The organism is Polynucleobacter sp. P1-05-14, assembly GCF_018881675.1.
Lineage (GTDB): Bacteria > Pseudomonadota > Gammaproteobacteria > Burkholderiales > Burkholderiaceae > Polynucleobacter.
Genome location: NZ_JACVPV010000005.1, coordinates 55,840 through 167,743, shown reverse-complemented (window position 1 = coordinate 167,743; position 111,904 = coordinate 55,840). Strand labels below are relative to the sequence as shown.

The following is a 111,904-nucleotide window of genomic DNA, read 5'->3' as shown; positions in this document are numbered from 1 at the left end:
ACCGATAAGGAGCTTAGAATGATCCAAGACCGTTTAAACAACCGACCTAGAAAACGATTAGGGTTTAAAACCCCCAATGAAGTATTTATGCAGTCCTTAAACCGTGTTGCACTTCGTGTTTGAATCTACGCAAGATATTACGGTAAGTTCCAAAGAAAAAACCACTCGAAGTGGTTTTCTTGATGCTTGGCGGCGGGTGTAGTCAGCGCCCACATTGTCTTTGTATAACGCCCTGCTAACAGGGAAATTAACAGGGTATTTCGGTAAAAATGGGCCTGATTTTTCCCAAAACAGACGGCCAACCCCCTAAATATATAGCCATCCGACCAAAGCCACGATTTGGGAACAGGGAATAACAGGGAATGATCATTTTTCACCAGATTATTCTAAAATTTAAAAAACTAAGGGTTCTATGGTTCTAGAAGAAGGCTATCTTTCCGGGGCAATAAACGGGTTTCACAATACCAGCACTGTTTTTAAATTTAATGGTGGTGGCACATGGATTCAAGCCGAATATAACTACCTCTATCAATACCTGTACGCCCCATATGCAAAAGTAATTGAGAAAAATGGAATGGCATTTATTGAAATTGAAGGAATAGATGCATCGGCTCCAGTTAGGAAGGCCTAAATAACCCAAGAACAAGGCGCTCAATAGGCAAGCCATGAATCCTTATTGGGGTCACTGTGAGTGAGGCTTTATCCAAAATTAACCATCCAATATGCCCGTTGTCATTCCACCAGCTGTCGCCACAAAACTTGCCGACATTGAGACGCTGCTCAAGCCCTTCGATACATTCGAGCTTTTTGGTGAACTTAACCAACTAATAAATAAAACGGAACTTACCGATGATGAGCGCCTAGGCTACCAGGCAGAGGTTCTTGGATTTCAATTCACACCGATGCGCGGTAAAGACCGCAGCCCATGGGGTGGTTATTTTGGCCCATTTTCTCCTTCGGAACAGCAACTGGCGAAATGGTAAATAGTCCGGATGCCAAAAGTATTTCGCTAGAGGTAATTGAGTACTGGAAGGCTCGCTCAAAGCAAACACCTTACCCCGTTCTTCAAGCTCGATATGCTGATTTAGCCCTAGATATTGGTTGCATTTGGAATCATGAGCACCCTGACAAGGCGAAAATTACGCTACCACGTGAACTTTCTCAGTGCGCTATTGATGGTTACATATGCACGGTGGAGGGCTGTCTATCAACGGAAAATTACCAAACCTGGACATTTCTTAATAGAGCAATTGATCTTGCGCTACTTGTTAAAGATACACAGAGAGTTGAGAAGATAAAACATATTGCGCTTGCCTATACCCGCAATCAACCAAAATCGTGGTGGGAATTAAATAGCCTTGTTTGGGAGAAAAAAAGGTTTAACTTTAAGCGGGCCAGAGCGTGATGAACTGATTGGATGGCTCGAGGATGCGTTAATAACCTCCTGCAACATTAATGATCCCACTCACTTTAATCCACATGAGGCACTTAATGCGGCCGATCTTCTCCAATGTTGGTATAAAAAATTAAAACAGACCGACCTTGGTGTGACTGCCCTCAAAAAAGCAGGGGCTGCATTCGAGGGGCTAGCAGTCAAAAACGAATGCACTTACTGCGATTGCATGGCTAGAAGACTGAAGCTTTAGATAAACATTGCCCAGCTTCAAATAATCGTTCTTGATACTGCGCTGTTGATACCACGTTGTTGATACTAATACAAAAAGCCCATTTCCAGCATGATGCGCGCCTGATTCGTGGCATTCCCCGCAGCTCCAAATGCTTGACCTGCGCTTGTTTTAACAGCTTGAACATAGGAAAGTTCACCACGAATAAAAGTACGCTGATACTGATAGGTCGGCGTAATTGTCGCCGACCAAGCGGCGCTCCCAGGTCCATACAAGAGATTGGGGGTATTGACTTGGGTTTTATTGCCCGAGCCGATGTACTCTAGCCTCAAGGGGAGCGTAAAGCCGCCGGTTGCGGAACGCGTGACCTGATAGCTAGTCAACACAGCCGCTCCCATGGTCTGCGCGCTGCTCAAAATACCAATCGAGGGATTGGCCGGGACATACGTATATTGCAAATAGGGCGTCACACTCCAATGATCAGCGCGATAACTATAAATAGCGTTGAAGATCTGAGAATTATTTTGTAAGAGTGGCGTGATAAAAGTATTAGTAGAGTTCGCTTTAATTGCGCCAGTCCACACCACACTAGCATCGCTGCGGGCATTGAGTTGATAGCCGAGTGAAGCCCCCATCCAACTGAGTTGATTGGAATAGAAACCATCATTTAACGTGATCGCACTCGAGAGTGCACCCTCCCGATAGGAAACTTCAAATCCTTTGCTGACATTGCTCGTTTGATTCCAAAGCAGCCCGCGGTCAATATTGCTATTTTGATAGGTGAAGGTATTTTCATAACCGCCAAAGGAATTGATTTTGCCGGCACTCAAGCGCCAGTGCGTATCCGGCACTACGGAGACCGAAGCTAAAGGCAATACACCAAAACTTTCTTTGGTTTGCAGGCTGGCGCGCTGATAAGTCGTACCTAAGGAAGGAGTTGAATAGTAACCCCCTTGCAGATAAAACTGTATTAGGCCAGTCTCTTTTTGTAGTACGAGCTGCGCATTAGCGAGATCAGCATAAGCATGATAGTCGTTCGGTGCAGCGTTGGTTTGCGCCATACCGATGCCACTCACAACGGCAGAGATATTGACTGATCCAAGGGGAGCAAACTCGAGCTGGAAAGGCTGCGTAATTAGTAGCTGCGTACTCAGTGGCTGCGCGCTAGATAAGGGCTGATCTTCCGGGGCATTTTGCCCAAATACACTGAAGGAGTAAATCCATCCAGAGAGCGTAGCCCAGATAATGTAAGACGAAATCCTCATATGGTGTGGCTAATTAATCTAACTGCGAACGCGTTTCAGATAGACGCTCCAGAAAGTCCAGATAATCTGATTCGCATCCTGAGGGTACTCGATACTGCGCCTCTGCCTTTCGTATCTCACCTAATCTCTTGGTGATGGCCAATCGGCGTTCTGCAGTAAGAGGAGCTTGGGCTATATCACGCTCGTATTGCAATACCTCGCGCAAGATTTTTTCGATTCGAATCCGGAACCGAATTGCTCTTAAATTGATATTGAGCTGAGAGAGCGGAATAATGATCGCCAGCACCGAGAGAATGTATACCCAAATTCGGTCAATAAATGCCGCTAACCAAAAGGGTAAATAGCGCATGGTTTGGGGAACGCCATAATCGTAGTAACTCGATGCAGTAGCGCTAATCGGAATGGTTAAATCGAGATAGGCAGGAAATTTTTCTTCGCTGCTTAAAAATAAACTTCTCGAGCTGCGTTGTGCCTCTTTGGCGGCCATCAGCAACACCATTTGTAAGCCAGGATGAAGATCCTTACTGACGGCCAGGTTAGTTGTTGTGGCAAGCAGTGAAATATCCTTAGGAGGAATCTGCCTGGCTATATCAATGGCGGCAGCAGGTAAAGTAACTACCTTTACAAATGGCAGTTGAATGTCATAAGCCGCGGCATGCGTTAGCTCAAATAACTCAATCTCAGGCTCATGCAATAAACGCATCACAATGGGATCGATTGCGGGATTCACATTGATTACCACATCAAGTTCACCCGCTAACAGATCCGCTAAATTACTTTCATAACTGCCAACCTTAAAATTTTGGGCGGACTCTATATCAATCCCATTGAGTAAGAATATTTTTTTAGCGATCGTCCAGGTACCACTTTGGCTAGGGCCTACGCCCACTCTGAGGCGCGCCAAATCTTTTAGTCTGTCGGTTCGGTTGGCCAAACCCTTGCGTTGAAAAATCCACACTGGCTCAAAATCGACGCTACCGAGTGATTGGAGCTTGTCAGCTAGCTCTGAACTCAGTACACCCCCCTGAATCAATGCCGCATTCACACCGTCTGTCCCACTTGCCAGCATCTGGGCACTTTGCATCGAGCTTGGGGAATTTTGAGTGCTCAGCGAAATGCCTTTATCTTTTAAGAACTGTGCTTGTTTTTGCGCGATCAAGGAGTAGCCCGATTCTTCTCCCGAAATCGCCATGCGAATCTGACTTCCCGCAATTGGGTCAATCAGATAGAGGCCCGCTAAAAATCCCAACAATAGAAAAGTAAATATCAGTTTATTTTCTAATAGGAGTTCTTTAAATGCTGCCAGCTCGTCGCGAGCCGCTAATAAAAAATAGTTTTCTTTTAACACCTAGAGGCCCCGTAATAAAGCTACATAATGATATTCGTCTTGATCATTGAACATTGAACATTGAACATTGATTAAGCATGATTGCTTTTGCAAACTAAATGCTTAAGCTTCACTCCATACTCAATGGTACTAGCAAGGGACGGAGTAATCGGCGGATGCAGTGCTCAATAAAATAGATCGCCTTGATTTAACTGATCTTGATTCAATAATCTGCCCCACCCTACCTCGACAGCTCAAAATCACCAACATTCGGCAGGCCTGAAAGAATCCCCTAATCTGACTTAGCCCCAAAATGAAGCACCACAACAGAATGCAAGCCTGCCAATAAGCCAAGCCATATTCATTTGGACGTAATTAATGGTTTTATTTGCCCTCAATCCCATTTTTCATGGGTTTATACCAAGTGATGCCGCTATCTTGGCTTCCCAAGACCTCAATTTGATACTATCAAAAGTGATCCATTAACTGCATTTGCTTTTCTAAGCCCCCTTTTTTCAATGAAATCATTCCGTTTATATTGCCATCTTTTACTGGTCTTGTTAGGCTTAATTGGCCTATCAACAAACGTTCAAGCCCAAGAAAAAATATCCGACCCGATTCGGGTTCAGCTTGCCTGGTATCACCAAGCGCAATTTGCGGGATTTTATATTGCCGAAATTCGCAAACATTTTAAAAATGAAGGGCTCAATGTCACCTTGGTGGAAGGGGGCTCGAACATCAATCCCATTACCGAAATCCAGGAAGGTCGCGCGGATGTCGCGGTGTCTTGGCTGAGCAACGCCTATAACCTGTCTAATGACCAGAAATCAGTCAGTAACGTAGCGCAAATTTTTTCCGGTTCTTCCTTGGCGGTTGCGTGTCGCATTAGCGCGGGTGTTTTTACCCCGCAAGATATGGTTGGGAAAAAAGTGGGTGTTTGGGAAGTCGGTGATGAAGCCTTGGTGAAAAAAATGATCCAGCTGCTCTCCATTCCACCAGAATCGGTAGAGCTGGTAAAACAAGCCCCCAATGGCCAAGATCTGGTAGATGGAAAAGTAGCTTGTGCCACCGTCATGACTTATAACGAGTATTGGCAGATTCTGGCTGCTGGCGTACCTGCAAGCGATTTGATCGTGATTAGTCCTGATTTATTTCAGATTGCGCATATTGAAGATGGTTTATACGTGTCTACAGAGCGTTTAAAGTCCCCTATTTTCCGTGAACAGCTGGTGCGTTTAGTCAAAGCCTTACGCCAGGGCTGGGCTGAGGCTCGTATTGCCCCCACGCTAGCCGTTGAAACTATTGAGCGGATGGCACCGAAATTGAATAAAGAACATCAGCATCACATGCTTGAATCGATTTTGGGAACGATTCCAAGTAGCCCCGATCAATTTGGCTTGCTGGATTTGAGTAAATACTATTCAGAGGTAAACCTCTTACTGGCCAAAGTTGATGACAAAAAAGCACCAGGTCATTTGTGGACTTATGAGATTTGGAATGAACTCAAGAAGGCAGATGGCAAATCTACTCCATTAACACAAGCAACAAAATTTTATGCAACTAGTATCACGGGCATGCTCGCTTTTAAAGTCTTGGTGTACTTAGGGGTGTTTACCTTTGCGCTCTCTGGAGTACTAGAAGCGATCAATCGTCATTATGACTTATGGGGACGTCTCATCCTGGCATTTTTATCTGGCGTAGGCGGTGGCACCCTTAGAGACCTGATTATTGGCGGTGATCGCCTGCCCTTTTATTACGTAAAAGATATTACCTATCCCTTGGGCATTTTGATTGTGGTGCTCATTACAACGGTCATTGTGCTGATGTATGAGGATGCTCCGCAAAGTAAAACCTTTAAAACTATTAAAAAATATGCTGATATTTTAGGGTTCTCCATGCTCGCCATTACGGGTGCAGTGATTTCGATTTCTGCTGGACTACCCTGGTTTTGGGCTCCCATTTGTGCGGCCCTCACTTGTGCCGGCGGTGGTATGTTGCGCGATATCGTGATTAATCAAGAGCCCAGTACCTTTAAGGGCGTGATCTATGAAGAGGCTGCCATCGTAGGTGCCTTATTCTTGGTAGGCGGTCTGATGATCTCCAATCATTTTGAATATACCGCTGTGCCTGTCTATATCAGCTTGATATTAAGTGTGATCCTCATCGCCTGCTTGAGAATATTGATCTATAAATACCATTGGCACTATCCCAAAAGCCTGGGCGGTAATATGACCCCCGATCAGCACTAAATTTTAATGATCATAAAATCTACTCCCTTCTCTTTAGCGCTCTGGGTGCTTTATTCAAGTTGTAGCTTGGCTCAGGCAGAACCTCAGTCCCAAGAAATGATCAACGATACGACTCCTCCCGGCACAGTTGTTAAGGCAAGCGAGGCCTTGCTACTGCATCAAACCCATCCCTCTGGCAATGACATCGTTATCATGAAAACCATCAGACCCAGCGGCACGAGAACCCCGATTCATCAGCATCCCTCTAGCGGTAGCACCTGTGTGATCTCAGGCGAAATGACCCTCTACTTAGAGGGTGCGGCGCCGCAGCGTGCTCCTGCAGGAGCTTGTTATGCCATGCCTGCGGGTAAAAAAATGGCGGGCGTCAATTCTGGTCAGCAAGAGGCAGTCATGATCGATATTTTCATTACTCCCAAGGGCGGAGAGTTATGGACGGTAGTGGAGTCACAACACCAGAAACTGCAAAATCAACTAACCCCACCCATGCTACCCATGCTACCCATGCTACCCATAGCACCTGTACCACCTAGTCATCAATAGTCAATAGCCAATATTGCAGACTTGATCATTAAACAGTAAGGCCTGGGGTTTTTAAAATAAGTTCTTTGATCGCACGGTAATATTGAACATATCCTGTGCAGCGGCAGATATGGCCATTGAGGCTTTCCATAACCGTTTTTTCAACATGCGATTTTGGGATGGGGTGTTTTTGTAATGACTCGATTAAGACCGTAGCCGCATTAACAAAACCGGGCGTGCAATAGCCACATTGGAAACTATAATTTTCCAAAAATGCTTGCTGGACAGGTGAGATCGCCGTTAACTGGCCCTTTGCATCTCTCTTGCCATGACCTTCGATAGTGCGAATACTCTTGCCGTTAAAAGCAATGGCAGGCACTAAACAAGTGATGGATTCAGTACTGCTACCATCAGGATTATCAACAATGACAGTACAAGCCTGACATAGTCCCTGCCCACATCCCAGACGAGAGCCCGTTAAGTTTAAATACTCATGCAAAAACTCAATCATATTGAGCGAAGCCGGCACTAAAGCTGTCTCAATCGCCTTACCATTGACATTGAGATTGAATGGCATCAGTTCTTCACTCATAACGGGGCCCCTATCATTTTTTCTGCTGTGATGGGGAGGTCATAAAAACGTTTTCCCGTAGCAAATGCCACTGCATTGGCTATGGCAGGGACAATTGGAATGATAGCCACCTCAGCCATGCCTTTCGGCGGATCAGTATCACTTAAGGGCGGAAGCATTTCATGGCTTTGTGACCATACTGCAACATCAGATGCGCGCGGGATGGAGTAGCGGTCTAAATTCCAATTTCCCTTGCCTGGTCCATCTTCATATAGCGGTAGATATTCCATTAAGGCATGCCCAATCCCCATAGCCATCGCTCCAGACATTTGACCGCTTACCAGCTGAGGAATCATGACATTTCCGCACTCCACAATGGAGTGGTGGTTGAGAACCTCGACAGCGCCACTTTTCTTATCTACCGATAGCTCTACCAAACTGCCGATCACACAGAACAAAGTCATTGCGCCCCGCACTCTGTCTACCGCTGGATACTGCACCCGATTTCTCTTAATGAAGTGATAAGCGTGTGGATTTTTGGCGTTCCCATAGCGCAGGGATAGCCCATCAATGGGTCGCCAAAATGTATTCCCGGCCACCTTGAACTCGGCCTCGGCCCATTGCCAGCGGTTAAAGGTATGAACAACTGAACCGGTGACCAGCCCTAATTCATGGGCTTTGTGAGCGAGTCTGTTGAGAGATAAAGGCTCTAAACCAGTCGCTGTTAAACAGCCGCTCACCCACCTTGCTTGCTCAAGCTTAGGTTGTGTAGTGCTCAGCTGACCCCCATTAATCCCTTGACCCCAAATCGCTAAAGCTGCTGGCCATAAACCAAAACGGAAAATCATATACCCCGCTTCTTTGGTAGCGTGGGTTAAGTAATACGCTGTGTTAGTAGCGCCAGAAGACGACACATAGTTTGGCGTCCAGCGAGGATTAGTACGAGACCAATCATCTTCTTGGGATTGCTGATTGGTGTTTGCATTTCCCATGCTCTCCATGGGAAGATCTGCCCAATCGGTAATGCCTAGCTTTACCTCATGCGCCGCTTGGCCGAGCCATTGCTCACAAATGACAGCTTGGGTAGTTGCCAGACCTGTACCCATTTCGATGCCCGGATGAAAAACGCAGATGCGCCCATCTGGACTGATTTCAATTTTGGCAAATGCCGCTTCCCGCCCAGTCCCAAAACTTTTTTGTGCACAGCCAAACCCTACTCCATAGGATTTTCCAGGGTTGGCTTTCTCAAAACTTGCTTTCCGAGCATACCGCTCCTGCCAAATCACCTGTTTTTTTGCCTGCTGTAATACCTCGATCGCCCGATTCTGCCCCGATGGGATCGCACCTTGCGATGTTTTCATGCCCGTCAGCATGACATTGTTTAGACGAAAATCTATGGGATCCTGACCAAGAATGGTGGCAATCTCATCAACCATCATTTCCATTGAGCCAACCGTTTGCAAGGAGCCAAATCCCCGAATCGCACTGGCATCCATTGCGCGTGAAGATTTCACCGTACCGCACAAATCACTTTTTGGATAATAATAAATACCGCCTGCTTGGATCGTAGATTGTGGCAAGACGTAAGGTGAAAAGCTTGGTCTGCCCCCGCCATTTGACTCAATCTGCGCCTGCAGAGAGGCAAACTTTCCAGTATTTCGATTGACGGCAAGCTTATAACGTATATCGTAAGGATGGCGTTTGAGTGCAGCTTGAAAATTCTCATAACGGTCGAGCGCAATACGCACCGGTAAACCTTGAGCGTACAGCGAGGCCAGCAACACATAAAAAGTATGATTTGAAGAGTCTTTTGAACCGTAGCCTACCGTATAGCTTGGATAAATATACAAATCTTTCAGCGCAAAAGCAGATCCCTTCAACATCTCCACAGCACTGGTCATTGTTTCGTTGGGATTTTGGACTGAGACTACCATGTGCAAAGATTTTGATGAGGAGTCATACCAGCAATTGGCGTTCTCTGTTTCCATCGTAAACGCGTCGGTCGATTGCGTTTTAAATTCTCTTTCTATGACCAAGTATTCACTTGAGGGATTGGCGAGCTCATCCTGGATCTGCTGGGCATAGTACATCCCCTGCTCACTTGCATCACCTTGAATATTCCCCTTTGGCCAAAGTGGCTCCTGATTTGAATAGCCTTTATTTTGAATGCGATTATTTTTGAGACTTGAAAAAATATCATTCGCCTCAGGAGTTGCTCCAGCAATCCGCACCGAACGAAATGATGCCCATGGATCTTTTTTCAAAGGACCCACCACTGGACCATATTTAAAAATAGTCTCATTAAACTGCAATAATTTTTTACACTGTCTAAATTTTTCATATTGATCAAAAATCAATATAGCAACTGGCTGACCTAAGAGTGGAGCGACTTTGCCCTCAGGTAACAGCATGTCTTTTCCATAAAAGGCTGGGAAATCAATCTTATCTTTTGCTAAATCCCGAGCAGTAATGATTCGAATCGGTTTCATGTCATCACTTACTGTGCTCAGATCCATGCCTAGGTATGCTCTATCAGCCTGATTAATCCTTAATATGAATCCATAGGCTTGCTGAGAGGGCCATCCTTCCAAATCTTTTGCCCTGACATCACGCGCGAATACTTTAGCACCCATCACCTTAGCTATGCCATCAATCCGATATTGATCAGCATTAGGTGTCTTGCCATATTCAGCAACAGCCGAAAAATGATTCTCACTTAGAGTGCTAGAGAATACTTTTGAGCTCAGGGTAGAAAAATAGATATTCACCCCAGCAATGGTGGCTAGCTTTAAAAATTCTCGCCTTGAAGTAGAGGTCATTTAAAAAATATACTCCGTTCAATATGAAGAATGTACCTAGACAACTACCTTTTGTGGATTGATATTGACCAGCTCCCAATAAAATGGGGGCATGGCCTTAATCAAAGCACGTAAATCTTCAATCGTTCCCAATTCTGGCTCGAGAAAATATTGAAAATGACTAGGTTGTTTGACTGGGATGACACCCTCCATCGTTGATCCATAAGCGCCTAGGTCTTTTAATGTCGTCGTGTCATCAGCGCTCGGGGCGTATAGAAACACAAAAGTACCATATCGAGGGGAGGTCAGCGACTTTTGTGCATTCAAGGAATGCTGTGGATCGTTGATGAATTGAAATCTCAGTTGAGAGTACTGTTGTACTGTCAACATGAAAGCAGTAGAAATGGGGCTGATGTCAAACCTGTCGGCTGAAGCCATTAATAAATTGCCGTAATAGTCAATGAAGGCAACGGCATTTCTGGCATTGGGTGTACTATTTTTAAGTCGAATTAAAAAATTTTTTAGCGCTTGATCGGGTCGTCTATAGTTTTTCAATCGGATGCTAAAGGCATCGGCAAATGATGAGGCGTAAGCCTCCTTCATCGGTGAAAGAGCGGGGTCCACCATTTGATCAGCAAGATTGCTAGGATTTAATCCAGAGCCTGAGCTTGATTGACGCACTTGACTAGCGCTATCTTCGAACACTGTAAGACACCCGCTCGCTGTACTGGGACTCACTAAAGTATCTTGATAAAGCGTATGTTGCGCTCCGAGGTATTGCCTTCCACCAGCAACGCCATAAAATCCAAAGGTATCTAATAGCTTTTGGCGAATGCCTGAGGGCAATCCGGGGTAATTAGCTTTTTCGTTATAGTTGATACCAGCGTAAGCATCATAGGCCACCACAGCAGCATTAAAACCAGCGGTAGTAATCGAACCAGCGCACATAGCGCATGGATCTAAGGATGTGACAATGGTTAATTGCTCCGGTGGAGGGAGTTTTAGCGCAGCGACATGTTGATAGTACCAACTGATCAACTGACGCTCACCATGCGCTGTAGGATCTTGAGTGTATGGCGTGTTTGACAATGGGCCAAGATTATTTCCTAAGCGCACTAGCACTTGGTTGTGCATCGTCTTAATCACTTTGCCGCTAGCATTTTCAATCATTGCACCGCCCACACCAAACGTACCGCTATCACTGGCTTGTTTAGCAAGCATGAGCACAAGAGCAGCAGCCTCTTCGGAGTTTTTGACATAGTCAATTGACTTGGGAGCAACGGTATTGTTTGACTCAGATTTGCATGCTGCAAGGAATGAGGAGCCCAATAATCCAGATAAAAAAATGGGCGCTGGCGAGCCTGCAATAAATTGAAGGAAGTGGCGTCGAGTAGGATGGGGTTTTTCTTGCATGGGTAATCGCCTAATGAGTCTGTTTTTCTTTGGGAGTGCCACCATCCGTGTCAATTGGGGCTGGCTGAGGCATTTTGCGCATTTGCTCAATTTGACTTAAACGTATGTCGCAGTTACCAGGAACCGTGGTACATAAACTGCGGTCATCAATCCCAAGCGTTCGCTGAATTTTACGAAAGCGCTGGAGAAAATACCAAGCAGTGTTATAGGAGCCATACATTCCAGTACGTACAGCATCCATGGCCCCAACATACGCAAAGTAATAAGTGCCTAGCTTTTGGGGGGAAGAATTCATCTGACGCTCAGCGAGCTCATCGATACAATCTTGGTATTGAATCGTATCAAAGTGAATTTTCATAAAGCATTGTTGTTGGGCACTTTCAGCCCCACCTTTAATTTGCTCAAGCACTGTTTGCGACGAAAGAGCCGTCGCACTTATCGTGATCAGAAACATTCCCCACAGGCCGGTATAAATCCATCGCATTATTTACTAAGGAAGTAGGTAATTTATGAATGTTCTAAAAATTCTATTTAATAAAATTTAGGGCAAGTAGCACACTGTATACGACGTTTTGGAGGCGGCATTGGTGAAGAGGCTGGGTATTGATTAAAGTAATGGACCATGGCATCAATATCGACTACACCCATATCCTGCAATCCTGTTCCCTGCTTAAATACCGTAAAGTTATCCCCACCATCCTCAGCTAAAAATGAATTCGTTACCACGCGATATTTTTTCTTCAAATCCAATGGCTCTTGATTAGGGCCTATCCTGACGGTATCGACTAATACCAAATTACCCTTGCCAAAATCTTTTCCGGGTCCGCGGGTGACATCCCAAGAATAGGTCAGAGTAGAGCTCGGTTGCAATAGCCTACCGCACATATTGACACCGTTTTTCTTGAGCGGTTTGTTCCGGCAATTAGTGCCTTCCCATTGCTCTTCGAGCAAGCGAATCAGTTGTTCTCCCGTGAGGTCAACATAAAACAAATTGTTGCCAAAGGGGGCAATACTAAACAGGTTATCGTAAGACACTGCACCAGCTTTATTGATACCAGAGCGCACTCCTCCAGGATTCAGTAAGGCAATATCCGCTTTTGCCTCTTTTGGGGCACTAGCCAAATAGGCATCTGCAATCACATCCCCCATCAAGTGCTCCACATTATTATTGCGGGCTGTTGTTCCCTCAATGGTCACCATTGGCAAAGGTGCAGCGATATAGCCTTGAATCACAGCGCGTTTCTTTTGTGAAAGGTCGTCATACAGGGCAACTTCTCTCTGTATAGCGGGGTCTGCCGTCAAGGCGGTATAGCCCCTGGGAATCTTCTTATTTTGATCATTGATCACGGGAAGACTGTTGGCTTTTTTATCAAGCACCCCCTTACCTGGCTCAATAAGCAAATTGATATCTGTCACCACATTACCGTAATAGTTTGCCTGTGTTAGCAAAATACCAGTTTGTTGATCTTTACAGACATATTCACGGTGGGTATGTCCGCTAACAACAACATCCACATTTTTTAAGCCGTGCACGATAGGCAGAATTTCTCCCGAAAGACCAGGACAAGTTTGATCATTCAAAGTAGCCGCAGTAGTGCCACCACCCTGATGAATCAATACCACAACTGCCTCGATGCCCTGGGCCTTAAAGCGAGCCGCATGTTCATTAATGACCTCGATTTCATCATTAAAACTCAAACCGAGCGCCCCGCGCGTTGCCTTTGGGGTTCCCCGCAAAGTGAGCCCTACAAAACCGATGCGCACACCATTAAACGATTTGATATAGGTAGACGGAAATAAAGTCTTGTTTGTATCGTCATCGATCACATTGGCAGCAAGGTACTGAAATTGCGCACCATTAAAAGTATTATTCTTGATGCAAGTTTCTTTACCGATCACTTTGCCTGGTGCACAGCCGCCATTTTGCAAGCGCATTAATTCAGTCTTGCCTCGATCAAATTCATGATTTCCTACTGCCGAGACTTCAAGCCCAATCTCACCCATCACATTAATCGTTGCTTCATCCTGAGTAAACGAGGAGATGGCTGGAGAGGCGCCAACAAAATCTCCGGCACCCACCACGATGGAATTCGGATTTTCAGCTTTCAGATTTTTGACTAAAGAGGCAATATAGGGTGCACCACCGACCTTGACTTTAGCAACCTTCTTAGGATTATCAGGATCCATTAGAAAAAGCTCTGCATTGTCCGATCTATTGAGATATCCATGAAAATCGTTCATCGCAATGATTTTGACTTTTACAGGCGCCTTATTGAGCTCACTCACCGAGGAAGGGGCGGTGCTACAAGCTGATAAGCCAGCCACAATCAGGCATATACCAATCAGCGATATGTGTTTTAGATTCATTTCAAGCCCATTGCAAAATAAGGAAGATTAATGATTGATAATTGAGTGCATCAGATTCGGAATTGGATTTGAATTTGGTTTTGAAGTGATATTCCAATTATTGCCCCTTACAAGAATCCATTAACGCCGCCGTAAATGCCGAGGTTAGATTTCTTCTTAAAAATTGTGGATTATGGTTTATCCACCTGACAAAATAGTCATTTGATCTTTGCAGGTCATATTGAGGCTGACAAGTAGCGGCTAGTTCAGCGTTTGCCTTGAGATATCTGCGCAGGTAGATCTCCTGTTGCTCTGTTGTCAGCATCAAATAATCTGAAGGGCTGTTGACATCCATTGAAGGTTGCGCATATGCCATGGTGCTGAGAATAAGGCTCAAGAACATGTAAAGACATTTCAATTTCATATATCGCCTTCTTTGATGGCTTTCTTTAAAATGCGAACGGTAAGTCATACTTCACATTCAAACCAACCGTTTGAGAGGTGGTGCCAATATATTGATTTTCTTTTTTATAACCCACCATCGTTTTAATGCCGTTTTCAAAGGTGTAGCCAATGGCAACTTGCTGCTGATTCCAGCGGTCAGAAACATAGACATTCGATGGTATTAATTTTTTGATATTAGGTGCTTCAGCATTCCAATTGGCGTCCCAGACATTTCCAGATAAACCAAAACTCCATTGTTTGTAGCCGAACAATAAGGATCCAACATAATAGCTCTTGTTATACCCCGCCAACCCCGCAGAATTAATAATGCGGTTGTACTCTAATAAAGGGGTTAACTTAATGCCGCCACCAAGATCGATCTTGTTCACTAAGGTCGAGACCACGTAGCGTTGTTCATTGCCTAGGTATTGATTGGCTACTGGCGTATTCGTATCTACGTTGTACAGACTTTGGGTAGTCAGCTTTACTGCGGCCAATTGATAGCGAAATTGAGGAAATATCGGAATATTTAAGCCGTCTAATGAAACTGCGTAATTATTCAACTTCCCCGTATTCGCAGGTCCGCCTAAACTCAGCGGGGTTGGATTCCTGCTAGCGCCAAAGGTATCCGATAAACCCGTGGTATCGACCATAAACGCACTACCTGATAGTGCGTGATTGCCATAGCCAGGAGTGTCAAATTTATATGCCCCTCCCAAGACCATCATATTATCAACACCATACTCTTTTTTGGCGATTGTTTTACCCCAAATGCCTGCTGCAAAATCACGCGAGAGAGAATAATTAATACTAGTATGCCCTGCTACCAGCGAATAATCATCAGCATCATAACGAATCGCGAGTTCCGCAAAAAAGGCTGAACCCTCATCAAAGAAATAGTTTTGGGTCGTTTTTTCACCGCTAGAGGTGGCAAGCCGAAGATTGGCGGATAAATAAAGATCTTTTGTCGCATATAAATTCCCCAAAATATACCCTTTAGAGTAGCTATTTTGTGGTGTATTGGCGATATTTTTACCGCTATAAGTATCTTCAACAAAAAGAGAGAGGCCCATTTTTCCTTCGAACAGGGGTGTGGAAAATAGCTTATCGTTCTCCGCGGCTAATTTGATCGCCTCTGCCTTTTTTTCTGCTGCAGTATCTGTAGTGCTTATCTGTTTTACTTCCACATTAGCAACTGGTGTAGTTTGCGCAAGACTCTGCTGTGTCAGCATCAAGCTACTGAGAGCTCCGATACTAAAAAGGAGGCGTAAAGTGAAACCGTAAAAGTTCATGACAAAATCATTACAGATTGATCTTAAGATAATGGAGAATCGCTATATGTTTTTTGAATCATAATCGATGCGCATGCACTATTGATGACGAATGTAGATTAAACATCAGAGCATGCTAAATATAGCTTAACCACCAATCTTTTCGGCGTTGCTTGAGATCTGCAAACCATTTACAAGGGGGATAGAGAGCAATAATGACCAGTGGCCAAATCAAATACACAGATCCAATGGCTATGCCGTAATTTTCAGGCTTGGCTGAAGTAATCGGCCCAAATAACCAATTCATGCCAATTCCTGTGTAGTAGGCATAAAGCACTGCTAAAGTGTGCAATAAAAATAGATGGGTAACGTAGAAGAAAAAGGGTACCCTACCGAATACGGTAAAAAAATCAACTACGATCCCTTGTGCCTTCTCGGCAAAAGCAAGAAGCAGACAAGCTGGCCCCAAGGTCATTAAGAGAAAAAGCAAGGAAGGGGGATATTTTTCTACATTGAGAAAAGAAATGATCGTACCTAATGTGTCCCCTTTCATTTGCCATGGCACTGGGTTGCCGTAAAAATTGGTCCAACGCAGTATCAAGAAACTCACTGTCAGAATCACGCCCATGATTTTTAAATAGCGAATCCGAGAATCTTGGGGCATTTGATACAGGGAACCCATGACATACCCAATGCTGACTACGCCAATCCAGGGCACTAAGGGATACAAAACCAGAATTTCAAGCTTACTACCAAACTGGAGTAACCCAGATTCGTGCAATAGATTCCACAAAAATCCATAATGTCCAAGCGCACTAGCATGCACATTATCAACTGCGTTATGCCCAAAAATCATTACTAATGAAATGCTTGCAATCAGCCAACGCGGCATAAAAACCATCATCGCTAAAGCCAGCATTGAACCACCAATAGCGAAAATGACTTGCAGGAAAAAGTAATCAAGATTAAGGCTAAACATCCAAGCGAATCGGACAATCAATAATTCTGCGAAGATAAGCCATAAACCTCTTGATAAAAGAAAGTAACTGACCTGTTTCGTCGAAGACACTTTACTTGCATATAAAGCAGCGGCTGTTCCCGTCAACAACATAAATACCGGGGCGCAAATATGCGTGATCCATCGTGTAAAAAAAATGAAAGGGTCTAATGTGGCGCTCGGATCTTGAGGGCTAGCATTGAAAAAATCTCGGGTATGGTCCAGCACCATGATTACCAGCACAAAACCACGCACAAAATCGATGGAATTTAAACGAGAACGTGAGCGGTTATGCCTAAAACTAGCAACAGGGCTTGCATTACTGGTCATATTCATTTTTCTCCAACATTTACAACGTCTATATTACAAGATCATTTTTCGGTCTTATTGGGGGATTACAGTATTGAGCACCAAATGAAGGCCTCCATTAAGAAGTCCAATCGATCACCAGTTTTGTCCTTGATCATCCATCCTGAGTTAGTAGACTTTGATGGGGTAGATTTCTCAAGCTGGTGTTTTACGGGGTATAGTAGACATTCTTATAAAACAAGCTTGGATCTCCTATCTGGCCCTTAGTTGCCGTTCAGGACAATAAAAAAGGCCACCCGAAGGTAGCCTAAATTAAGAGTGAAGAAATGCCTTAGATTGGATTTTGTACCGCACAAGTTTGACCATTAGCAGATTGGCTAGCTGAAGCATTGAATGGTGCGCCAGAAGTGACCGTTTGCAAAGTGCCGCTACCGCAACTCGTTGAACCAGTGCCACCGTTAACCTGCTTTGGAGCATATAAGCTGTTACCCTCTAAATAAGGTTTGATTGAACCTTTATTAAACAAATAGTCAACCCCCAAACGGGAGTAGGCAGCTTGTGCTGCCACGGTACCTAAAATATCGCTATTAGTAAAAGAATAGCCCAAGCCGGCATTACCCATAAACTCACGACTTCCTCCCACATAACTTAAACGAACACTATCAAAACTGACATCTCCCTTATAACGTAAGCGGACATTAAAATCAGCGCCATTGACAGTATTGCTAGAGTTAACATTTAGAGATCTGGCACCTAGAATCAAATCAGGAATAAAGCCGTTTGCTCCATCCAAGTCCCAAGATAATCCCGCATAGGCACGGTTATCAACCCTGTATGCTGAACCACCAGAAGCGACAGATGGGGCGGTACAAGTGTAGTAGCCATTAGAACAACTCCCCAACGCTGCCCAAGCCACAGACTGTGCCAAAAAACAAGTTGCTGCGGTGAGAAACAATAAGATCAATCTTTTAATATTCATATTCTGGCTTTCAAATTCAGGTGTTAATGTAGGGGTACTAGGCAAATACAGCAATTACTGTTTCCCGACCCTAATTTTACACAATGATTGATTTTTTCCGACATTCGGCCGGTTATCAACCAGTATGAATTTCTACTATTATCTTGTCTGATGGCCGGTTGAATCCAAGGCCAATTTCTGCCTGTCAAGCATCTTTAAATTGCCTGCTTTGAGTGTCTACTGCTTAATTGGTAAGAGCCATTAGCATTAGCGCATAGGTATGTAGAACATATATATCTTCACGAAAATACCAACCAGACTTTAGGTAGTAGATCTCGAAGCCAAATGGAATTTAATCATTAGGTGGGGATCCTCCTCTTCTAACATTATTGAAGGGCGCACTCTAGGCAATTGGTTAGGTAAAAAAAGAAGTTGAACCGGGATATGCACATTCACTACCAATAATTCAAAGGTACATCAATAGTTGCGTAGAAATAAATAAAGCCCGTTAGGGCTTTATTTACATACATCCATGGCGGAGAGGGAGTCCAGTTTTTGCCCCTCCTGTGCAGTCTACCATTCTCCATAGAACCCTTGCAATATATAGGCTCTATCGGTAACCCTACTCTAATCACACCCATTCAAGTTCACTAAAATCTTGGTTTAAACGGTGGGTATGAAGGAGGGAATTTTGAGTGCTTTAGAAAACAGCAAGACTGGCGGAGGCACTCAAAAATCAAGGTTAACTGCACGCGGTATAACTTCACTTACTACCCCAGGATATTACTCTGACCCTGATAACAAATGCCTCTATTTGCAGGTATCCTCAGGTCTGGGTTCTTTTAAGCTTCAATTTGAAGGCAGTCCACATAGAGCAGATGTTGATGCTCTCAATACCTTGAGGCTTTTCTTTGAAATCCTTCACAGGCACAATCGGATATATCAACTGGTAAACGATGCAAGGGCTTTGAAATAGCCGTATCTATATACCTAAAAATAGGGTTATTTTGATTCTATACGCACTTTTGTTGACATTAAACTATAATATATGCATAGTTGTTGACAATAACGGATAAATTGAGGCCCTATGAACACTTCTGTTGACCAGCTGCCCCTCTTGCTTTTTAGTTCGAGAGAAGACAAAACCAATGCCCAGAGAATTTCCCGCTTGGCTAGGTCTGGTCGTTTGCGTCAAATTTATCGCGGCATTTACACCAGCGACATCACCAGCCCGCTCGAACAAATCATTCGGCCAAATTGGCGGCAAATTACCGAATATCTTTATCCAGGCTCCGTAGTAGCTTACCGCTCTGCTCACCTTTGCAAACCGGATGATAGTGGGAATATATTTTTGGTATCTGGCAATAGAGCACGTCAAATAGCATTTCCAGGGTTGACTCTAAATATCTTGCCAGGTCCTCCTGCAGTTCAATCGCACAAAGATTCGCTAAACGATACCCCGTATGGAAAACTCTTTATATCCTCAGAGGCCAGGCGGCTGCTAGAGAATCTCTATAGCCGCAAAGGCTCAGATCTTCGCACTATGGGTCGCCCTTGGGTTGAGTCTTATTTGAGTAAGCTATGCACCATTCGTGGTGAACATAAGCTCAATGCACTACGAGATGACGCTAAAGCAATTGCCCCCCAATTAGGTCTAGAGGTTCAATTTAAAACACTGAACACGATTGTTTCGGCCTTAATGCAAACTGGTAAGGCTCGCTCTTTAAGGGCAGCTGATGCATTAGCGCGCGCAGCTGGTAAACCTTATGATCCTGATCGCATTGAGATCTTCGAAACTTTGTTTTCTGCATTAAGAAAACCTTTTCCCATCATTGAAGATCAGGCAAAAACTGGTAGAAGCGCCTTTAATTTCGCATTCTTTGAATCCTACTTTTCGAACTACATTGAAGGCACTACATTCACCGTCGAAGAGGCTTCCGAGATTATTTTCGATGGGAAGATGATTCCAAAACGAAATGAAGATTCGCATGATGTATTGGGCACCTTTAAAGCAATCATGGAGCAGCCCTTTCGCTCTAAGCCCCCAAAAGATGAAGATGATTTCTTAGCGTGGCTTTTGCAATGCAACCTACAAATACTCTCTAGTCGCCCAGATAAAAATCCAGGCGAATGGAAAGAGCAAAGTAACCAAGCAGGAAATACCATTTTTGTTCACCCCGAGCTTGTTAAAGGCACTTTGCGGGAAGGATTCAAGCGCATCGCTTTACTAGAAGATCCATTTGCGCGCGCATTGATGGCGATGTTTGTGGTTACTGAAGTGCACCCGTTCATGGATGGCAATGGCCGAACGGCGCGCCTCACGATGAATGCCTACTTAACTCAACACTCCGCCTCTCGCATTATTATTCCCACGGCTTATCGTGAGGATTATTTGCTGCCATTAAAAGCGCTGTCTCAAAACAATGATCCCAGCCCCTTCATTCGATCCATGACTCGTGCATGGCGCTGGACCGCTGGATTTGATTATTCGAACTTCCCAAATCTTTGGGAAAAAATGAAGGCTTGTAACGCATTTACAGACAACCCCTCGCAGCATCAATTGCTTGATCCTCACGATATAAGCTAATTTGTTGACGAAAAATGACTATATCGGCTGTTTTGTAGACAAAATGAGGCGATTTGGGTGTCTAAAGACATTTATGTCTACATGCCACTAGTTTTAAGTGGCATGTAATTCACAGCTATCTATATCCCCATATTCCCTAGATGCTGAGCAATTCGATCCATGGGATTGCCTGCGCTGGCCAATGGCGTGCCTAGGGTTGAGGTTCGCGCCCGTATAGGCTGAGGGCTATGGGTTGCCATAGGCTTAATGCCTCCAAAACTAGGCTCCGGCCTTCCAATCGCCTCATAGATGGACTCAATCATGGTCTGCCACTGCTCTGGCTGATTGCTCTGCACAAAGACTTGCATGTAGAAAGGGTCTGACATGTATTTGCTAAAGCAGATCGCCTTATCGGTGTGATCAATTTCATCTGAGCGGGTATTTAAGAACTTCAGCATTTGCAGCTTCGCTTCTGTGACCAATTCGGAAGGTTTTTTCTGACTAGCGGCGATAGTCATCACATTACCTACAAGCTTGCCCTCTATTTCATATTTACGAACTGCATCCTGAAGTGTGGCTACCATAGATTGCAAATCAACAACCTGCTTTTCTAGATCACGTTTTTCGTTAATCACTTTCTGAATACGTTCACACCCTCGCCTTGATTTGATGCCACTAGAGACTTCTGCATTAACACTAGGATCGGCATCGGGACTCGAATCCGAGGGTCCGGGGTTCAAAGCCCGCCTAATTAGATCTTCAGCTGTTTCAGTTTGAAATTCAGCTTTCGGAAGTGTATCGACGGTAATGGCGACTGGTGCAGGCAATATTTCACCAAGGTCATGGGCTTGTAGTGGCGCCGTAACCTCTGTAGCAGGCATAAAGGCTGGCACATGCACTTCGCCCTTTACAGGCCTAAATATAGACTCGGGCGATAGAGCTTCGGACTCCTCCTCCAATACTTCGCCCTCATCAATATCCTCAGATAACTTGGCAAGAGATGCATTAGGGGTCTTACTTAGATCATCTAGTAAGTTGGCTGCTTGGCTCCGGCTCTGACTCTTACGTTCCGCCTTTTGTGTTTGTTGTATCTGAGCGCTACGCTCCTTATCTAATTGAGCGGCTTCTTGCCTGGCTTTTGCTTGCGCAATCAATTCAAGCGCACGCTCTTCCCTTGCCTTATTGCGCCTTGCAGCACTTTCGGCCGCGTGCTTCTCATAAGCTTCTTTTTCAAGCCGCTCGCGCTCTTTCTTGGCCTCCCTATTCTGCTCCCTTTGAATTGAGCCACCCTTGCTTAGTACCTCCGATTTAAAGCCTTCTACTTCATTTGCTACTTGCGTCATTGCCTGTCTCCTCTTTTAATAAGTTGCTGCTGTAATGCATTTCAGCGTTTGTCTTTTGCCTTCGCTCAGAAAACCAATTCATTCCTAAGTTTGGATCGTCATCGCGTGACCATCCCTCCGTTTGCTTTTCTACATTCGGTATAAATAGATTTGAATCGATACGATCGTCATATCGCAAGAGGGTCTCGTGTAGGAGATTACGGATATGTTCGTAATCCATTCCTCTGGCTTGTAGGTTTTGCATCTGAATTGATAGATTCGTAATCATGGGTAAGACCTTGAGCCAGCTTTCTTTGTCCTCTATGCCATCTGGTGCGCCGGTAGTGCCTGCCCTGATACGTAGATCAACCATGTCAAAGATTCGGTCTTTGGTGAGTTCTGGCCAGTCATAGGTTTTCTCCATAGTCATGACTAGTTCGCCATTGACCATGGTGGTCTTAGTACTTGGCGGCCCCATGTAGCGTTCTACTTGCTCCTTGGTCAGTTCTTGTAAAAGTACCTGGGCGCTATATTGGGCAATCTCTTGTAGCCAATCTTCTATCTGGTCCTTGAATTCAAATACGCGCCCTGATAAGGCTCTTTGCAGAATGTTGGCTTCGGTTGCTGTCTTGGGTCTGACCACTGTAGAGCGCGCAGCATCTTGAAGACCTGTAACTTGCTCCCAGTCATAACGCACTGCGCTGGTGTCATAGACGATCGGATCGATCTTGGGGTGACCCCGAGGAATGATGACTTGGTTAAGGGGTTTGCCTTCTGTGTCGACAATCGTGATCTCGCCAAAGCGTGAGTCTGAGTGCTTCTTAATGGTCTTTTCATTGATATCGGCTGATGCGACCCATCCTGGTATGCAGAGATCTCTGTGTTGATTGAATCGATCTCTTGCCTCGTTATGTTCATCTTGCAAGCGCTCAGTCAGATCAACCAGGCTTGGGCCAACGAATTGACCATCAACTACTTGGTAAGGCAATAAGAAGAATGGGTACCAGCGCTCTCCGGCTCTTGGTGGTGAATAAGGTTCACGTAGCCATTCCGTTGCGCCCTCTACCATGGTGTAAACACGTTGGGTAGCTCTATCCCAGATCTCTAGGACTGCTATTTGTTGATCATCAGTCACTAAGCCTGAACCAGCATTCATTTGCATCGAGGCTAAGCGTTTGGCTTTCCTATGGGATGGCTCGCCTTGGCCGGGTTGGTAAATCTTGGCACTGGCTAAGTTCTTTTTGTAGAGGGCTTCCGCTTGGCCGCGCTTCATGGGAATGATTTGGCAGATCCAGTCAGCGTCGGTGTAATCCCAGAACTCACAGATTGAGGGGTCGATGAGCAGGTTCTCTGTAAGGACTCTGTCGATTACTAAGCCTTCAGCGGATTGGACTTCTGATTGCTCCCGAAGCGACTTGATGAGCTCCTCTAGCTCTGCCCTCTTGGCATCATGATGATGGACTTGATCATTGTCATGAAGGTCCTTCTCTAGTTCATGAATGGCCAAGAGGTTTTCTTGGGCATCATTGATGCGACCCTGGATATACGCATCCTTGCTTGGGTCTCTTTGGTACATCACCTTCAGAATGCCAAAGCTACAGGTAAGCGCCGCCCTTACAGTGGACTTGGCTCGATTCTTGAGTTGGGCATGCTCCAGCGCTCTATTGGTGACCTTCTCTAGTGTTTTACAGAAGAGCTTGATGTCCGCGCCCGAGTGGGTGGGTGTTGTTGAAATCTCTGGGTTACGTGCATAGACGTTAGGGAGAACTGCAGAGATGGTGCCGTGTATGAGGTTGGCTCTTAGGCTGTAGAAGTCTTTGCCAGTCGGGTCGGCATTCCAGTTAAAGCCGGCTACTGTATTGCGGTTGTGTCTTACGCGCTTATGAAATGTTGCCCAGTGAGCGCGCGCATGAGTGATGCGGGCGATCCATTTTTGCTGAAGGGCTCTGGAGTCTTGGGGCACTCATTAGTTATAAGTCCACAAGATTAGGGGTACGAATTTATTTTGAATAAATAAATTTCTCTAGATTACATTTTTAGTCAAGCGGCGGTAAATTCTTGTCACACCTTTGAGCATTAGAATGTGCGAGCACTTTCCCCACTGAAGTCACAGTACAACCGCTGACAATGTTATCCCACCATTCTCCAAGAGTTTGAAGACTAGGTCTTTTATCCCACTCAGCCATTAATATGCTTATATTATTTTGTCTAATATTGTCGTCTATAACGTAAAGTTCATATATAGAATTAATTGCTCGTTTTTGCTCCTCTGAGAGCTTAGATTGGACATGAATTAAATTTCCGTCATTACCAATATGAATATTAGTCAGAGTAACCTCATCAATACTATTAATGCTTCGTATGGAAAGCCTAAGAAAATTATTATTTAGTGCATGCTCAACCAAAATATTAATTGGTAGAGCATTCTTTTTAAGTATTTCAACCGCCTTATCGTAATCATCCGAATCTTTTTTAATGCCTACATCAACGTAGCCAGGCAGGCTTTCAGGGTAATACTGCTTTATCTTTTTTAAACTCCCAAATTGATTCAAGCGGATTGCAGTCAATATATCTAAGTGGTCCAGCCAATCATGACCTATCGGAAGCTCCCCATAAAACAGTTTTCCAAATAAATCATTCAAAACATTTAAGCCCTCATGAATATCTCCGCTAGTTGGCATAAAGGTATTTACCGCATGGATTAAAGTCAAACCCAGGAGCGCCTCATCCGAAACTTTATCTACAATTTCTACAGCAAGACTAATGCCTGCGCGTGAAATACGATTGTTACCCTTCTGAAATCTATGCACCAGTAATTCGGATAGAAGATCATAATCCGCCGGCCTTTCAGTAGAGGCTGCTGTTTTTTGAGCCTCAACAAGAAGTAGTTGAAAGCTAGGATCTGCAAAGGCCTCTAATGCCCCTTCGACTTGAGCCATTTTAGGCATTAGCCTACTTTCGAACTCTATGACTCTAGAATTTGCGACATTTAGCGCCTCTTGAGAGTAATCACTTCTTAATTGCAAGTTCATTTCTTGGTAGATTTCTCGCGCACGCTTTTCATCAATCCCAACATGCACAACCATATTTTGGGCTTGGATATTGGTAGAACTATCTCCTCCCGTTTGGTTTTGACTATTGATCATCAGCTTTATTGCCTATTTTTAAATTTCCACCGACCTGTATATTTGTCGAGTTATCCCCGCTTTTTTGAGCTTGTTTATTTCCTCGGCCTGAAAAAAACCAGCCTATAACTGCAAGTGGTATCGCAATAGCAACTCCACTAAAAAGCCAGTCTTTGTTTTTAAAAATCCATTCCATATACATCTCCTAAAATAACGGACAAAATTATTTCCACCTGAGTTGATCTAAAAGACTACCCAGCAGAAGCATCACTGGATCATTGACGTAAATATTACGCCAGGTACGCAGCTATTTGGCATGGGTAGTTATATTTATCAAGGGTATTTTAGATTTTGTTGACTCAGTAATGGTTTGAGGCCCTAGGGATACTATGGCGTTATTTATTAAATGAGAATTTGAACCTTCCGAGCTCGCATTACCCCATACCTAGTAGCATCCCAAGCGTGATCTTCAGCATCTGTGTCTACGTCTTCGGGATTGAGTGAATCTGGCGGTAACTGAGGGATAGTTCTAAGCCAATGCTTGCAATTGTTAAATACTTTTAATCTTCCCTCAGCTAATAGGCGAATAATTTCTTGAGCGCCGTTGACTCTGCTTCTAGGGGCGTTGTAGGCCTCAGTCCATTTCACCCCTTTATCTCTGAAGATTTGGCCTATTGATCGCTCTGCCCCTATCTTCGAGAAGATGGATGGGTCGGCTAAGTTCATGCGGTATTCATATCCGAGGCGTTGATCGTGTATCTCGATCTTTTTGATCTTCTCGGCTACTACTGTTGCATCTTCTCTTGTGCCGGTGTTTTCTTTATCTCCATACCCATAGAGCTCCCTCCATAGGTAATAGACTCCATCATTTGATAAGGCAAACCAATACACGGCATAAGGTCTGGCATAGCCCCAATCCATGGATCGCCAGACCTTCCATGTCGGTGGAATTGCGAAGGGTTCTACAACGTGTTTAGAAGGCTGCCACACGCCTTCCAAGAAACTTCCCACGTGGATGTCCCAATCACCCTCTAGCCACGCTCTACGCCTATTTGGATCGCTTAGCGACTCTAGGCTCATGAGGTAGTTGGGATCATTTCTGAGTAGGTGAGTATTCTCATAAATCGTTGAATGTATTCGAACCCTTGGTAGCGTACCTTCTTGTCGAATAATCTGTCCAGCGGGTATTGCCCCAATCTGAAATCTTTCCTTTACAGATGCATGCCCTACCCCAAATGGATTGCATGTTGCCCTCACCATCCTTGGCATTCCAGGATGGGATGACCGGCAAGTGGAATGCATTGCTTCGTAAAAAGAGAGGTTTCGCCAGTTGGTGAGCTCCTCAAATCCTAACCAAGGGTATTCGTGGCCATGGTAATTCCAGTAGTCGTCTTCATTAGCCCCATATCGAAAGTACAGCATCTCTCCAGTGGGCCACTTCCACACATAGTCAGATTCATTGAACTTGGCGCCCGGGAAGATTTGATAGAACCAGCGCTTGCTTTTGGCCACTACGTCAGCCAATTGAGGATAGGTTAGACGGAATAAGGTACCTCGCCAATGATCCCCGAAGCCTCTTCCTACGTGTTGGGCATAGCTCATGAGCAAGGTATCGGTCTTGCCTCCTCCTCTGGTGCCTTCAAGAAGTACCTCATATACGGGGCATGTCAGGAACAGGGTCTGACTACCAGGCAATGGTGCCCAGATGGTTTTCATGGGCTAGTGTTTTGGCTGGGCAGCTTGCTCCCACTCATCCATACTCATGGCACTAGGTACCACCAAGACCCCACTTTGTAGAGGTGCACCATCTTTTCCGGTGTGCTCTATTGCAGATAGACGTGGGTGCAAATACGGCGCAGCATGTCTGGCAATAGTCGCGGCCATGTTCAGTAACTTGATGCGATTCTCCGTGATCATGGCGGTATGACCATCATCATGCTCGTTAGCCTTATCACCATGGTCATGATGATCACGACTGCAATTACCCGCCTCCTTGTAAAGCGCCATCATCGTACTCATCATGACTTCTAAGGGCGTGATGCCCTGGGCAGCAGCTACCTCAGCAATCTCACGAGTACGCTTGGTTAGACTACCCTCCTTGCGGCCAGCTCCAGGTCTTGCCCCTCCCTTACTTTTGCTTGGTACCGGTTTCTTTGATTTCTTTTGATTGTTTTCAATCATGGGTTTTAGATCAAGGTCAAAAGATGGGGTTGCAATGCGACTGAATCACCAATGGGCTCATCAAACTCAATGATGATTCTTTGGAATAAGTCATGCCGGCTTTGAGCTCCGCGATGTTTGACCACGGTGCCTACGCGCCCGCTTGGGGTCTTCACTTTTGATCCAATGGGGAAGTCCTCCATGTCTAGACGATCAATCACGCCCGCAATGGCTTGATTAGTTTGCATTGGACTTCTCCATGGTTTCCTGGCGTTTACGTAGTTCGGCAAATATTCGGGTTTTGAAGGAATCGTAGCTTTCAGAGCCTTGGGCCTTCATCGAGAGCTCCCTGCCTTTGGCGTCTACGCCCTCATTGGATTTCCACCAAGCGTCTTCATCGGCTTTGGGGGTTTCCAGTTTTTTTCGCGCCCCCTTGAGAATGGCCAAGACATATCCTGCATTGATCGGGGTTGGGTTTGAGATTTTCATTCGGGTTTCCTTTGCTGTCGCGATAGCCTCTGCCACCTCGGCTTCCGTTACCCCGAGATTGACGATGTCCCGAATGCGGTAGTCATCTACGGCTATAGCTCTGCCCTCCTTGCTGATCATGGTTGCAAAGCTTTTATATTTTTCAATACGCCCCTGAAAAACTTTTTCTTCGTCAGCTGGAATGGGTGGTCCTTGGGGAATTTTTTCCTTTTCACCCCCATTGTTTTGTTTGCCTGGTGTATGGAGATTGGTTACTGGTGACTGGTGTTTGGTGTCTGGTGAGCAATGCGTTCGCATTGCGTTCGCATTGCGTTCGCATCCTTTATTGGGGGTGATTTCGGGTTGAGATTCGTCCGATGGAAATGATTGCCACCTCCCTTCTGCACTACGCCTGGCTTTAAGTTGTTTGTCTTTGAAGCGGGCAATTTCATGGTCACAGCGCTCTTGTCTCCAGCCATCATCAGTAAGGGTAAAAAATTCATTGAGGATCGAGACAACTGCATTTTTTTCCTCTTTTGATCGTGCGTTGATCAATCTTTGTACTAACTTGATTTCGATAGGTAACGGTTTTTCTGTGGCGTAGTACTTTCTGATGAGGCGACTGTAGGTTGCGTCCTCTATGAATGTAAGATGCGCAGTCGCTTCTGCGTAATCTCCAATGTGGTGCTCGTAGTAATTCATCTCAATCTGTCTCCGTGTAGTTCTTTTTCTTGCGCGCAATATTTTTTGCAAGGGATGAATCTAACAATCGGAAAGCGTATCGTCAAACGCGTTTTTTCTGTATTTTTCTTTAATTTATTTATTCATCAATTCGCTGTCATCCATGTTTGAGATATTCGTGAGAATGATTTTCTTTATCTGAAGTGTTTATTGATCTACGCGTGTCCACCAACCTCTTTGCGCTATCAGAATCTTCTGACAAGGCTGTAGCCATTTATTTATATGGCTTGTGTCACTTCTATGAATAAATATTTTTTTGTAGTCAAAAATTAATATGCGTCTTCAAAGTGGGTATTGACATTTGATTGACCACCAAAATTTCATTGACTACATTGCACTTCAGCAGCACACAAAAACGATTCATAACAAAACATAAATGGAGATTAAATTTAATGATGGCAATTCGCTTATACAGCTTGTATCGCTCGTATGGATACACAAGAATGAGTTCTGCAAAGATGGCTTTGCAGGTTTATCGTAAAAATGTAAAACGCGCCCGCTAAGGAAATGATCATGAATGACATCACATCTAGAGATATGAACGTGACCTTAATGCGCATTCCTCAAATTCTGAAAATGATGCCGATTTCTAAATCCAAGTTTTGGCTCATGGTGCAGAAAGGTGAATTTCCAAAACCGATCAAAATTGGTAGGTCATCCTTTTGGACGTTTGAGCAAGTTCAGACGTTTATTAAGGACAAAGCGGAGCATCGGAAAATTTGATAATGCAGTCACACGAAGGGGTGACTGCATTATGAACACAGTCACCTTCCATAAAAAGCTAAACTTAGTCATGCTCAAAGTAAAAAGAGAAAATCCGTGCATTTTTTATATTCAAAAACTTAACTAATTTCTGCGAATTGAAATTCGACTCTCTAAACCATGCCCACTAAAATAGAACCAAAAACTTGTCCAGGCTGCGGTCGACTAACCCCCCTTGAAGAACAAATCAAACGAGTATCCCGAAGCAGCGGCAGACAAACAATTTCATGGAGGTGTAAATCTTGCGAGAAAAAGGTTATAAGGTCGAAACCGAGCTAGCAAAAATTTACCAAGCGATAACTAATAGATATTGGCGCAGTAGATAATTATCTTCATGAATCTCAAGATAGATTAATCAAAATAATTTCATCAGCAATTTCCTGGCGAAGGACATTTAAACTCTTAATTTTCATTTCAAGCTTGTCACATAGTTCCATCAGCTCATTCACAGCCAGAATGATTCGATCTTGCTCCATAAGTGATGGGAAGACTATGGGCATCATTGCTAATTGCCGCAAGTAAATACCTTTTTGAGCGGTCCCCTTACCATTCTCAAGGTAGAAGTTCATCCAAAATGGCGCTCCCAGCAGTAAGCGTAGAAAGTCTGGATTGAGACCTGTTTTAATCACTGCCACACTCCGCTGCAAAGCAAACTTAGGGGCATTCTTTGGCACAACAGCCGCCCTACCAATTGAGCCAACAATTGTCAGCAAAAGATCGCCTGCTTGAATTTTAGTTCTAGTATTTTCAGCTGCATACTCTTCAGGCGCAATGTACCTCGATGGCGCATCAAAATTAATTGAACCAAAATTAACATTTTGACTGCTTAGCATTGGAATCCCGGAGCCATTATCTTTAGGCGGATTATGTGAACCATCGGTAATTTTTTCGGCAATCTCGCCTAATCGCGTCCTAACCCAATTTCTCGCAAGATGTGGGAGTGACTCAGAGTCATCTAATTCAGGCAGGCTTTTAGATCTCCCCTTTATTGAATTGATTTTTTTCTCTGTTAACTTCAAATATAGTTGGTATGCGGCATTTGACTCACTGTCACCATCTACCAACCTTCCGCTAACCGCAAGATCAAGGATTAATTCACGTAATTTTGAAATGCCATAAACTGCACCAGAATTAAAGGTTGCAGGACCTTTGCTATTTCTTACCTCTTCACTCGCCTGAATCCATACATCTAAGTGCTCAAGCAAAAATTGCTGCATGTCACTAAAGCCACGAGAGCCATCAAATGCCTTTTTAAGATAAGACTTAAGCTCCTCCCCGAGGTTTTTTATATCATCTCTTAATGATCTATAAACCAACAACATCTCCTCCGGATTTCTTACCTCAACCCCTCTTATGTGTGGATTTTTAAAATCAAGATTAAAGTTTTTAGCTTTAATCTCTTCAATATTGATTTTCCAACTTGCTGAGCCTGCTATGCGCGTCCTAAAGTCATCCTTCTCAAAACCCCACCATGCCTTTTCTACGTCAAACTCCTGGAGCTTCATAGGCTTTGTTTTGTTATATGCTTTTACATTTAATGGCAAAGAGTGCTCGTAAAACCAGATATCTTTTGTTGGCGCCCCCTTCGTAAAGAATAAAAGATTGGTCTTGATGCTGGTGTAGGGGCTAAATACACTGTTAGGAAGCCGAACAATCGTATGAAGATTACATTCTTCCAAAAGCCTTTCCTTAATGCGAGTCTTAATGCCTTCGCCAAATAAGAAACCGTCTGGCAGAACAACTGCAGCGCGCCCACCGGGTTTAAGCATCTGCATAATGAGCACCAGAAAAAGATCAGCTGTTTCCCTTGTTCTGAAGGCTGCTGGAAAGTTGGTTTCAATTCCATCCTCTTCCATTCCACCAAATGGCGGGTTGGTTACCACTACATCTACTCTCTCTGATGGACCCCAGCTAATGAGCGGCCTTGCTAACGTGTTGTCATGACGAATATTACTTGGCACGTCAATACCATGAAGAATCATGTTGGTTGTGCAAAGCAAGTGTGGCATTGGTTTTTTCTCAATACCGAAGATGCTTCCTTGCAGTTGCGCCTCATCTTCTAGTGTTTTGACATCTTGTTTTCTGATGTGTTCAATTGAGCATGATAAGAATCCACCCGTTCCGCAGGCTGGGTCCATTACCTTTTCACCAAGACGCGGATTAACCATCTGCACCATGAATTCAGTTACAGCTCTTGGGGTATAGAACTCGCCTGCATTACCGGCTGCTTGGAGATCTCTCAGAAGCTGCTCATACATGTCGCCAAACAGATGGCGCTCTTGGGCTTTGTTGAAATCCACGCCCTCTTGAATCTTATTAATCACCTGGCGAATCAACTGCCCGGACTTCATATAGTTATAAGCATCCTCAAATACCGAGCGAATAACGTAAGCACGTTGATCCCCGCCTTTAGCCTCTAGGTTTTGAAGTGCTGGGAATAGATCATTGTCCAGAAATTGCTTTAGCTCATCGCCAGTCATGCCTTCAGCATTAGCCGCCCAATTTCTCCAGCGATACTTTTCAGGGAGCGGAGACTTGTATTTATCCTGAAGCAATTCCCACTCGCTCTCACGATCATCAAAGATCTTCAGGAAAAGCATCCACACCAATTGACTCAAACGCTGGGCATCACCATCAACACCCACGTCTTTGCGCATGATGTCTTGGATTGATTTAATAGTTGAACTAATACTCATAAGTGGTAATGCCTATCTATTGGGGTGTTGCTATGAATTTTAGGCGTAGAGCTGGTTTTCTAGCTCATGCAATGCAGCTATATAGCCTGGCTTACCGCCAAAGGCTGATACAAGTTCGCTGGCTGTGCCCATTTTACTAAATGGGTCTAGGGTCAGAATCTTGATATCGTCAATATTCTCGATGCCAGTGTCTGCGTATTTTTCTAGTAAGGCCTCAAGAACCTTGCGAGCCTGTTCGCCATACTTGGTGAAGTAGTTACGCTTTTTGACTTGATCTGCACGCTCCCTACGAGTGAGTGCAGGCTGGTCAAATGCTACATGGCAAATTAAATCGAAAGCATCGCAGTCTTTATTAACTTCGATCGCCAATGCCTCTAGTAAAAGGCCATGCTCTTCTAGCTCTTTAATAACTGCAGCCTTACGTTCTGCAGAAGTCCATCTCTTTAGAAATTGATCCAGCGTTGAATAGTCTTTTCGCACTGCTTTACGGGTGTAGTCCTTTAAGGACTCTGTAATCAACTTGCCTTCGGGTCCGTAATACTGAACCCGCTCGGCAATAACCTGAACCTCTACATCACCCACAAAGTATTTAGCTCTCACACCCTCTGGTCCAGGAGGAAAGCCAGGGGGTTCTGGAGGAACGGGCGGCTCAACTCCGGGAGGCGTTGGCGGCTCCACCGGAGGAACCGGGGGATCATCAACCCCAGGCTCATAGATAACAATTGGCGGACCATCAAATGCTTCATCGGCAAAAAGCTCAGTAGCCTTTTTAAAGTCCATGATGGTGAACCAGTACTTGTCGTAATCTTCGTTAATTCGGGTGCCGCGCCCAATCATCTGCTTGAATTCCGTCATGGACTTGATATGTTGATCAAGCACAACTAGCTTGCAGGTTTGCGCATCTACACCAGTAGTCATTAGCTTAGAGGTTGTAGCAATTACTGGGTAACGTTCTTCTGGGTTAATGAAGTTATCAAGCTCAGCTTTACCTTCTTGCTCATCACCGGTAATGCGCATAACGTATTTACGATTTTCTTTGACTCGCTCTGGATTTAAATTAACCAAGGCTTGACGCATGCGCTCTGCGTGATCAATGTCATCACAAAATACGATAGTCTTAGCAAATGGATCAGTAGCCGTTAAGAACTCAGTGATTTTCTTTGCAACTAGCTCTGTACGCTTTTCTAAGACCAGGGTTCGATCCATGTCGTTCTGGTTGTAGATGCGATCCTCGATTAATTGACCACGTTTATCTACCTGTCCAGCGCTAGGTCTCCAGCCTTGGAGATCTCTATCGATATCAATACGAATGACTTTATACGGGGCAAGGAAACCATCTTCAATTCCTTGCTTTAGTGAGTAGCTATAAACAGGGTCACCAAAGTAAGTAATGCTTGATATTTCTTTGGTTTCTTTTGGTGTAGCTGTTAAGCCAATGTGTGTGGCAGAAGAAAAGTAATCCAAGATTTCACGCCAAGCTGAATCCTCAGAGGCGCTGCCGCGATGACACTCATCAATCACGATCAGATCAAAGAAGTCTGGCGAGAACTGTTTGTAAATGTTTTTTTCTTCATCGTTACCAGTAACAGCCTGGTAGAGGGATAAGTAAATTTCGTAGCTCTTATCAATCTGACGTTTGCTGATCTTAGTCATTGCAGCGCCAAATGGCTTGAAGTCATTATTCTTGGTTTGATCTACCAGGATGTTGCGATCAGCTAAAAATAGAATGCGTTTCTTTGTGCCAGACTTCCATAAGCGCCAGATGATCTGAAAAGCTGTGTACGTCTTCCCGGTACCGGTAGCCATTACCAGCAGAATACGATTGGCACCATTGGCTACAGCTTCGATTGTTCTGTTGACTGCATTGACTTGGTAATACCTAGGAGCGCGCCCAGTGCCATCGTCGTAATAAGGCATTTCTACGGTATTTTTTGCCTCAGGGGTATCAACACCCTTCCATCTGCAATAACGCGCCCATAGCTCTTCTGGCGACGGGAATGCGTCCAAAGAAAGCTCTTGCTCTACCTTATCCGCCTGGCCAGTTCGATCATGCATTAAGAATGCATCGCCATTTGAGCTAAAGACAAAAGGAACATCCAGCGTTTCCGCGTAATCAAGTGCTTGCTGCATTCCCGCGCCAACACTGAGGTTGTTTTCTTTGGCCTCGATTACAGCGATGGGAATATTGGATTTGTAATAAAGGACGTAATCTGCGCGCTTTTGCTGTCCGCGGGTATGTAATTTGCCGCGGACAATAATGCGGCCTTTAGTAAAACTTAATTCCTCGCGAATTTGAGTATGCAAATCCCAGCCTGCGCCAAGAATGGCTGGCGTAATGAATTTCGTACAAATATCTCGTTCGCTAAGGGATTTCTTGCTCATTCAAAAATGCCAAAAGTTATATATGTCCCCTAATAATATAAGGAAATCAGTCATTTACTGGCATTTTTAGGGTTTGCATACCAGGCTCACTATCTGAGCCTTTATAGGCATACACTTAAGTTGACACAACAGGGGAAAATTAATGAAGTATCAATTTTTTTTAGTCGCACTGCTCATTTCGGGGTTTGCCCATAGTCAGGCTATTTATGGCCCTAACGGTGAATACAAGGGTTATATACAAACCTCTCCCAATGGAGTGTCTAACTCTTACAGTGCAACTGGAGCATTTCAGGGGTCAGCTCAAGTGCAAGGCAACCAAACAAATTTCTATGGGCCTCAGGGTCAATATCAAGGAAATATCCAAGCACCGATTACAACTCCACCAAATACGACAATTGGAACACCCCCTCAGGTTATTCAAGCACCTAGCATCAAGGGTTGGTAATCAACCAATAAGGAAGTGATATGAATATTCAATTTTTGCCAAACTCCATATTTGATCCAATAACTATGTCTGTGTGTTTTAACGCAATAGTTGAAGGGAAACGCAAAAGAATCATAGTTAGCCAAGAAACGCTTCAAGATCATTTTGGCGCAAATAACAATCCGAACTTAGTTGCTGTTTTTGAGGCAAATAGACAGATAATTCAAAGGAAAGCAGTTCAACTAATTGAAGCTGGAATAGAGGGCGATGTCATTATTAAAACCAGCATGTTTGCTAATGTCTAATTTTTTTCTTACTTAATCTCTAATATCAACTCTAAGATTCGGTCCATAGAAGCAGCAATAGAATAACCAGAGTTAACTATTGCCCCCGATGATGTTGATCCAACGACTTGCGCAATTGCCGGCACATATTCAATTACAACTCCAATAATTTTGTAACGATACTCGAACCCATCCTGCTCTACTTCAACTACTGGTCCACCACTATTTCCAGGATATACGGGGCAATCAAGAACAATCGATCTAAGCGCATCATTAATTCCAGCAATAATTCCTGCGCGAAGTAGTGGCCGGGAATAGTCAAATTGCGGAAGATGCTGCAGCCCAATTGAGACTGGATAACCAAATACAAAAACATCGTTTGCAATAAGGATATCGGAGTAGTGCTTTATATTTTCAAGTTGTACCCCAATAATCCCCAGCTGAGATACTTGCTTTACAGCAACTCCCGAAGTGGTTGAAAACATGAAGGTATTTGAATCTACATCACCTATCTTCATAACCAATACATCAAGACTTAAATCAGATTTTAATAAGCCGTAGCTCTCAATCAAAGCAAGATCTATCGAAAGTATGTTTGAAACGGGGTCCTTTAAATTCTTTGAATACGAGGTAAGCTCGATTGCCTTTGAGAAGAAAGTGTTTGTGTCCTTATTAATAAGAACGTGCCTAGCGGTAACTAAATATATTGATTGATCTGAGTTGATATAGAAACCTGATCCACAAGATATCCCGGCAGTTATAAGAACTGGGTACGCTAGGTTGTCGTCTGGGATTCTTCGCATAATTTGTTTAAAGTCTATCTAGCTAAATCTTATACCCCAAGTAAAACTGCCAATAACAGGCAGGGAGTACAAATGGGGGTATTTTTGGAGATAGTCAGCTAAATTCGAACCTTTTTGGCCTCTTGCAAGTATCTGTATTTAAGACAAAATATGGTCATTAGTTCGATTGTCGCCAACACAATTCACCAATTGAAACATGGGCATCCCCTAAGGTTAAGCTAACAATCCAGCCAAAAAACTCAGGGGTAGCCATGGAAGTAATGCACTTATCAAAACCGTTTAGCGTTGATGTTTACAGCGACTTCAGAGGGAGTAAGCCGAGCCCCTGGGTAAGCATTGGGGAGTTTGGCAAGCTTGATGACGCAATCGAAGCATGTAAGAAGGTTGTGGACGACTTTCTTCAATCCCCCATTAACGCATTTATAGGCCCTGAGAGGCTCGAAACTGCTTTTTTGAGCTATGGGGATGTTCCAGCCATTAAAGGTGCCGAGAACCTGCCTTCCTTTGATATCTATGCGTATCTTGCCATGCGTTGCAGGGAAGTTTCCTATCCATCTGGATCCAATTCAATCCAAATCTAGACTATGTTTTGCTGGTGGGTAGAGTGGTGGGTAGAAAGCCCTCAAAAAGAAAGAGCCCCATGGATAGGGGCTCTCAGGGCACTACTGGCGGAAGAGGCGGGATTCGAACCCGCGGTAGGCTATTAACCTACGCACGCTTTCCAGGCGTGTGACTTAAACCGCTCATCCACCCTTCCGTACAGCCATGAATTATACGATTGCCGGAAGGGCTTTGCCTCAAATAGATATAAAGATGGCTTACAGAGACTCTTTGAGCTGATCCAAGATGTGGGGATTTTCCAGGGTTGAGGTGTCTTGAGTAACCTCTTCGCCCTTAGCAATTACACGTAAGAGACGGCGCATGATCTTACCGGAGCGGGTCTTAGGCAAGTTGTCACCGAAACGAACATCCTTCGGTTTAGCGATTGGGCCGATTTCTTTGCCAACCCAGTTACGCAATTCAGTAGCAACCTTCTTAGCCTCTTCTCCAGTTGGACGACCACCTTTGAGAACTACGAAGACGCAAATGGCTTCGCCGGTCAACTCATCTGGACGACCCACCACTGCAGCTTCAGCAACCAATGGATTAGCCACCAAGCAAGATTCGATTTCCATCGTGCCCATGCGGTGACCGGAAACGTTCAACACGTCATCGATACGACCGGTAATGGTGAAGTAGCCAGTATCTTTATTACGGATTGCGCCGTCACCTGCTAGATACAAAGTGCCACCCAACTCTTCTGGGAAATAAGACTTCACGAAACGATCAGCATCATTCCAAATCGTACGAATCATCGAAGGCCATGGACGCTTCACAACTAAGATACCGCCCTGGCCGTTAGGAACATCAACACCAGCCTCATCCACAATCGCTGCCTGAATACCTGGCAATGGCAATGTGCATGAACCTGGAATCATGGGTGTAGCACCTGGCAACGGTGAAATCATGTGACCACCTGTTTCGGTTTGCCAGAAAGTATCTGCAATTGGGCAGTTGGAATTACCAACATGCTCGTAGTACCACATCCAGGCTTCTGGATTAATTGGCTCACCTACAGAACCCAAGAGACGCAGTGAGGATAAGTCATAGCTTTTTGGATGCACTGCTTCATCGTTGCTGGATGCTTTAATCAATGAACGAATCGCGGTTGGTGCGGTATAGAAGATAGATGCTTTATGTTTTTGGATCATGTCCCAAAAACGACCAGCATTTGGATATGTTGGCACACCTTCAAATACGATCTCCGTAGCGCCGACTGCGAGTGGGCCATACGTAATGTAAGAGTGGCCTGTTACCCAACCAATGTCAGCAGTACACCAGAACACATCATTAGGCTTAATGTCAAAGGTCCACTTCATTGTGAGAATAGCCCACAAGAGGTATCCACCAGTAGAGTGCTGCACACCCTTTGGCTTACCGGTTGAGCCAGATGTGTAAAGAATAAATAATGGATGCTCGGCGCTAACCCACTCTGGCTCGCATGTCGTTGCCTCATTCGCAACGATCTCTTGCATCCAAACGTCGCGACCAGCCTGCATAGTGACATCAGTGCCAGTACGCTTGCTTACGATCACATGCTTGACCTTAGGACACTCACCAGTAGAGAGCGCTTCGTCACAAATTGCTTTTAGTGGCAATGCTTTACCGCCGCGGAACTGTCCATCAGCAGTAATCACTGCAACCGCACCGACGTCCATGACGCGATCACGCAAAGCTTGAGCAGAAAATCCACCGAACACTACCGAGTGGATTGCGCCGATACGCGCGCATGCCTGCATAGCAACAATGCCTTCAATCGTCATTGCCATATAAATAATGACGCTGTCGCCAGACTTAACTCCCATGTTGCGCAGCGCATTCGCCATTTTGCAAACGCGCTCAAGCATTTCTTTATAAGTGACTTTAGTAACGGTACCGTCATCGGCTTCAAAAATGATGGCAGTCTTGTCACCCAACCCGGCCTCAACTTGGCGATCTAAACAGTTATATGAAGCATTAGTTGTGCCATCTTCAAACCATTTATAGAAAGGCGCTTTGGATTCATCTAAAACCTTTGTAAATGGCTTTTTCCAATAGAGGTTCTCTTTAGCAAGGCGACCCCAGAAACCGTCGTAATCTGAATTGGCTTCAGCACAGAGCTTGTTATAAGCCTCCATACCTGGAATTGCCGCACTCTTTACAAAGTCTGCAGGTGGGTTAAAAACGCGGTTTTCTTGCTTTAATGGTTCCATGCTTCACAGCCCTCTATCTAATAATCAATAATCTAAAATCAACAACAAATGCGAGAAAATGTCGCAAAATGGCATATTTAGAGTCTCAAGACCTTAGAAGATAAGTGAAAACACTTGGGATTTGCTCTATGGCAAACCCTTAAAATAGGGCAAACCTTACTAATAATGTGGAAATAAGCAGATAACCATGACCAATATCAAACAAAACGACCTGATTCAAAGCGTTGCGGACGCATTTCAATTCATTTCCTACTACCATCCCAAGGACTTTATTACCGCCATGGGCAAGGCTTATGAATTAGAGCAAGGTGAGGCGGCCAAGGATGCTATTGCGCAAATTCTGACCAATAGCCGGATGTGTGCAGAAGGTCACCGCCCCATGTGCCAAGACACTGGTATTGCGGTTGTTTTCTTAAAAATTGGTATGAACGTTCAATGGTCAGATGCCACTATGAGTGTTTCCGACATGGTGAACGAAGGCGTGCGTCGCGCCTACCTCAATCCAGACAATATGTTGCGCGCATCCGTTCTAACGGATCCAGCAGGCAAACGCAAAAATACTGGCGATAACACCCCTGCTGTGATCCATTACGAAATCGTCCCGGGCGATGATGTTGAAGTCATTTGCGCGGCTAAGGGTGGTGGCTCTGAAAACAAAGCCAAGATGGTCATGCTAAATCCTTCAGATTCAATCGTGGATTGGGTTCTGAAGACCGTGCCTACCATGGGCGCAGGCTGGTGCCCTCCTGGCATCCTCGGCATTGGTATTGGCGGCACACCAGAAAAAGCCATGCTAATGGCCAAAGAAGCCTTGATGGGTCCTGTTGATATTCAAGAGCTCATTGAGCGTGGACCTCAAAATCGCGTTGATGAACTACGACTTGAGCTCTATGAAAAAGTAAACAAACTTGGCATCGGTGCTCAAGGCCTTGGTGGTTTAGCCACTGTGCTCGATATCAAGATCTTGGATTACCCAACGCATGCTGCTTCATTGCCAGTAGCCATGATTCCGAATTGCGCGGCGACTCGTCATATTCATTTCCATTTACATGGCGATGGCCCTGCAAAACTCGAAGCACCTTCACTCTCAGATTGGCCAGATGTCACCTGGACACCAGATGTTCAAAAATCCAAGCGCGTGAATTTAGACACCCTCACTGCTGAAGAAGTGGCTGGTTGGAAACTAGGCGAAACACTATTACTGAACGGCAAGATTTTGACTGGTCGTGACGCCGCTCATAAGCGCATTCAAGACATGCTCGCTAAAGGTGAAGAATTGCCAGTGAGCTTTAAAAACCGCGTAATCTATTACGTTGGCCCAGTGGATCCAGTACGTGAGGAGGCAGTTGGCCCAGCAGGCCCCACTACCGCAACTCGTATGGATAAATTTACTGAGATGATGCTTGCCAAAACTGGCTTGATCTCCATGATTGGTAAAGCTGAGCGTGGACCTGAAGCGATTGAAGCTATCAAGAAACATAAGTCAGCCTATTTAATGGCTGTTGGTGGCGCTGCCTACTTAGTGTCCAAGGCCATTCAAACTTCTAAAGTAGTTGGCTTTGCTGATTTGGGTATGGAAGCGATTTACGAGTTCGATGTCAAAGACATGCCAGTAACCGTTGCGGTGAATTCGGAGGGCATCTCTATGCACAACGAAGGTCCACACGAATGGCAAGCGAAGATTGCTGGCATTCCAGTCAAGATTGCTTAACACCCTAACAACTTCATTACAGAGTAAGCACGGTCAACTTTGGCACTCATAGGGGTATTTGATTCTGGCGTTGGAGGCTTATCCGTATTGGATGAGGCTCTGCGTCAGCTGCCCCAGCATGACTATATTTATCTTGCTGACTCAGCCAACGCGCCTTACGGCGAAAAATCGAGCGACTGGATTGCCAAACGCAGCCTCACCCTTTGCGGCTATCTAGCCAGCAAAGGATGCGACGCTATCGTAGTTGCTTGCAATACTGCAACTGCTGAAGCGATAAAGCAAATTCGGGAAACGCTTTCTATTCCTATTATTGGTGTTGAGCCAGGCATTAAGCCAGCAGCCATGCAATCGCAAAACAATATTGTTGGTGTCCTCGCTACTGAGACGACTCTCAAGAGCGATAAGTTCAATGCATTATTAAATACCCTTCCAAATGATTGTCAGTTCATTAGACAAGCTGGCGCAGGACTGGTTCCTTTAATCGAGTCTGGCAATGCGGATAGCGAAGAAACCTTGGAGCTGTTGGCTAAACATCTTGAGCCGATTCAAGATGCAGGTGCAGATACCTTGGTGCTAGGCTGCACGCACTACCCTTTTTTAAGAAAAGGGATTCGTAAGCTCCTTGGTGAATCCATTACGCTGATTGACACCAGTGAGGCTGTAGTTAGACAACTCAAAAGGCAGCTTGAGAATCTGCAAGAGGTGATTCCTACCGTGCAGCATGGAGCGGTACTATTCCTGAGCAGTAAAAATGAAGAATCGCTATTGATGATGGCGCAAGATTTAATGTCTGCTGACTTAACTTCTCATGCAGTTGAAGCACGCATCTTGGGTGAAATGAGATGAGCACCTTTCTCAATAAATTAGATGCCTTTCTACCGTTCAATAAAACAGAACGCATCATTATTGGCATTGTAGTTTTATTACACGCCCTGCCTGCACTTGAGTTTTTGCACTTTAGTCAGCGCCCGCCGCAAATGGATGATGAGCGCGTCATGGCAAATTTGGTGAGCCCCGAGGCATCCACAGTCCAGCAGCCACCAGCCGCTGCTCCGCCAAAGACTAAAGAGCAGAAAAAAGTAGTTAAAGAAAAACCAAAAGAGAAGTCTTCGGATAAACCCAGTCCGACTCAAGCACAGCAGACGCCACAGCAAAACCAAGCACAGAGCAAGTCTGAGTCTCAGTCGCCATCTCAATCGCAGACCCAAAACGCTGCTGTTGCCCCTGCAACCAGTGGGGGTGCTAGCGGCACGCCGATTCAGACCGACATTGGTAAACTAGTTGTGGTTTATCAGCCTGATGCTGACGCTTACTATCCTTCGTTCTCTAAACGCTCTGGCGAACAAGGTGCAGTTGTAGTGCGGTTGATCATCGATGAAACTGGTAACGTAGAAGATGTGGCATTGCTGCAATCAAGCACTTTTCCTAGGCTTGATCGCGCTGCAACTGATATTGGCAAACGTTATCGCTTTAAACCTTTTTTAGTAAATGGTTCGCCCCAAAGAATTTCCACCAATCTTTTAATCAAATTTAATCTCAAGAATTAATCAATATGAATACACCATTTGGCATTGCAAATCTCTGGCTTGAAGGCGATGTGATTACACGATTTGTAGCAATTGCCCTGCTCATCTGCTCTATTGTGACTTGGGTCATTTTGCTCACTCGACTTTGGGATTTACGTAATCTACGCAAACTCAAGCCTGAACTTGAGCAATTCTGGCGTGCCACTTCATTTGATCAAGGCTTACAAGCATTTAGCAATCATGCTGCCAATCCTTACTATCAAATTGCCAAGTCTGCGACTAAAGCATCTGCGCATCATCAAAGTCAATCGACCAACCACCGTGAATTACTGCAAACACTAAACTACTCTGAGTGGATGGCAAGAAGCCTTAAAAATAGTGTTGACAGCATTGCGGCCGGATTACAAAAGGGCTTGACCTTTTTAGGATCTACTGGCGCAATCGCTCCATTTATTGGTTTGTTTGGCACTGTTTGGGGCATCTATCATGCCCTGATTGCCATCAGCAGCTCAGGAAGCGCGCAACTGGATCAAGTGGCTGGCCCCATTGGCGAAGCGCTCATCATGACTGCACTTGGTCTTGCGGTTGCTATCCCTGCCGTATTGAGTTTTAACGCCATTAATCGCGCCAATAAATTATTTGTTGCTGACCTCAATCGCTTTGGCAATGATCTATTAGCCTACTTCGTTACTGGTGCCCGCGTTAACTCCGGAGAATAGTCATGTCTTTTCATATCCAAGACGACCAAAATGACGATAACATCATGTCGGAAATCAATATGACGCCGATGGTGGACATCATGTTGGTGTTGTTGATTATTTTCATCATCACACTACCGGTGATTCAGCAGGCAGTGAAGGTAGAACTTCCTAAGGCCAATAGCGTACGCAACGAAGTAAAACCTGAGTCAGTGCAGCTTTCAATCGATGCTAATGGTCAAATCTTTTGGAATAGTACTCCGATCGATTTAAAGACCTTTGATGGCTATGCTGAAAAAGCCGCCCAGAAAGATCCTCAACCAGAAATTAATCTGCGAGCTGACAAATCCGTGAAGTATGAATATGTTGCGCAGGTGTTGGCTGCATCGCGCCGCGCTGGCTTAACAAAACTCGGATTTGTAACAGAGCCGAACTAAGCGTTACTTAGCCCTGTATGGCGCTTTCGAGGGAAAACAAGTCTCTTCACTAGTGTGGGTGCCGCTTCCTATAGTTGCACCCAAGATACCACCCTGTATTTTCTCGACCTTCTTGAGCTTGCCGGTTACTGGGTCAAGCGTAATATTAGTGATGACATTGCCTGCAGAATACGAAACTCCCATAATTTCTTCAGGCTGAAAATTTGCTTCTATCAATATCAAAATATTGGGTCGCGCCAAGGTGATGCTCCTGACAACTTGTGTTCCATACATATCTGACTGATCTAGGTCACGATCATCTAAAAAGATCTTGGCCTTTTGGGCGCCCGAAGCAAGAGTCATTTTCATCCCATACTCTTCGGTGTAGCCTTTTTCTGTGCGCTTGCAATTAAATTCGAGAACGTCAACGCCCCACGCAAGGGATGAAAAGATCAAGCTTGAGCAAATGAGAAGTTTAGGTAAATTCATAAACGAGGTAGAAGTGTCTTTGGTGCCCGAGGCCGGAATCGAACCGGCACGACTTTTTTGAGTCGGCAGATTTTAAATCTGCTGTGTCTACCGATTTCACCACTCGGGCTCGCATCAACAATAAAGCCGTGCTAAATAAGTCAAGACAAGCGAAATTTTAGCACGCAAGCCACTTATACGACGCTGGAGTCCCTTTTTCACCGCAATCCAAGGGTGTGCTATATAAAACATCTAAAATACATCCATGAATTTACCGGAAAAATCATCGGGGCTAGGCAAGCTTTTGCGCTCTGGAATATGGCTTATAGGGCTATGTCTCATAGCCGGCCTAGCAGGCACTCTTGCCTATTTATACTCTGCCCAATCCAATATCTCCGGCAAACGTGCAATTAAAAGTCTGGGTGATTCTGTTGCCATTACCTTTGATGCGTCTGACATTCCTCATATCAATGCAAAAAGCCAAGCAGATGCCTATTTTGCTTTAGGCTACCTACATGCTAGTGAACGCTCCTGGCAAATGGAAATGAATCGACGTATTGCGAGCGGTCGACTTTCAGAAATATTGGGTAATGACACCGTAAAAATTGATCGCTTTGTGCGCACCCTCGGCATCAAGCGTGCAGCTGAACGCCAATTTGATCGTTACCCCGTTTCTGCCAAGCGTCTACTACAAGCCTATGCCGATGGTGTCAATGCTGGTAATGCGCAATTAGGCTGGGCTCTCCCAGTGGAGTATTTCTTAACAGGTTCAAAACCAGGCCATTGGTCACCAACAGATAGCGTAGCTTGGATGCTGATGATGGCTTATGACTTAGGTGGAAATTGGCAGAAAGAGTTACAAAGACTTGAGCTCTCACAATTCCTGAGCACCAAACAAGTATGGGAAGTGATTCAGCCATATGAAAATGATGAGCCCGTCAGCAATGTTGATTTTTCCAAGCTCTATAGAGAGTTGAAGGTCTTTCACCCCTCTCCTGGTCCAGCAGAAAGCAGGCCTCAGAATTTGCCTGCAACCGAATTGAGCCAGTTAGATCAAATGGGAGCAAGAGATGGTATCGGCTCCAATAACTGGGCCTTGAGCGGCAAGCTCAGTACTTCTGGCAAGCCCTTATTGGCCAATGATCCCCATCTGGGACTTTCCGCTCCGGCTGTCTGGTACTTCGCCCACCTTGAAGCCCCTGGTTTAAATGTCATCGGTGGCACCCTCCCTGGAATACCTGCAGTGGTTTTGGGTAGAACGGATAAGTTTGCATGGAGTTTTACTAATACCGGGCCTGACGTTCAAGATTTATACATTGAGCAAATTGATTCAAAGAATCCGGGCATGTATCGAGGTCCTGATGGACCACTTCCATTCAAAGTGCATCAAGAGATTATTGATATCAAAGGATCTCCATCGTTGACTTTCTTGGTAAAAGAAACTCGACATGGTCCCGTTATCTCTGATTCCTATGCAAAGGCCAAACGTACGATTGATACGGATCGCTTTGCTCTTGCCTTGCGCTGGACAGCACTCGATCTTGAAAACCAATCAGTTGCTGGCTTGATGGATATGAATCGTGCAGCTGATCTTGATCAATTTAAACAAGCTCTACGAAAAAATTATGCCCCGATGCAAAACGTGGTGATGGCAGATACAGAAGGTAATATTGCTTATCAGGCGGCGGGAGTGGCTCCCAAAAGAATTCTGCACCAGGGGCTTTATGGGGTAGCGCCAGCTCCTGGCTGGGAACGTCAGTATGACTGGAATGGCTATGTCCCATTTGAACAACTCCCCTCCAGCAACAACCCAGAGCAAGGTTGGATAGCGACCGCCAATCAAAAAATTATTGTGGCTAATGATCCCAACCCTTTAACGGGCGACTGGGACTTACCAACCCGTTATGACCGCATAGTTGATCTCATCAAATCTAAGGACACCCATTCGGCTGATGATATGAAAATCATGCAAGGCGATACCCTATCGCTTGGGGCAACACCCCTATTAGAACTATTTAAGGCCAGCCAAAGCTCTCATCCCTTAAGCGCGCAAGCAATGGAGATTGGTAAAAGTTTTGATGGCAATATGAAAGTAGATAGCGCAGGCGCACTTATTTTCAACGCCTGGGCGGACCAATTAACGCGCAATCTCTTCTCTAGATTGAGTTACCTATTTACTGAAAATTATGGGGCACGTAACTATCGCGCTCCACTAATACAGCAAGTGAAAAACCCTAACAGTCCCTGGTGTGACGATCCAAAAACTGAGAAGGTTGAATCCTGTCAGGAGTCCTCCAATCAGGCGCTTGATAAAGCCCTGGATTACTTAAGCAAGGAGTATGGCAGCGATCCTAAATCTTGGGCCTGGGGCAAAGCGCATATCGCCGTCTCTGAGCATCGTCCATTTAGCAAGGTGCCGCTACTGGGAGGTTTATTTAATATCAAAACCCCCTTCCCTGGGGATAGCTTTTCTGTCAATGTGGGACGACTTGAGCTGATGCAATCCAATAATCCCTATGAAACACTTCAGGCTCCAAGCTTACGGACAGTCTATGATTTATCCGATTTGGAGAAATCACTCTTTGTATATCAGACAGGCCAATCTGGATGGGTGCAAAGCAAGCTCTATCGCAATATGAACTCTTTGTGGGCCAATAATGAATATCTCCCGCTGCAGATGAAGCCAGAAAAGACTGGTCGACAGCTTGAATTGATGAATAAATAAGCATTTCGATAAATGCTAAAAATCCCACGACTGCCATTCATGGCAGGTAAAATGTGATTATTGTGACCAGAAATTTTAAAGGGCCTTTCATGAAAAAATTATCTTCTCTGCTTGTTCTAGCCACCACCATAATTTGCTCTCCCAACGCATTTGCAGAATGGCAAGAGATCGGCAAACCTGATGCTTTCACTCTTTACGTAGACGCAGCTACGATTCAAAAGCAAGGCGATAAAGTACAAATTATGTCTTTATTGGATTTCAAAAAACCGGGACAAAATCCAAAAACTAAAGAGACTGCAAACTCCCTTATTGGCCTTAACGAATTTGATTGCAGCGCCACGAAGTATCGCCCTATCGAATTTAAAGTCTTTTCCGGGAATATGGGCAAAGGCAAAGTAGTAGAAGAACAAAAAACTCCAGATAGCTCTTTTGAGCCTATTGAGAATGGATCTTGGCCAGCCGGAGTCTTTAACGTTGCTTGCCGGACAAAGTAAAACAGGTTTATTAACGCTGAAAGCGATTGTCCTAGCCGTCTTAGGGATATCGGTTTTTTTTATTAGCGGATGCGCTGCGCCTTTAGCCGCTTTAAGTAGTTCCAGTACGGCAGCTGCCAGCGCTGTTGGAACTGCTGCTGTAGCCAATCCTGGAACAGCAGTTAGCCTTGCATCAACTGCAGCCACAGGCAAGTCCCCTTTGGAACACGCTGCATCTGCTGCTACCAAGAAGGAATGCAGCTTCTTTAATGTGATTGACTCAAAACCTATCTGCATTGAAGTTGTCCTGCCAACGATTACTGACAATAGCGAGCCCTTATTGGGTCCTGCGGATACGATTCAAAAATCCGCCCAGCAATAACTCTGCCACCCACCCCCAACCAGGGGATAACAGACTAAAATTACACCTTATAAGCATTCCACTAACAATTTCATATGATCACTGAAAACTATTACCTCACCCTCACCTGCCCCAATAAGCCTGGCATTGTTGCCGCGGTCTCTACTTACATATTTGAACTGGGGGGTGATATTGAAGAGGCTCAACAGTTTGATGACAAAGCGTCAAAGCGCTTTTTTATGCGCGTCAGCTTTAGCTGTCCTGCGAATGTAGAGTCGCTCAGAGCGGGCTTTGTGGAAATTGCAAAGCGTTTTGAGCTCACTTGGGAGCTACGTGCCGTAAAGGATCTTAAGCGCGTATTAATCATGGCTTCCAAGTTAGACCATTGCCTGGTTGACCTTCTCTATCGCTGGCGCATTGGTGAATTGCCAATGATCATCTGCGGTATCGTCTCTAATCATCCTCGTGACGTCTACGCCAGCATCGATTTTGCAGATATTCCCTTCTACCACTTACCAGTCACACCTGAAACCAAGCCGGCACAAGAAGCCAGGCTTCTAGAAATCGTTGCCGAGTCTAAGGTTGATATGGTGATTTTGGCGCGCTACATGCAAATCTTGTCCGATGATTTATCGACCAAGCTATCTGGCCGCTGTATTAACGTACATCATTCATTCCTACCTAGTTTTAAGGGTGCCAAGCCTTATCACCAAGCACATGCGCGCGGTATCAAACTGATTGGAGCTACCGCCCATTTTGTGACCAGCGATCTGGATGAAGGTCCGATCATCGAACAAGACGTAACTCGCGTTACCCATGGCGACACACCAGATGATTTGGTACGAAAGGGTCGAGATTTAGAGCGCGCCGTTCTCTCAAGAGCTTTGCGTTACTACCTACACGATCGCGTCCTTATTAATGGAGCGACTTCAGTAGTCTTTTCTGATTAACTGAGGAAGGACCTTTACTACGGCCTCACCCCTGGAGATTCTAGGGGTAGACCTCTAGCTCGCCACATTAGAAACAACTCTAACTGCGCCATCTCTGGCGAACCATATTCAAATTGTTGCGCCCGTACACCGCTCATGCAGTTCCGTAGGCGCCTTTGTAATGACCCTAGAGTTTGCCACTCTAAGCGATATATCGGATAGGCATTGGGATGCCCTTGCGGTATCAGGCTGCCACCAAGCTTTAGACCTGCTCTATCCTCATGACATTGCGCACAAGATAAATTCAGCTGCCCCATACGCTCATTAAAAGTTTGCCTTCCCTTTTTTAAGAAAGATGCGTTAGTAGAGTTTTCATTAACTGCAATTGGCATGCCCTTGGACTGAAACGCAATAAAGGCAGTTAAGGCTAAGAGATCTTTGCTCTCGTAGACTAGGGCGGGAGCTGATTGAGCGCTGACGCGACACTGATTGATCTGACCTTCCAGTGTTTGGAGTTTGCCTTTGATGACTTTAGGATATTGCGTAGCTACACCACGCATGGATTTTTTTGCATCTCCATGACAGGTGCTACAAGAATTATTTTTTGGGCCAAGCTTTTGTTGCCACAGGCTTTCTCCATCACCAACCCAAAACATTGCTGGATTGAGTGAGGGGTCATCCTGCATCGCCTTGTTCTCGCCAGACATTAATTCATAACTAGATTGCTGTGATGGCGGCACCGCTTTGGCTATCCCCATGCATGTGAAGTTAGCAAGCATGAGATAAATACTGCTAAGAAAAAGAGATGTCTGCTTATTCACGAAACAGTAATGTGAGACTGGTTTATCGCCTCGTACCCATCATCCCCAACCCATCTGAACTCCAGGGTTCCAGACTCAACAGCGATAGTAGTAAAGATGATCAAGGGATTAGCCCCAATCCCTGAATAGAAATCCGCTTTAAAGACTTCCACGGTGTTGTAGGTGCAGGTAAAGGTACGAATGATGTCGCGCGGAATGGGCTTACCGCCCTCGCTATATCGAAAACCAGACTCCATATCATGCTGCGCAATTGCGCGAATCTCAATAATGGAATCTTTTTTTGCCGTCGCCGGCATCGTAATGGATGTACGGGAAGTTTTACTCATACCATCTCCGTACATGCTGAAAGGGTTACCAAAGTTTCAGCAGAACCTTGCCAAAAACTACCATTACTCATTTGCGCAATAGCCCATACCTTCTGACTATCAGCTAAACGGACGCGAGTCGTAATATTGGCAGTTCCTGAGCGAGGGGTAAGGTACGCAGTAAAGATATTGGGTAAAGGATTACCCTCGGCAATCACATATATGGTCTTAACGTAATCATTGGCAGTCATCGGACTATCTACGCTGACCTTCAAAACCACTAGATTGCCGTTCTCCACCAGCGGAGGAATAGTTAGAGTAACCTTACCCTCCCGAAGAGTGGCGCCACCAACAATTTTTTTAATGGCTTCATTTGCATCCTCTTTTTTAGCAAAGGCTGTTAAAGGACTTGCTAGCAAGCCAAGGGTCATGAGCCCAAGACCCTGAACCTGCTTAAGCCATTTTCGGCGATGCTGGTAAATAATATTTTTCATCTTGGTTACAGTTAGTTTTGATTATTCAAAGTCATTAAGAAAGCAATCACGTCTTCGATCTCTTGGCCACTCAATATGGTTTGATCAACAAATTTAGAGGCTACACGATTGAGATGGCTTGTTTGATAGTAGGCTGGCATGATCGTTTGTAGATTGAAATGCGCTGCATTTACGATACGGGCTCTTAATTGAGGTGCATTTAACCTCGCTACGCTTGACTTTAATTCGGGAGCTAAGTTCCCTTGAAAGCGTTCTTCCGGAAAGGGGCCGCTATGACACAACAAACACAAGCCCTTTTGACGACTTGCCACGATTACCCTGCCACGGGCTGGATTGCCTACCTCAGAAGAAAGGGATTCGAAAATCGAATCCCCCGTAATTACTTGAGCATGCACAGCATTCAGATTGAGGATGACTAGCCATAAAAACGCTAGTGCAATCCTCTTTCTCATCGACACAACTTCACTGTGAGCTAGCTCTTAAACCAACTTGATGCCGCTGTTTTTCAAAGGCACGGTGCGCAAGCGTTTACCTGTCGCACGATAAATGGCATTGAGAACAGCTGGTGCAGCCACCGCAATCGTTGGTTCACCCACCCCACCCCAGTCTTTGCCACCACCTTGAATGATGATGGTTTCGACTTTCGGCATCTGATAGAGGCGGATTGAGTTAAAGGTATCAAAGTTCTTCTGAACAACAGCACCATTTTCAATCGTGATCTCTTCTTCGAATAAAGCGGATAGGCCGAAGACAAAGGAGCCGGACACTTGACGGGCAATTTGCGCAGGGTTTACTGCATAGCCCGGATCGGTAGCAGCAACAATGCGATGAATCTTCACTTCATTGCCGTTCTTAACCGATAGCTCACAGGCCGCAGCAACGTAACTACCGAATGAGCGCATTTGCGCAACACCACGATAGACGCCTGGGGCAGCTGGCTTAGTCCAGCCGATACCATCAGCCACTGCATTCAATACTGCAACTGCACGTGGATATTTTTCCATATGTTTGCGACGGAACTCTACTGCATCCATGCCGGTTGCTTCAGCCAACTCATCCATAAACGTTTCAATAAAGATTGCGTTTTGGTTGACGTTCACACCACGCCAGAATCCTGGTGGCACATGAGTATTACGCATCGCATGATCAATAGTGATATTAGGGAAGCTGTAAGTAATACCATGCTCCCCGCTGTCCTCAAGACCCTGGAAGGTCAAAGGATCTTTACCTTTGTTTGCGGCAACTACCGCCGGACGCACCGCAGCCAAAATAGATTGACCTGATAGGCGCATATTAATACCAGTGACGTTTTGCTTGTCATCGATTGCTGCAGTCATCTTACACATCATGATGGGATGGTAGCGACCCTGGGTCATATCCTCTTCACGAGTCCAAATCAACTTAATAGGAGTGCCTGGCATTTGCTTGGCAATATTGACCGCTTGTGTTGTGTAATCCTGGAAAGCGCCACGACGACCAAAGCCACCACCAAGGTTTACCTTATAAACATTACATTTTTCCGCAGGAAGTCCAGATGCAGCAATAACAGCTGCCAATGAAGCTTCACCGTCTTGAGTTGGAACCCAAGCCTCACAAGAGTCGGCAGTCCACTTTGCAGTCGCTGTTTGCGGCTCTAAGGTGGCATGATTTAAGAATGGGTAGAAATAAGTAGCTTCTAATTTCTTAGATGCACCAGACATCGCTGCTTTGACATCACCATTGATGTTATGTACAAAAGCATCATCAGCGTTCAAACCCGCTTCCAACATCTTCTTAATAGAAGCGCTGGAGACGTTGGCGTTGGACCCACTATCCCAAACGATATTCACTTGGTCTAAAGCGGTTTTAGCCTGCCAAAATGTTTCAGCGACAACTGCTACCGCTGAGTCACCGACCTGAACTACTTTCTTCACGCCTCTCATACTCTGCGCTTTAGCTGCATCGTAGCTTTTCACTTTGCCGCCAAATACTGGGGACTCTTTAATATTAGCTACCAGCATGCCTGGCATCTTCAAGTCAATTGCATAGACCTGTCGACCAGTCACTTTGTCAGAAACACCGTCGATACGATTGACAGGCTTACCAATCAAGGTCCATTCTTTGGGATCCTTCAATGGGACGTCTTTTGGCACTTCCAACTGTGATGCTGCTACAGATACTTTACCGAAAGTCGTTTTTTTGCCAGACGGTGTATGGGTAATCACGCTATCTTTTGCAACGCATTCAGAAGCAGGAACATTCCACTGGTTGGCTGCAGCCTGAATCAACATCATGCGCGCAGCAGCTCCACCTTTACGAACATATTGTTCAGAGGTGCGAATACCGCGACTGCCACCAGTTGAGTAGCTGCCCCATGCCAGCTTACGCTTTAAATTCTCGCCAGGTGATGGATAGTCATAAGACACTTTTTTCCAATCGCATTGCAATTCTTCTGCAACTAACTGCGCTAAACCTGTGATCGTGCCCTGCCCCATTTCGGAACGAACAATGCGCACGACAACATCATCATTTGGCTTTACTACCACCCAAATACCAATTTCTGGTGTAGCTAATGGCGTCATAGCAGTGGTGCCAGTGCCCATGGCTGCATTTGCAGCAGACATGAAAGAGAGATCGAGCCCAATGGCTAAGCCAGTGGCAATTGCACTAGAGCCAATAACAAAATGGCGACGGGAAGTATTTGTATTTGTAGTCATGTCTTTCCCCTTAAGCCTTGCTAGCAGCATGAATCGCTGCGCGCACTTGCTGGAATGTGCCACAGCGGCAGATATTAGTAATGGATTCATCGATCTGCGCATCGGTAGGCTTTGGATTATTTATTAACAAGGCTGTGGTTGCCATCACCATGCCAGACTGACAGTAACCGCACTGAGGCACTTGATTATCTACCCACGCTTTTTGAACTTTAGAAAGCTGACCGCTCTTCTCCAAGCTTTCAATGGTCTCAATTTTTTTACCTTCAGCTGCACTTACAGGAATTGAGCAACTACGAATAGCCTGACCCTCGAATAACACTGTGCATGCGCCGCATTGACCCACTCCACATCCATACTTAGTGCCGGTTAATCCAACCTGTTCGCGGATTACCCAAAGCAATGGGGTTTCTGGATCTACGTCCACCTTGTATTTTTTGCCATTGACATTCAATTCAGCCATTAGTGCTCTCCTGTAAATTCTTTTTATGGTGTCAGGGGTGAGTTCATTACCCCTTTTTATCGTGTGCTTATCTTAACTAAGAATTAATATATTGCTATGCAACATAAATTAATGGGCAGTAAGATAAAGCATGATTTTTGGTCTCGTACAAATCCTTCTCTTTCAAAGCTTGGGCGAACTCGTTTCTAAGTTCCTTTTGCCGACGCTACCTGGTCCTGTCATTGGATTGGTTCTCCTAGTACTGTGGCTGGTTTTACGCAAGGGGATTAATTCCGATTTAGCCATGGTGGGTGATGGCTTTAGTCAGTACCTTGGGCTTCTCTTTGTTCCAGCTGCCGTTGGCGTGGTGCTTTTCCTGCCGCAACTCAAGGCAAATGCATGGGCCATTATTAGCGCCCTCATTGGTAGCGTTATCCTCACCATTGCCTCTAGCGCGTTAGTCGCTCGTTTATTGAGCAAGAAAGAATCTCATGAGTGAAAAGCACTCCATCGTCGAGATTTGGGTTTACTTATCAGGTAGCCCGCTTTTTGCCTTGTTCATTACGCTGGCGGCTTATCAAATTGGCCTCAGTATTTATAAGGCCAGTCATCAGAATCCATTAGCCAATCCAGTAGCAATTGCCATTTTGATTGTGGCAAGCACGATTCAATTTATTGAAATGCCCTACTCGACTTATTTTGAGGGCGCTCAGTTTATTCACTTTCTATTGGGATCGGCGACGGTATCTTTAGCCATTCCCATCTACAGAGGATTGGGCAGTCTTAAGGGGAGATCACTCCCCTTGATTGCTTCGCTCTGCACAGGCGGTTTGGTGTCAATCATTAGTGCGGTAGGTATTGCTACTGTGCTTGGGGCAGACTCCAGCATCTCTGGTGCCATGTATCCAAAATCTGTTACCGCACCAATTGCCATGGGTATCGCAGAGCGTATTGGCGTCTCACCTACCTTGACAGCCATCTTTGCAGTAAGTACCGGAATACTAGGCGCTATTTTGGCACCCTTTGTATTGAATGCATTGGGTATGAAAGCTTGGTGGCAAAGAGGTTTTGCCATTGGCATCGGTGCACATGGCATCGGCACATCACGTGCGTTTAGCATTCACCCTGAAGCGGGAACATATGCCAGTCTAGCGATGGGCATGAATGGCGTTGTCAGTGCAGTGGCGATTCCTGTGATCTATCACTTGTTTAACAAGTGATAGATCTCTGTTTCTTTAATCCGCTTATTTAATCTGCATCGCTACATCAATAGCATCGCCTAACACGCTACACATAAACTCGAGCTCTTCAGGCTTAGAGATAAATGGAGGCCCTACGGCAATAGCGTCACCCGCCACCCTTACTAAAGTGCCTCTTTCAATACAGGCCTCCAGCACCTTCATGGAACGAAGACCCGGCTTCCCAGGGACAGGGTCAAGCTCAACAGCCCCAGATAAACCAAAGTTACGAATATCCAAAATGCCAGACTTACCTTTAAGGGCATGAAGTCCATCCTCTAAAACAGGTTCAAGGGCTCTAGCCCGATTGACCAAATCATCAGACTCGAAGATATCGAGCACTGCATGGCCTGCAGCTGCTGGGATTGGATGCCCTGAATAGGTATAGCCATGGAAAAATTCAATTGCTTGCTCTTGACCACCATTCGAAATAATGTTGTCGTAAATATCTCCACGCACAATCACACCACCCATTGGAATCACGCCATTTGTAATCCCTTTAGCAAAAGTAATCATGTCGGGTGTCACACCAAAACGATCTGCACCGAAGTTTGCGCCTAAGCGCCCAAAGCCAGTAATCACCTCATCAAAGATCAGCAAAATACCGTGCTTAGTACAGATCTCACGAATCTTTTGTAAATAGCCATCCGGTGGGACTATGACTCCGGTTGACCCTTGCACAGGTTCCATGATGACAGCAGCAATCGTATTGGCATCATGAAGAGCAACAATCTTTTCTAATTCTTCTGCCAAATGGGCACCCCACTTTGGCTGTCCCCTTGAGAATGCCATCTGCGAGAGATTTAACGTATGTGGCAAATGATCTACACCGGGCATCATCATGCTGGCAAACATTTTGCGATTGGCGACCATGCCGCCTACGGATATACCGGCGATACCAACACCGTGATAAGCGCGATCTCGACCAATCAGTCGAATACGGGATGCATTACCCATTACTCGGTGATAACCAATGGCGATCTTCAATGCAGTATCAACCGCCTCAGAACCAGAGTTGGTGAAAAATACTTTATCCAGTCCCTCCGGCGCCATCTTCGCAATTCGACTAGCTAAGCTAAAAGTTGTTTCACTGGCCATCTGAAATGCAGGGCAATAGTCCATGGTTTCAAACTGCTTTTGAATCGCTGCACCAATACGTGGATCAGCATGCCCCAATGGGGAGCACCATAGCCCAGATAAACCATCAAACAGCTTACGACCCTGATCATCAAAGTAGTAAGCTCCCTTGGCAGACTGCATGATCTTCGGATGGTGCTGAAAGTAGCGGTTTGGTGTGAAAGGCAGCCAATAGGCTGACATATCAATTCCGCTGGTTGTTTTGTTCATTGTTGTCATGCGTTTCTCTATTTGATCTTTTTGAAACTAGATTCTGAATTTCCAATACTATATTACTCATCTCACTATCGGATCATTAAATGCGCTATTTCAAATCCCTCATCCTTGGCTCGTTAGGACTTTTGATTTTAAGTAACTTGGCTCTTGCCGCCCCCGATACAGATTGGCCTAAAAAACCGATTGTTGCGATTGTGTCTTTTCCTGCAGGCGGATCTACCGATATCTTTGCGCGAAGTGTGACGGCACCATTAGCAGAAGCATTGGGACAATCCATCGTTGTGGAGAACAAGCCGGGCGCTGGCGGTATGATTGGCTTACAAGCTGGCGCTAAAGCTGCTCCTGATGGCTACACTATCAACATTAGCGCGCTGACAAATCAATCGATTTCTTCAGCCTTATTTAAAAATCCACCGGCTGACTTACAAAAAGATTTTGTTCCAGTGGCATTAATTGGAACAATTCCCCATTTAATTGTGGTGAACCCCAGCGTTCCAGCAAAAAACCTTCCCGAACTCATCGCCTTTATTAAATCTAAAAAGGGTGACTTTAATTACGCATCGCAAGGTAATGGCAGCCTCTCCCACTTAGAGTCCACTTTGTTTATGCAACGTATCGGCGCAACAGGAACCCATATTCCTTATAAGGGCAGCAGCTTTGCTTTGCCTGATTTGATTGCGGGCAACACCCTCATGATGTTTGACAGCGTAACAGCTTCATTGCCCCATATTCAGAGTGGCAAGCTACGCCCGATTGCTATCGCCGCAGCAGAACGCTCTCCTTTAATGCCCAATGTTCCCACTCTCGGACAAGATGGCCTGAAGCAGTTTGATGTGGAAAACTTTTATGCGGTTTATGTTCCCAAGGGAACATCTCCACTGATCATTGCAAAATTAGAAAAAGAAATCCGTAAGATTCTTACGAATCCAGATTTCAAAGCGCGTATGGCAGCCCAAGGTATTCATCCTCAGTTTGCAAACTCCGAAAAATTGTCTGAAATTACTGCAAGCGAAGCTAGTAAATGGGAGAAGGTAGTAAAGTCAGCGAATGTTAAAGTTGATTAAGTCGTTAAATAGATAAGTCCTTATGTTGATATCCCCTCCTTTTGGTAGTCGCGCCCCTGTTTTAGCTAAAAACACCGTTGCGAGCTCTCAACCACTGGCTACTCAAGCTGGCATTGAAGCTCTACAAAGTGGCGGCAACGCAGTGGATGCGGCACTTGCAACTGCAATCACGCTCACAGTTGTTGAACCTACGATGAATGGCATAGGCGGAGATGGCTTTGCAATCCTTTGGGATGGTAAGAAATTACATGGCTTAAATGCTTCTGGCCGAGCCCCTGCAGCGTGGAAGCCGGAGTATTTTTCCGGCAAAGAGGCTATGGATTTAATTGGTTGGAATACAGTTACTGTCCCAGGCATGGTTGCTGGCTGGATCGAACTCTCCAGAAAGTTTGGCAAGCTGCCCTTTGCGCAATTGTTTAAACGCGCGATCGATTATGCGGAAAATGGTTTTCCAGTTTCACCTGTCATCGCCCGTCAATGGCGTGAAGCTATTCCAATCCTTAAAAACCAACCTGGTTTTGTAGAATCATTTTTAATTGATGGTAAAGCACCTCAAGCGGGACAAATCTGGAAATACTCCGCACAAGCCAAAACTCTCAAAGAAATTGCCGCTACAGAAGGCGACTCTTTTTATAAAGGCCCCCTTGCACAGAGTATGGTGGATTTTGCGCAAGCTACTGGTGGTTGCTTCACTATGCAAGACTTCGCCGATAACCAGCCGGAGTGGGTCGAGCCTTTAGCTTTCGATTATGGTGATTACACTCTTCATGAAATTCCGCCAAATGGATCTGGTATCGCCGCTCAAATTGCCCTAGGTATTTTGCAGGCAGCTAATGTGAAGCAGTACCCCGCCAACTCAGCGCAACGGATTCATTTACAAATTGAAGCAATGCGGATGGCGTTTGCTGATGTTTATGCCTACGTTTCAGATGCACGCTCTATGCAAATGCCGGTGAGCTCTCTTTTAAATAGAGATTACTTAGCTAATCGTGCAGCCATGATTGATCACAACATGGCTGGGAGCTATGGACCTGGAGACCCACACTCAGGCGGTACTGTTTACTTATGTGCCGCCGATGAATCCGGCATGATGATTTCTTATATTCAATCCAACTTCAAAGGCTTTGGCTCTGGAGTAGTCGCCCCAGGTGGCATTGCTTTTCATAATCGTGGCATGAGCTTCCGATTAGAAGATGGGCACCCCAATCAAGTTGCTCCAGGTAAGCGCCCTTTCCACACCATTCTTCCCGCCTTCCTCACTAAGGATGGCAAACCTACTATGGCATTTGGTGTGATGGGCGGCAATATGCAGCCGCAGGGTCATATTCAATTCGTGATGCGCTTTGTAGATGAATACCTTAATCCACAAGCCTGTTCTGATGCGCCACGTTGGCGTATTGATGATGTAGGCAAGCTCACTGTGGAAGCGGCAATGCCCCAGAGCGTGGTTGATGGATTGAAAGCGCTAGGACATGAGGTTGCTGTACAACCAGCAAACAGCTTGGACTTTGGCAGTGCGCAAGCAATTGCCAAACTCTTAGAAGATGCCGACTCTGCTTTTATTGCTGGCAGTGATCACCGTAGAGATGGATTGGCGGCTGGCTTCTAATAAAGAAGCTATATAGCAAAAGCTTCTTGTAGCACACCAAGACTGGCAGATAGGGTTTTTGGATTGCTCTTGCCCACTTTCTTGACCAAGCGCGCTTTATCAACAGCTCTGATTTCATCCAAAAGAATCAGCCCCTTCTTGCCATCGTGCGTAATGGGTACCCGAAAGCCCGCAGGTCTACCCTTGCTAGTCATAGGCGCAACAATGATGGTACGCAAATGATCATTTAAATCTTGAGGTGATACCACAATACAAGGAAGTGTTTTTTTAATTTCACTTCCGATCGTAGGATCTGAATTGATAAGCCAAATTTCTCCACGAGAAACAATGCTCTTTACCAAGCCCAATCTCCATTATCTTCGTTTGCAAAATCTCCAAGCACCAAATTATCCTCGCCAACCTTAGCAAGGCTTTGGGCATCTTGAGCCCAATGCTCTCTCACAGTATTTTTGGGCTTACTTAGAATAATTTTTTCTCCGTCGACCGACATCTCAACAATCTCCTTTAATCCAGATTGATCAAGAATAATCTTTGGGATAACCACGCCTTTAGAGTTGCCAATAGTTCGAATAGCTACCTGTAGTGGTGCTCTAGTTTTAGCATTAGATTTATGGCTCTTATTCATAGTAATAACAATGTTTTTACATTACTCGGCAGACGTCAAATAAGGGAATATATCCCTACTTGGACGGCAAGCAATTTAGATAGAAGCGCTTGATCTCCTGATCGCAACTGACATCTCTGGGCTCAATCGGCCTCTGTAAAGAAATGCCTTCAATCGTTTTACAACGGCTTAGGGCAACATAGACTTGTCCCGAGGCAAACGCTCCTGATGAGAGGTCAACTTTCACTTTATCAAGCGTTTTGCCCTGGCTCTTATGAATCGTTACAGCCCAAGCCAGCATGAGCGGTATCTGAACATAAGTGCCGATGATGCTGGGAGATATCTTTCCTGACATCATGTCGTGATCGTAACGATAAGACTCCCACTGATGGCCTGTTACCTCTACCGTATTTGCGTAAGGCCCGTTTTGCACCATCACCTTCACCTTATCTGGCAGTAACTCACGCACTACACCGATCGTACCGTTGACCCAGCGCTTAGGAAATCCAGGATCCGTTGCAGTGAACATCACTTTGGCGCCAACCTTAAGTACTAAATTATTAGGTGACGGTAGGTTACGCTCATCAATATTAAATTTTCCAGTCGACGAACCTGAGTAGACTTTGCCCTCAACGGAAATTGCCCGCAAGCCTGCTCCATTTATTTGATCTGCTCGTGCATTCGTAGTGGTCAGAGTGATGGTCTGCTCATCTATCTCGGCATCTTTGCGATAGCACTGGGCATTCAGAGTATCAAGAGCCTCATCAATGTCATGATTAATCCGAATGCGATTTAATAAGCCTGCGAAGTGCTCATCCTTTTGACGGAAGATCTTAGAGAGCTCAACCATAGTGACGTCTTTGCGATGTAAGGCCATGGCACAAAAGAAATAAGGTCCTTCGTAACCACGCTCTGCTAGGAATTGCATATCAGAACTAGAGACTACTGGTGGCAGCTGGAATAAATCCCCCACAAATATTACCTGAATGCCACCAAAGGGCTTGCCTTTTTGCGGACCGTTCTCGCGCAGAAACAAATCCATTGCGTCCACGACATCCGCACGCACCATCGAGATCTCATCAATGATGAGTAAGCGGATATCTTTATAAAGACGCTTGTCGCGCAGGGGCTTAATATCTTCTTCTGGAAAAATGAGTCGTGGAGGCAACCTAAAAAAGGAATGAATGGTCACTCCTTTAACCTGGAGCGCGGCAACCCCTGTTGGTGCAACTACTACAACGTTACCGGGAATGGTTTCTCGTAAGTAGCCGATGAGGGTCGTTTTTCCAGTGCCCGCTTTACCGCTAACGAAGATGTAAGGATCGTGACGCTCAATAGCCTCAATTACCGCTTGGTAATCGGGGGTAATTTCAATTTCGGAGGAATCTACAACAGGATTAGTCATTCCCTATTGTTTCACGGCATGGGCTGCACATGGGCGGCGGAAAGTAAAAAAGCTCCCGTTGAGGAGCTTTTTTACTTTAATACTGTGGGGCGAACGACGGGGCTCGAACCCGCGACAACCAGAATCACAATCTGGGACTCTACCAACTGAGCTACGTCCGCCACTGAAGACCTAGATTATAGCTTTTTGCTCAAAATACTGTCAAAAACACCCTTTTAAGGCCCGCTATTAGGCGCTTTCGAACTCAAAGGCCGCCCAATCCCCAAGACATAAGCTCGCATCGATAAAGAAATCCAAGATGGCGGCCTTGCTCTGAACTTTGGCCAAGGCGTGATGATCTGAGAGACGTTGACGCCAATACCGTGATCCCGCCCGGCCATGAGCCAAGCCGAGGATATGTCTTGTAAAAGCCCCAATATAAAAAGGCTTGCCTTTGGCTTGGCATTCATCAAACCAAGCTTGCACTTGTTTAACCAAGGCAATCTGAATGCGGTGCCACTCGGTTTCACTAAAAAGATATCCAGCAGCATCGCCATCCGTGTTGATCATGTCATCCCAACCTAAGAGCAACGCAGGAAAATGATATGCAGCCCTTCCCACCATGAAACCATCAAAGTCATCCCAGTGGCCAGCAATTTGTTCATTAGTTTCCAAACCACCATTAAGCAATACTTTGAGATTCGGAAATTGCTTCTGCGCATCTACTCTGAGCTTTGCAGCTACTTCATAACGCAACGGTGGTTTGCTGCGATTCTCTTTTGGTGATAAACCTTTAAGCACTGCATTACGTGCATGAATGGTTACCTGACTGGCACCAGCATCGGCAACAGCAAGAATAAAGTTCAGCGCAAATTGGTAATCAGCTTCAGAATTTGCGGCATCCATCGAGTCCAAGCCCAGACGATGCTTTACGGAGATCGGAATATCAACCGCCCCCCTCATAGAGCGCACACAGTCTGCAACTAAATTAGGCTCAGCCATTAAGCAGGCGCCAAAGGCACCACGTTGCACGCGCTCTGAGGGGCAACCGCAATTGAGATCGATTTCATCGTAACCCCACTGTTGAGCTAGTTCGGCAGACCTTGCTAAGTCGCCGGGCTCTGAGCCGCCTAATTGCAAAACAATAGGATGTTGCTCTTGTGAATAATCTAAATGACGTGGCACATCCCCATGCATGAGCGTACCAGAAGTGACCATCTCTGTATAAAGAACAGCCTCTTTAGTGAGCGTGCGATGAAACGAACGGCAATGGCGGTCCGTCCACTCCATCATAGGGGCAACTGCTAAGCGTTTCTTTGGAGTATTGGTCATGAACTTCGATTAAATGGCGATTGACCGCCATTTTAAATGCATAAGGGCAACCGAAGCTGCCCTTACTGAAGACGCACTTGATAGCCAGCTTATTTAGATAGCTTCGCCTCTAACTCAACCGCAAGATCCAAGGCACCCATGTAACCGGACTTCAGATGATTCGGTAGATCGGGGTCACCAACCATAGCGCCCAAGGTTTCTACAAGGCTAAAAACTAAACCTTTAGCAGCGCCCGCGGCAATCGTATTGTTTGCTACTGCTTGATCGATATGATTTACCGCATCCAGAAAATAATCATGGCCTGGGAGGCCATCTTGCCCTAAAGCTTCTTTGTTTAATTGTTTAGTCATTTGTGTCGTCCTATGAAGTCTTTATTTATAGCATTTGATCCACTTTATAGAAAAACTTGCGTGCATAGGCAAGAATTTCTTTATCAGCAGGATGATCAACCGTTTCTACGCCAACAATCTTTTCTGCAATATTGGCATCATGTTTGTGTGCGTGTTTGATGAGCTCTAATTTTGCAGATCCAGGCCCAAGAATCAAGATTTCTTTGGACTCATTCACGGCATTGATAACTGAATGTAAATATTTTGAATCTAAAGAGACTTTACCGCTACCGACTTCATTGGCATTGTGATGCAGATGAGTGTGGGTACTTTTACTGCGAATCACTTCGGCCTCGCTAGCCTCTTCGCTCAAGAACATTACGTGAGCTTCTTTATGGTCGATCCAAATTACTGCGTGATTTAATGACATATTCTTCCTATGATTAGTATTAACTACCCCTTCAGAATACTCCAGCAATGCTTAAGGATTACTGAAAAATCACTGTGGAAGCGCTATTAGGTTTGATTTATGTCAAATTGTTTGTATTAGTATTAAATTCGTATACTCAGACCATCCACATTTAAGCTCGTTACGGCCATGTCCCCCAATAAATACCTACCCATACGATATATTCCATTTTCTCTATGCATCCTGGGGGCTATTGCCAGTTTTACCTCTTTACAGCTGCATACACAGGCTTGGAATTTCTTCCTACTATTTGGCTTTTTGTCATTTGTAGGCATGTATGACATCACGCAAACCAAAATAGCCATTCTTCGCAACTACCCCGTTATCGGACATTTGCGTTTCATGCTTGAATTTATCCGCCCAGAAATTCGCCAGTACTTTATCGAGGGCGACAATGATGAAACCCCTTTTTCAAAAGAACAGCGCACATTAGTCTATTCACGCGCTAAAGCTGTACCGGATCAAATTCCTTTTGGCACCACTCTGGATGTCATGGCCCCTGGCTACCAATGGATTAATCAATCATTAGCCCCTACCCGCCTGCCCAGCCATGATTTCCGAGTCGAGATTGGCGACAAAGATTGCAAACAAAAATATTCAGCCAGCATCTTTAATATCTCAGCCATGAGCTTTGGGTCCCTTAGTGCTAACGCTATTTTGGCTTTAAATCTTGGTGCCAAAAAGGGTGGCTTTGCTCATGACACTGGCGAAGGCTCGATCTCTCAATACCACCGCATACATGGTGGCGATCTCATTTGGGAAATTGGCTCTGGTTACTTTGGCTGCCGCAATACCGACGGTAGTTTTAATGAGAAAAAATATGAGGAGAATGCTTTAGATCCTCAGGTCAAGATGATCGAGATTAAATTGAGCCAAGGCGCCAAGCCTGGTCATGGCGGCATCTTGCCGGGCTCTAAGGTGACGGCTGAAATAGCTGCAGCACGTGGCGTCAAGGAAGGGGAAGCCTGCATCTCCCCTGCTTCGCATAGCGCTTTCTCGACACCGCTTGAGCTGATTCATTTTGTGAAGAAGTTGCGTGATCTATCTGGCGGTAAGCCGGTTGGCTTTAAGTTCTGCGTTGGCCATCCATGGGAATGGTTTGGCATTGTCAAAGCCATGCTAGAGACTGGCATTCATCCGGACTTCATCGTAGTGGATGGCTCTGAAGGCGGGACAGGTGCATCGCCAGTGGAATTTACTAATCACGTGGGCACACCACTACAAGAAGGCCTGCGCCTGGTTCATAACACCCTTGTGGGTGTAAACCTAAGAAATCAAATCAAAATTGGTTGTGCCGGAAAGATCATTAGCGCCTTTGATATGGCTGTAGCTTTTGCTTTAGGTGCCGATTGGTGTAATAGTGCGCGTGGCTTTATGTTCTCCATTGGCTGTATTCAGGCGCAGGTTTGCAATACGGGCAACTGCCCTACTGGCGTCACTACACAGAATCCATTGCGCCAGAAAGCATTGGTAGTGCCGAATAAAGCTGAGCGCGTGTACAACTTCCACAATGAAACCCTGAAGACCTTAAAAGAGCTGGTAGAGGCTGCTGGATTACATCACCCCGGTGAAATTGATGCCCCTCACATCATCCGACGCATTAATAAGCATGAAGTACGTCTTTTATCCTTCTTACTCCCTGAAATGCCCGCTGGACTGTTACTAAAGGCAGAACATATAGATCCGAGCCTGAATTTGCCAAGAGTATTTGAGCTGTATTGGAATCGCTCCCAAGCCGAAAGCTTTGCTGCATTAAAAATTTAATTGTTGAAGGCTTTTAAATGATCTTAACTCCCCAGTTATTGGGTCTAGGAATTCAATCCCATATGCCAGTAACTGTAGTGACCTTGAAAAATCCAAGTCATATTCTTGATAAGGCGTAAGAATGGGATAGATCTGATCATGCTTCATGGGGATATTGAGGGCATTGAGATGGCAACGTAGTTGATGCTTTTTTCCACTACCAGGGGTGAGTCGATATTTAGCCCATGGCTTATTTGCCTCTATGATTTCAATCAAGGTATCTGTGTTTGGCTCACCCTCAACTTCTTGCATTTGCAGAAAATGTTCCGATTCTTGAATGCGGCTTTGATAAGTCAGTGGAAGTTTTTTTTCTAATTCTTCAGAGTATGGTGCTATCGCTTCATAGACTTTTTTGACCGCTCTATCCCTGAATAAATTTTGGTATTGAGCTCGCTCATTTGGATTAACTGAAAAGATAACTAGCCCCGCTGTATCACGATCAATTCGATGAATGGGACTGAGCGTTTGTATGCCTATTTTTTTCTTGAGTCGATTTAATAAGGTTTGATGCAGGTAAAGTCCGCTTGGCGTTACTGGCAAGAAATGCGGTTTATCTGCAACCAGAATATGCTCATCTTGATAGAGAATCTGCTCTTCAAATGGAATCTCTGGCTCGCGAGTCAGTCTCCTGAAGTACATCAGATGAGTATTCGGTTGATATGGATCAGCCACATTAAGAGGCTGTCCTTCCATATTTAGAATAAGGCCCTCATTAAAACGAAGCTCCCACTCAGTAGCTTGTATATGGGGAAATTGCGCTATGAAAAAGGCCAGCAAATTCAGATGGGTTTGATTTGCAGGCAAATACACCCGCGATGCTGAGACTCCTTCTGAATTAACTTGTGTGCTCATAGTACCCCATAGTTTGGAGCTCTATTTTATGCTTTTGCCAGAGCGTAATTGGCGTCGCTTTATTTGGCCTGACCAAATACTGGGTCGCGCTTTTCTAGGAAGGCGGTAATCCCCTCTCGGTAGTCACTTCCCATATACACATTCTTACGCAAGGATTGCAAGTGTTCAAAAACGGCGGGATTCATGACTGCGGCATCAGAGAGCATTTGTGCCTGGGCTTTGAGCACAGAGTTAGCCTGAGGTGAACGCGAAGCAATAGTTCGAGCCATTTGGTAAGTTTTTAACTCTAATTCACCAGAGACGTAGAGATGATTCAGGATGCCAATCTGCAAGGCACGATCAGCGCCTATAGGATCGGCAGTCAGGAACATCTCTTTAACAACGTTCAAGGGCATGCGTGACATGAAATGCAAAATTCCGCTCGCGGTATAAGGGAGTCCCAACTTGGCCGGTGTAATCGCAAAGGTCGAGTCGTGATCACCAATGGCAATATCGCAACTCATAATTAAATCAGTCGAAGCGCCCCATACCGAACCATCTACCATGGCTATCACTGGCGCTCTAAACGCCCTGATAGATTGAAGCAAAACCATAACAGGGTCATCAGCGGGCAAGGGATCCCGCTCTGATCTAGGTAATTCCATCACATCATGACCTGCAGACCAAACTTTATTTTTCTTATCGGCACGCAAAACCAATACGCGCACATCCTGTTTACCGAACTCTTCCAAGGCGTGATGCATTTCTTCGATTAAGCACTCACTTAATGCATTACGCTTTTCATAATGATTAAAGCGAATTGTGGCAATTAAATCTGCCTGTTCGGTTTTGATGTATTGATAGTTCAATGCGCTGTCTCTTTATTTATTATTTTTGGTTGTCTGCGTATTAAGCCGCAATCAAAATATCACCTAGCTCCATCTTCTCCCACCAGATAAAGGGTAAAAGATAGACCGGCTCCCCAGCATCCTGAAGAATTTCCAGCGCACCATCATTGGTCTTGTTAGCCTCATATTTTCCAGGATTTAGAGGTCTGCAGCCATTATCCGTACCGTCATTACGACGCATTCTGGCAATGATGTTTCGAGTGATATAGACGACCATATTTCCTCCCGGTTAAAGTGCTGACTGAATGTGGTTGCGAACTACTGGATAAATCTGGCTTTCCCAGCGCTTACCATTAAATACCCCGTAATGGCCGACACCCGCTTGTAAGTGATGTGACTTCCTGTATCCAGGTAGGCCAGAACAGAGATCTTGCGCTGCTAAAGTTTGTCCAATGCCGCAGATATCATCTCGCTCACCTTCAACGGTGAGTAGAAATGTCTTCTTAATCAGCTTTGGATTCACTAACCTACCTTGGTATGTCAAAGTTCCATTAGCTAGATCGCGATCCATAAATACTTTTTTAATGGTTTCTAAATAGAAAGGGCCCGATAAATCCATGATTGCAAAATATTCTTCATAAAAATCATGAATGACATCCGCCTTCGCATCATCACCATTAACGCGATACTCATATAGCTTTCTGAAAGACTCTGCATGACGGTCAGGATTCATACTCATAAATGCCATGAGCTGTAAGAAGCCAGGATAGACTTTGCGCCCAGTACCATTGAATTGATTTGGAATAACCCCGATGAGCTTTTCTTCAAACCAAGACATGGGTTTGCTGGTAGCTAATTCATTGACCTTTGTTGGGCTTTGACTGACATCAATCGGCCCAGCCATCAAGGTCAAGCTTGCCGGGACATAGGGACTCTTGTCTTCAGACATGATGGCTGTGGCTGCTAAGCAGGCTACTGTTGGCTGACATACCGCCATCAGGTGGGTTTGAGGTCCGATCACCTGCAAGAAGTTAATGATGTGCTCGACATAAGTATCAAAGTCAAAGTCGCCACAACTCAATGGAATGTCACGAATGTTCAACCAATCAGTTACATAAACTTCATGATCAGTTAGAAGCGTCTTAATGGTTCCCGCTAACAAAGTAGCAAAGTGTCCTGACATTGGAGCAACTAAGAGAATCTTAGGTTGACCAGAAATATTGGGCTTTGAAAATCGAATCAAGTTACAAAAATGCGTTGAGTAAATTAATTCCTCTGTAACAGGCTGCTCCACCCCAAACGAATCAATGATGGATTGAATTTTAAAATCAGGTCTTGTATGCGTAAATCCAAGCAAAGAAATTTGCTCATAGTGTGCGGCTAATCTCTGCATAGGATTTAGGGAAAAGTTTCCAAACCAATTAGTAGAGACGCGCTCTGATGCTTTTGCAAACATCCGAACGGGGTTATGCAAATTAGCAAAGGTTTGATAAGCTTTGTACATCATCTATGGGCACCGCTTTCTATATGACGCAATGCTCGTTCTGTAGTTTTGAGTGCTGGGTCAAACACCCTACTCAAAGAAACATCATTGGCAATAATGGCTGCGGTTTGTGCTGCACGTGCTGCAACGATGGATAAATTCACGAAACCAGCAACATTAAAAGTTTTGAGAAGGTCGGGCAACTCTTGATCGTCTGAAGCAACTTCGCCAGCCTCTATCTTTTGATAAAGATCGCGGTAGTAACTCCTCATACCATCGAGCTCCTCAGCAATTGTCATAATCCGCTGAAACAAGACCGCAAAGTCTGATGCCAGCGCATTGTTTTTGACTACTTCCATGGAGTTACCCCTGGGACCTCGGCTGGAGCAACAGAAACCGGGATAGTTTCAAAGTCCGCAGGGCCCACTATCTCGAGATACTCCATATCTGGCGAATAGTCGAAGAGGAAGTGGGTAATGCCCGGCATTTGATGAACAACATCGCCCGCCTCAACCAAGGTGACCCTATCTTCATACATAAACTTGGCCCAACCTTTAGTCATAACGACAATTTGGAACTCTGCTACGTGATAGTGCCAGCCGGTACCATTCTCTGGGGGTTTATTGGCCTTCACAAGATGGGCAATAACCTTACCTTTGGTTGCTTTAGCGACACCCAAATCTTTATAGAGAAAAAAATCCCTAAGGCCGCCTGGTAAAAACTGAGTATCGGCAGGTTTTACATGAGAAAACTCGGTATCACTTTTAAATTTTACGGGTGCGTTCATTTTTAAAACTCCACTTCAAGTTCTTCAATGTCATCGGGTTCTTCGAGGGCGCCCATCACCCATTCCTTCATCTCAGGCATCGCCATGATGTGCGTGCAGTAATCCCTGCTCGCCTTGTCCAGCTCTACGTGATACGTCAAGAATCTTGTGACCACTGGCGCAAACATGGCGTCAGCTAAAGTGGGTTCCTTGCCAAATAAGAAAGGCCCACCGTATGTTGTTAAGCAGTCCTGCCATATGACCAAGACACGATTAATATCGATTTGTGCTTTTGACCACACCTTAAATGACTCAAAATTCGCTTTGACATTCATAGGCAAAGAAGCGCGCAAGGCAGAGAAGCCGGAATGCATCTCGCCACAGATGGAGCGGCAATGGGCTCTTGCTGCTGGATCTTTTGGTAGCAGATGCGCTTTGGGATTTAATTCATTCAGATACTCACCAATAGCCATGGTGTCCCAAACCCTGCAACCATCATGATCTAATCGCGGAACCAGAATGGAGGGTGACAAGAGCAAGAGTTCTGCTCGGTTATCCACATCATCCGGATGAACCTGCACTTCCTGAAAAGGTAAGCCAGAAAGCTTGAGCATCAGCCAACCGCGTAATGACCATGAAGAATAATTTTTGCTACTAATCGTCAAGGTAGTTTGCTTAGGCATAAGAACTTTCAAATGAGGTACAACTACAACTTATTCCCCCTGAAATAAGGATTGGTAGCCAAATGCCCTATTTTTGACATGTTCTACCCAAATCTGGGCATACCTCACCTTTACGCACCCATCTTGTGCGCCGTAATAATGCACCCTTGTGGTGAACTTATAGACTTTGAGTCATGTCTATACACGCCGCCCTACACCACGTCACCGAATACATATATGACCGCCCAGTCAAACTGGGGCCACAGGTAATTCGTTTGCGACCGGCACCTCACTGCCGCAGCCATATTCTTTCTTACTCTCTCAAAATTGAGCCTGAAGGTCATTTCATTAACTGGCAACAGGATCCATTTTCAAACTATCAAGCTCGTTTGGTTTTTCCTGAACCTACGACGCACTTTAAAGTAACGGTCGATCTTGTTACGGAAATGGCCGTATACAACCCATTTGATTTCTTTCTAGAACCAGATGCAGAAGACTACCCCTTTACCTACAGCCAAGATCTTAAGAAAGAGTTGCGCCCTTACCTAGGTAAAAAGCGCAATGACGGCATCAACAAATATTTTAAAACGGTTGATCGCAGCAAGATGCGCACTATCGATTTTTTAGTTGCGATCAATCAAAAAGTTCACAAGGATATTAGCTACACCATTCGCATGGAGCCTGGAGTACAGACCCCAGAAGAGACATTAAAACTTCGCAGTGGTTCTTGTCGAGATTCTGCTTGGTTAATGGTGAATCTCTTGCGTCTTTGCGGACTCGCATCGCGCTTTGTTTCAGGCTATCTCATTCAGCTTAAACCAGATGTCAAAGCGCTAGATGGACCAAGTGGAACAGAGGTAGATTTCACAGACTTGCACGCCTGGTGTGAGGTGTATTTGCCAGGTGCGGGATGGATTGGCTTAGACCCGACTTCCGGCCTATTTGCTGGCGAAGGCCATATTCCTGTTGCCTGCACACCTGAACCCTCAGGCGCAGCACCGATTGAAGGTGGTGTTGACGAATGTGAAGTGCAATTTGCTCACTCCATGGAAGTCACTCGCATTTATGAAGCGCCCCGAGTAACCAAACCGTATACCGAAGAACAGTGGCAAGCGATTGTTGATCTAGGCCATCAAGTTGATAAGCAATTGGTTGCGGGCGACGTTCGCTTGACCATGGGTGGTGAGCCTACTTTTGTATCCGTTAATGGACGTGATGAACGTGAATGGAATGTAGATGCATTAGGGCCAACTAAGCGGGGTTACGCAACCGATTTAGTAGAAAAACTTCGCAAGGAATACGGCGATGGTGGCTTCCTTCATTTTGGTCAAGGCAAATGGTATCCAGGAGAGCAACTACCTCGTTGGGCTTTGTCTATCTACTGGAGGGCTGATGGGCACCCTATTTGGAAAAATCCCAAACTCTTCGCCGATGAACGCCACCCCACAAACTACACCAGCAAAGATGCTGAAAAATTTGTCTACACACTCTCCAAAAAATTAGGCTTGGCGGACAAATTTATTGAACCTGCCTATGAGGATGTTTTTTATTACCTCTGGCGAGAATCCAAGCTACCAGTCAACGTTGATCCCTTCAAATCAAACCTAGATGATGAGATGGAGCGCACTCGGTTAAAGCGGGTCTTCACTCAGAAATTAGATTCCGTGGTGGGCTACGTCCTCCCTATTGAAGCGAATGAAGGAAAGAATTACTTAGATACCGCCTGGAAGACGGGACCTTGGGAATATCGTGATGATCGCCTCTATCTGTTACCAGGCGATTCACCAATGGGCTATCGACTTCCCCTAGAGTCCCTACCCTGGGTTAGCAAAGCAGACTATCCTTATCTCATTGAGCAAGATCCATTTGCTCCTAGATCGCCATTAAACAGTCAAGCGTCAATTGTTCACCAACAACAACCAACTCGTAAAGAATTTACAGCGTCTGGAAAAACGATTTGGAGTCAGTCACAAGAAATAAGGCGTCCAAAACGTCAAGAATCAGCTGCATGGGTTACCAGAACGGCGATGTGCGTAGAAGCGCGCGATCCAATGCGCTCCAATGGACCCAAGGCTGAGAATGAACATGGTGGTAAATCAGGCGTGCTGTATGTCTTTATGCCCCCACTCGCACGCCTTGAAGACTATCTCAATTTATTGGAGGCGGTAGAAACTACGGCGGAAGAACTTCAGTTTCAAATTGTGCTGGAGGGATATACCCCACCACGCGACCCACGCTTGAAGTTGTTACAGGTGACACCAGATCCAGGCGTTATTGAAGTCAATATTCATCCAGCTCATAACTGGGGCGAGCTAGTTGAGCATACGGAATTCTTATATCAAGCTGCTTTTGAATCTCGCCTTTCTGCTGAGAAATTTATGGCAGATGGCCGCCATACCGGCACAGGTGGTGGCAATCACTTTGTAATGGGTGGTGCAACACCGATTGATAGCCCGTTCTTACGCAAACCCGAGCTCTTGGCTAGCCTAATTTTGTATTGGCACAACCATCCAAGCTTGAGCTATCTCTTTAGTGGCATGTTTATTGGACCAACCAGTCAAGCGCCTCGAGTAGATGAAGCGCGCAATGACCAAATCTACGAGTTAGAAATCGCGTTGAAGGAAATTCATGAGAATCGCAAGAAGTTTGGCCAAAGCATGCCACCATGGCTAGTTGACAGAACACTACGCAATATCCTGATTGACGTCACTGGCAATACGCACCGCAGCGAGTTCTGTATTGACAAGATGTATTCACCAGATAGTCAAACGGGTCGCTTAGGCTTATTAGAATTACGTGCTTTTGAAATGCCCCCACATGCACATATGAGCATTGTTCAGCAATTACTCATTCGCGCCTTGATAGCTCGCTTCTGGGATAAGCCTTATGAGGCGCCAATGACGCGCTGGGGAACTGAACTCCATGACCGCTGTCTCTTACCAACATTTATCAAAATGGACTTTGATGATGTCATTCAAGAGATGCAAAAGTATGGCTATGACTTTAAGCCGGAGTGGTTTGCACCTCACCTTGAGTTCCGCTTCCCACTCATTGGACAAGTGCAAACGATGGGCACAGAAATTACCTTGCGCAATGCGCTTGAACCATGGCATGTTATGGGTGAAGAAAATTCAGCAGGCGGAACTGCACGCTATGTTGACTCCTCGTTAGAGAGAATTGAATTGCGTGTTACAGGCCTAAACCAAAGTCGCTACACCATCACCTGCAATGGCGAGCCTTTGCCACTCCAACCAACAGGAGTTGCAGGAGAGTATGTAGCAGGTGTTCGTTATAAGGCCTGGAATCCTCCGTCTAGTCTGCACCCCAGTATTGGTATTCATGTTCCATTGATTTTTGATGTGATTGATACCTGGAATAAACGCTCTGTGGGAGGTTGCCAATATCACGTTGCCCACCCTGGTGGCCGAAACTACGACAACTTCCCCATCAATGCCTATGAGGCAGAGAGTCGCCGTCTTTCTCGCTTCTTTAGAATGGGCCACACCCCGGGAACTGTTGAAGGGGTTCAGGCGAATATTGACCTCCCGGCCAGTAAGGAATTTCCATTTACGCTGGATATGCGTCGGTGAGACAATAGTTTGTGGACAACTCTCAGACCCATTCCTTGAAATATGCGAGCAACCCTTCGCTGGTGGAGGATATCAACCGTCTATCACCCGCACCCAAAGAGGGGCACTTTGATGAGTTGCGAGGGGAATCAGGGTCGCTACTGCCCCAATGGCAAACTTTTTTTGAATCTCTTGGCTCATCTGGGTTAAGCGATCTTGATCAACGCACCCAAGAACTTAACAGGCAGATTCGGGATAACGGCATTACGTATAACGTCTATGCCGACGAGTTTGGTCCGCAGCGCCCTTGGTCAGTAGATTTATTTCCGCTCCTCATTAGCCTTGATTCTTGGCAAAAAATTCAGTCGGGGGTTTTACAACGAGCGCGTTTGCTCGAAGCGATTATGGCGGATGTGTATGGGCCGCAAAATTTGTTGAAGGAAGGATGGATTCCTCCGGCATTAATTCATGGACACCCTGGTTACTTGCGCTCCATGCATGGCGTCGAGCTGAAAAACAGAAAATATCTTCACATCATGGCTTTTGATTTAGCCAGAGCGCCTGATGGATCATGGTCAGTACTGTCTCAACGCACCCAAGCACCTTCTGGTCTTGGCTATCTTTTGGAAAATCGCAACCTGATTACAAGGCAATTTCCCAAAGCATATGAGCTCATGCAGATTGCCCCGCTAGCCAATGCCTATAGGGACTTAATCGATGCATTGAAGCTTGAAAGTCCAGCAGGTGCTAATGCCCATATTGCCCTTCTTACTCCAGGACCTTATAACGAGACCTACTTTGAGCATGCCTATCTTGCTCGTTATCTCGGCCTAACTTTGGTTGAGGGCGGTGACTTAACAGTACGCGATCAACATTTGTTTTTGAAAACAGTACGCGGTTTAGAGCCTGTTCATATTTTGCTCAAACGTTTGGACGATGAGTTTTTAGATCCCTTAGAACTGCGTTCTGACTCCACCCTAGGCGTCCCTGGTCTATTACAAGTTATACGTGCCGGTAATGTTGTGTTGGCAAATGCTCCTGGCTCCGCCTTCCTAGAATCTCCAGCCCTATTGGGATTCTTACCGGCGATTAGCGAACGACTTCTCAATGAAAAAGTTCAGCTTCCAGCAATGGATACCTGGTGGTGTGGTGAACGCGCTGCATTAGAGGCTGCTATTCCAAATTTAGGGCATAGTGCTATTAAGCCAACCTACCCTAATGGCACGGGTCATCAAAATTATGAATCCGCCCTAGGTTGCGATCTGAATCAGGCCCAATTAGATGAATGGGTGGGTCGCATTACGCGCCAGCCAGATGAACACACAGTACAAACCTACATCCCGTTGGCACAAATGCCAACCTGGTTAAATGCTTTTAACCTCAATGATGCGTCTTTGATTGAGCCCCACTCTTATATGTTGCGAGTCTTTGCCTTGAGTGATGGTCCTAATGGCTGGCAAGTATTACCTGGTGGACTTGCCCGTATCGCAAGCACTGATTCAGGTATTGCCTCGATGCAACGGGGCGGTAGTAGTGCGGATGTATGGGTTCAAAGCCCGCAGCCCTCCCAAGAGCAAGGACAACAAACTCAGCACCCGATTCAAGCCCCTGAAAAAGTGATGCGCAAGCGCTTGGTTACCAGCCGCGCAGCTGAGAATCTCTATTGGTTTGGGCGCTATACCGAGCGCAGTGAAAATATTCTGCGCTTAGCCAAGCTTTATCTTGAAAATATTAATAGTGAATACACCCCTTCCCGGTCATTATGGTCTTGGTTAGAAAACCTATGTCACCACTACGGGCTTGTGCCTGAAGGTGTACCAAGTAATTTTGACCAGAGTGATATGCGTCACCGAATTTTTGAGCGTACTTTAATTAACTCTCTCAATGCCAGCGACAGCGTCACCAGCGTGGGCTACAACCTGAACGCCATGAAACGCACTGCCTCTAATGTGAGAGAGCGACTCTCCCCGGAACAATGGAGCACTATCAATCATTGCATTGAGCAATTTCAGTCTGATTGCCATAAAGCCAATACCTTTAATGATTTTTCCGCTTCGCTCGCTATCGATGCTTTAAATGGCGCGAGTAGCTGCTTGGCGGCGATAACCGGCGCTCAAACTGACCGTATGACACGTGATGACGGCTGGCAACTACTTTCAATTGGAAGGCATATCGAGAGGCTCGCCTTTCTAACAAACGCATTAGACTCAGCTATCGTTTCTGGCTTACTTAACAATCCAAATACAGATAGCTCAGGTTATACCGCCCTACTCAATTTATTTGATAGCACGATCACCTTTCATGCGCAGCATCAACAAAGTCGCGAGATAGCTCCTTTAATTAGCTTACTGGTGATGGATGATGAAAACCCACGTTCCCTGGCCTGGGTTAGCAAAGCGCTCCGCGCCAGACTCTCTAAACTTGCGGGCACCGAGCGAAATAACCCGGATGAGTTAACTCGTAGCGTCATTAATCTACTAGATTACGACTTATATATCCTATCGACTGCCGATGGGTTTGGCAATCTCCCTAACCTAAGAAATTGTTTGAGTAATTGCTCGCAATCCGCCTGGAATGTTTCAGATGCAATTAGCGCACGCTATTTCAATCTGATTCACTCTAATGAATACAGTATCCAAATGTAATGCGCCATTTATGTTGCTAGAAATTACCCACGATACCCATTACTCTTACGATCCTGATGTAGAGATTGCGCAGCATTTTGCTCACCTCAAACCAGCAGATCTAGAAACACAACGAGTATTAAAGTCCGATGTTCAGGTGAGCCCGAGGCCTTCTTGGAGCGAAGAAAATCGAGATAGTCATGGAAATGTTTGCACCTTCTTTTCTTTGCAGAATAGGCACAGCGAATTACTCATTACAGCCAAATCACTGATCGAGACTACAGCTACTGAATATGGCCCTAAGCCCCAGGAAACTGCACCCTGGGAGCTGGTACGTGAATACTTCCGCTATCACTCCAATACCCAATGGGATGCCGCCTCAGAATTTTTATTTACATCTCCATTCATTACTTTAAGACCAGAATTCGCAGAATTTGCGAGGGCCAACTTCACAGCTGGTAGACCTATATTAGATGCTGCAATTGATTTGATGAAACGCATCTATAGTGAATTTCATTACGTTAGCAAAAGTACCGATATCAACACCCCAGCACTAGAGGCGCTGAATAAGCGAGAGGGGGTATGTCAGGACTTTGCACATATTTTGATTTCAGCGCTCCGCAGTATCGGCATCCCCGCAAAATATATGAGCGGCTATATTCTGACCAATCCTGCACCCGGTCAAGCAAGACTGATTGGCGGAGATGCTTCGCATGCTTGGGTATCGGTTTATGTTCCTAGCATGGATGAAAGCAGTATTTTAGGTAAGGGCATTTGGTGTGATCTAGATCCAACCAATAATCGCTGGGGCTACGGAACTCCTGGGGAAGATTATGTTCACTTGGCTCAAGGAAGAGATTACTCAGATGTCTCCCCTATTCGCGGGGTGATCCATGGCGGAGCAGATCATACGCTAGAGGTAGCGGTAACGGTGATGCCCATTAACTCTTAAGGCACCCTTCTTTCTCCCCAATAATAAAACCGCCCGAAGGCGGTTTTATTATTTGAAGCGTGCATTACTTTCGACTTAGTCTGCGTAAATACCTGCAGCCTTAATGATTGGTGTCCATAAATCAATCTGCGCCTTCAGATGCTTTTTCAAGCCTTCTGGAGTAGCGCTTGCTTGAGATGGAATCTCAACACCCAACTCCGCCATGTGTTGTTTGTAAAGTGGATCCTGAATAGCCCCTTGCAGTGCCTTGGCCAACTTATCCATCTCTGCTTTTGGTGTGCCCTTAGGAGCATAAACACCATGCCACACTTTCACTTCAAAGTTTTTTAAGCCCTGCTCATTGAGAGTGGGAATCTTTTCAAAGGCTTTAATGCGCTGCATGGTGGTTGTACCATAAGGCTTCACCGCATTAGTTGCCAACTGACCTGAAAGATTGGTTGTTTGATCACACATCAATTGCACCTGACCACCGATCAAATCGGTCAAGGCAGGCGCAGTGCCTTTGTATGGAACAGTCGTCAAATCCAGCTGAATACGGCTCATAAAGAGCAAGCCGCACAAGTGGCTAGCGGAACCTACGCCCGCATTAGCGTACGCAATCTTACCTATGTTTGCCTTCATATAAGGTAGAAGTTCTTGATAGTTCTTAGGAGGCAAATCTTTATTGCCAACCAAAATCATTGGTACATCGGCAACCTGGCCAACGTATTCGTAATCGGTCATTGGATCAAAGCCCAAGTTCTTATACAAAGCTGGGGCTGTAGACATGCCAATATGGTGAATCAGTAATGTGTAACCATCATTCTTAGAATTAATGACACGTTTAGCCGCAATCGTGCCACCAGCACCAGGACTGTTATCCACAATGACTTGGCCTTTGAGCTGCTTACCCATTGCTAAAGCCAGCTCACGAGCTACTTTATCGGTTGGACCGCCAGCCGAGAATGGCACCACTAAAGTAATAGGGCGATCGCCAGGGAAATCAGCCGCCTTTGCAGCAGAAATACTGACGCCTAATGCACACAGCGAAATCGCTGCAATGCGGAAAATTGATTGGGACATTTTCACGGTAATCCTTGTCATTCTTGGTTAAACATACAAAGCAATAGTTTAGAGAATTTGCCACCCCAGCAGGGGAAAATTCTCTAAAAAATGATTATTTCTTCAGCTTGCCAAAGGCGGCTGCCATTGCATTATTCATTGGGGGCGCTTGCCTTCTATCTTCATGCGGCTTTCTGTTTTCAGGCTCTCTAGGACGATTAAGAGCCCTTTGATCAGGCTTGGAGCCCTCTCTTGGAGCTTCATCTGTCAAACGCATTGTTAGCGCGATGCGCTTACGCTTTTCATCCACTTCCAGCACTTTAACCTTCACTACCTGTCCAGCCTTAACCACGCTATGGGGATCTTTTACGAAGGTATTAGATAAAGCAGAGATATGCACCAAGCCATCTTGATGTACACCAATATCGACAAAGGCCCCAAAGGCGGCAACGTTAGTCACTACGCCTTCTAAAATCATATCCGTCTTGAGGTCGCCAATTTTCTCGACACCATCTTTAAAAGTTGCAGTAGTGAATTCGGGGCGCGGATCTCGACCAGGCTTTTCTAATTCTTTAATGATGTCAGTAACAGTAGGTAGACCAAATTGACCATCAGCATACTTTTCTGGTGAAAGTGACTTCAGCAAGCTGGCATCGCCAATTACTTCTTTTACGCCTTTCTTAATATCCTTCAGAATCTTTTCTACCAAAGGATAAGATTCAGGATGAACTGCAGAGGCATCTAATGGATCATCGCCATTCATGATGCGCAAGAATCCAGCAGCTTGCTCGTACGTTTTATCGCCAAGTCGCGGAACGCTCTTGAGATCGGCCCTCGATTTAAATGCACCCTTGCTATCGCGATAGGCCACTATCCCTTCAGCCACTGTAGAGCTTAAACCAGAAACTCTTGCTAGCAAGGGGGCTGAAGCCGTGTTCACATCAACACCGACAGCATTTACGCAATCCTCTACAACCGCAACTAATGATCTAGCCAACTGGGTTTGCATCACATCATGCTGATACTGGCCTACGCCAATCGATTTAGGATCAATCTTGACCAGTTCGGCTAATGGATCTTGTAATCTTCGGGCAATTGAAACGGCACCGCGCAATGAAACATCCATACCCAGTAATTCTTTTGAGGCGTATTCAGACGCAGAGTAAACAGAAGCGCCCGCTTCAGAAACAACAATCTTGGTGAGCTTGAGTTCTGGCTTAGCTTTAATCAGCTCCTGGGCTAATTTATCAGTCTCGCGAGATGCAGTACCGTTACCAATCGAGATTAAGGTGGCATTGTGCTTCTCAGCTAATTTAGCCAAGGCATGCAATGAACCAGCCCAATCATTTTTTGGTTGATGCGGGTAAATGACCTCGGTATCCACTACTTTTCCAGTAGCATCCACCACTGCCACCTTCACTCCCGTTCGCATTCCGGGATCGAGACCAATGGTTACTCTTGGGCCAGCGGGTGCCGCCAGCAAGAGGGCTTTAAGGTTGCGGGCAAATACATTAATCGCTTCAGTTTCTGAACGCTCACGTAACGCTGTCATCAACTCAGACTCCAAATGGAGTGAACACTTGATGCGCCAAGTCCAGCGAACGGTATCTGCTAACCACACATCGGCAGGTCGCCCTTCATTTTTGATCTTGAAATGATTGGCAATCCGATTTTCACAAGGATTGTGAGGAGAATCCCATTTTGGCTTTTCTTCTTCGCTATCTAAACGTAAATTAACCATTAACATCTGTTCCCGACGACCCCTAAATAAAGCTAAGGCACGATGCGATGGAATAGCTTTAATCGGCTCAGAGTAATCAAAGTAATCAGCGAACTTCTCACCCTCTTGCTCTTTACCAGCAATCACTTTAGATTCGACTACACCGTGATCTTGTAAGTACTCTCTAAGAGATTGCACCAATGCTGCATCTTCTGCAAAGCGTTCCATCAAAATTTGACGTGCACCTTCAAGCGCAGCCTTGGTATCCGCAACACCAGGATTATCTGTCCCATCGACCTGAAACGCTTCCTTCAGATACTTTGCAGCCTCTGTTTCAGGATCGAGCTTGGGGTTATTCAGCAGATCATTTGCCAATGGCTCTAAGCCAGCCTCTAAGGCAATTTGCGCCTTAGTCCTTCTCTTGGGTTTATACGGTAAATAAAGATCCTTTAAGCTAGTCTTATCCTCTGCCAACATAATGGCCTTCAGCAACTCTGGCGTCATCTTGCCCTGCTCCTCAATAGAAGCAACGATCGTCTTGCGGCGATCCTCTAGTTCACGAAGATAGCTAAGACGCTCTTCCAATAAACGTAACTGCGTATCATCCAACCCCCCGGTAGCTTCTTTACGATAACGAGCGATAAATGGTACGGTAGCGCCCTCATCCATCAGAGCTATAGCAGCAGCTACTTGAGCAGGCTTAGCAGCAAGTTCTTGGGCAAGACGTTGTTCAATTGATGGCAGCATGTATATCTAGTTTTATTTATTTAACTTATAAATGATTAATTTATAGTTTTGATTTCAATGAAGAACAAAAGCCACCCGGAGGTGACTTTTGTTGTGTAGCTGAAAAAGAGCTTACTCGCGGGATGCTTTCTTACGATCATGCTCTTTCAGGTGGCGCTTACGGATACGTACACTTTTCGGCGTTACTTCAACCAACTCATCATCACTAATGAATTCAACCGCATATTCCAAGGTCAAATCAATTGGCGTTACTAAGCGAACTGCTTCGTCAGTGCCTGAAGAGCGAACGTTGGTTAATTGCTTACCTTTAATTGGGTTAACGACCAAGTCATTGTCTCGACTATGGATACCAATCACCATTCCCTCGTATACAGGATCACCATGGCTAACAAACATACGACCACGATCTTGTAACTTCCAAATAGCGTAGGCAACTGCTTCGCCATCATCTTGACTAATCAATACGCCATTATGACGTTCACCCAAGATGCCATCTTTCGCTGGAGCATAAGAATCAAATGTATGACTCATCAAACCATTACCGCGAGTCATGGTCATGAAGTCGCCTTGGAAGCCGATCAGACCACGTGCAGGAATGCGGTACTCAAGACGGGTGCGGCCTTTGCCATCACTCACCATATCTTGCAACTCACCCTTACGCTTACCCAAGTCTTCCATCACAGAACCTTGAGTGGCATCTTCTACGTCAACCGTTAAGTTCTCATACGGCTCCATTTTGACGCCATTCTCCTCATGAAAGACAACGCGTGGACGGGAAACTGCCATCTCATAACCTTCACGACGCATGGTCTCTACCAAGATGGTGAGATGCAACTCGCCACGACCTGATACTTCAAATACGGTGTCATCATCAGTTTCTTTTACGCGCAAAGCCATGTTGGCTTTTAATTCGCGGTCTAAACGTTCACGAATTTGACGGCTAGTTACAAACTTACCTTCACGACCAGCTAATGGACTAGTGTTTACCATAAAATTCATAGTCAAGGTCGGCTCATCAATCTTGAGCATTGGCAATGGATCTGGCTTGTCAACCGCACATACTGTTGTGCCAATGGCCAAATCTTCAATACCATTGATGAGGGCGATATCGCCAGCAACAGCCTCGTCAACGATTTCTCGCTCCAGGCCTTTAAATTTCAATACTTGGTTGATACGGCCTTTGAATGGCGTGCCATCAGGGCCATTCATGCAGAGCACTTCCATGCCTGACTTCACACGGCCCCGGCTAATACGGCCAACTCCGATCTTGCCAACATAGCTGTTGTAGTCAATTGAAGAAATCTGGAATTGCAAGGGGCCTTCTGCGTCGTCATCACGCACAGGAACGTGCTTCAGAACAGCATCAAACAAGGGGCGCATAGTACCTTCACGCACATCTTCTGACTCTCCTGCATAACCATTCAAGCCTGATGCATAGATCACTGGGAAATCTAACTGCTCTTCAGTGGCGCCTAGTTTGTCAAACAATTCAAAAGTTGCGTTGATCACGTAGTCGCAACGTGCGCCTGGACGGTCAACCTTATTAATCACAACGATTGGCTTCAAACCTAATGCCAAGGCTTTCTTGGTAACGAAGCGGGTCTGTGGCATTGGACCTTCAACCGCATCAACCAAGAGCAATACACCGTCAACCATCGAGAGTACGCGCTCTACTTCACCACCGAAGTCCGCGTGTCCTGGTGTATCAACGATATTAATATGTGTACCGTCATACTCTACTGCACAGTTCTTGGACAAAATAGTAATGCCACGCTCTTTTTCCAAGTCGTTTGAGTCCATGACGCGTTCAGTCATTTTTTCATTTGAGCGGAATGTGCCAGATTGGCGCAAGAGTTGGTCAACCAAGGTAGTTTTTCCGTGGTCAACGTGGGCGATGATGGCGATGTTACGAAGTGCGCGTTTAGTCATGTGAAGCTTCTTGAGTTAAAGATAAGTAAAAGGGTTATAAATAATGATTAATTAATGAGCCTGCGAAATTAAGCGCTTTGGATGCAAAACACCAGAACGCCAATCAGCAGTACCAATAAAGTTATGAGGAGCAGCAGTCGCACGATAAATACGTACCAATGCTTCAATGGAAGGTAAGTTCAGCGGAACACGCTGCCCCATTTCAAGACGTTTCGCTTGTTGCTCATCCACTGTTAAGTGTGGCAATGTTTGTAGCAAGGCATCAACAGGCAATATGTAGTCAGCACTATTTTGCAGGCCGCTTTGTATCGCTTCAATCGTAAAGGACTGCTCAAGATTGAGATGCCCTACTTCGGTACGACGCAAGCCAACTAAATGGGCGCCACATCCTAGGGCATTACCAATATCTTCTGCCAGAACACGAATATAAGTTCCTTTGCTACAGCTGACTTCTAACGTAGCTTCGGGCCAAGCAATGTCAGTCCAGCGAATGACGTGAATGGTGATATCTCGTGGAGTGCGCTCTAACTCAACACCTGCACGAGCATATTCATATAAAGGTTTGCCATCACGCTTGAGTGCAGAATACATTGGCGGCACTTGAGAAATAGGCCCCGTAAATTTTGGGAGCAAGGCATCTAATGCAGATTTGAGCTCAACTTCATTGACAAATACCGGCAAAGGTAATTCTTCAATAGTGAGACCCTCAGCATCGCCGGTATCAGTGCGTGAGCCGAACTTTACTCGAGCGATATAAGACTTATCAGCTTCAAGCAGGTCTTGTGAATACTTAGTTGCTTCGCCTAAGCAGATAGGCAATAAGCCAGTCGCCATTGGATCTAATGTACCGGTATGGCCAGCCTTGTCAGCATTAAAGGCACGCTTGACGGCAGTAACCGCACCCTGAGAACTCATTCCAGCAGGTTTATCCAGTAGCACTACGCCGTCGATCCGTATTGACATGAACTATTTAGTCTCGTCTTTGTGGTCGCTGCTGCGATCACTATCAACGGCTTGATCGATCAATCGAGACATTTCTATGCCATGCTCTACTGAGCTGTCATAGTGAAAATGTAAAGTAGGAACGGTATGAATATGCAAACGCTTAAACAAGAGTGAGTGCAAGTATCCGGCTTTTTCTTGAAGCGCCCTTAACGCATGCTCAGGCTCAGCACCCAAAACTGTAAAGAACACTTTGGCATGGGCCAGATCCGGTGTGAGCTCAATACTTTGTAAGGTAATCAAGCCCAAACTCGGACTACGCAATTCGCGGGGAATAAGCTCGGCCAGGTCTCGCTGAATTTGATCGGCGAGACGCTGGTTACGATGCGGGCTAGTTTTATGCATATTGCTTAGAGTGAACGTGCAACTTCAGTAACTTCAAATACTTCAAGCTGGTCACCTTCTTTAATGTCGTTATAGCCCTTTAATGACAGGCCGCACTCGACACCGGCACGAACTTCCTTAGCATCATCTTTGAAGCGCTTGAGAGAGTCCAGTTCACCAGTCCAAACAACGACGTTGTCACGCAAGAGACGAACACTAGATGTGCGCTTGATAATTCCATCAACTACCAAGCAACCTGCAATTGCGCCAACCTTAGATACCAAGAAGACTTGACGAATCTCAACGAGACCAGTGATTTCTTCTTTTTTATCTGGAGTCAACATGCCGCTCAGAGCCAACTTTACTTCATCCACTGCGTCATAGATGATGTTGTGATAACGAATATCCACACCATTGTTTTCAGCTAACTTGCGAGCTGCCGCATCTGCACGGGAATTGAAGCCAAAAATAACCGCTTTAGAAGCCACTGCCAAGTTCACGTCAGTTTCAGTAATGCCACCAACACCTGCGTGAACAATTTGCACCTTCACCTCCGGTGTAGAAAGCTTCATTAATGACTGTGCCAAAGCTTCTTGAGAGCCCTGTACATCAGCTTTAATGATCAATGGCAATAACTTAGCCTCAATAGCGCCTTCTTCCATGTTTTCCATCATGGTTTCAAGCTTGAATGCTTGCTGTTTAGCCAACTTCACATCACGGAACTTACCTTGACGGAACAATGCAATCTCGCGAGCCTTACGCTCATCCGGAACCACCTGTACTGACTCTCCAGCTGCAGGAACATCCCCTAAGCCTTGGATTTCAACAGGAATAGATGGGCCTGCTTCATTACATGGCTTACCGTTTTCATCCAGCATGGCGCGGACGCGACCATAGGTTGAACCCGCCAACAACATATCTCCACGTTTGAGCGTGCCTGATTGAACCAATATGGTTGCTACAGGGCCCTTACCTTTGTCCAAACGCGCTTCAATGACTAAACCTTGGGCCGGTGCATCTTTGGGCGCTTTCAATTCCAAGATTTCAGCTTGCAAGAGTACGTTCTCAAGCAGGGCATCAATGCCCTCACCAGTTTTTGCGGATACCGGAATAAATGGCACATCGCCACCGTATTCTTCAGGAACCACTTGCTCTGCCACCAACTCAGTTTTGACGCGCTCGGAATTGGCTTCTGGCTTATCAATCTTGTTAATTGCCACAACAATTGGAACGCCACCTGCAAGCGCATGGTGAATTGCTTCTTTTGTTTGCGGCATCACGCCGTCATCTGCCGCAACAACCAAGATCACGATGTCCGTTGCCTTGGCGCCGCGAGCGCGCATTGCCGTAAAGGCTTCGTGACCCGGAGTATCTAAGAAGGTAATCATGCCGCGTGGAGTTTCCACATGGTATGCACCAATGTGCTGAGTAATGCCGCCAGCCTCACCGGTAGCCACTTTGGCCGCACGAATCTTATCGAGCAAAGAAGTTTTACCATGATCAACGTGACCCATCACTGTAACTACTGGTGGACGTGGCAACAACTCTGCATCGTGACCATCGGTACCAAGATCTAAATCTGGATCATCTAATTTCGCAGCAAAAGCCTTATGGCCCATTTCTTCAACAAGAATCATTGCGGTATCTTGATCAAGCACTTGATTAATGGTGACCATTTGACCCATACCCATCAGCAACTTAATCACTTCCGCACTCTTCACTGCCATTGCATGAGCTAACTCAGCAACAGTAATGGTTTCTGGTACGTGAACATCACGCACTATGGCTTCTGTTGGTACTTGGAAGTTGGTATCTACGTTCGCCTCAGCAATTTGACGTTGCTTCTTACGACCACCGCCTGAACGCCAACCACCAACACCACCAGAAGAATCGCCGCGAGTCTTTAGGCCGCCAGGTTTCTTAGCGCCCTCTTCTTGCCAAGTGGATGATGTCTCAGAAGATTTAATAGTCTTGCCACCAACTTTGGCAACAGCCTTCTTCTTATCATCAGCACCTTCAACTTTTGCAGGTTTATGCAAAGTGCCTTTTTTCGCTTCTTCAGCAGCAATTTCACTAGGTGCTTTGAGAACACGTGCAGGAGCGCTCATCATGTCGCGGATTGCTAAAGCCTCAGCTTCAGCCGCAGCACGACGAACGCGAATATCTGCCAATTCTTTTTCTTTGCTAGCAGCCAAATCTTTAGCTGCTTTATCTGCTGCCGCCTTTTTCTCTGCTGCCGCTGCGGCAGCATCCGGCGCTGTATCTACAGGCGCCTCTTCTTTAGCAATTACTGGAGCTGCAACTTCTTTTTGACGTGCTTCTTCGGCAGCTCTCATTTCCGCTTCTTGGCGAGCCAACAACTCAGCTTGGCGTGTTGCCTCTGCCGCGCGTTTTTCCAACTCCTCTTCGGAAATAACGGGTTTAGCTGGTGCTGCTGGAGCAACTTCTTTAGCCGCTGGAACTGGAATCTCTTCAGGCGCCTTATCACCGGCCTTAACGAGCACACGCTTTTTACGAACTTCAACCTGCACAGTGCGAGTACGTCCAGCAGAGTCTGCTTGACGAATTTCTGAGCTCTCACGCTTGATTAAAGTAATCTTTTTACGCGCGCCAGTATCTGCACTGCCATGCTCTTTTTGCAAATGCTCAAGCAGGACAGTTTTGTCCTTTTCGGTAATGCTATCGTCCTCAGAACCTTTTTCGATACCAGCCGCCTTCAACTGCTCCAAGAGGTCTGGCGCGGTACGTTTTAATTCTTTAGCGAGTACTTTTACTGTTGTTGCCATGCACTACTTCCTCTCATGAAGTAAACCAATGTTCGCGCGCTTTCATGATGAGCGTTTTCGCAGTTTCTTCGTCAATTTGTGTCGCCTCAACCAGCTCATCAACAGCTAGTTCCGCAAGGTCGTCACGGGTATGTACCTGATTGTCAGCAAGCTTAGCAATCAGTTCTGTGGTCATTCCTTCCAGGGAACGCAAGTTTTGTGACACTTCGCCGATACGCTCTTCTTTTGCCAACTCCATAGTTAACAAAGAATCACGGGCGCGGGTACGCAACTCATTCACAGTATCTTCATCGAATGAATCAATCTCTAACATTTCAGACAATGGTACGTAGGCCACCTCTTCTAATGTATTGAAACCTTCTTCAATCAAAATATCAGCCACTTCTTGGTCGACGTCCAACTTGTCCATAAACAATTGACGTACAGAAGAAGCTTCTTTTTCAGTTTTCTCAGCAGACTCTTCAGGGGTCATGATGTTGATCTGCCAACCAGTCAAATCACTTGCCAAACGAACGTTTTGTCCACTGCGGCCAATAGCGATTGCCAAATTCTCTTCATCAACCACTACATCCATCGCATGACGCTCTTCATCAACCACGATTGATGAAACTTGAGCTGGAGCCAAAGCACCAATTACAAATTGGGCTGGATCTTCAGACCACAATACGATATCCACTGCTTCGCCAGCAACTTCATTACGAACCGCAGTCACACGGGTGCCACGTACGCCAACGCAAGTGCCAATTGGATCGATGCGCTTGTCATAAGTAATAACCGCAATTTTTGCGCGGATACCAGGATCACGGGCAGCGCCTTTGATCTCTAATAAACCCTGCTCCATCTCAGGAACTTCGTTCTCAAACAACTTAATTAAGAAGTCTGGGCAAGTACGGGAGAGTTCGATTTGTGGGCCACGTGCTTCACGATCCACCTTAAGGATGTATGCCCGCACACGGTCGCCAGAACGTAAGTTCTCTTTTGGAATCATTTGATCGCGGCGGAGCAATGCTTCAACACGACCAGATTCAATAATCAGGCCATTCTTGTCAGCACGCTTCACGGTACCAGTCATGACTTTTTCGCCACGCTCAAGGTAGTCGTTCAAAATCTGTTCACGCTCAGCATCACGAATGCGCTGCAAGATCACTTGCTTAGCAGCTTGTGCGCCGATACGACCGAAGGCTAAAGATTCGATTTGCTCTTCGATGTAGTCACCAACTTCCATGTCGGCGAGTTGCTCTTGGGCTTCAAATTGCAGAATCTCTTTGTCCGGCTCTTGCAAACCAGCTTCATTGGGCACAACCAACCAGCGACGGAAGGTTTCGTATTCACCAGTTTCACGATCAATCGCAACACGGATATCCACATCTTCTGTAGCGTAGCGCTTCTTAGTCGCAGAGGCTAAAGCCATCTCCAACGCTTCGAATACGATCGCTTGATCAACGTTCTTTTCACGCGCTAACGCGTCTGCCAACATGAGAACTTCTCGGCTCATGACTTTCTTCCTTTGAAATCAATAACAGGGACCAACCGAGTCTTATCGACCTCGGCTAAAGAGAACTCCAATTGAGAGGGCTGACCATCAGCACCCTCAAATACCAAACCAAACTTTGCATCTGGTGAATTCAATTCACCACTCAGCAAACCTTGCAACTCACCACGAAAATTCTTGCGACCGCCAGCTGCAACGCGCAATTTCAAATCCACTTGCATTCCAGCAAAGCGCTCATAATCAGCGGCACTTTTCACTGGACGATCCAGTCCTGGAGATGAAATCTCTAAACGCTCATAAGGAATGTTTTCAACTGGCAAGGTGTAACTCAACTGATGGCTCACCTTTTCGCAATCCAAAACAGAAATCAAGCGTTCGTAATCTGGGTTTTCAATCGTGACGCGCAGCAATCCCCCGGCTTCACGCTCTATCTCCACTAGCGTGTAACCCAAGTTTTCCAGCTCTGCAGAAATAACCTGCTGATCCTTCACGACACCCCTTCATACCAAAATGGCAAAAAAAAATGGGCTTCAAAGCCCATATTCTCGAAATTCAGAACAGGCCGACTTACGTTGATCGCAACATCAGTCGGTAACCACTAAAAACAGCAGAATCCTGCTGTAAGACCGAAATTATAGCCTATTTGGCAGAAAACTGATACAAATCAGAAGCTTTCGCCCGGATTACAGGGTTTTCTAGGCCCTTTATTGAAAGGTTTGTGCCCTTTTGGTGCGCTTCGTTTTGGACCATTTCCAGGACTCTGAGGATTGCCTGTCACAAAAGCGGACTGCCCGTGGTGAACTTTGCTGCCTTTACTGCGGTTTTGGCCCTGACCGCCTTGACCACCCTGTCCGCCTTGTCCACTGCGACCACCTTGACCGCCCTGACCAGGTCTGCCGCCTTGAGTGCGCCCACGGAATGGCCCGCGCCCCTCGCTAGAACCGCCGCCGCCAGCCGGTTTGCCACCCCTACCTTGATGCGTTAGGCCGTTATGGCCACTAGCAAGGGTTAAGGCATCACGGGATCCCCAGTAAGAAACCGAGGTTTGCATTGGATCCGGTTGGAAATCTTCACCCATCGGGCGACGATCACGATTATTGGGATTCGGGTTGCGGCCCTTGTCTTGTGGCTGTGGCATTTTTAAGCCAGCAGACTTCATCAAGTTATAAATACCGCCCGCCTCAATCTCTTCCCATTTGCCACGTCTTAAACGTGGAGGCAATAAGAAAATACCGTAACGAGTTCGGATCAAGCGAGATACTACATGACCAACCGCCTCAAACATACGACGCACTTCGCGATTACGACCCTCACTTAATGCAACGTGATACCAACGATTAGCGCCTTCACCACCGCCCATTGCTAGACGTAAGAATTTAGCTTGGCCATCATCGAGCGTAATGCCACTCTTTAATAGTGAAGTATTTTCTTGGCTCAAGTCACCTAAGATGCGCACGGCGTATTCACGCTCGACACCGTAACGGGGATGCATTAAGCGATTTGCTAACTCACCAGAAGTGGTAAACAACAAAAGACCTTCAGTATTAAAGTCCAAGCGACCTACTGCGATCCAGCGTCCTTGACGCGGTTTAGGCAAACGATCAAATACGGTTGGACGACCCTCTGGGTCTGACTGGCTAACGATCTCGCCTGCAGGCTTGTGATACATGATCACGCGCGGTGGCTTAGTCTGAATCTTGCGATGTACTGGCTTGCCATTGATGCGCACTTGATCGGTTGGTCCAATGCGCTGACCAATATGTGCTGGTAACCCATTCACCGATACGCGCCCTTGAATAATCAAGTCTTCCATATCGCGACGGGATCCCATACCAACATCAGCTAATACCTTGTGCAACTTAACGGTATCTTCATCATCAGCATCATCATCCAAACCATCGAGGTCAGACCAAACTTCATCACGCAAACTGAGTGGGAGATCATCAACGTTGGCAAACTGCAGACTGCTCATTTCCTCATCCGTTGGCGCATCTGAATCTTCATCCTCGCGTGAACGTTGTGCACGTTGTGCGCGACGCTCTGCACCAGTTTGATGAGATACCTCGTTCTCATTCACACCATCGGGATTTTTTAATTCCTCAACTTCAGGAGCATCTAAAGCGGCGTCAAACTCACCAGAGACAACTGAAGCAAACAAAGCCTCACTCTCAGCTAGATTGGGAGCTAATTTAGAAGATTGGTTATTGCCTTGATTGTTACCGCCTTCGCGCGGACCATTGGCATCGCCACCTTCGCGGCGTGGCCGATCTTTGTTAAATGGGCGTTTCTTATTAAACGGGTGTTTACCGCCTCCAGCACCCTGGCGACGTGGGCGGCGTTCACCGCGCTCTCCACCTTCAGACTTTTGGCCATCTGAGTTCGATGGCGCAACGTCTGCATTAGAAGGGGTTGCCGATGGATTTACTACCGGGGATGAATCGTTTTCGTTAGAGCTTGTCATTAATTATTATTTTGTTTCGTCTGGATTGTCTTCAGACTCAGGGGTAACTTCCTCAGAATCTAGCTCAGAAATATCAATGATGATTTCCTCTGCAGTGATTTCAGTTGTCTCTTCTTCTATTTCGATCACCTCTTGAGCATCAGTATCAATTACTACTGTCTCTACCGTAGCAGATGGATCAAACTCCATTACCGCTTGACCTAATTGCGCTGCAGCAGCCATTGGCGCCGCATCTTCCAGCATCGGCAAGCTTTGTAAATTGGTCAAACTGAGATCGTCTAAAAATTGCTTAGTAGTGGCATACAAGCCTGGGCGTCCAACGGTTTCTTTATGCCCAATCACCTCAACCCAACCACGATCTTCCAACTGCTTCATTACATTACTACTCACAGCAACACCGCGAATTTCTTCGATCTCACCACGGGTGACAGGTTGACGGTAAGCAATGATGGCCAAAGTTTCCATCACGGCACGTGAATATTTTGGTGGCTTTTCTGGAGTCAAGCGATCAAGGTACTCGCGCATTGAGATACGGCTTTGAAAACGCCAGCCAGTTGCGATATGTACCAACTCCATACCCTTGTCATCCCAAACACGTTGCAGCTCGACTAATGCTTCATCGATATCTGCCGTAGTGATGTCCTCTATAAATAAGCGAGACAAATCAGCAACGGTGAGTGGTTCCTGTGCGCACAGGAGGGCTGTTTCAATGACGCGCTTATTGTGATCGTCCATAAAATTCGGGCTACCAGGAGTAATCCTGGCTAGGCTTTAAAAGGTATTTAGTAATGGGTTTCGGTGTTCTCAAGCTACTACGGACAATCCATCTCATCAATTCTTCTTGGGATATGCCCGCGCTGAAACGAAGTACTTTTCGTTCACCATGCTCTTATTATAAGGTAGGCTCAATACAATAGCCACATGCACAAGAATTCCACCAAACCCCCTTTATTTATGCCTAAGGCGATCTATTCCATAGAGCGCCGTCGACTCCTGGGCCTCGGAATTGGTATGGGGACCCTACTTGGAGGCGCAGGTTTGAGCTCTTGTAGCCTGGTGGGGAGTAAAAAACCTGTCGTTGGCCTAGTTCTGGGTGCTGGAGCAGCTCGAGGTTTTGCCCACATAGGCGTCATTAAGGTATTGGAAGCCCAGGGCATTAGACCCGATATTGTTGTCGGCAGTAGCGCTGGCAGTGTCATTGCCTCCCTCCTCGCATCAGGCGCCACCGGGAATGACCTGAATCGCTTGGCCCTCAATCTGGATGAGGCCACGATTGCTGACTGGGGCCTCCCGTTTGCCGGCCGTTTTGGCGGGCTCATTAAAGGTGATGCACTACAAAATATGGTTAACCGAGAAGTGCAAAATAAATCGATTGAGCAAATGCGCATCCCCTTAGGTATTGTTGCCACTGAATTGCAGTCCGGCAAAGGGGTTTTATTTAGGACAGGTAATACCGGTCTAGCCGTTCGCGCATCTTGCAGCGTACCCGGAGTATTTCAGCCGGCAGTAATCAGCGGCAAAGAATATGTGGACGGTGGTTTAGTAGCACCAGTGCCAGTCAGCTATGCAAGACAGATGGGGGCAACCCTAGTCATTGCAGTAAATATTTCTTCTGAGCCAGTTCATCAAGATGCCAGTGGAACCTTAGGTGTCTTGCAGCAAACCATCTCCATCATGCAGAGAAGTATTAATCAGTACGAACTCAAAAGCGCTGACATCGTGATTCAGCCGCAGTTAAAACAAATGGGTAGTGGTGATTTCAAATCCAGAAATGCCGCCATACTCGCTGGTGAAGCTGCAGCACAAGAGCAAATGGGTTTGATTAAAGAGAAGCTGAAAGGCTAATAGCAATCAGGCTGAGGGTCTCTTACTTAAAGGCTGCGTGAATTACGCTTAAGATTTTTAACTTCGTTGAGAAGCTCTTGACGCTCAGAGTCATCGAGATTGTCGCTACCATCTAAACGACGTGCTCCGTCAAAACGTTTATCCCAATAGAGGCTGCCGAGATCATCCACTCGAACATTGGTGCCTCTGGAAGGTGAGTGAATGAATTTGTTATCACCCACATAAATTCCAACATGAGAAAAAGTAAGGCGCATCGTATTAAAAAATACGAGATCGCCTGGTTGCAATTCTTCACGGGTAATCGGTTTACCAACACGGCTCATTTGCGTTGACTTACGCGGCAATAAGAATCCCAACTTATCTTTGAAGACATAGCCAACGAAGCTACTGCCATCTAATCCAGACTGCGGTAATTCTGTGTCCCAGCGATAGCGCACGCCAATAACTTCCATAGCGCGGTTAATTAATTCGTCTGACTTGCCAGTCACGGTATCGGCCAAGCGGTCTGATACTCGGGCAATGTAGGAGCGCCCTGCTTGGAACATACTTTCTTTGGGAACTACAGCATCCGCAGATGCCTCTACCGCCGTATCAACCGCATAGGCAGATACAGAGATGATGGCGCCTAAACCTAGGCCCAGTAGTTTCAAAAGAAGTGCTTTTTTCAATGACATCGGTTCAGTTTAACAAAGAACCCTCAATTAACCAAGTCTTCACTCTATGCTTAAGTCTTTGTTTATAATGATAAATTTGCTTTATATCGGGGCAAATGCACCAAATTAGCCCATTCAGGGGGGTTTTGATCTGCTTTCTAAGTCAGCTCTGCAGCAGCAAATAGCTCTTTCGTATAGGTCTGACGAGGGTACTTAATCAGGGTTTCGGTATCACCAAATTCCACCACCTTGCCCCCTTTGAGAACCATCACCTCGTGAGACATTGCTCTAATAACTGCTAGATCGTGACTAATCATGAGATACGCCAAGTTGTACTTTTTTTGCAGCTCGGTTAATAAGGCAAGTACCTGTTTTTGAATAGAGACATCCAATGCCGAGGTGGGCTCATCTAATACCAAAATTTGTGGGCGCAAAATTAAGGCACGCGCAATCGCAATTCTCTGGCGCTGCCCTCCAGAAAATTCATGTGGGTAGCGCAGAAGCGCAGAACGATCTAAGCCCACCTCTTTGAGCATATCCACTACATGTGTCTCACGTTCTGCAGTAGACAGTTTCGGAAAATGCACATCCAATCCCTCAGAAATAATCTGCAATACGTTCATGCGCGGTGACAGCGAGCCAAAGGGATCCTGAAAGATCACCTGCAAGCTAGAACGCATCGCACGTCGCTCAATAGGCTTGAGTTTTTGCCAATCGCTACCAAGCACATCAACATTACCATTCACTTCTGCCATTGAATCACCTAGCAAGCCGAGTACAGCCATACCTAGGGTGGTTTTGCCAGAGCCAGACTCTCCAATCACACCAATGGTCTGACCTTGCTTTAGTTCAAAGCTCACTTTTTTCAATACTTTATGTGATGGCGCTTTTTTAAACCAGGAGACTGATTCTTCGCTCGGGTAAGCAACCGAGAGGTCCTCTGTTTTCAACAATACCGGAGCTAATGGCATCAGAGGTGCCAGATCGCGTACCGGCTCACTATTGACCAAGGCACGCGTATAAGGATCCTCTGGGCGCTCAAACACTTGTTTGGTTGGCCCAGCCTCCATCAAGTTACCTTGATTTAGGACAGCTACACGTTGTGCAAAATGCTTCACCAAATTGAGATCGTGGGTAATCAACAGAATGCCCATGCCACCATGATCTTTGGATTCTTCTTGGAGCTCTTTGAGTAAATCCAAGATTTGCAAACGCAAGCTCACGTCTAAAGCTGTCGTAGGCTCATCGGCAATCAGTAGCCGTGGCTTACATGCCAAAGCCATCGCAATCATGGCGCGCTGCCTTTGGCCACCCGAAAGTTGATGTGGATATGAATGAAAGCGGCGTTCAGGCTCTGGAATGCCCGTCTTTCTGAGTAGATCAATTGCAGCATCAATCGAATCCGCCTTAGAAATCAAAGGTTGATAGATTTGTACTGCCTCGATGATTTGATTACCAACAGTAAAGAGTGGGTTCAGAGCCGTCATCGGCTCCTGAAACACCATCGCAATCTCACGACCACGAATCTCCCGAATATCTTGGATAGACATCGAGAGCAAGTCCACCGTACCCTTCCCATCTTTTTTATTCCACAAAATCTTTCCAGAGACTTTGGCGCCCTCGGGCTCTAAACGTAATGGCGCCAATGCAGTCAGCGTCTTACCTGAGCCAGATTCCCCAACTAATGCCACACGCTCGCCAATGCCGATTTCTAAATCCAGATGATTGACTGCAAACTTTTCACGACGACCCGTTCCAAATGAAATACACAGATCTTCATAACGAAGCAAACTCATGAACGACCTCCGCTCATTACGCCAGCCTTGCGAGAATCAAAAGCATTACGCAATGCTTCACCCATAAAAGTTAATAGCAACAGAGTTGCGACCAAGACAACAAAGGTTGATAGAGAGATCCACCAGGCATCAAGATTGCTTTTGCCTTGAGAGAGTAGTTCACCCAAGCTTGGAGTACCTGGGGGTACACCCAAGCCTAAAAAGTCCAAGCTGGTTAACGACAAAATGGCGGCACTCATGCGAAATGGCAAAAAGGTAATCACTGGTGTCAAGCTATTAGGCAGAATGTGACGCCACATGATTTGCAAATTGGTTAAACCCAATGCTCTTGCTGCACGCACATATTCCAGGGCGCGATTGCGGAAAAATTCTGCACGGACGTAATCTGATAGGCCCATCCAACCAAAAGCGGCTAACAAAATAATCAGTAGGGAAACACTGGGATTAAAGATTGAGGCAAAAATGATGAGCAAGTACAGCTCTGGCATAGCTGACCAGATTTCTATCAGGCGCTGCGAGACTAGGTCAAACTTTCCTCCAAAGAAGCCCATTAAGGATCCAGTGATGATGCCCACACTCACGCCAACGATCGTTAGTGCAAGACCAAAAAGAATAGATAAGCGAAAACCATAGATCAGGCGAGCCAAAACATCGCGCCCACGATCATCGGTCCCTAACCAGTTCTCCCATGATGGTGGTGCTGGATTAGGCACTTGTGAAAAATAATTGAGCGTCTCATAGCTATAGTGAATCGGCGGGTAGATTGCCCAGTTTCCATTACTAGTAATGTTCTGACGAATATCGGGATCTAAGAAATCAGTTGGAGTCGCAAAGTCACCACCAAAAACAGTTTCTGGCTGACTCTTCACAATCGGAAAATAGAAATGGCCTTCATAGCGCACCACCAAAGGCTTATCATTCGCAATCAATTCAGCGCACATCGATAAGCCAAAGAGGATCATGAAGATCCATAAGCTTACATACCCTATACGACTATTTTTGAAGCGCTGCCAACGACTCATGAGCCGCCTCCTGCACCAAACTGAATGCGTGGGTCTACATAAACATAGCAAAGATCAGAGATTAACTTGGTGAATAGGCCAATCAGAGTGAATAAATACAGAGTGCCGAAAACTACTGGGTAGTCACGACGCATTACAGACTCGTACGAAAGCAAACCGAGTCCGTCTAATGAGAATAGTGTTTCGATCAATAGTGAGCCAGTAAAGAATGCGCCGATAAATGCGGCCGGAAAACCCGTTACTAAGGGCAAGAGTGCGTTACGGAATACATGCTTCCATAGCACTTGCTTTTCAGTAAGGCCCTTTGCGCGCGCAGTCAAAACATACTGCTTACGAATCTCTTCCAAAAAAGAGTTCTTAGTCAACATCGTGACTACGGCGAAACTACCCAAAACAGAGGCGGTAATCGGCAACACTAAATGCCACAAGTAATCCATGACTTTGCCAACCAAACTCAGATCACTCCAATTATCTGAAGTGAGGCCTCGTAGCGGGAATAACTGCAAGAAACTGCCTCCGCCAAAAAGCACCAGCAATAAGACACCCAATACAAAACCAGGAATCGCATAACCCACCAAGATCATGCTGCTGGTTACGGCATCAAAACGTGAACCATCGCGCACTGCTTTAGCTATTCCCAAGGGTATGGAAACTAAATACGTGATGAAGAAGGTCCATAGTCCAATGCTGATCGAGACCGGCAACTTAGAGACCACTAAAGTCCAAACGCTTTCGTGCTGGTAATAGCTTTGACCCAAGTCGAATCTGGCAAAGCGGCCTAACATCATGAAATAGCGTTCAAGTGGTGGCTTATCGAAACCATATAACGCTTTCACCTCCTCTAGGCGCTGTGCATCCACACCTTGACGGCCGCGATAGGTTGATCCGGACCCAGAGGACTCGGAGCCGCCTGTTGCAGCGCCACCCTTCCCTTTTAGTTCCAATACCATTTGCTCTACTGGACCACCAGGAACAAATTGCACTACTGCGAAGGTAAGCGTTAATACTCCCAAGATGGTAGGAATCATCAAGAGCAAACGTTTAAAAATATAAGCGCGCATTTGACCTTGCATTATTTGACCTCTTCTTTCCACCAATTTTGCATGATCCATGTCTCGGCCGAGTAATACAAAGGAGGTTCTGGATAACGCATCTCGTGGCGGAAGGCAACACGATGCGTTGGGTTGTACCACTGCGGCACAACGTAATAACTATTCCACAGAACTCTGTCTAGGGCTCTCGTTGCGGTTCTTAACTGTTCCCGATTTTGTGCTCTGGTAATTTCATCAATCAAAGCATCCACCACAGGAGACTGCACACCAATCACATTATCAGAGCCTTTTTCTTTAGCAGCCTGACTGCCAAAGCGATCCCAGAGTTCATTGCCTGGATTTTGGGAGTCCTGAAATCTGACGGTGGTCATATCAAAGTCGTATTCATTCATACGCTTTTGATGCAAAGCAAAGTCGCTAGTCCTAATATCTACCTCCACTCCCAGCTTCTCTAAGTTGCGTACATAAGCAGAAATCACTCTCAAGAAGAACCCGCCATCTTCCACAATCTCAAAACGAAATGGCTCACCCTTTTCATTGCGTAATGCACCGTCACGATATTGCCAGCCGGCATGAAGAAGGAGCTCACGGGCTTTCTTTAAGTTCTGGCGTAGGCTGCCGGGCGGCTTAGTTGATGGCGCCGCAGGCATTGGCTCAAAGACGGCATCCGGAACCCACTGTGGGTATTTTGCTTTTAAGGGCTTAAGTAGCTTTAGCTCTAACTCTGTAGGTTTGCGAGGGCCGTCAAAGTTGGCACTCAAATCACTGTTGGTGAAATAACTATTGATACGGCTGTACTGATCAAAAAATATTTGGCGATTAAGCCATTCAAAGTCAAGCGCATAACCTAAGGCTTCGCGCACACGCGCATCTTTAAAAATAGGACGTCGCACATTCATGGCAAAACCTTGCATGCCAGCGCCATTGTGATTTAGGAATGCTTTCTTTAAGAGAACACCTTGATCAAACTTAGAGCCAACATACCCTTTAGCCCATATCTTGGCGCGATACTCAACCAGAGCATCAAACTCCCCTGCTTTAAAGGCTTCTAACCTAACAGCATCATCGCTATAGAGCTTATATAGAACACGATCAAAGTTATAAAAGCCAACGCGGACATTTAATGGTTTACCGAGTTGATCAGCCCAATAGTTTGGGTTCTTTTTATAAACAATCGATTTACCTGCTTTAAAAGATTCAATCAAGTAAGGCCCACTACCGACTGGCATTTCAAAGGCAAGCTTCTCAAATGGAATCACCGTTCCATCAGCTTGCTTACCCCAGTTCCTTGAGAACACTGGAAATGTCCCCGCCAAAATAGGTAGTTCAGTATTGTCATTCTTAAAGTCGAAGCGGATGGATCGTTCAGACAAAACAACCGCTTCTTTAATATCCGCAAAAGTAGTTTTATAACGCGGATGCGCTTTACCACTCATTAAGGTATCAAAACTATATTTAACGTCAGCAGCCAAGACTGGACTGCCATCTGAAAATTTTGCCTCTGATCGAAGATGGAAGGTAACCGACTTGTGATCTTTGGCCACCTGAATATCGTCTGCCAATAAACCGTAAATACTAGAGACCTCATCCGCACTTCCTTCGGCCAAGGACTCAAACATCAATTCAATACCGGGAGCAGTGATACCTCTCAGGGTAAATGGATTAAATTTATCAAAGCTCGTTCTTTGCCCCGGGTTTGGCAAGACCAGGGTTCCACCCCGGGGAGCATTGGGATTAACGTAATCAAAATGGGCAAATCCATCAGGATATTTAGGCTTGCCGTATTGCGCAATCCCCTGTCCTGCCAGAGCGATATTGGCCCCTAGCGCCGCTAGCAGGGCTAGCAGCAATAAATAGGCAATTTGTCGAATGGGCTTTAAAGTGGACATATATGCAACAATTGTAGATAGCTAATCATATTTGAAGTAAAGGACACAACATGGGCTTTCTCACCGGCAAAAAAATCCTCATTACCGGCCTCCTCTCTAATCGCTCTATTGCCTATGGCATAGCCAAGGCCTGCCACCGCGAAGGTGCCGAACTAGCCTTTACCTATGTAGGTGAGCGCTTTAAGGACCGTATCGTTGATTTTGCAAAAGAATTCAATACCGAACTGATTTTTGACTGCGATGTGGGCAGCGACGAACAAATCAGCGCCCTTTTTAAGGATTTAGCTAAATCCTGGCCCCAATTTGATGGTTTTGTACACGCGATTGGCTTTGCCCCACGCGAAGCAATTGCTGGCGATTTTTTGGAAGGTCTTTCTCGTGAAGGCTTCAAGATTGCTCATGATATTTCTGCCTACAGCTTCCCAGCAATGGCAAAAGAAGCACTCCCAATGTTGCGTGATAAATCTTCATTGCTCACATTAACTTATTTAGGATCCATGAAGAATGTTCCTAACTACAACACTATGGGTTTAGCAAAAGCATCGCTTGAAGCATCCGTTCGCTACCTCGCTGGCTCAGTTGGCCCTAAAGGCATTCGCGCTAACGGCATCTCTGCTGGCCCAATTAAAACTCTAGCGGCTTCTGGCATTAAAGGTTTTGGCAAGATTTTGCAAGCGGTTGAGGAAACTGCCCCACTGCGTCGTAATGTGACCATTGATGATGTGGGCAATACTGCTGCATTCTTATTGTCTGACTTAGCCAATGGCATCACCGCTGAAATCATTTACGTTGACAACGGCTTTAGTCAAGTAGTTGGCGGAATGGATGAAGTTTGAGTATTTCGCTGCGCGAGGCCCTGAAGTTTTGGGCTAAGCTAGGCTTTATCAGTTTTGGTGGGCCCGCAGGACAGATTGCCGTTCTTCACCAAGAGTTAGTTGAAAAGCGTCGCTGGATTTCTGAGCGGCGCTTTTTACATGCTCTGAACTACTGCATGCTATTACCAGGGCCCGAGGCCCAACAGCTAGTAACCTATATTGGTTGGCTCATGCACCGCAGCTGGGGCGGCATCCTAGCGGGTACGCTCTTTGTGTTGCCCTCCTTATTCATTTTGATTGGCTTGTCATGGGTATACCTCACCTTCGGACAAGTTCCTTGGATTGCAGCCATCTTTTTTGGTATCAAGCCTGCAGTGACTGCGATCGTATTGCACGCTGCAGTGCGAATTGGTAAACGCACAATTCATAACCAAGCACTCCAATGGATCGCCCTTGGATCTTTTTTAGCCATCTTTATTCTGAATCTCGCTTTTCCCATCATCGTGCTCATTGCGGCAGCAATCGGTTACTGGGGAGGCAAACGCTATCCAGAATATTTCCAACAAGCTGGTGGGCATAGTACGAAAGAAGCAAAACAATTTGATAACGCCATCATTGATGACGACACCCCTACTCCCGAGCACGCCAAATTTACTTATTCAAAAACGATACGCCATAGTGGTGTTGCGCTTGCTTGCTGGCTAGCCCCTATTGGTGCGCTAGTAGCAATCTTTGGCTGGAAAACCTTATACCCAAATATCGCATGGTTCTTTACCAAAGCCGCCCTTCTGACTTTTGGTGGCGCTTATGCTGTGCTTCCATATGTATATCAAGGAGCAGTCGAGCACTTTCATTGGCTCAGCGCCAATCAAATGATTGATGGTTTGGCGCTGGGTGAAGCAACGCCAGGCCCGCTGATCATGGTAGTGGCATTTGTTGGCTATCTTGCAGGACATATCCAACACCTAATTGGCAATAGCAATCCATTATGGTTTGGGGTGTTGGGTGCCTGTATTGCTACTTGGTTTACTTTTTTACCCTCCTTCTTTTTTATCTTAGTAGGCGGTCCGTTAATTGAGTCAACCCATGGCAAGCTAGGATTTACAGCACCGCTAACCGCAATCACAGCAGCAGTGGTTGGCGTCATCGCTAATCTAGGCCTCTTCTTTGCTTATCACGTCTTTTTACCAAGAGGCTTTGGCGGATCTATCTCTTGGATCTCGATTTTGATCTGCGGTTTAGCTGGTTTGGCTTTATTTAAGTTTCAAAAGGGTGTTCTTTCAGTATTGGGCGGTTCAGCCTTGGCTGGATTGCTCTTCTATTACATCTCTATTTTGATAGGGTGAGTTTTTTCACAAGATTGGCATAATGGAACTTATGCGAATCGAATCTCAAACTATCACCCACCTGCAAGAATGGCTTGGTAAAACCGAGTCTCTACAAGACACCGTCACAGCAGCCCCTGTGCGAGCACTATCCGCAACTTTGGATCGCAATGATGCTGCACCAAGTAAGGGGACTTTTTTACCTGAGCTATGGCACTGGTTGTATTTTCTGCCCCACGCCCGCGAATCCGAAATCGGACCTGATGGTCATCCAAAACGTGGTGGCTTTCTTCCGCCGGTGCCACTACCTCGTCGTATGTGGGCAGGTAGCCGCATTGAATGGCTAAAACCACTTGCTGTTGGCGACGAGATTGAACGCGTTTCCACGATTGAGTCCGTAAGCCATAAAGCAGGTCGCACAGGCGACTTAATTTTCGTATTGGTCAATCACAAAATCTCTAACCAGAACGGTCTAGCGATTATTGAAGAGCATGACATTGTGTATCGCGATGCGCCAGGGCCAGACGATAAACCTGTTGCCCCTACTGCCGCACCGACGGATGCCAAATGGAGTAAAGCAATTACGCCTGATGACGTACTTCTATTTCGTTATTCAGCATTAACTTTTAATGGCCATCGAATTCACTATGATCGCAAATATGTTACTGAAGTTGAGGGCTATCCAGGCCTCATTGTTCACGGCCCCTTGATTGCGACTCTATTAGTTGATCTAGTGCGTCAAAGTATTCCAGGATGCAAGCTTAAGAGTTTTGAGTTCCGCGCGATACGCCCTACTTTTGATATCAATATCTTTAAAGTCAATGCCAAGCCAGATCTAGAAAATGATCCGAGTGGAAAAACTATTTCCATTTGGGCAGAGGATCATGAAGGTTGGCTCACTATGCAAGCCACTGCTGTTCTAGCCTAATCACAAGAAGGTTTACTGATGACCACTCAACACCTTTCTCGTGAGCTAGCTAGCTTTGCGGCCAATTTACAAGCTGCAGACATTCCAAGTAATGTCATGAACCGTGCTGAAGACCTATTAGTCGATTGGTTTGGTTCCGCTATTGCTGGCAGAGGCTCGCGCCCAGTGGAGCTCATTACTCAGTTTGCACAAAATATGGGTGGGTTTAATGCAACACACGCTGGCCCCTCTGAAGTTTTAATTTCTCGCAAAACTTCTAGCCCCTTTTTAGCGGCTATGGCTAATGCTGCAGCATCACATGTTGCAGAACAAGACGACGTCCACAATGGCTCAGTCTTTCATCCGGCCACCGTAGTATTTCCACCTGCACTTGCTTGTGCGCAAGCCATTGGTGCATCTGGTGAAGATTTATTAGTTGCTGCAGTAGCAGGCTACGAGGTAGGCATTCGGGTTGGTGAATTTTTAGGTCGCTCTCATTACAAAGTGTTTCATACCACTGGAACGGCCGGCACATTAGCTGCAGCTGCGGCAGTTGGTCGCCTACTGAAACTCAATTCAGAACAAATGCTCCATGCCTTTGGTTCAGCGGGCACGCAGTCAGCCGGCCTCTGGGAGTTTCTGCGTGATGCCGCAGATTCCAAACAATTGCATACGGCCCATGCGGCCTCCACTGGCTTAATGTCCGCCTATATTGCACAAGCTGGCTTTACAGGCGCTGAACATATCCTGGAAGGCAAACAGGGATTAGCGGCAGGTATGTCAAGCGATAGTCACCCCAGTAAATTGGTTGATCGTTTAGGTACCCGCTGGGCTTTAGCAGAAACCAGCTTTAAGTATTACGCCTCCTGCCGTCACACTCACCCTGCTGCTGACGCTCTACTGCAAGTCATGCTGGCAAACAAACTATCTCCTAGCGATATTGCGAAAGTAGAAACCTTGGTTCACCAAGGCGCTATTGATGTATTAGGCCCAGTAACTGACCCTACTACCATTCATCAGTCCAAGTTCTCTATGGGAACGGTGCTCGCTTTAGTTGCACACTACCAATTTGCTGGCTTACAAGAATTTGATCGGCACTTTCATGATGATGCAATCTGCGCCTTCCGTGAGCGCGTCTCGATGACGCTAGATCCTGAGGTAGATGGCGCCTATCCGCAACGTTGGATTGGCAAAGTCAAAGTTCACTTGAACAATGGGCAAATTCTGGAGGGTCGGGTGGATGAACCTAAAGGCGACCCTGGTAATACCCTATCTCGCGCAGAGATTACCGATAAAGCAATGCGCTTAGCAGCATTTAGCGGGGGTGCTAGCCCAACAGAGATGAGCAAAGCAATTGATCTCTTGTGGAATATCCGCAAACAAGCCAAGATAAGCTTTCTACTGCCGTCCACATAAGCAAATCTACTATTCGCCCCCTTATTTTTTTAGGTTGATATGAACCCACTTGATACACCGCTAGGCTTTAGCACTAACTTTCTATTTGTACCGGGCACTTGTCCTGAACGTTTTATGAAAGCCCTCGATAGTGGCGCTAGCGGCGTTGTCTTGGATCTAGAAGATGCCGTTGCAGAGGAAGATAAAGAGAATGCACGTGACGCCATTCGTACAGCATGGCCTAGCTTTAGCCCTGAGCAAAAGAAGCGTCTAGTCATTCGCACAAATTCACCTGGTAGTAAATTTTATTCGGCTGACCTAATTCTTGCTCAACAACTTGAAGTTGCCTGCCTATTAATTCCCAAGAGTGAATCGCTCGACCAAATTAATGGCGCCGCCCTCATACTTCCTAATACCGCAATTATTCCCATGATTGAAACGGCAATTGGGCTGGATAAACTAAAAGAAATTGCAAACTCCAATCAGGTGATTCGCCTTGCTTTGGGTAATTTAGATCTACAAGCGGATCTAGGCATGGTCTGTGATCTTCAAGAAACGGAATTGCAAACAGCACGTTTCCAGATCGTTTTAGCATCACGACTTGCACAGATTGCCCCTCCTATTGATGGAGTTACACCATCCACTGACGACATTGAGCGCATTACCGATGACGCAGAGCGTGCAAAACGTATGGGTTTTGGTGGAAAACTCTGTATTCACCCAAAACAAGTGGCTATCGTCATCAAGGCATTTATCCCAACTGAAGAAGATCTGGCCTGGGCCCAACGGGTTATTGAGGCAGATATGACCTCCAAGGGCAGTGCAGTAAAGCTCGATGGCCGCATGATAGATCGCCCAGTTGTGTTGCTGGCTAAAAGAACCCTGGCTATTGCTGGTAAACACTAAGAGTTTCCTCTGTCTAAAGAGTTGCAAAACTGGCAAAATAACTCTGAGTTGTTTTGCACTCATATAATTTTTATAACTACTACTAGAGACAAAAATGAAATTACGTAAATCACTATTTGCCGGTTTCTGTGCAATCGCTACCCTAGGATTTATTGCAGGTAATGCGTTAGCTGCAGATCCCTATCCAAATAAGCCCGTCACATTGGTTGTGCCGTTTGCTGCTGGCGGACCTACAGACGCTGTTGCTCGTCTGATTGCCGTGCCGATGGGTAAAGAATTGGGCCAAACCGTTATTGTTGAAAATACTGTTGGTGCTGGTGGCACCATTGCAGCCACCCGTGTTGCGCGCTCCGCTCCAGATGGCTATATGATTTTCATTCATCACATGGGTATGGCTACCGCACCGGCTTTGTATAAAAAATTGAACTTTGATCCAATGAAGGACTTTGAATACATCGGCCAAGTCGTGGATGTACCAATGGTACTTTTGGGTCGCAAGAACTTCCCACCAAACAACTTTAAAGAATTAGAGGCTTACATCAAGGCCAATAAGGATAAAGTGACGCTGGCAAACGCTGGTCCTGGTGCGGTATCTCAGTTATGTGGCCTTTTATTTATGTCGCGCGAAGGCGTGGAATTAACAACCGTTCCCTACAAAGGAACTGGCCCTGCATTAACCGATTTGCTTGGCGGCCAGGTTGACCTACTCTGCGATCAGACCACACAGACTGTTCCCTATATTAAAGATGGTTTAGTAAAAGCCTATGGTGTTACCACACCAAAACGCCTGCCAGCCTTACCAAATATCCCTACCTTGGATGAGCAAGGCCTTAAAGGCTTTGATGTCAAAGTTTGGCATGGTATGTATGTCTCTAAAGGCACGCCTCCTGCAGTCGTCGCTAAAATCAATAAGGCGCTTAACGTTGCTTTGAATGACCCTGAAGTAAAGGCTCGTTTAGCAGAGTCCAATATTGAAATTGTTTCACCAGCCAAGAGAACTCCAAAAGGCTTGCAAGAACATCTTGAGGCTGAGATTAATAAATGGGGTCCTGTAATTCGCAAGGCTGGAGCCTATGCGGATTAAGGGCTTACCTTAGAAATAAAAAAGCCAGCATCTCGCTGGCTTTTTTATTGTGCTGAGTTCTTATTTACAGGGGTAATTATCAGTAAAGAAACGCATTAAAGTTTTAGCTGCTTTCTCTTTATTAAACTGAGGGTTTGTCTTGGACCACGCCAGGAACTTTTGCAAGACCTCATTACGAGTCTCGCTCTTATTTGCAAAGCAAATGGCTGGCTTGGCGTCTGGACGACGATTCGCTAAGTATCCCTGATACACTCCTTCGCCAAAGCCAAAACAAAAACTGCGGCCTTGCTCATCATCAGGATTTTTACAGAGCTCAACAAATGCAGCAGTACTAGCATCATCTGCTGGGAGATCCTTCTGCGCAAATGCAGTTGGGGCAAAGGACAGGATGGATGCAATAACTACGAATGTTGCTATGAATGTTTTCATGATTCTTTCTCTCAATAAAGGTTAACGCCTAAAACCGCTCATGTGGCCACCGCCAAATCCACTCATGTGGCCGCCACCACCGCCACCACCAAACCCACCCATATGGCCACCGCCAAATCCACCATCTCGCCCACCGTTATCAAAGCTACGTGAGCGATCTTGATTGCCATCAAAGCGGGCTTGATCTCGCAAAGCGTTTTCTTGAGCGGCCTCGCGATAGATATTGGGATTAGATCTATCCATCTGGGCATCATTGCGTGCTTCTTGATTTAAACGTGCTGCTTGATTTCTTTCTTCAGGAGTTGCATCTTTCTGAAAAGCATTGTTAGCGCGTTGACCATCCATTCTGGCCGCCTGCCTCTCGCCTGGAGTGGCGTTATTTTTCCAATCGTTTAGTAAGCGCTGTTGGTTAGCAATGTTTGCTGGTCCGATAATTGCCCGAGAAGGTACACGCCCTGAGGCATTAATTGTTGTGGAATTAATCGTGCCATTGTTCCAATTGGGGGATGACCAGAAAGCATCTCCGATCGCAAAGCCTAGGCCAAAAGTCATCAGACCCCAAGCAGGGTCATAGACAGGATATGGTGGGTACTCTGGATAGGGCCATGATCCATAAACAACTGTTGGACTATAACTTGGAACGTAAACCACTTTTGTATTAGCCGGGCTAATCAAGACGTTACCACCCGCATCGGTAGTGACAGTAATTTGCCTATTAGACTTAAGGTTACCAGCTTTGATAGCCATTTTTCTAAGGATTTGAACCGCTTGCATTGTGTCAGCAGCCTGGAGCTTATAAGCATTGCCAAGATTCTGGGTCCACTGTAATTTGCTGCCCATCATATTGAATGCTTCTGGGAACGATATTAAGGATTTCACGCTGTCGTTCCAACTTTGTGCCTTGAGCGCATTTTGTAGATCGTCGCCCTTCAATGAAGCATTGCTAGTGCGCCAGTTATAGGCCTCAGCAACTTCTAAGGGGTACGTTGAGGCTAGAAGCATCAGCGAGAGCAAGGAGTCGGGATATAGCGCTATTGGCGAAACTAAGGACTGCAATTGCTCTGAAGAAATAGTTTGTGGGCCTGCGTTATAGCTTGAATCCTGGGTATAGCCAGGACTACCAGATCCGCCACTTTGCATATAACCCTGAGGATAATAGTAGCCACTTGATTGATACGGTCCAGGATTCATAACGCATCCATTCAGAAGAGATCCTAAAGCGATCGATGCCAGCGTTAGCAATCCAACTTTTGCATTCTGCGCAGGAATAGTTTTTTGACTTGTCCGCTTCATATCCACCTCAATATTGTTCTAAATAAATAGCTCACTAGATTTAACCCACTCTACTACTTTGCAATGCTTTGGGCATTAGCCCGGTCTAAATAAGTATCCAGAGCGAGCTTTATCTCTACGCCTTCTATAGATGGCCCCTATAAGAGCAAACAGAGCCCAAATAGCCAAGAATGGGTCAAGCAAGTAATCCCAAAGGTTGGCCGACTCATGCCAGTGGACTGTCCAAGCCAGAATGGCGATAGCAATAATCCATATACCCTTCGTCCAGCCTGCCAAGCCACACACTAGGGCAAAAAATAGGACCCCAATTAAGAATGCTATGGATCCATAGCCCCATGCATAAGGGTCGATCATTCCCAAGCCCAAGGCAAATGGATAAAAACATAGGGAGATGATTGCCACGGAAAATTTGAAAGCAATTGGCGTAGGCTTATTGGCTGGTAGCAATGAGCTCCACAACAATAAAGTCAGCACGATGCTCAGATCACCAGTCAAGCCGCGTACATAAGCCACCAAGGGTAAATTCATACCAAATGGCCAAAACAGAATATTTCCCATCAGAAGGACTAAAAATACTTTTATAGCAAATGGAAAAGGATTTGAAGAAAACTTTTGCAAGATCCAAATACCCACTACCGCACAAGAAATAGACAATTCAATCAAAGCTATGATTTGCATGAGCTGATTCATTACTGCACCTCCTGATGAGCCGGATCTGCTTCAGCGCTGTTTATTTGTTGATGGGCCTGTCTTAGCCAAGCACCAGAAAAATAACGATGCCGAATTTTCTTACGATCCCAGGTGTAAACCAAATGCGCATCGTCACCGTCTACGGTGATTAAGTAAGGGTATGAGAATTCTTTACGTTGAGCCTCAGGTAAAGTCTCATCATCCTCTAATACTTCAACGGTTTGCCACTGCCCAGATTTGACATCGCTCATCAATAAGACCAGGCGATAGCGCCCATTTTCAATATTATTTAAAACCAAAATACGAGCGCCATTTTTTAACATGAGTCCTGCAACCGCAGAATTCGGATTTGCTATTGCCAAATCTTCTGAATGTTGCCATGTTTGACCCGCATCTTGGGTATGGGCGACCGGAATTTGCTTTGGTAGGCTTGAGCTGCGCGTTTGTCGAAAATAAGCACTAGCATCTTGCGTGTCATTGACAAATACAAGTGGCTGAATCGCACCGCGCCCAGAGCTCATACGACGTTTATCGATTACTTGACCTGCCTCTATTCTTAGAAACTCGCCAAAACGCCCTATCCATTCATGATAGGCAGGCAAGCCTAGTAGGTCATCAGCGAACATCACATTAGGGGATTTCACGAGGGTACTTAAATTCAGTAACGGGGAGCTAATAAGGCGTTGCGGCTTACTCCATGTCAAACCTTCATCATTCGAAGTTATGGCAGAAATTGAACTGCCCGCCCAACCGCCAATAGAGACGGTGACGAAGAACAATTGCAGACGACCATCAGCTAATCTGGCTGGTACAGGATTGCCTAACTTAGCGATATAACGTGAAAGCCCCTTCTCTGCGCTAATGCGATCTATCACAACAGTGGGCGCACTCCAGCTAGAATACTTCGGGTCATATACGGAGCTATAGATCGATACATCAGCAGCACCTTCGCGACTACCGGCAAACCAAAACGCTCTCACTTCACCATCCTTGAGGGCAATCATTGAAGCTGCATGGACTGAGGCAGCACCAGTATCAGGAAGCCAATGTGATTGAGGCGCGGGGATGTTGATCTTGATGGGACTTTTTGTCTTCGTTACTGCAGGCTCATCCAGAACTTCATATACCCGGAAAGAAGGAGTCGCAAATGGCGCCCATACTGGGCGACTATCAATGTGCAGAAAGCCAATCACTGCAGCAAGCAACAAAAAACAAAGGGCAATGACACGACTCATCTACAAACATCCTTTAAGTTCGATAAATCTGGGTTTGCTACCGGTGTAGAGATCAGGTATTCATTAACGAATAAATGCTTGCCAATTTTCCCCATCATCATCTCCTGAATTTCTTCGTTTGAGTGACGTGCCCTCATCTCCATTCTTTGCCCAACAATCTGACAAGACTCACAGATTGCTGGCAGAGAACCTAAAGGGGTATGCACTGCTACCAGGGGATAGGTAGAGGTAAGGGTTGCGACTTCAGCAGCATCCTTAGCCAAATAACCATGCAGCTTTGCACCCGGTAGCAATAATCGATACTCCTCATCCTTGGCTCGATAGTCACAAGGAATCCAAACATCCTTGCCTTGCAACTGAGTAATCGTTTCTGCCGAGTAGCGCCCTAAGCGCCCTTCTAATGGAGCAAGACTACTAGTCAGCCCGCAATAAACCAAAAAGCAGGCTGCCAAAGAAATGGTTTTGGTAAAACGTTGATTCAGTAAGCCCAGCAAGACCAGCAGTATTCCTGCTGCCATGAGGATCCAATGACAATAGGAGTATGTCCATGCGCCAGTATCACCCATAAATTGTGAGAACTGAAGGTTGATACCAATCCATAGCAAGAGAGATAACACCAGTAATTGCAAAAGCAAAGCAATGCGAAAGCCCCATAAAGGCAACTTGTCCCAATATAAGGCAATCAGCACCGCAAAGGCTGGCATCACTGGTAAAAGGTAGCGACCTGAACGCTGACTAGGTAGACTGAATACAATGAAGAACGCTGCTATCAACAGCAGCAATAGAACCTCTTCTAAATTCAGAAAGCGACGTGCACGCCAGCATTGCATCAAGCTCGATATCAACACAAAGCTAAATAAGCCAGCATTAGTAATCGTCGTCAAAATTAAAAGCCAAATACTGTCGCCACCGCGCAGCAAATCCATGAAATAACTAGACCGGCGTGCAGCAAACTTACCGGCATTCTCGCCCAGTACAAACTCTTTCCAAACAGCTTCTGGATAAGGGTCCATGGCAAACCACAAGGCAAATACGCCCAGGGCAAGTACAGCGATCAGGATTAACTTATATAGGTCGCGGATAAGTACCTGAGGAATACTCCACTGCCGCCAGCGCCAGTAATACAGCCCCAAAGCAAAAGTAGCAGGAACGATGTAGGCAAAAGATTTTGCAAATAGTGCAAGACCAAAACAAACCCCCGCCATCAATGGGAAAAAGAATTTAGATTCAAATGCACTTTTACCCCAATACAAAATCGCCATAAATGGTAGCGATATCCAAAATACTTCCGGAGGATCTGCTAAGAATGGTCGACCATAGCGATAGGTTGCAAAAAAGGAGAGCCAAACTAATGCTGCCAATATTCCAGTTTGCATTTTTCCACTGAAACGTTGGACTGCTAAAAATAAGAAAAATGCCGTTAGTGCGGTATATAAAACACTAGGCCAACGCAAATTTGCCAAACTCCATTCGCTTGCCCAATGCGTACTAGCAATACCCTGCCAAAATATCAGTGGCGGCTTAGTGTTTTTAATGCCATCCATTTCAGACTGCAGTGGCAGCCATTGGGCCGAGTCTGCCGTCATGCGCACAATATGCATATAGGGATACTCATCACCGTTTTTTGGCGCAAATCGGCTATCCAAACCATAAAGGTAGGTAAATACACCTAAAAGGAGTATCAATAAGGCGGAACGGTAAGAAAATGAAATTCTCATACCCGTAGTTTATAGGGCTTATAGAAAATTCCAACAAAACACATCAGGCCCGTATTTTCGAATGAGCTTATGAAAAATGAATCTGAGGTAAGCGCTACTTTTTAAGGATTTCTTGATTAAGATACTCATAAAGCAATAAACCTATGAGTCAAAAAAAATAATTTGAATGGAGAAAAACCGCATGCGAGCACTGTTTTCAAGACCCGCAATCGTAGTATCGACATACATTGGATTGTGTCTATGGAGCAGTCTTTCTTTAGCGCAAAATCCAGATGCAAGCAATTTATATAAACGCAGCCTTGCAGCAACCTGCGCCAATTGTCATGGCACTGAAGGAAACGGTGTTATTGATAGCAACATCCCACTCATCAACAATCTCACTCATACACAAATATTAGAAAAATTGATGGCTTATAAATCTGGCTCATTAGAAGGCACTATCATGCCGCAGCTGACCAAGGGCTATACCGAAGAACAGCTCAATACCATTGCCAATCAACTTGGCAAGAACTAATAAGGAAGCCCATCATGGATCGTCGACACTTTATTGGTCAGAGCACCGCCGCACTTGGTTTGATGGCAGGCTTTTCTGGTCAAGCCCACGCAAATTTACAAAAGGCAGAAATCATCGTGATTGGCGGAGGGTATGGTGGCGCTACTGCTGCTAAATATTTACGCCTGTTTTCCAACAATACCGCCAAGGTGACGTTGATTGAGCCTAATGCTGCTTTTGTTTCCTGCCCACTATCTAATTTAGTTGTAGGTGGCTCACGCACAATATCTGAAATCACGACCCCTTATGACAATCTGAGCAAGCGTCATGGCGTGAAGATCATTCAAGACAGCGTCTCCAGCATCGACCCCGATAAAAAAACAGTTAAGCTTGCCTCTGGGAAAACCTTGCGTTATGACAAAGCGATCGTCTCACCTGGCGTTACCTTAATCATGAATAGTATTGAAGGACTGGCTCAAGCCAATAAAGCAGGCGTTACCCTCCAGGCCTGGAAAGCGGGTCCTGAAACTACCGCCTTACATAAACAACTCGCCTCCATGCGTGATGGTGGCACTTTTGCCATTAGTATTCCGGAAGCACCGTATCGCTGCCCTCCCGGTCCTTATGAGCGAGCCTGCCAGGTAGCAAACTATCTTAAGCACCACAAGCCTAAGTCTAAAGTTCTCATTTTGGATGCTAACCAAGATGTCACTTCAAAAGGTGCGCTCTTTAAGAAGGTGTGGGCAGAACAGTACTCAGGATTGATTGAGTATTTACCCAAATACAATGTCACCGCCGTGGATGCAAAAACAAAAACTTTGAAATTTGAAGTCCAGGACGATATTAAGGCGGATGTTTTAAATATCCTACCGGCGATGAGCGCAGGTGAGATTGCCGTCAAAACTGGGTTAGCAAATTCCAATGGCCGCTGGGTTAATGTAAATTACCTCAACTTTGAATCTACTGCACAAAAAGACATTCATGTCTTGGGTGACTCGATTCAAGTAGCGCCAGCAATGCCTAAGTCAGGGCACATGGCCAATCAACACGCCAAAGTGGCGGCTGCGGCGATTGTGGCCGAACTCAGTGATTGGGAAGTTAATCCAGCGCCAGTAGTAAACAATACTTGCTACAGTTTTGTGAATGAACGAGAAGTGATTCATGTGGCAAGCGTTCATCAATACAGTGCTACTAAGAAAACTTTTGAGCCGGTTCATGGTGCAGGAGGTCTATCTCCAGCACCCTCAACTCTTGAAGGGGTATACGCCTGGGGCTGGGCTCATAATATTTGGGCAGATAGCTTGGGCTAGAGCCTTTACCCTTAATAAAAAAGAGACCTTCGAGTCTCTTTTTTATTGATCAGGACATCAAGACGATAGCCGATGCCGTCTACGCCGACTAATAATTATGAAAATAATGGCAATCACTGGCGCCGCTATAGCAGCAATAATCTCAGGGTGAATATCGAGACCTGCCTCTTTCCCGCCTTTGACAATGTATGCCAATAAACTCACAGCATAATAAGTTAGCACCAGCACCGATAAACTCTCGACCGTTTCTTGAAGTCTTAACTGTAATCTGGCCCGTTGATCCATACTAGCTAGTAATTTTTGCGTTTGCTCCTCGTTTACAAACTCAATTCGAGTTCTTAGGGTTTGCGTTGTTCTGGAGATACGATCAGATAATTCTCGTAAACGTCGCTGAGTCCAAATGCATGTTCCCATAGCTGGCTGAAAACGCCGATCCATAAACTCGGACAATGTTTGCACCCCTGGGATAGATGACTCATTTAAGCCTATTAAATTCTTTGATAGAAGCTGACTATAGGCTTCAGAAGCAGTAAATCGAAGTCCATACCCAGAGATCCATTGCTCAATACGAGAAGCTAAGCGAGAAAGCTCTTCTAGAAAAATCCCATCTTTTTCCGTATTCACACCGGCCTCACCTTGTAACTGCGATATCTTTTCAGACAAGGCGGCTAACTCAGACTCTGCCTCTCTTAATGGCAAAGAAAGGCTTTTAGCTACCGGAAAAGAAATCATGGCAACCATACGGTATGTTTCTGCTTCTGCTAACGCCCTAGCGATTCGCCCTAGCTGTCTTGAGCCCATCCCCTCATGCGGGATGAAAAAAGAAATGAATCCATCCTGATCAAGTTGTAAGTCGGTCCATAACTGAGCCTTTTTACTAGAAAAGATGTGGCTACCTAAAACGGTATTGCCGCTAAAAATTTCGGACACTTCTTGCGCCTCTATA

General features: G+C 45.7%; 99 protein-coding genes, 3 tRNA genes and 2 pseudogenes (1 of these 104 cut by a window edge). 36 read left to right on the top strand and 68 right to left on the bottom strand.

What is annotated here, in order from left to right; genetic code table 11:
• The first annotated feature begins 412 nt into the window (after positions 1-412).
• The 3 genes from ICN37_RS04015 (at position 413) to ICN37_RS04005 (ending at position 1,405) form a co-directional block, all read left to right on the top strand.
• Entirely contained in the window at positions 413-631 is a 219-nt protein-coding gene (locus ICN37_RS04015; protein WP_068948734.1) for a hypothetical protein, read from the top strand.
• Between the two features lie 91 nt (positions 632-722).
• Positions 723-983: a hypothetical protein gene (locus tag ICN37_RS04010; RefSeq protein ID WP_216155051.1), complete on the top strand. Its 261-nt coding sequence runs from the start codon at positions 723-725 to the stop codon at positions 981-983.
• Positions 977-1,405 carry a hypothetical protein gene (locus ICN37_RS04005; protein WP_216155049.1) on the top strand — a complete coding sequence of 143 codons (429 nt, stop codon included), beginning with the start codon at positions 977-979 and terminating at the stop codon, positions 1,403-1,405. The genes ICN37_RS04010 and ICN37_RS04005 overlap by 7 nt, the downstream gene beginning before the upstream one ends.
• 306 nt (positions 1,406-1,711) lie before the next feature.
• Here the strand turns inward: ICN37_RS04005 and ICN37_RS04000 are convergent, their stop codons facing one another.
• Both ICN37_RS04000 and ICN37_RS03995 read right to left on the bottom strand, forming a co-directional pair.
• Complete coding sequence (locus ICN37_RS04000; RefSeq protein WP_216155048.1) at positions 1,712-2,890, bottom strand: outer membrane beta-barrel protein; 1,179 nt, start codon at positions 2,888-2,890, stop codon at positions 1,712-1,714.
• Positions 2,891-2,903: 13 nt separating this feature from the next.
• The gene (locus ICN37_RS03995) at positions 2,904-4,238 is read right to left on the bottom strand and encodes a TAXI family TRAP transporter solute-binding subunit (protein ID WP_216155047.1); all 1,335 of its coding nucleotides are present in this window, start codon (positions 4,236-4,238) and stop codon (positions 2,904-2,906) included.
• Positions 4,239-4,735: 497 nt separating this feature from the next.
• On the opposite strand from ICN37_RS03995, the gene ICN37_RS03990 reads away from it, so the two are divergent.
• Together ICN37_RS03990 and ICN37_RS03985 are read left to right on the top strand one after the other, a co-directional pair.
• The gene (locus ICN37_RS03990; RefSeq protein ID WP_216155046.1) at positions 4,736-6,466 is read left to right on the top strand and encodes a TRIC cation channel family protein; all 1,731 of its coding nucleotides are present in this window, start codon (positions 4,736-4,738) and stop codon (positions 6,464-6,466) included.
• A gap of 6 nt (positions 6,467-6,472) precedes the next feature.
• Positions 6,473-7,006, top strand: a complete 534-nt coding sequence (locus ICN37_RS03985; protein ID WP_216155045.1) for a cupin domain-containing protein — start codon at positions 6,473-6,475, stop codon at positions 7,004-7,006.
• Positions 7,007-7,034: 28 nt separating this feature from the next.
• Here the strand turns inward: ICN37_RS03985 and ICN37_RS03980 are convergent, their stop codons facing one another.
• From ICN37_RS03980 to ICN37_RS03945, 8 genes are all read right to left on the bottom strand, one after another.
• A complete protein-coding gene (locus ICN37_RS03980) occupies positions 7,035-7,577 on the bottom strand; it encodes a (2Fe-2S)-binding protein (protein WP_068948741.1) in 543 nt (180 codons plus the stop codon).
• Entirely contained in the window at positions 7,574-10,375 is a 2,802-nt protein-coding gene (locus ICN37_RS03975; protein WP_216155044.1) for a xanthine dehydrogenase family protein molybdopterin-binding subunit, read from the bottom strand. The genes ICN37_RS03980 and ICN37_RS03975 overlap by 4 nt, the downstream gene beginning before the upstream one ends.
• A gap of 36 nt (positions 10,376-10,411) precedes the next feature.
• Positions 10,412-11,767: a deaminase gene (locus ICN37_RS03970; protein ID WP_161484816.1), complete on the bottom strand. Its 1,356-nt coding sequence runs from the start codon at positions 11,765-11,767 to the stop codon at positions 10,412-10,414.
• A gap of 10 nt (positions 11,768-11,777) precedes the next feature.
• Positions 11,778-12,125 (bottom strand): hypothetical protein, encoded by a 348-nt coding sequence (locus ICN37_RS03965; RefSeq protein WP_145915342.1) that lies wholly within the window; start codon positions 12,123-12,125, stop codon positions 11,778-11,780.
• Positions 12,126-12,298: 173 nt separating this feature from the next.
• On the bottom strand, positions 12,299-14,134 hold the full coding sequence (locus ICN37_RS03960) for a bifunctional UDP-sugar hydrolase/5'-nucleotidase (RefSeq protein ID WP_216155043.1): 1,836 nt from the start codon (positions 14,132-14,134) through the stop codon (positions 12,299-12,301).
• Between the two features lie 428 nt (positions 14,135-14,562).
• Complete coding sequence (locus ICN37_RS03955; RefSeq protein ID WP_145915344.1) at positions 14,563-15,789, bottom strand: hypothetical protein; 1,227 nt, start codon at positions 15,787-15,789, stop codon at positions 14,563-14,565.
• Positions 15,790-15,964: 175 nt separating this feature from the next.
• Complete coding sequence (locus ICN37_RS03950) at positions 15,965-17,161, bottom strand: DUF1624 domain-containing protein (RefSeq protein WP_082913124.1); 1,197 nt, start codon at positions 17,159-17,161, stop codon at positions 15,965-15,967.
• A gap of 304 nt (positions 17,162-17,465) precedes the next feature.
• Positions 17,466-18,113, bottom strand: coding sequence for a hypothetical protein (locus ICN37_RS03945; RefSeq protein WP_216155042.1), 648 nt, complete (start codon positions 18,111-18,113; stop codon positions 17,466-17,468).
• Between the two features lie 1,066 nt (positions 18,114-19,179).
• Between ICN37_RS03945 and ICN37_RS03940 the strand changes: the two genes are divergently transcribed.
• Positions 19,180-20,679, top strand: coding sequence for a Fic family protein (locus tag ICN37_RS03940; RefSeq protein ID WP_216155041.1), 1,500 nt, complete (start codon positions 19,180-19,182; stop codon positions 20,677-20,679).
• 119 nt (positions 20,680-20,798) lie between these two features.
• Here the strand turns inward: ICN37_RS03940 and ICN37_RS03935 are convergent, their stop codons facing one another.
• The 8 genes from ICN37_RS03935 to ICN37_RS03900 all read right to left on the bottom strand — a co-directional run bounded on the left by ICN37_RS03935 (position 20,799) and on the right by ICN37_RS03900 (position 28,435).
• The gene (locus ICN37_RS03935) at positions 20,799-22,001 is read right to left on the bottom strand and encodes a hypothetical protein (RefSeq protein ID WP_216155019.1); all 1,203 of its coding nucleotides are present in this window, start codon (positions 21,999-22,001) and stop codon (positions 20,799-20,801) included.
• Complete coding sequence (locus ICN37_RS03930) at positions 21,982-23,943, bottom strand: hypothetical protein (protein ID WP_216155018.1); 1,962 nt, start codon at positions 23,941-23,943, stop codon at positions 21,982-21,984. Before ICN37_RS03930 ends, ICN37_RS03935 begins: the two co-directional genes overlap by 20 nt.
• Before the next feature lie 73 nt (positions 23,944-24,016).
• Positions 24,017-25,126: an LPO_1073/Vpar_1526 family protein gene (locus ICN37_RS03925; protein WP_216155017.1), complete on the bottom strand. Its 1,110-nt coding sequence runs from the start codon at positions 25,124-25,126 to the stop codon at positions 24,017-24,019.
• The gene (locus tag ICN37_RS03920; protein WP_216155016.1) at positions 25,116-25,301 is read right to left on the bottom strand and encodes a hypothetical protein; all 186 of its coding nucleotides are present in this window, start codon (positions 25,299-25,301) and stop codon (positions 25,116-25,118) included. The genes ICN37_RS03925 and ICN37_RS03920 overlap by 11 nt, the downstream gene beginning before the upstream one ends.
• 206 nt (positions 25,302-25,507) lie before the next feature.
• Entirely contained in the window at positions 25,508-26,821 is a 1,314-nt protein-coding gene (locus tag ICN37_RS03915; protein ID WP_216155015.1) for a terminase family protein, read from the bottom strand.
• 3 nt (positions 26,822-26,824) lie between these two features.
• Positions 26,825-27,286 carry a hypothetical protein gene (locus tag ICN37_RS03910; protein WP_216155014.1) on the bottom strand — a complete coding sequence of 154 codons (462 nt, stop codon included), beginning with the start codon at positions 27,284-27,286 and terminating at the stop codon, positions 26,825-26,827.
• A 5-nt stretch (positions 27,287-27,291) separates the two neighbouring features.
• The gene (locus tag ICN37_RS03905; protein WP_216155012.1) at positions 27,292-27,513 is read right to left on the bottom strand and encodes a hypothetical protein; all 222 of its coding nucleotides are present in this window, start codon (positions 27,511-27,513) and stop codon (positions 27,292-27,294) included.
• Positions 27,503-28,435 (bottom strand): YdaU family protein, encoded by a 933-nt coding sequence (locus ICN37_RS03900; protein WP_216155010.1) that lies wholly within the window; start codon positions 28,433-28,435, stop codon positions 27,503-27,505. The genes ICN37_RS03905 and ICN37_RS03900 overlap by 11 nt, the downstream gene beginning before the upstream one ends.
• Positions 28,436-28,987: 552 nt before the next feature.
• On the opposite strand from ICN37_RS03900, the gene ICN37_RS03895 reads away from it, so the two are divergent.
• Complete coding sequence (locus ICN37_RS03895) at positions 28,988-29,197, top strand: AlpA family transcriptional regulator (protein WP_216155007.1); 210 nt, start codon at positions 28,988-28,990, stop codon at positions 29,195-29,197.
• 380 nt (positions 29,198-29,577) lie between these two features.
• Here the strand turns inward: ICN37_RS03895 and ICN37_RS11515 are convergent.
• The 3 genes and pseudogenes from ICN37_RS11515 to hsdR all read right to left on the bottom strand — a co-directional run.
• Positions 29,578-30,147, bottom strand: a pseudogene (locus ICN37_RS11515) (restriction endonuclease subunit S); the annotation flags it as partial.
• A 333-nt stretch (positions 30,148-30,480) separates the two neighbouring features.
• A pseudogene (locus tag ICN37_RS11510) lies at positions 30,481-31,932 on the bottom strand (N-6 DNA methylase); the annotation flags it as partial.
• A 39-nt stretch (positions 31,933-31,971) separates the two neighbouring features.
• Entirely contained in the window at positions 31,972-34,314 is a 2,343-nt protein-coding gene (gene hsdR / locus ICN37_RS03885; RefSeq protein WP_216155003.1) for an EcoAI/FtnUII family type I restriction enzme subunit R, read from the bottom strand.
• 142 nt (positions 34,315-34,456) lie between these two features.
• On the opposite strand from hsdR, the gene ICN37_RS03880 reads away from it, so the two are divergent.
• Both ICN37_RS03880 and ICN37_RS03875 read left to right on the top strand, forming a co-directional pair.
• Positions 34,457-34,759, top strand: coding sequence for a hypothetical protein (locus ICN37_RS03880; RefSeq protein WP_216155001.1), 303 nt, complete (start codon positions 34,457-34,459; stop codon positions 34,757-34,759).
• A 20-nt stretch (positions 34,760-34,779) separates the two neighbouring features.
• The gene (locus tag ICN37_RS03875; protein WP_216154999.1) at positions 34,780-35,043 is read left to right on the top strand and encodes a DUF1488 family protein; all 264 of its coding nucleotides are present in this window, start codon (positions 34,780-34,782) and stop codon (positions 35,041-35,043) included.
• A gap of 8 nt (positions 35,044-35,051) precedes the next feature.
• Here ICN37_RS03875 and ICN37_RS03870 read toward each other — a convergent pair whose 3' ends face one another.
• A complete protein-coding gene (locus ICN37_RS03870) occupies positions 35,052-35,825 on the bottom strand; it encodes a serine protease (RefSeq protein WP_216154997.1) in 774 nt (257 codons plus the stop codon).
• 251 nt (positions 35,826-36,076) lie between these two features.
• Between ICN37_RS03870 and ICN37_RS03865 the strand changes: the two genes are divergently transcribed.
• A complete protein-coding gene (locus tag ICN37_RS03865) occupies positions 36,077-36,406 on the top strand; it encodes a hypothetical protein (protein WP_216154995.1) in 330 nt (109 codons plus the stop codon).
• Positions 36,407-36,491: 85 nt separating this feature from the next.
• On the opposite strand, the gene ICN37_RS03860 is transcribed toward ICN37_RS03865, so the two are convergent.
• Together ICN37_RS03860 and acs are read right to left on the bottom strand one after the other, a co-directional pair.
• Positions 36,492-36,582 (bottom strand) — tRNA-Ser (locus ICN37_RS03860).
• A 61-nt stretch (positions 36,583-36,643) separates the two neighbouring features.
• On the bottom strand, positions 36,644-38,617 hold the full coding sequence (acs, locus tag ICN37_RS03855; RefSeq protein ID WP_216154993.1) for an acetate--CoA ligase: 1,974 nt from the start codon (positions 38,615-38,617) through the stop codon (positions 36,644-36,646).
• Between the two features lie 187 nt (positions 38,618-38,804).
• On the opposite strand from acs, the gene ICN37_RS03850 reads away from it, so the two are divergent.
• The 5 genes from ICN37_RS03850 to ICN37_RS03830 are packed head-to-tail and all read left to right on the top strand — an operon-like array spanning position 38,805 to position 42,989.
• Positions 38,805-40,328: a fumarate hydratase gene (locus tag ICN37_RS03850; RefSeq protein ID WP_216154991.1), complete on the top strand. Its 1,524-nt coding sequence runs from the start codon at positions 38,805-38,807 to the stop codon at positions 40,326-40,328.
• Positions 40,329-40,367: 39 nt separating this feature from the next.
• Positions 40,368-41,174 carry a glutamate racemase gene (gene murI / locus ICN37_RS03845; RefSeq protein WP_216154989.1) on the top strand — a complete coding sequence of 269 codons (807 nt, stop codon included), beginning with the start codon at positions 40,368-40,370 and terminating at the stop codon, positions 41,172-41,174.
• The gene (locus tag ICN37_RS03840; RefSeq protein WP_216154987.1) at positions 41,171-41,875 is read left to right on the top strand and encodes an energy transducer TonB; all 705 of its coding nucleotides are present in this window, start codon (positions 41,171-41,173) and stop codon (positions 41,873-41,875) included. The genes murI and ICN37_RS03840 overlap by 4 nt, the downstream gene beginning before the upstream one ends.
• 5 nt (positions 41,876-41,880) lie before the next feature.
• Positions 41,881-42,573 (top strand): MotA/TolQ/ExbB proton channel family protein, encoded by a 693-nt coding sequence (locus tag ICN37_RS03835; protein ID WP_215320007.1) that lies wholly within the window; start codon positions 41,881-41,883, stop codon positions 42,571-42,573.
• 2 nt (positions 42,574-42,575) lie between these two features.
• Complete coding sequence (locus tag ICN37_RS03830; RefSeq protein ID WP_216154985.1) at positions 42,576-42,989, top strand: biopolymer transporter ExbD; 414 nt, start codon at positions 42,576-42,578, stop codon at positions 42,987-42,989.
• A 3-nt stretch (positions 42,990-42,992) separates the two neighbouring features.
• Here the strand turns inward: ICN37_RS03830 and ICN37_RS03825 are convergent, their stop codons facing one another.
• Together ICN37_RS03825 and ICN37_RS03820 are read right to left on the bottom strand one after the other, a co-directional pair.
• Positions 42,993-43,457, bottom strand: coding sequence for a hypothetical protein (locus ICN37_RS03825; protein ID WP_255538456.1), 465 nt, complete (start codon positions 43,455-43,457; stop codon positions 42,993-42,995).
• Positions 43,458-43,477: 20 nt separating this feature from the next.
• A tRNA-Leu gene (locus tag ICN37_RS03820) sits at positions 43,478-43,566 on the bottom strand.
• Between the two features lie 135 nt (positions 43,567-43,701).
• On the opposite strand from ICN37_RS03820, the gene ICN37_RS03815 reads away from it, so the two are divergent.
• The 4 genes from ICN37_RS03815 to purU all read left to right on the top strand — a co-directional run bounded on the left by ICN37_RS03815 (position 43,702) and on the right by purU (position 47,945).
• On the top strand, positions 43,702-46,161 hold the full coding sequence (locus tag ICN37_RS03815) for a penicillin acylase family protein (protein ID WP_216154983.1): 2,460 nt from the start codon (positions 43,702-43,704) through the stop codon (positions 46,159-46,161).
• 89 nt (positions 46,162-46,250) lie between these two features.
• Positions 46,251-46,655 (top strand): surface-adhesin E family protein, encoded by a 405-nt coding sequence (locus tag ICN37_RS03810; protein ID WP_215320022.1) that lies wholly within the window; start codon positions 46,251-46,253, stop codon positions 46,653-46,655.
• Positions 46,636-47,016: a hypothetical protein gene (locus ICN37_RS03805; protein WP_216154981.1), complete on the top strand. Its 381-nt coding sequence runs from the start codon at positions 46,636-46,638 to the stop codon at positions 47,014-47,016. Before ICN37_RS03810 ends, ICN37_RS03805 begins: the two co-directional genes overlap by 20 nt.
• Positions 47,017-47,090: 74 nt before the next feature.
• On the top strand, positions 47,091-47,945 hold the full coding sequence (gene purU, locus ICN37_RS03800) for a formyltetrahydrofolate deformylase (RefSeq protein ID WP_215320026.1): 855 nt from the start codon (positions 47,091-47,093) through the stop codon (positions 47,943-47,945).
• Between the two features lie 17 nt (positions 47,946-47,962).
• On the opposite strand, the gene soxA is transcribed toward purU, so the two are convergent.
• The 6 genes from soxA to ICN37_RS03770 are packed head-to-tail and all read right to left on the bottom strand — an operon-like array spanning position 47,963 to position 52,700.
• Complete coding sequence (gene soxA, locus ICN37_RS03795; RefSeq protein ID WP_216154979.1) at positions 47,963-48,703, bottom strand: sulfur oxidation c-type cytochrome SoxA; 741 nt, start codon at positions 48,701-48,703, stop codon at positions 47,963-47,965.
• 38 nt (positions 48,704-48,741) lie between these two features.
• A complete protein-coding gene (locus ICN37_RS03790; RefSeq protein ID WP_215320029.1) occupies positions 48,742-49,071 on the bottom strand; it encodes a thiosulfate oxidation carrier complex protein SoxZ in 330 nt (109 codons plus the stop codon).
• Positions 49,068-49,544, bottom strand: a complete 477-nt coding sequence (locus ICN37_RS03785; protein WP_216154977.1) for a SoxY-related AACIE arm protein — start codon at positions 49,542-49,544, stop codon at positions 49,068-49,070. The genes ICN37_RS03790 and ICN37_RS03785 overlap by 4 nt, the downstream gene beginning before the upstream one ends.
• An 11-nt stretch (positions 49,545-49,555) precedes the next feature.
• On the bottom strand, positions 49,556-49,996 hold the full coding sequence (gene soxX, locus ICN37_RS03780; RefSeq protein WP_216154975.1) for a sulfur oxidation c-type cytochrome SoxX: 441 nt from the start codon (positions 49,994-49,996) through the stop codon (positions 49,556-49,558).
• 27 nt (positions 49,997-50,023) lie between these two features.
• Positions 50,024-52,240 carry a xanthine dehydrogenase family protein molybdopterin-binding subunit gene (locus ICN37_RS03775; RefSeq protein WP_216154973.1) on the bottom strand — a complete coding sequence of 739 codons (2,217 nt, stop codon included), beginning with the start codon at positions 52,238-52,240 and terminating at the stop codon, positions 50,024-50,026.
• 10 nt (positions 52,241-52,250) lie between these two features.
• Positions 52,251-52,700 (bottom strand): (2Fe-2S)-binding protein, encoded by a 450-nt coding sequence (locus tag ICN37_RS03770; RefSeq protein ID WP_216154971.1) that lies wholly within the window; start codon positions 52,698-52,700, stop codon positions 52,251-52,253.
• Between the two features lie 130 nt (positions 52,701-52,830).
• Here ICN37_RS03770 and ICN37_RS03765 point away from each other — a divergent pair, with 130 nt between their 5' ends.
• Positions 52,831-53,178, top strand: coding sequence for a CidA/LrgA family protein (locus ICN37_RS03765; RefSeq protein WP_215361235.1), 348 nt, complete (start codon positions 52,831-52,833; stop codon positions 53,176-53,178).
• Positions 53,171-53,899, top strand: a complete 729-nt coding sequence (locus ICN37_RS03760; protein WP_216154969.1) for an LrgB family protein — start codon at positions 53,171-53,173, stop codon at positions 53,897-53,899. Before ICN37_RS03765 ends, ICN37_RS03760 begins: the two co-directional genes overlap by 8 nt.
• A gap of 24 nt (positions 53,900-53,923) precedes the next feature.
• Here ICN37_RS03760 and ICN37_RS03755 read toward each other — a convergent pair whose 3' ends face one another.
• A complete protein-coding gene (locus ICN37_RS03755) occupies positions 53,924-55,264 on the bottom strand; it encodes an aspartate aminotransferase family protein (RefSeq protein WP_216155062.1) in 1,341 nt (446 codons plus the stop codon).
• Positions 55,265-55,353: 89 nt separating this feature from the next.
• Between ICN37_RS03755 and ICN37_RS03750 the strand changes: the two genes are divergently transcribed.
• Together ICN37_RS03750 and ICN37_RS03745 are read left to right on the top strand one after the other, a co-directional pair.
• On the top strand, positions 55,354-56,334 hold the full coding sequence (locus tag ICN37_RS03750; protein WP_216154967.1) for a tripartite tricarboxylate transporter substrate binding protein: 981 nt from the start codon (positions 55,354-55,356) through the stop codon (positions 56,332-56,334).
• A 22-nt stretch (positions 56,335-56,356) separates the two neighbouring features.
• A complete protein-coding gene (locus ICN37_RS03745; RefSeq protein WP_216154965.1) occupies positions 56,357-57,943 on the top strand; it encodes a gamma-glutamyltransferase family protein in 1,587 nt (528 codons plus the stop codon).
• Positions 57,944-57,951: 8 nt separating this feature from the next.
• On the opposite strand, the gene ICN37_RS03740 is transcribed toward ICN37_RS03745, so the two are convergent.
• The 7 genes from ICN37_RS03740 to ICN37_RS03710 form a co-directional block, all read right to left on the bottom strand.
• Positions 57,952-58,272: a type II toxin-antitoxin system PemK/MazF family toxin gene (locus tag ICN37_RS03740; protein WP_216155060.1), complete on the bottom strand. Its 321-nt coding sequence runs from the start codon at positions 58,270-58,272 to the stop codon at positions 57,952-57,954.
• Positions 58,273-58,277: 5 nt separating this feature from the next.
• On the bottom strand, positions 58,278-58,568 hold the full coding sequence (locus ICN37_RS03735; RefSeq protein WP_216154963.1) for an AbrB/MazE/SpoVT family DNA-binding domain-containing protein: 291 nt from the start codon (positions 58,566-58,568) through the stop codon (positions 58,278-58,280).
• 55 nt (positions 58,569-58,623) lie between these two features.
• The gene (locus ICN37_RS11630) at positions 58,624-59,952 is read right to left on the bottom strand and encodes an ATP-dependent RecD-like DNA helicase (protein ID WP_216154961.1); all 1,329 of its coding nucleotides are present in this window, start codon (positions 59,950-59,952) and stop codon (positions 58,624-58,626) included.
• An 85-nt stretch (positions 59,953-60,037) separates the two neighbouring features.
• Positions 60,038-60,113, bottom strand: a tRNA-His gene (locus ICN37_RS03725).
• Between the two features lie 67 nt (positions 60,114-60,180).
• Positions 60,181-61,263, bottom strand: a complete 1,083-nt coding sequence (gene dusA, locus ICN37_RS03720) for a tRNA dihydrouridine(20/20a) synthase DusA (RefSeq protein ID WP_216154959.1) — start codon at positions 61,261-61,263, stop codon at positions 60,181-60,183.
• 89 nt (positions 61,264-61,352) lie between these two features.
• Positions 61,353-61,613 carry a hypothetical protein gene (locus ICN37_RS03715; protein ID WP_216154957.1) on the bottom strand — a complete coding sequence of 87 codons (261 nt, stop codon included), beginning with the start codon at positions 61,611-61,613 and terminating at the stop codon, positions 61,353-61,355.
• A 25-nt stretch (positions 61,614-61,638) separates the two neighbouring features.
• Entirely contained in the window at positions 61,639-62,022 is a 384-nt protein-coding gene (locus tag ICN37_RS03710) for a translational machinery protein (protein WP_216154955.1), read from the bottom strand.
• Positions 62,023-62,190: 168 nt separating this feature from the next.
• Here ICN37_RS03710 and ICN37_RS03705 point away from each other — a divergent pair, with 168 nt between their 5' ends.
• The gene (locus ICN37_RS03705) at positions 62,191-63,825 is read left to right on the top strand and encodes an FMN-binding glutamate synthase family protein (protein WP_216154953.1); all 1,635 of its coding nucleotides are present in this window, start codon (positions 62,191-62,193) and stop codon (positions 63,823-63,825) included.
• Here the strand turns inward: ICN37_RS03705 and ICN37_RS03700 are convergent.
• The 7 genes from ICN37_RS03700 to ICN37_RS03670 are packed head-to-tail and all read right to left on the bottom strand — an operon-like array spanning position 63,814 to position 68,475.
• Positions 63,814-64,716 (bottom strand): pseudouridine synthase, encoded by a 903-nt coding sequence (locus tag ICN37_RS03700; protein WP_216154951.1) that lies wholly within the window; start codon positions 64,714-64,716, stop codon positions 63,814-63,816. The two genes, ICN37_RS03705 and ICN37_RS03700, sit on opposite strands and share 12 nt — an antisense overlap.
• Positions 64,717-64,775: 59 nt before the next feature.
• A complete protein-coding gene (gene scpB, locus ICN37_RS03695; RefSeq protein ID WP_215320090.1) occupies positions 64,776-65,564 on the bottom strand; it encodes a methylmalonyl-CoA decarboxylase in 789 nt (262 codons plus the stop codon).
• A gap of 40 nt (positions 65,565-65,604) precedes the next feature.
• On the bottom strand, positions 65,605-65,820 hold the full coding sequence (locus ICN37_RS03690) for a hypothetical protein (protein ID WP_215320092.1): 216 nt from the start codon (positions 65,818-65,820) through the stop codon (positions 65,605-65,607).
• 12 nt (positions 65,821-65,832) lie between these two features.
• Positions 65,833-67,050 (bottom strand): polyhydroxyalkanoate depolymerase, encoded by a 1,218-nt coding sequence (locus ICN37_RS03685; RefSeq protein WP_216154949.1) that lies wholly within the window; start codon positions 67,048-67,050, stop codon positions 65,833-65,835.
• Entirely contained in the window at positions 67,047-67,385 is a 339-nt protein-coding gene (locus tag ICN37_RS03680; RefSeq protein WP_215320096.1) for a hypothetical protein, read from the bottom strand. Before ICN37_RS03680 ends, ICN37_RS03685 begins: the two co-directional genes overlap by 4 nt.
• On the bottom strand, positions 67,376-67,813 hold the full coding sequence (locus tag ICN37_RS03675; RefSeq protein ID WP_216154947.1) for a cupin domain-containing protein: 438 nt from the start codon (positions 67,811-67,813) through the stop codon (positions 67,376-67,378). The genes ICN37_RS03680 and ICN37_RS03675 overlap by 10 nt, the downstream gene beginning before the upstream one ends.
• 2 nt (positions 67,814-67,815) lie before the next feature.
• Entirely contained in the window at positions 67,816-68,475 is a 660-nt protein-coding gene (locus tag ICN37_RS03670) for a glutathione S-transferase family protein (protein WP_216154945.1), read from the bottom strand.
• Between the two features lie 173 nt (positions 68,476-68,648).
• Between ICN37_RS03670 and ICN37_RS03665 the strand changes: the two genes are divergently transcribed.
• From ICN37_RS03665 to ICN37_RS03655, 3 genes are read left to right on the top strand one after another with little or no spacing between them, the layout of a single operon-like run.
• Complete coding sequence (locus ICN37_RS03665; RefSeq protein WP_216154943.1) at positions 68,649-72,044, top strand: DUF2126 domain-containing protein; 3,396 nt, start codon at positions 68,649-68,651, stop codon at positions 72,042-72,044.
• Between the two features lie 11 nt (positions 72,045-72,055).
• Positions 72,056-74,668: a circularly permuted type 2 ATP-grasp protein gene (locus ICN37_RS03660; RefSeq protein WP_215320104.1), complete on the top strand. Its 2,613-nt coding sequence runs from the start codon at positions 72,056-72,058 to the stop codon at positions 74,666-74,668.
• Positions 74,646-75,599, top strand: coding sequence for a transglutaminase family protein (locus ICN37_RS03655; RefSeq protein ID WP_255538455.1), 954 nt, complete (start codon positions 74,646-74,648; stop codon positions 75,597-75,599). Before ICN37_RS03660 ends, ICN37_RS03655 begins: the two co-directional genes overlap by 23 nt.
• A 75-nt stretch (positions 75,600-75,674) precedes the next feature.
• On the opposite strand, the gene ICN37_RS03650 is transcribed toward ICN37_RS03655, so the two are convergent.
• The 10 genes from ICN37_RS03650 to scpB (ICN37_RS03605) all read right to left on the bottom strand — a co-directional run bounded on the left by ICN37_RS03650 (position 75,675) and on the right by scpB (ICN37_RS03605) (position 89,836).
• The gene (locus ICN37_RS03650; protein ID WP_215320106.1) at positions 75,675-76,661 is read right to left on the bottom strand and encodes a tripartite tricarboxylate transporter substrate-binding protein; all 987 of its coding nucleotides are present in this window, start codon (positions 76,659-76,661) and stop codon (positions 75,675-75,677) included.
• A 94-nt stretch (positions 76,662-76,755) separates the two neighbouring features.
• Positions 76,756-79,107, bottom strand: a complete 2,352-nt coding sequence (locus ICN37_RS03645; RefSeq protein ID WP_216154941.1) for a Tex family protein — start codon at positions 79,105-79,107, stop codon at positions 76,756-76,758.
• A 111-nt stretch (positions 79,108-79,218) separates the two neighbouring features.
• Complete coding sequence (typA, locus tag ICN37_RS03640; protein WP_215320110.1) at positions 79,219-81,036, bottom strand: translational GTPase TypA; 1,818 nt, start codon at positions 81,034-81,036, stop codon at positions 79,219-79,221.
• Between the two features lie 51 nt (positions 81,037-81,087).
• Positions 81,088-81,999 (bottom strand): tRNA pseudouridine(55) synthase TruB, encoded by a 912-nt coding sequence (truB, locus tag ICN37_RS03635; protein WP_216154939.1) that lies wholly within the window; start codon positions 81,997-81,999, stop codon positions 81,088-81,090.
• 3 nt (positions 82,000-82,002) lie between these two features.
• The gene (rbfA, locus tag ICN37_RS03630) at positions 82,003-82,383 is read right to left on the bottom strand and encodes a 30S ribosome-binding factor RbfA (RefSeq protein ID WP_216154937.1); all 381 of its coding nucleotides are present in this window, start codon (positions 82,381-82,383) and stop codon (positions 82,003-82,005) included.
• Between the two features lie 5 nt (positions 82,384-82,388).
• On the bottom strand, positions 82,389-85,148 hold the full coding sequence (gene infB, locus ICN37_RS03625) for a translation initiation factor IF-2 (protein WP_216154935.1): 2,760 nt from the start codon (positions 85,146-85,148) through the stop codon (positions 82,389-82,391).
• A gap of 13 nt (positions 85,149-85,161) precedes the next feature.
• Positions 85,162-86,643 carry a transcription termination factor NusA gene (nusA, locus tag ICN37_RS03620; RefSeq protein WP_216154933.1) on the bottom strand — a complete coding sequence of 494 codons (1,482 nt, stop codon included), beginning with the start codon at positions 86,641-86,643 and terminating at the stop codon, positions 85,162-85,164.
• The gene (gene rimP, locus ICN37_RS03615; protein ID WP_215320120.1) at positions 86,640-87,131 is read right to left on the bottom strand and encodes a ribosome maturation factor RimP; all 492 of its coding nucleotides are present in this window, start codon (positions 87,129-87,131) and stop codon (positions 86,640-86,642) included. Before rimP ends, nusA begins: the two co-directional genes overlap by 4 nt.
• Positions 87,132-87,304: 173 nt before the next feature.
• Positions 87,305-89,101 carry a pseudouridine synthase gene (locus ICN37_RS03610; protein WP_216154931.1) on the bottom strand — a complete coding sequence of 599 codons (1,797 nt, stop codon included), beginning with the start codon at positions 89,099-89,101 and terminating at the stop codon, positions 87,305-87,307.
• A 6-nt stretch (positions 89,102-89,107) separates the two neighbouring features.
• Complete coding sequence (gene scpB / locus ICN37_RS03605) at positions 89,108-89,836, bottom strand: SMC-Scp complex subunit ScpB (RefSeq protein ID WP_216154929.1); 729 nt, start codon at positions 89,834-89,836, stop codon at positions 89,108-89,110.
• A gap of 186 nt (positions 89,837-90,022) precedes the next feature.
• Here scpB (ICN37_RS03605) and ICN37_RS03600 point away from each other — a divergent pair, with 186 nt between their 5' ends.
• On the top strand, positions 90,023-90,946 hold the full coding sequence (locus tag ICN37_RS03600) for a patatin-like phospholipase family protein (RefSeq protein ID WP_215320126.1): 924 nt from the start codon (positions 90,023-90,025) through the stop codon (positions 90,944-90,946).
• Between the two features lie 26 nt (positions 90,947-90,972).
• On the opposite strand, the gene ICN37_RS03595 is transcribed toward ICN37_RS03600, so the two are convergent.
• The 5 genes from ICN37_RS03595 to ICN37_RS03575 all read right to left on the bottom strand — a co-directional run bounded on the left by ICN37_RS03595 (position 90,973) and on the right by ICN37_RS03575 (position 97,358).
• On the bottom strand, positions 90,973-91,620 hold the full coding sequence (locus tag ICN37_RS03595) for a C40 family peptidase (protein WP_215320128.1): 648 nt from the start codon (positions 91,618-91,620) through the stop codon (positions 90,973-90,975).
• Between the two features lie 137 nt (positions 91,621-91,757).
• Positions 91,758-93,395 carry an ABC transporter ATP-binding protein gene (locus ICN37_RS03590; RefSeq protein ID WP_216154927.1) on the bottom strand — a complete coding sequence of 546 codons (1,638 nt, stop codon included), beginning with the start codon at positions 93,393-93,395 and terminating at the stop codon, positions 91,758-91,760.
• The gene (locus ICN37_RS03585) at positions 93,392-94,417 is read right to left on the bottom strand and encodes an ABC transporter permease (protein ID WP_215320132.1); all 1,026 of its coding nucleotides are present in this window, start codon (positions 94,415-94,417) and stop codon (positions 93,392-93,394) included. Before ICN37_RS03585 ends, ICN37_RS03590 begins: the two co-directional genes overlap by 4 nt.
• Positions 94,414-95,478, bottom strand: a complete 1,065-nt coding sequence (locus ICN37_RS03580; RefSeq protein WP_215322324.1) for a microcin C ABC transporter permease YejB — start codon at positions 95,476-95,478, stop codon at positions 94,414-94,416. The genes ICN37_RS03585 and ICN37_RS03580 overlap by 4 nt, the downstream gene beginning before the upstream one ends.
• 11 nt (positions 95,479-95,489) lie before the next feature.
• On the bottom strand, positions 95,490-97,358 hold the full coding sequence (locus tag ICN37_RS03575; RefSeq protein ID WP_216154925.1) for an extracellular solute-binding protein: 1,869 nt from the start codon (positions 97,356-97,358) through the stop codon (positions 95,490-95,492).
• A gap of 50 nt (positions 97,359-97,408) precedes the next feature.
• Here ICN37_RS03575 and fabI point away from each other — a divergent pair, with 50 nt between their 5' ends.
• The 6 genes from fabI to ICN37_RS03545 all read left to right on the top strand — a co-directional run bounded on the left by fabI (position 97,409) and on the right by ICN37_RS03545 (position 103,790).
• A complete protein-coding gene (gene fabI / locus ICN37_RS03570; RefSeq protein ID WP_072583474.1) occupies positions 97,409-98,194 on the top strand; it encodes an enoyl-ACP reductase FabI in 786 nt (261 codons plus the stop codon).
• Positions 98,191-99,519 (top strand): chromate efflux transporter, encoded by a 1,329-nt coding sequence (gene chrA / locus ICN37_RS03565; protein ID WP_216154923.1) that lies wholly within the window; start codon positions 98,191-98,193, stop codon positions 99,517-99,519. The genes fabI and chrA overlap by 4 nt, the downstream gene beginning before the upstream one ends.
• A 22-nt stretch (positions 99,520-99,541) precedes the next feature.
• Positions 99,542-100,426: a MaoC family dehydratase N-terminal domain-containing protein gene (locus ICN37_RS03560; RefSeq protein WP_216154921.1), complete on the top strand. Its 885-nt coding sequence runs from the start codon at positions 99,542-99,544 to the stop codon at positions 100,424-100,426.
• A gap of 18 nt (positions 100,427-100,444) precedes the next feature.
• Complete coding sequence (locus ICN37_RS03555) at positions 100,445-101,821, top strand: MmgE/PrpD family protein (protein ID WP_216154919.1); 1,377 nt, start codon at positions 100,445-100,447, stop codon at positions 101,819-101,821.
• A 39-nt stretch (positions 101,822-101,860) separates the two neighbouring features.
• Positions 101,861-102,706: a CoA ester lyase gene (locus ICN37_RS03550; protein ID WP_215320143.1), complete on the top strand. Its 846-nt coding sequence runs from the start codon at positions 101,861-101,863 to the stop codon at positions 102,704-102,706.
• A 94-nt stretch (positions 102,707-102,800) separates the two neighbouring features.
• Positions 102,801-103,790: a tripartite tricarboxylate transporter substrate binding protein BugD gene (locus ICN37_RS03545; RefSeq protein WP_215320145.1), complete on the top strand. Its 990-nt coding sequence runs from the start codon at positions 102,801-102,803 to the stop codon at positions 103,788-103,790.
• Positions 103,791-103,850: 60 nt separating this feature from the next.
• Here the strand turns inward: ICN37_RS03545 and ICN37_RS03540 are convergent, their stop codons facing one another.
• The 5 genes from ICN37_RS03540 to ICN37_RS03520 all read right to left on the bottom strand — a co-directional run bounded on the left by ICN37_RS03540 (position 103,851) and on the right by ICN37_RS03520 (position 109,155).
• The gene (locus ICN37_RS03540; protein ID WP_216154917.1) at positions 103,851-104,219 is read right to left on the bottom strand and encodes a Rap1a/Tai family immunity protein; all 369 of its coding nucleotides are present in this window, start codon (positions 104,217-104,219) and stop codon (positions 103,851-103,853) included.
• Between the two features lie 21 nt (positions 104,220-104,240).
• Positions 104,241-105,512: a DUF3300 domain-containing protein gene (locus ICN37_RS03535; RefSeq protein ID WP_215320149.1), complete on the bottom strand. Its 1,272-nt coding sequence runs from the start codon at positions 105,510-105,512 to the stop codon at positions 104,241-104,243.
• A gap of 75 nt (positions 105,513-105,587) precedes the next feature.
• On the bottom strand, positions 105,588-106,202 hold the full coding sequence (locus tag ICN37_RS03530; RefSeq protein WP_215320151.1) for a hypothetical protein: 615 nt from the start codon (positions 106,200-106,202) through the stop codon (positions 105,588-105,590).
• Positions 106,202-107,437 (bottom strand): exo-alpha-sialidase, encoded by a 1,236-nt coding sequence (locus ICN37_RS03525; protein ID WP_216154914.1) that lies wholly within the window; start codon positions 107,435-107,437, stop codon positions 106,202-106,204. The genes ICN37_RS03530 and ICN37_RS03525 overlap by 1 nt, the downstream gene beginning before the upstream one ends.
• Positions 107,434-109,155, bottom strand: a complete 1,722-nt coding sequence (locus ICN37_RS03520; RefSeq protein ID WP_216154912.1) for a glycosyltransferase family 39 protein — start codon at positions 109,153-109,155, stop codon at positions 107,434-107,436. The genes ICN37_RS03525 and ICN37_RS03520 overlap by 4 nt, the downstream gene beginning before the upstream one ends.
• A gap of 181 nt (positions 109,156-109,336) precedes the next feature.
• On the opposite strand from ICN37_RS03520, the gene ICN37_RS03515 reads away from it, so the two are divergent.
• Positions 109,337-109,669, top strand: a complete 333-nt coding sequence (locus ICN37_RS03515) for a hypothetical protein (RefSeq protein ID WP_251368445.1) — start codon at positions 109,337-109,339, stop codon at positions 109,667-109,669.
• 14 nt (positions 109,670-109,683) lie between these two features.
• Entirely contained in the window at positions 109,684-110,958 is a 1,275-nt protein-coding gene (locus ICN37_RS03510; RefSeq protein WP_216154910.1) for an NAD(P)/FAD-dependent oxidoreductase, read from the top strand.
• Between the two features lie 57 nt (positions 110,959-111,015).
• On the opposite strand, the gene ICN37_RS03505 is transcribed toward ICN37_RS03510, so the two are convergent.
• Positions 111,016-111,904, bottom strand: the 3' portion of a protein-coding gene (locus tag ICN37_RS03505) for a DUF3422 domain-containing protein (protein WP_215320159.1). The gene runs 449 nt beyond the window's last position; the window shows 889 of its 1,338 coding nt (coding positions 450-1,338); its start codon lies off the right edge, out of view; it ends in the stop codon at positions 111,016-111,018.

Coding starts and splice junctions, on each gene's coding strand:
- soxA (WP_216154979.1), bottom strand. CDS start 48,703: ATGCTTGCTAACTTCACATGCATGGGGATAGCCAAAGCGGTGCCGCCA.
- ICN37_RS03510 (WP_216154910.1), top strand. CDS start 109,684: ATGGATCGTCGACACTTTATTGGTCAGAGCACCGCCGCACTTGGTTTG.
- ICN37_RS03950 (WP_082913124.1), bottom strand. CDS start 17,161: ATGAATATGACCAGTAATGCAAGCCCTGTTGCTAGTTTTAGGCATAAC.
- ICN37_RS03775 (WP_216154973.1), bottom strand. CDS start 52,240: ATGACTACAAATACAAATACTTCCCGTCGCCATTTTGTTATTGGCTCT.
- ICN37_RS03985 (WP_216155045.1), top strand. CDS start 6,473: ATGATCATAAAATCTACTCCCTTCTCTTTAGCGCTCTGGGTGCTTTAT.
- ICN37_RS03980 (WP_068948741.1), bottom strand. CDS start 7,577: ATGAGTGAAGAACTGATGCCATTCAATCTCAATGTCAATGGTAAGGCG.
- ICN37_RS03770 (WP_216154971.1), bottom strand. CDS start 52,700: ATGGCTGAATTGAATGTCAATGGCAAAAAATACAAGGTGGACGTAGAT.
- ICN37_RS03900 (WP_216155010.1), bottom strand. CDS start 28,435: ATGAATTACTACGAGCACCACATTGGAGATTACGCAGAAGCGACTGCG.
- purU (WP_215320026.1), top strand. CDS start 47,091: ATGATCACTGAAAACTATTACCTCACCCTCACCTGCCCCAATAAGCCT.
- ICN37_RS03895 (WP_216155007.1), top strand. CDS start 28,988: ATGAATGACATCACATCTAGAGATATGAACGTGACCTTAATGCGCATT.
- ICN37_RS03935 (WP_216155019.1), bottom strand. CDS start 22,001: ATGACGCAAGTAGCAAATGAAGTAGAAGGCTTTAAATCGGAGGTACTA.
- ICN37_RS03815 (WP_216154983.1), top strand. CDS start 43,702: ATGAATTTACCGGAAAAATCATCGGGGCTAGGCAAGCTTTTGCGCTCT.
- ICN37_RS03610 (WP_216154931.1), bottom strand. CDS start 89,101: ATGACAAGCTCTAACGAAAACGATTCATCCCCGGTAGTAAATCCATCG.
- ICN37_RS03825 (WP_255538456.1), bottom strand. CDS start 43,457: ATGAATTTACCTAAACTTCTCATTTGCTCAAGCTTGATCTTTTCATCC.
- rbfA (WP_216154937.1), bottom strand. CDS start 82,383: ATGCATAAAACTAGCCCGCATCGTAACCAGCGTCTCGCCGATCAAATT.
- ICN37_RS03880 (WP_216155001.1), top strand. CDS start 34,457: ATGAAGTATCAATTTTTTTTAGTCGCACTGCTCATTTCGGGGTTTGCC.
- scpB (WP_216154929.1), bottom strand. CDS start 89,836: ATGGACGATCACAATAAGCGCGTCATTGAAACAGCCCTCCTGTGCGCA.
- ICN37_RS03580 (WP_215322324.1), bottom strand. CDS start 95,478: ATGCGCGCTTATATTTTTAAACGTTTGCTCTTGATGATTCCTACCATC.
- ICN37_RS03700 (WP_216154951.1), bottom strand. CDS start 64,716: ATGAGCACACAAGTTAATTCAGAAGGAGTCTCAGCATCGCGGGTGTAT.
- ICN37_RS03595 (WP_215320128.1), bottom strand. CDS start 91,620: ATGTCATTGAAAAAAGCACTTCTTTTGAAACTACTGGGCCTAGGTTTA.
- typA (WP_215320110.1), bottom strand. CDS start 81,036: ATGACTAAACGCGCACTTCGTAACATCGCCATCATCGCCCACGTTGAC.
- ICN37_RS03670 (WP_216154945.1), bottom strand. CDS start 68,475: ATGCCTAAGCAAACTACCTTGACGATTAGTAGCAAAAATTATTCTTCA.
- ICN37_RS03515 (WP_251368445.1), top strand. CDS start 109,337: ATGCGAGCACTGTTTTCAAGACCCGCAATCGTAGTATCGACATACATT.
- ICN37_RS03955 (WP_145915344.1), bottom strand. CDS start 15,789: ATGCTGACACAGCAGAGTCTTGCGCAAACTACACCAGTTGCTAATGTG.
- ICN37_RS03960 (WP_216155043.1), bottom strand. CDS start 14,134: ATGAATCTAAAACACATATCGCTGATTGGTATATGCCTGATTGTGGCT.
- ICN37_RS03585 (WP_215320132.1), bottom strand. CDS start 94,417: ATGAGTCGTTGGCAGCGCTTCAAAAATAGTCGTATAGGGTATGTAAGC.
- ICN37_RS03975 (WP_216155044.1), bottom strand. CDS start 10,375: ATGACCTCTACTTCAAGGCGAGAATTTTTAAAGCTAGCCACCATTGCT.
- ICN37_RS03560 (WP_216154921.1), top strand. CDS start 99,542: ATGGAACTTATGCGAATCGAATCTCAAACTATCACCCACCTGCAAGAA.
- ICN37_RS03750 (WP_216154967.1), top strand. CDS start 55,354: ATGCGCTATTTCAAATCCCTCATCCTTGGCTCGTTAGGACTTTTGATT.
- ICN37_RS03920 (WP_216155016.1), bottom strand. CDS start 25,301: ATGGAATGGATTTTTAAAAACAAAGACTGGCTTTTTAGTGGAGTTGCT.
- ICN37_RS03875 (WP_216154999.1), top strand. CDS start 34,780: ATGAATATTCAATTTTTGCCAAACTCCATATTTGATCCAATAACTATG.
- ICN37_RS03710 (WP_216154955.1), bottom strand. CDS start 62,022: ATGTCATTAAATCACGCAGTAATTTGGATCGACCATAAAGAAGCTCAC.
- ICN37_RS03545 (WP_215320145.1), top strand. CDS start 102,801: ATGAAATTACGTAAATCACTATTTGCCGGTTTCTGTGCAATCGCTACC.
- ICN37_RS11630 (WP_216154961.1), bottom strand. CDS start 59,952: ATGACTAATCCTGTTGTAGATTCCTCCGAAATTGAAATTACCCCCGAT.
- ICN37_RS03685 (WP_216154949.1), bottom strand. CDS start 67,050: ATGATGTACAAAGCTTATCAAACCTTTGCTAATTTGCATAACCCCGTT.
- ICN37_RS04000 (WP_216155048.1), bottom strand. CDS start 2,890: ATGAGGATTTCGTCTTACATTATCTGGGCTACGCTCTCTGGATGGATT.
- ICN37_RS03925 (WP_216155017.1), bottom strand. CDS start 25,126: ATGATCAATAGTCAAAACCAAACGGGAGGAGATAGTTCTACCAATATC.
- ICN37_RS03765 (WP_215361235.1), top strand. CDS start 52,831: ATGATTTTTGGTCTCGTACAAATCCTTCTCTTTCAAAGCTTGGGCGAA.
- ICN37_RS03690 (WP_215320092.1), bottom strand. CDS start 65,820: ATGGTCGTCTATATCACTCGAAACATCATTGCCAGAATGCGTCGTAAT.
- ICN37_RS03865 (WP_216154995.1), top strand. CDS start 36,077: ATGGAAGTAATGCACTTATCAAAACCGTTTAGCGTTGATGTTTACAGC.
- infB (WP_216154935.1), bottom strand. CDS start 85,148: ATGGCAACAACAGTAAAAGTACTCGCTAAAGAATTAAAACGTACCGCG.
- ICN37_RS03990 (WP_216155046.1), top strand. CDS start 4,736: ATGAAATCATTCCGTTTATATTGCCATCTTTTACTGGTCTTGTTAGGC.
- ICN37_RS03760 (WP_216154969.1), top strand. CDS start 53,171: ATGAGTGAAAAGCACTCCATCGTCGAGATTTGGGTTTACTTATCAGGT.
- ICN37_RS03830 (WP_216154985.1), top strand. CDS start 42,576: ATGTCTTTTCATATCCAAGACGACCAAAATGACGATAACATCATGTCG.
- hsdR (WP_216155003.1), bottom strand. CDS start 34,314: ATGAGCAAGAAATCCCTTAGCGAACGAGATATTTGTACGAAATTCATT.
- ICN37_RS03705 (WP_216154953.1), top strand. CDS start 62,191: ATGTCCCCCAATAAATACCTACCCATACGATATATTCCATTTTCTCTA.
- ICN37_RS03755 (WP_216155062.1), bottom strand. CDS start 55,264: ATGAACAAAACAACCAGCGGAATTGATATGTCAGCCTATTGGCTGCCT.
- ICN37_RS03965 (WP_145915342.1), bottom strand. CDS start 12,125: ATGAAAATTCACTTTGATACGATTCAATACCAAGATTGTATCGATGAG.
- ICN37_RS03870 (WP_216154997.1), bottom strand. CDS start 35,825: ATGCGAAGAATCCCAGACGACAACCTAGCGTACCCAGTTCTTATAACT.
- ICN37_RS03735 (WP_216154963.1), bottom strand. CDS start 58,568: ATGAATAAGAGCCATAAATCTAATGCTAAAACTAGAGCACCACTACAG.
- ICN37_RS03680 (WP_215320096.1), bottom strand. CDS start 67,385: ATGGAAGTAGTCAAAAACAATGCGCTGGCATCAGACTTTGCGGTCTTG.
- soxX (WP_216154975.1), bottom strand. CDS start 49,996: ATGAGAAAGAGGATTGCACTAGCGTTTTTATGGCTAGTCATCCTCAAT.
- ICN37_RS03665 (WP_216154943.1), top strand. CDS start 68,649: ATGTCTATACACGCCGCCCTACACCACGTCACCGAATACATATATGAC.
- ICN37_RS03785 (WP_216154977.1), bottom strand. CDS start 49,544: ATGAAAAATATTATTTACCAGCATCGCCGAAAATGGCTTAAGCAGGTT.
- fabI (WP_072583474.1), top strand. CDS start 97,409: ATGGGCTTTCTCACCGGCAAAAAAATCCTCATTACCGGCCTCCTCTCT.
- ICN37_RS03525 (WP_216154914.1), bottom strand. CDS start 107,437: ATGAGTCGTGTCATTGCCCTTTGTTTTTTGTTGCTTGCTGCAGTGATT.
- ICN37_RS03650 (WP_215320106.1), bottom strand. CDS start 76,661: ATGTCCCAATCAATTTTCCGCATTGCAGCGATTTCGCTGTGTGCATTA.
- ICN37_RS03970 (WP_161484816.1), bottom strand. CDS start 11,767: ATGCAAGAAAAACCCCATCCTACTCGACGCCACTTCCTTCAATTTATT.
- ICN37_RS03530 (WP_215320151.1), bottom strand. CDS start 106,202: ATGAATCAGCTCATGCAAATCATAGCTTTGATTGAATTGTCTATTTCT.
- truB (WP_216154939.1), bottom strand. CDS start 81,999: ATGTCAATACGGATCGACGGCGTAGTGCTACTGGATAAACCTGCTGGA.
- ICN37_RS03575 (WP_216154925.1), bottom strand. CDS start 97,358: ATGTCCACTTTAAAGCCCATTCGACAAATTGCCTATTTATTGCTGCTA.
- ICN37_RS04010 (WP_216155051.1), top strand. CDS start 723: ATGCCCGTTGTCATTCCACCAGCTGTCGCCACAAAACTTGCCGACATT.
- ICN37_RS03675 (WP_216154947.1), bottom strand. CDS start 67,813: ATGAACGCACCCGTAAAATTTAAAAGTGATACCGAGTTTTCTCATGTA.
- ICN37_RS03535 (WP_215320149.1), bottom strand. CDS start 105,512: ATGAAGCGGACAAGTCAAAAAACTATTCCTGCGCAGAATGCAAAAGTT.
- ICN37_RS03715 (WP_216154957.1), bottom strand. CDS start 61,613: ATGACTAAACAATTAAACAAAGAAGCTTTAGGGCAAGATGGCCTCCCA.
- dusA (WP_216154959.1), bottom strand. CDS start 61,263: ATGACCAATACTCCAAAGAAACGCTTAGCAGTTGCCCCTATGATGGAG.
- ICN37_RS03555 (WP_216154919.1), top strand. CDS start 100,445: ATGACCACTCAACACCTTTCTCGTGAGCTAGCTAGCTTTGCGGCCAAT.
- ICN37_RS03550 (WP_215320143.1), top strand. CDS start 101,861: ATGAACCCACTTGATACACCGCTAGGCTTTAGCACTAACTTTCTATTT.
- ICN37_RS03915 (WP_216155015.1), bottom strand. CDS start 26,821: ATGAAAACCATCTGGGCACCATTGCCTGGTAGTCAGACCCTGTTCCTG.
- ICN37_RS03840 (WP_216154987.1), top strand. CDS start 41,171: ATGAGCACCTTTCTCAATAAATTAGATGCCTTTCTACCGTTCAATAAA.
- ICN37_RS03850 (WP_216154991.1), top strand. CDS start 38,805: ATGACCAATATCAAACAAAACGACCTGATTCAAAGCGTTGCGGACGCA.
- acs (WP_216154993.1), bottom strand. CDS start 38,617: ATGGAACCATTAAAGCAAGAAAACCGCGTTTTTAACCCACCTGCAGAC.
- ICN37_RS03940 (WP_216155041.1), top strand. CDS start 19,180: ATGAACACTTCTGTTGACCAGCTGCCCCTCTTGCTTTTTAGTTCGAGA.
- ICN37_RS03540 (WP_216154917.1), bottom strand. CDS start 104,219: ATGAAAACATTCATAGCAACATTCGTAGTTATTGCATCCATCCTGTCC.
- nusA (WP_216154933.1), bottom strand. CDS start 86,643: ATGAGCCGAGAAGTTCTCATGTTGGCAGACGCGTTAGCGCGTGAAAAG.
- ICN37_RS03945 (WP_216155042.1), bottom strand. CDS start 18,113: ATGAATATTAAAAGATTGATCTTATTGTTTCTCACCGCAGCAACTTGT.
- ICN37_RS04005 (WP_216155049.1), top strand. CDS start 977: ATGGTAAATAGTCCGGATGCCAAAAGTATTTCGCTAGAGGTAATTGAG.
- ICN37_RS03745 (WP_216154965.1), top strand. CDS start 56,357: ATGTTGATATCCCCTCCTTTTGGTAGTCGCGCCCCTGTTTTAGCTAAA.
- ICN37_RS03645 (WP_216154941.1), bottom strand. CDS start 79,107: ATGCTGCCATCAATTGAACAACGTCTTGCCCAAGAACTTGCTGCTAAG.
- ICN37_RS03910 (WP_216155014.1), bottom strand. CDS start 27,286: ATGATTGAAAACAATCAAAAGAAATCAAAGAAACCGGTACCAAGCAAA.
- ICN37_RS03520 (WP_216154912.1), bottom strand. CDS start 109,155: ATGAGAATTTCATTTTCTTACCGTTCCGCCTTATTGATACTCCTTTTA.
- ICN37_RS04015 (WP_068948734.1), top strand. CDS start 413: ATGGTTCTAGAAGAAGGCTATCTTTCCGGGGCAATAAACGGGTTTCAC.
- ICN37_RS03655 (WP_255538455.1), top strand. CDS start 74,646: ATGAATACAGTATCCAAATGTAATGCGCCATTTATGTTGCTAGAAATT.
- ICN37_RS03835 (WP_215320007.1), top strand. CDS start 41,881: ATGAATACACCATTTGGCATTGCAAATCTCTGGCTTGAAGGCGATGTG.
- ICN37_RS03790 (WP_215320029.1), bottom strand. CDS start 49,071: ATGAGTAAAACTTCCCGTACATCCATTACGATGCCGGCGACGGCAAAA.
- ICN37_RS03810 (WP_215320022.1), top strand. CDS start 46,251: ATGAAAAAATTATCTTCTCTGCTTGTTCTAGCCACCACCATAATTTGC.
- ICN37_RS03590 (WP_216154927.1), bottom strand. CDS start 93,395: ATGAGTTTGCTTCGTTATGAAGATCTGTGTATTTCATTTGGAACGGGT.
- ICN37_RS03600 (WP_215320126.1), top strand. CDS start 90,023: ATGCACAAGAATTCCACCAAACCCCCTTTATTTATGCCTAAGGCGATC.
- ICN37_RS03905 (WP_216155012.1), bottom strand. CDS start 27,513: ATGCAAACTAATCAAGCCATTGCGGGCGTGATTGATCGTCTAGACATG.